The 113,520-nt window shown below is 66.5% G+C and carries 107 protein-coding genes, 2 tRNA genes and 1 pseudogene (1 of these 110 running past the window's edge); 58 read left to right on the forward strand and 52 right to left on the reverse strand.

The window, feature by feature from the left end; translation table 11 throughout:
- The 5 genes from VHP37_31295 to VHP37_31315 all read left to right on the forward strand — a co-directional run.
- Positions 1-882, forward strand: partial view of a LysR substrate-binding domain-containing protein gene (locus tag VHP37_31295; GenBank protein HEX2830863.1) — the 3' portion only. 90 nt of this gene lie to the left of the window's left edge; the window shows 882 of its 972 coding nt (coding positions 91-972); its start codon lies beyond the left edge, outside the window; it ends in the stop codon at positions 880-882.
- A gap of 112 nt (positions 883-994) precedes the next feature.
- Entirely contained in the window at positions 995-1,789 is a 795-nt protein-coding gene (locus VHP37_31300; GenBank protein HEX2830864.1) for an enoyl-CoA hydratase-related protein, read from the forward strand.
- A complete protein-coding gene (locus tag VHP37_31305) occupies positions 1,786-2,772 on the forward strand; it encodes a tripartite tricarboxylate transporter substrate binding protein (protein HEX2830865.1) in 987 nt (328 codons plus the stop codon). The genes VHP37_31300 and VHP37_31305 overlap by 4 nt, the downstream gene beginning before the upstream one ends.
- A gap of 2 nt (positions 2,773-2,774) precedes the next feature.
- Positions 2,775-3,908 carry an ATP-grasp domain-containing protein gene (locus tag VHP37_31310; protein HEX2830866.1) on the forward strand — a complete coding sequence of 378 codons (1,134 nt, stop codon included), beginning with the start codon at positions 2,775-2,777 and terminating at the stop codon, positions 3,906-3,908.
- Positions 3,909-3,939: 31 nt separating this feature from the next.
- Positions 3,940-4,827, forward strand: a complete 888-nt coding sequence (locus VHP37_31315; GenBank protein ID HEX2830867.1) for a succinate--CoA ligase subunit alpha — start codon at positions 3,940-3,942, stop codon at positions 4,825-4,827.
- Between the two features lie 29 nt (positions 4,828-4,856).
- On the opposite strand, the gene VHP37_31320 is transcribed toward VHP37_31315, so the two are convergent.
- Positions 4,857-5,828 (reverse strand): S1C family serine protease, encoded by a 972-nt coding sequence (locus VHP37_31320; protein ID HEX2830868.1) that lies wholly within the window; start codon positions 5,826-5,828, stop codon positions 4,857-4,859.
- A 266-nt stretch (positions 5,829-6,094) separates the two neighbouring features.
- Between VHP37_31320 and VHP37_31325 the strand changes: the two genes are divergently transcribed.
- From VHP37_31325 to VHP37_31335, 3 genes are read left to right on the forward strand one after another with little or no spacing between them, the layout of a single operon-like run.
- Positions 6,095-6,868 (forward strand): SDR family oxidoreductase, encoded by a 774-nt coding sequence (locus tag VHP37_31325; protein ID HEX2830869.1) that lies wholly within the window; start codon positions 6,095-6,097, stop codon positions 6,866-6,868.
- Positions 6,865-7,827 carry a tripartite tricarboxylate transporter substrate binding protein gene (locus tag VHP37_31330; GenBank protein HEX2830870.1) on the forward strand — a complete coding sequence of 321 codons (963 nt, stop codon included), beginning with the start codon at positions 6,865-6,867 and terminating at the stop codon, positions 7,825-7,827. Before VHP37_31325 ends, VHP37_31330 begins: the two co-directional genes overlap by 4 nt.
- Positions 7,828-7,836: 9 nt before the next feature.
- Complete coding sequence (locus VHP37_31335; protein ID HEX2830871.1) at positions 7,837-8,997, forward strand: aminotransferase class V-fold PLP-dependent enzyme; 1,161 nt, start codon at positions 7,837-7,839, stop codon at positions 8,995-8,997.
- Positions 8,998-9,109: 112 nt separating this feature from the next.
- On the opposite strand, the gene VHP37_31340 is transcribed toward VHP37_31335, so the two are convergent.
- Positions 9,110-9,182 (reverse strand) — tRNA-Thr (locus tag VHP37_31340).
- A 164-nt stretch (positions 9,183-9,346) separates the two neighbouring features.
- Between VHP37_31340 and VHP37_31345 the strand changes: the two genes are divergently transcribed.
- From VHP37_31345 to VHP37_31380, 8 genes are all read left to right on the forward strand, one after another.
- A complete protein-coding gene (locus tag VHP37_31345) occupies positions 9,347-9,604 on the forward strand; it encodes a hypothetical protein (protein HEX2830872.1) in 258 nt (85 codons plus the stop codon).
- 133 nt (positions 9,605-9,737) lie between these two features.
- Complete coding sequence (locus VHP37_31350; GenBank protein ID HEX2830873.1) at positions 9,738-10,295, forward strand: GspH/FimT family pseudopilin; 558 nt, start codon at positions 9,738-9,740, stop codon at positions 10,293-10,295.
- The gene (gene pilV / locus VHP37_31355; protein HEX2830874.1) at positions 10,292-10,843 is read left to right on the forward strand and encodes a type IV pilus modification protein PilV; all 552 of its coding nucleotides are present in this window, start codon (positions 10,292-10,294) and stop codon (positions 10,841-10,843) included. Before VHP37_31350 ends, pilV (VHP37_31355) begins: the two co-directional genes overlap by 4 nt.
- On the forward strand, positions 10,840-11,652 hold the full coding sequence (locus tag VHP37_31360; protein ID HEX2830875.1) for a PilW family protein: 813 nt from the start codon (positions 10,840-10,842) through the stop codon (positions 11,650-11,652). The genes pilV (VHP37_31355) and VHP37_31360 overlap by 4 nt, the downstream gene beginning before the upstream one ends.
- A 10-nt stretch (positions 11,653-11,662) precedes the next feature.
- A complete protein-coding gene (locus tag VHP37_31365) occupies positions 11,663-12,265 on the forward strand; it encodes a pilus assembly protein (GenBank protein HEX2830876.1) in 603 nt (200 codons plus the stop codon).
- Positions 12,266-12,295: 30 nt separating this feature from the next.
- Entirely contained in the window at positions 12,296-17,287 is a 4,992-nt protein-coding gene (locus VHP37_31370) for a PilC/PilY family type IV pilus protein (GenBank protein ID HEX2830877.1), read from the forward strand.
- A gap of 14 nt (positions 17,288-17,301) precedes the next feature.
- Positions 17,302-17,763, forward strand: a complete 462-nt coding sequence (locus VHP37_31375) for a type IV pilin protein (GenBank protein HEX2830878.1) — start codon at positions 17,302-17,304, stop codon at positions 17,761-17,763.
- A 21-nt stretch (positions 17,764-17,784) separates the two neighbouring features.
- A complete protein-coding gene (locus VHP37_31380; GenBank protein HEX2830879.1) occupies positions 17,785-18,357 on the forward strand; it encodes a TonB family protein in 573 nt (190 codons plus the stop codon).
- A 7-nt stretch (positions 18,358-18,364) separates the two neighbouring features.
- Here VHP37_31380 and ispH read toward each other — a convergent pair whose 3' ends face one another.
- From ispH to VHP37_31415, 7 genes are all read right to left on the reverse strand, one after another.
- Positions 18,365-19,294: a 4-hydroxy-3-methylbut-2-enyl diphosphate reductase gene (gene ispH / locus VHP37_31385; protein ID HEX2830880.1), complete on the reverse strand. Its 930-nt coding sequence runs from the start codon at positions 19,292-19,294 to the stop codon at positions 18,365-18,367.
- Between the two features lie 24 nt (positions 19,295-19,318).
- Positions 19,319-19,804: a signal peptidase II gene (gene lspA / locus VHP37_31390; protein HEX2830881.1), complete on the reverse strand. Its 486-nt coding sequence runs from the start codon at positions 19,802-19,804 to the stop codon at positions 19,319-19,321.
- On the reverse strand, positions 19,797-22,673 hold the full coding sequence (gene ileS / locus VHP37_31395; protein HEX2830882.1) for an isoleucine--tRNA ligase: 2,877 nt from the start codon (positions 22,671-22,673) through the stop codon (positions 19,797-19,799). The genes lspA and ileS overlap by 8 nt, the downstream gene beginning before the upstream one ends.
- Before the next feature lie 30 nt (positions 22,674-22,703).
- Positions 22,704-23,657 carry a bifunctional riboflavin kinase/FAD synthetase gene (locus VHP37_31400; GenBank protein ID HEX2830883.1) on the reverse strand — a complete coding sequence of 318 codons (954 nt, stop codon included), beginning with the start codon at positions 23,655-23,657 and terminating at the stop codon, positions 22,704-22,706.
- 68 nt (positions 23,658-23,725) lie between these two features.
- A complete protein-coding gene (gene cobA, locus VHP37_31405) occupies positions 23,726-24,475 on the reverse strand; it encodes a uroporphyrinogen-III C-methyltransferase (GenBank protein ID HEX2830884.1) in 750 nt (249 codons plus the stop codon).
- A 4-nt stretch (positions 24,476-24,479) separates the two neighbouring features.
- Positions 24,480-24,983 carry a DUF934 domain-containing protein gene (locus VHP37_31410; GenBank protein HEX2830885.1) on the reverse strand — a complete coding sequence of 168 codons (504 nt, stop codon included), beginning with the start codon at positions 24,981-24,983 and terminating at the stop codon, positions 24,480-24,482.
- Positions 24,931-26,631, reverse strand: coding sequence for a nitrite/sulfite reductase (locus tag VHP37_31415; GenBank protein HEX2830886.1), 1,701 nt, complete (start codon positions 26,629-26,631; stop codon positions 24,931-24,933). Before VHP37_31415 ends, VHP37_31410 begins: the two co-directional genes overlap by 53 nt.
- A 103-nt stretch (positions 26,632-26,734) precedes the next feature.
- Between VHP37_31415 and VHP37_31420 the strand changes: the two genes are divergently transcribed.
- The gene (locus tag VHP37_31420; GenBank protein ID HEX2830887.1) at positions 26,735-27,676 is read left to right on the forward strand and encodes a CysB family HTH-type transcriptional regulator; all 942 of its coding nucleotides are present in this window, start codon (positions 26,735-26,737) and stop codon (positions 27,674-27,676) included.
- 97 nt (positions 27,677-27,773) lie between these two features.
- Here VHP37_31420 and VHP37_31425 read toward each other — a convergent pair whose 3' ends face one another.
- Both VHP37_31425 and murJ read right to left on the reverse strand, forming a co-directional pair.
- Positions 27,774-28,295 carry a TlpA disulfide reductase family protein gene (locus VHP37_31425; protein ID HEX2830888.1) on the reverse strand — a complete coding sequence of 174 codons (522 nt, stop codon included), beginning with the start codon at positions 28,293-28,295 and terminating at the stop codon, positions 27,774-27,776.
- 10 nt (positions 28,296-28,305) lie between these two features.
- Positions 28,306-29,841, reverse strand: coding sequence for a murein biosynthesis integral membrane protein MurJ (gene murJ / locus VHP37_31430; protein ID HEX2830889.1), 1,536 nt, complete (start codon positions 29,839-29,841; stop codon positions 28,306-28,308).
- Between the two features lie 98 nt (positions 29,842-29,939).
- Between murJ and rpsT the strand changes: the two genes are divergently transcribed.
- The 6 genes from rpsT (at position 29,940) to VHP37_31460 (ending at position 35,118) form a co-directional block, all read left to right on the forward strand.
- A complete protein-coding gene (rpsT, locus tag VHP37_31435; protein ID HEX2830890.1) occupies positions 29,940-30,203 on the forward strand; it encodes a 30S ribosomal protein S20 in 264 nt (87 codons plus the stop codon).
- Between the two features lie 139 nt (positions 30,204-30,342).
- A complete protein-coding gene (locus tag VHP37_31440) occupies positions 30,343-31,557 on the forward strand; it encodes an aspartate aminotransferase family protein (protein ID HEX2830891.1) in 1,215 nt (404 codons plus the stop codon).
- A 16-nt stretch (positions 31,558-31,573) separates the two neighbouring features.
- The gene (argF, locus tag VHP37_31445; protein ID HEX2830892.1) at positions 31,574-32,494 is read left to right on the forward strand and encodes an ornithine carbamoyltransferase; all 921 of its coding nucleotides are present in this window, start codon (positions 31,574-31,576) and stop codon (positions 32,492-32,494) included.
- 117 nt (positions 32,495-32,611) lie between these two features.
- Positions 32,612-33,835: an argininosuccinate synthase gene (locus VHP37_31450; GenBank protein HEX2830893.1), complete on the forward strand. Its 1,224-nt coding sequence runs from the start codon at positions 32,612-32,614 to the stop codon at positions 33,833-33,835.
- A 160-nt stretch (positions 33,836-33,995) separates the two neighbouring features.
- A complete protein-coding gene (locus VHP37_31455) occupies positions 33,996-34,574 on the forward strand; it encodes an MFS transporter (protein HEX2830894.1) in 579 nt (192 codons plus the stop codon).
- Between the two features lie 52 nt (positions 34,575-34,626).
- Positions 34,627-35,118, forward strand: coding sequence for a YajQ family cyclic di-GMP-binding protein (locus tag VHP37_31460; protein ID HEX2830895.1), 492 nt, complete (start codon positions 34,627-34,629; stop codon positions 35,116-35,118).
- On the opposite strand, the gene VHP37_31465 is transcribed toward VHP37_31460, so the two are convergent.
- Complete coding sequence (locus VHP37_31465; protein ID HEX2830896.1) at positions 35,108-35,818, reverse strand: type 1 glutamine amidotransferase; 711 nt, start codon at positions 35,816-35,818, stop codon at positions 35,108-35,110. The two genes, VHP37_31460 and VHP37_31465, sit on opposite strands and share 11 nt — an antisense overlap.
- Here VHP37_31465 and VHP37_31470 point away from each other — a divergent pair.
- The gene (locus tag VHP37_31470) at positions 35,802-36,485 is read left to right on the forward strand and encodes a TIGR02281 family clan AA aspartic protease (protein ID HEX2830897.1); all 684 of its coding nucleotides are present in this window, start codon (positions 35,802-35,804) and stop codon (positions 36,483-36,485) included. The two genes, VHP37_31465 and VHP37_31470, sit on opposite strands and share 17 nt — an antisense overlap.
- Here VHP37_31470 and VHP37_31475 read toward each other — a convergent pair.
- Genes VHP37_31475 through VHP37_31500 form a run of 6 tightly spaced genes read right to left on the reverse strand, consistent with a single transcriptional unit; the run spans position 36,482 to position 41,757 of the window.
- On the reverse strand, positions 36,482-36,739 hold the full coding sequence (locus VHP37_31475) for a hypothetical protein (GenBank protein ID HEX2830898.1): 258 nt from the start codon (positions 36,737-36,739) through the stop codon (positions 36,482-36,484). The genes VHP37_31470 and VHP37_31475 overlap by 4 nt on opposite strands.
- 56 nt (positions 36,740-36,795) lie before the next feature.
- Entirely contained in the window at positions 36,796-38,052 is a 1,257-nt protein-coding gene (ribA, locus tag VHP37_31480) for a GTP cyclohydrolase II (protein HEX2830899.1), read from the reverse strand.
- A gap of 11 nt (positions 38,053-38,063) precedes the next feature.
- Positions 38,064-38,705, reverse strand: a complete 642-nt coding sequence (folE, locus tag VHP37_31485) for a GTP cyclohydrolase I FolE (GenBank protein HEX2830900.1) — start codon at positions 38,703-38,705, stop codon at positions 38,064-38,066.
- Positions 38,706-38,738: 33 nt separating this feature from the next.
- Positions 38,739-40,583 (reverse strand): 1-deoxy-D-xylulose-5-phosphate synthase, encoded by a 1,845-nt coding sequence (gene dxs / locus VHP37_31490; GenBank protein ID HEX2830901.1) that lies wholly within the window; start codon positions 40,581-40,583, stop codon positions 38,739-38,741.
- Positions 40,584-40,621: 38 nt separating this feature from the next.
- A complete protein-coding gene (locus tag VHP37_31495) occupies positions 40,622-41,518 on the reverse strand; it encodes a farnesyl diphosphate synthase (GenBank protein ID HEX2830902.1) in 897 nt (298 codons plus the stop codon).
- Entirely contained in the window at positions 41,518-41,757 is a 240-nt protein-coding gene (locus VHP37_31500; protein ID HEX2830903.1) for an exodeoxyribonuclease VII small subunit, read from the reverse strand. The genes VHP37_31495 and VHP37_31500 overlap by 1 nt, the downstream gene beginning before the upstream one ends.
- A gap of 353 nt (positions 41,758-42,110) precedes the next feature.
- On the opposite strand from VHP37_31500, the gene VHP37_31505 reads away from it, so the two are divergent.
- Together VHP37_31505 and VHP37_31510 are read left to right on the forward strand one after the other, a co-directional pair.
- Positions 42,111-43,214: an aromatic ring-hydroxylating dioxygenase subunit alpha gene (locus VHP37_31505; GenBank protein ID HEX2830904.1), complete on the forward strand. Its 1,104-nt coding sequence runs from the start codon at positions 42,111-42,113 to the stop codon at positions 43,212-43,214.
- Positions 43,215-43,264: 50 nt separating this feature from the next.
- The gene (locus VHP37_31510; protein ID HEX2830905.1) at positions 43,265-44,104 is read left to right on the forward strand and encodes a sulfurtransferase; all 840 of its coding nucleotides are present in this window, start codon (positions 43,265-43,267) and stop codon (positions 44,102-44,104) included.
- Here the strand turns inward: VHP37_31510 and VHP37_31515 are convergent.
- Both VHP37_31515 and VHP37_31520 read right to left on the reverse strand, forming a co-directional pair.
- A complete protein-coding gene (locus VHP37_31515) occupies positions 44,073-44,267 on the reverse strand; it encodes a hypothetical protein (GenBank protein HEX2830906.1) in 195 nt (64 codons plus the stop codon). The genes VHP37_31510 and VHP37_31515 overlap by 32 nt on opposite strands.
- Positions 44,268-44,285: 18 nt before the next feature.
- Complete coding sequence (locus VHP37_31520; protein ID HEX2830907.1) at positions 44,286-44,555, reverse strand: hypothetical protein; 270 nt, start codon at positions 44,553-44,555, stop codon at positions 44,286-44,288.
- Between the two features lie 212 nt (positions 44,556-44,767).
- On the opposite strand from VHP37_31520, the gene VHP37_31525 reads away from it, so the two are divergent.
- Positions 44,768-45,163 (forward strand): DUF2784 domain-containing protein, encoded by a 396-nt coding sequence (locus VHP37_31525; protein HEX2830908.1) that lies wholly within the window; start codon positions 44,768-44,770, stop codon positions 45,161-45,163.
- A 28-nt stretch (positions 45,164-45,191) separates the two neighbouring features.
- On the opposite strand, the gene VHP37_31530 is transcribed toward VHP37_31525, so the two are convergent.
- The 4 genes from VHP37_31530 to clpS all read right to left on the reverse strand — a co-directional run bounded on the left by VHP37_31530 (position 45,192) and on the right by clpS (position 49,523).
- Complete coding sequence (locus VHP37_31530) at positions 45,192-46,484, reverse strand: NAD(P)/FAD-dependent oxidoreductase (GenBank protein HEX2830909.1); 1,293 nt, start codon at positions 46,482-46,484, stop codon at positions 45,192-45,194.
- Between the two features lie 9 nt (positions 46,485-46,493).
- Entirely contained in the window at positions 46,494-46,832 is a 339-nt protein-coding gene (locus VHP37_31535; GenBank protein HEX2830910.1) for a cytochrome c, read from the reverse strand.
- 104 nt (positions 46,833-46,936) lie between these two features.
- Positions 46,937-49,198, reverse strand: a complete 2,262-nt coding sequence (gene clpA / locus VHP37_31540) for an ATP-dependent Clp protease ATP-binding subunit ClpA (GenBank protein HEX2830911.1) — start codon at positions 49,196-49,198, stop codon at positions 46,937-46,939.
- Positions 49,199-49,214: 16 nt separating this feature from the next.
- A complete protein-coding gene (gene clpS, locus VHP37_31545; GenBank protein HEX2830912.1) occupies positions 49,215-49,523 on the reverse strand; it encodes an ATP-dependent Clp protease adapter ClpS in 309 nt (102 codons plus the stop codon).
- Between the two features lie 239 nt (positions 49,524-49,762).
- Here clpS and VHP37_31550 point away from each other — a divergent pair, with 239 nt between their 5' ends.
- Positions 49,763-49,966: a cold-shock protein gene (locus tag VHP37_31550; protein HEX2830913.1), complete on the forward strand. Its 204-nt coding sequence runs from the start codon at positions 49,763-49,765 to the stop codon at positions 49,964-49,966.
- Between the two features lie 182 nt (positions 49,967-50,148).
- Here VHP37_31550 and VHP37_31555 read toward each other — a convergent pair whose 3' ends face one another.
- On the reverse strand, positions 50,149-52,380 hold the full coding sequence (locus VHP37_31555) for an NADP-dependent isocitrate dehydrogenase (protein ID HEX2830914.1): 2,232 nt from the start codon (positions 52,378-52,380) through the stop codon (positions 50,149-50,151).
- A 363-nt stretch (positions 52,381-52,743) separates the two neighbouring features.
- On the opposite strand from VHP37_31555, the gene aceB reads away from it, so the two are divergent.
- From aceB to mnmA, 4 genes are all read left to right on the forward strand, one after another.
- Positions 52,744-54,378 (forward strand): malate synthase A, encoded by a 1,635-nt coding sequence (gene aceB, locus VHP37_31560; GenBank protein HEX2830915.1) that lies wholly within the window; start codon positions 52,744-52,746, stop codon positions 54,376-54,378.
- A 52-nt stretch (positions 54,379-54,430) separates the two neighbouring features.
- Positions 54,431-55,051, forward strand: a complete 621-nt coding sequence (locus tag VHP37_31565) for a pseudouridine synthase (GenBank protein HEX2830916.1) — start codon at positions 54,431-54,433, stop codon at positions 55,049-55,051.
- A complete protein-coding gene (locus VHP37_31570; GenBank protein ID HEX2830917.1) occupies positions 55,048-55,248 on the forward strand; it encodes a hypothetical protein in 201 nt (66 codons plus the stop codon). The genes VHP37_31565 and VHP37_31570 overlap by 4 nt, the downstream gene beginning before the upstream one ends.
- Before the next feature lie 115 nt (positions 55,249-55,363).
- Positions 55,364-56,515: a tRNA 2-thiouridine(34) synthase MnmA gene (gene mnmA, locus VHP37_31575; GenBank protein ID HEX2830918.1), complete on the forward strand. Its 1,152-nt coding sequence runs from the start codon at positions 55,364-55,366 to the stop codon at positions 56,513-56,515.
- Positions 56,516-56,518: 3 nt separating this feature from the next.
- On the opposite strand, the gene VHP37_31580 is transcribed toward mnmA, so the two are convergent.
- On the reverse strand, positions 56,519-57,130 hold the full coding sequence (locus VHP37_31580; protein HEX2830919.1) for a glutathione S-transferase: 612 nt from the start codon (positions 57,128-57,130) through the stop codon (positions 56,519-56,521).
- 183 nt (positions 57,131-57,313) lie between these two features.
- Here VHP37_31580 and VHP37_31585 point away from each other — a divergent pair.
- The 15 genes and pseudogenes from VHP37_31585 (at position 57,314) to VHP37_31655 (ending at position 72,393) form a co-directional block, all read left to right on the forward strand.
- Positions 57,314-57,430 (forward strand): annotated as a pseudogene (locus VHP37_31585) (glutaredoxin domain-containing protein).
- Positions 57,431-57,544: 114 nt separating this feature from the next.
- A complete protein-coding gene (locus tag VHP37_31590) occupies positions 57,545-58,021 on the forward strand; it encodes a DinB family protein (protein ID HEX2830920.1) in 477 nt (158 codons plus the stop codon).
- A gap of 173 nt (positions 58,022-58,194) precedes the next feature.
- Positions 58,195-59,607 (forward strand): L-seryl-tRNA(Sec) selenium transferase, encoded by a 1,413-nt coding sequence (gene selA / locus VHP37_31595; protein HEX2830921.1) that lies wholly within the window; start codon positions 58,195-58,197, stop codon positions 59,605-59,607.
- Between the two features lie 13 nt (positions 59,608-59,620).
- Entirely contained in the window at positions 59,621-61,639 is a 2,019-nt protein-coding gene (gene selB, locus VHP37_31600) for a selenocysteine-specific translation elongation factor (GenBank protein ID HEX2830922.1), read from the forward strand.
- A gap of 10 nt (positions 61,640-61,649) precedes the next feature.
- A complete protein-coding gene (locus VHP37_31605; GenBank protein HEX2830923.1) occupies positions 61,650-62,561 on the forward strand; it encodes an FAD-dependent oxidoreductase in 912 nt (303 codons plus the stop codon).
- 84 nt (positions 62,562-62,645) lie between these two features.
- Positions 62,646-62,837, forward strand: a complete 192-nt coding sequence (locus VHP37_31610; protein HEX2830924.1) for a hypothetical protein — start codon at positions 62,646-62,648, stop codon at positions 62,835-62,837.
- A gap of 60 nt (positions 62,838-62,897) precedes the next feature.
- Positions 62,898-62,992: transfer RNA gene (locus tag VHP37_31615), tRNA-Sec, on the forward strand.
- 24 nt (positions 62,993-63,016) lie between these two features.
- Entirely contained in the window at positions 63,017-64,420 is a 1,404-nt protein-coding gene (locus VHP37_31620) for an acyclic terpene utilization AtuA family protein (protein ID HEX2830925.1), read from the forward strand.
- A complete protein-coding gene (locus VHP37_31625) occupies positions 64,417-64,725 on the forward strand; it encodes a DUF4387 domain-containing protein (protein HEX2830926.1) in 309 nt (102 codons plus the stop codon). Before VHP37_31620 ends, VHP37_31625 begins: the two co-directional genes overlap by 4 nt.
- A gap of 22 nt (positions 64,726-64,747) precedes the next feature.
- Positions 64,748-65,725, forward strand: a complete 978-nt coding sequence (locus VHP37_31630) for a tripartite tricarboxylate transporter substrate binding protein (protein ID HEX2830927.1) — start codon at positions 64,748-64,750, stop codon at positions 65,723-65,725.
- Positions 65,726-65,736: 11 nt separating this feature from the next.
- Positions 65,737-67,140 (forward strand): MmgE/PrpD family protein, encoded by a 1,404-nt coding sequence (locus VHP37_31635; GenBank protein HEX2830928.1) that lies wholly within the window; start codon positions 65,737-65,739, stop codon positions 67,138-67,140.
- 143 nt (positions 67,141-67,283) lie between these two features.
- Positions 67,284-68,768, forward strand: coding sequence for an FAD-dependent tricarballylate dehydrogenase TcuA (gene tcuA, locus VHP37_31640; GenBank protein HEX2830929.1), 1,485 nt, complete (start codon positions 67,284-67,286; stop codon positions 68,766-68,768).
- Positions 68,769-68,989: 221 nt separating this feature from the next.
- On the forward strand, positions 68,990-70,390 hold the full coding sequence (locus tag VHP37_31645) for an MmgE/PrpD family protein (protein ID HEX2830930.1): 1,401 nt from the start codon (positions 68,990-68,992) through the stop codon (positions 70,388-70,390).
- A gap of 10 nt (positions 70,391-70,400) precedes the next feature.
- A complete protein-coding gene (locus VHP37_31650) occupies positions 70,401-71,369 on the forward strand; it encodes a tripartite tricarboxylate transporter substrate binding protein (GenBank protein HEX2830931.1) in 969 nt (322 codons plus the stop codon).
- A gap of 58 nt (positions 71,370-71,427) precedes the next feature.
- Entirely contained in the window at positions 71,428-72,393 is a 966-nt protein-coding gene (locus tag VHP37_31655) for a tripartite tricarboxylate transporter substrate binding protein (GenBank protein ID HEX2830932.1), read from the forward strand.
- Positions 72,394-72,399: 6 nt separating this feature from the next.
- On the opposite strand, the gene VHP37_31660 is transcribed toward VHP37_31655, so the two are convergent.
- The 3 genes from VHP37_31660 to VHP37_31670 all read right to left on the reverse strand — a co-directional run bounded on the left by VHP37_31660 (position 72,400) and on the right by VHP37_31670 (position 76,502).
- Positions 72,400-73,404, reverse strand: coding sequence for a tripartite tricarboxylate transporter substrate-binding protein (locus VHP37_31660; GenBank protein ID HEX2830933.1), 1,005 nt, complete (start codon positions 73,402-73,404; stop codon positions 72,400-72,402).
- A 37-nt stretch (positions 73,405-73,441) separates the two neighbouring features.
- On the reverse strand, positions 73,442-74,680 hold the full coding sequence (locus VHP37_31665; protein HEX2830934.1) for an amidohydrolase family protein: 1,239 nt from the start codon (positions 74,678-74,680) through the stop codon (positions 73,442-73,444).
- A 118-nt stretch (positions 74,681-74,798) separates the two neighbouring features.
- The gene (locus tag VHP37_31670) at positions 74,799-76,502 is read right to left on the reverse strand and encodes an amidohydrolase family protein (GenBank protein HEX2830935.1); all 1,704 of its coding nucleotides are present in this window, start codon (positions 76,500-76,502) and stop codon (positions 74,799-74,801) included.
- 151 nt (positions 76,503-76,653) lie between these two features.
- Here VHP37_31670 and VHP37_31675 point away from each other — a divergent pair, with 151 nt between their 5' ends.
- From VHP37_31675 to VHP37_31695, 5 genes are all read left to right on the forward strand, one after another.
- Positions 76,654-77,907, forward strand: a complete 1,254-nt coding sequence (locus tag VHP37_31675; protein HEX2830936.1) for a M20 family metallo-hydrolase — start codon at positions 76,654-76,656, stop codon at positions 77,905-77,907.
- A 56-nt stretch (positions 77,908-77,963) separates the two neighbouring features.
- On the forward strand, positions 77,964-79,979 hold the full coding sequence (locus tag VHP37_31680) for a fused MFS/spermidine synthase (GenBank protein ID HEX2830937.1): 2,016 nt from the start codon (positions 77,964-77,966) through the stop codon (positions 79,977-79,979).
- A complete protein-coding gene (locus tag VHP37_31685; GenBank protein ID HEX2830938.1) occupies positions 79,976-81,337 on the forward strand; it encodes a Do family serine endopeptidase in 1,362 nt (453 codons plus the stop codon). Before VHP37_31680 ends, VHP37_31685 begins: the two co-directional genes overlap by 4 nt.
- A 29-nt stretch (positions 81,338-81,366) precedes the next feature.
- Positions 81,367-81,909: a hypothetical protein gene (locus VHP37_31690; GenBank protein HEX2830939.1), complete on the forward strand. Its 543-nt coding sequence runs from the start codon at positions 81,367-81,369 to the stop codon at positions 81,907-81,909.
- A gap of 130 nt (positions 81,910-82,039) precedes the next feature.
- Positions 82,040-82,261 carry a glycine zipper 2TM domain-containing protein gene (locus tag VHP37_31695; GenBank protein HEX2830940.1) on the forward strand — a complete coding sequence of 74 codons (222 nt, stop codon included), beginning with the start codon at positions 82,040-82,042 and terminating at the stop codon, positions 82,259-82,261.
- Positions 82,262-82,319: 58 nt separating this feature from the next.
- On the opposite strand, the gene VHP37_31700 is transcribed toward VHP37_31695, so the two are convergent.
- From VHP37_31700 to pbpG, 3 genes are all read right to left on the reverse strand, one after another.
- The gene (locus tag VHP37_31700; GenBank protein HEX2830941.1) at positions 82,320-83,483 is read right to left on the reverse strand and encodes an MFS transporter; all 1,164 of its coding nucleotides are present in this window, start codon (positions 83,481-83,483) and stop codon (positions 82,320-82,322) included.
- Between the two features lie 4 nt (positions 83,484-83,487).
- On the reverse strand, positions 83,488-84,459 hold the full coding sequence (egtD, locus tag VHP37_31705) for an L-histidine N(alpha)-methyltransferase (GenBank protein HEX2830942.1): 972 nt from the start codon (positions 84,457-84,459) through the stop codon (positions 83,488-83,490).
- Between the two features lie 80 nt (positions 84,460-84,539).
- The gene (gene pbpG, locus VHP37_31710) at positions 84,540-85,550 is read right to left on the reverse strand and encodes a D-alanyl-D-alanine endopeptidase (protein ID HEX2830943.1); all 1,011 of its coding nucleotides are present in this window, start codon (positions 85,548-85,550) and stop codon (positions 84,540-84,542) included.
- Between the two features lie 448 nt (positions 85,551-85,998).
- On the opposite strand from pbpG, the gene VHP37_31715 reads away from it, so the two are divergent.
- Together VHP37_31715 and VHP37_31720 are read left to right on the forward strand one after the other, a co-directional pair.
- The gene (locus tag VHP37_31715; protein HEX2830944.1) at positions 85,999-86,673 is read left to right on the forward strand and encodes a response regulator; all 675 of its coding nucleotides are present in this window, start codon (positions 85,999-86,001) and stop codon (positions 86,671-86,673) included.
- Complete coding sequence (locus tag VHP37_31720) at positions 86,666-88,114, forward strand: sensor histidine kinase N-terminal domain-containing protein (GenBank protein HEX2830945.1); 1,449 nt, start codon at positions 86,666-86,668, stop codon at positions 88,112-88,114. Before VHP37_31715 ends, VHP37_31720 begins: the two co-directional genes overlap by 8 nt.
- Before the next feature lie 7 nt (positions 88,115-88,121).
- Here VHP37_31720 and VHP37_31725 read toward each other — a convergent pair whose 3' ends face one another.
- The 16 genes from VHP37_31725 to VHP37_31800 all read right to left on the reverse strand — a co-directional run bounded on the left by VHP37_31725 (position 88,122) and on the right by VHP37_31800 (position 103,800).
- A complete protein-coding gene (locus tag VHP37_31725) occupies positions 88,122-89,954 on the reverse strand; it encodes an ABC transporter ATP-binding protein/permease (GenBank protein HEX2830946.1) in 1,833 nt (610 codons plus the stop codon).
- Positions 89,955-90,153: 199 nt separating this feature from the next.
- Complete coding sequence (clsB, locus tag VHP37_31730) at positions 90,154-91,323, reverse strand: cardiolipin synthase ClsB (GenBank protein ID HEX2830947.1); 1,170 nt, start codon at positions 91,321-91,323, stop codon at positions 90,154-90,156.
- A complete protein-coding gene (locus VHP37_31735) occupies positions 91,320-92,075 on the reverse strand; it encodes an endonuclease/exonuclease/phosphatase family protein (protein HEX2830948.1) in 756 nt (251 codons plus the stop codon). The genes clsB and VHP37_31735 overlap by 4 nt, the downstream gene beginning before the upstream one ends.
- A gap of 87 nt (positions 92,076-92,162) precedes the next feature.
- Positions 92,163-92,621, reverse strand: coding sequence for a type IV pilin protein (locus VHP37_31740; protein ID HEX2830949.1), 459 nt, complete (start codon positions 92,619-92,621; stop codon positions 92,163-92,165).
- A 2-nt stretch (positions 92,622-92,623) separates the two neighbouring features.
- A complete protein-coding gene (locus tag VHP37_31745; protein ID HEX2830950.1) occupies positions 92,624-95,677 on the reverse strand; it encodes a PilC/PilY family type IV pilus protein in 3,054 nt (1,017 codons plus the stop codon).
- Positions 95,674-96,210, reverse strand: a complete 537-nt coding sequence (locus tag VHP37_31750; protein ID HEX2830951.1) for a hypothetical protein — start codon at positions 96,208-96,210, stop codon at positions 95,674-95,676. The genes VHP37_31745 and VHP37_31750 overlap by 4 nt, the downstream gene beginning before the upstream one ends.
- A 2-nt stretch (positions 96,211-96,212) precedes the next feature.
- Complete coding sequence (locus VHP37_31755; protein HEX2830952.1) at positions 96,213-97,124, reverse strand: PilW family protein; 912 nt, start codon at positions 97,122-97,124, stop codon at positions 96,213-96,215.
- Between the two features lie 5 nt (positions 97,125-97,129).
- Entirely contained in the window at positions 97,130-97,651 is a 522-nt protein-coding gene (pilV, locus tag VHP37_31760) for a type IV pilus modification protein PilV (protein ID HEX2830953.1), read from the reverse strand.
- Complete coding sequence (locus VHP37_31765) at positions 97,648-98,148, reverse strand: GspH/FimT family pseudopilin (GenBank protein ID HEX2830954.1); 501 nt, start codon at positions 98,146-98,148, stop codon at positions 97,648-97,650. The genes pilV (VHP37_31760) and VHP37_31765 overlap by 4 nt, the downstream gene beginning before the upstream one ends.
- Positions 98,149-98,350: 202 nt before the next feature.
- Positions 98,351-99,448, reverse strand: coding sequence for a quinolinate synthase NadA (gene nadA, locus VHP37_31770; GenBank protein ID HEX2830955.1), 1,098 nt, complete (start codon positions 99,446-99,448; stop codon positions 98,351-98,353).
- 128 nt (positions 99,449-99,576) lie between these two features.
- On the reverse strand, positions 99,577-100,047 hold the full coding sequence (gene nudB, locus VHP37_31775) for a dihydroneopterin triphosphate diphosphatase (GenBank protein HEX2830956.1): 471 nt from the start codon (positions 100,045-100,047) through the stop codon (positions 99,577-99,579).
- Positions 100,044-100,457: a barstar family protein gene (locus VHP37_31780; protein HEX2830957.1), complete on the reverse strand. Its 414-nt coding sequence runs from the start codon at positions 100,455-100,457 to the stop codon at positions 100,044-100,046. Before VHP37_31780 ends, nudB begins: the two co-directional genes overlap by 4 nt.
- Complete coding sequence (locus VHP37_31785; GenBank protein ID HEX2830958.1) at positions 100,454-100,846, reverse strand: ribonuclease domain-containing protein; 393 nt, start codon at positions 100,844-100,846, stop codon at positions 100,454-100,456. The genes VHP37_31780 and VHP37_31785 overlap by 4 nt, the downstream gene beginning before the upstream one ends.
- Positions 100,847-100,863: 17 nt before the next feature.
- On the reverse strand, positions 100,864-102,642 hold the full coding sequence (aspS, locus tag VHP37_31790) for an aspartate--tRNA ligase (protein ID HEX2830959.1): 1,779 nt from the start codon (positions 102,640-102,642) through the stop codon (positions 100,864-100,866).
- Between the two features lie 9 nt (positions 102,643-102,651).
- The gene (locus tag VHP37_31795) at positions 102,652-103,359 is read right to left on the reverse strand and encodes a DUF502 domain-containing protein (GenBank protein HEX2830960.1); all 708 of its coding nucleotides are present in this window, start codon (positions 103,357-103,359) and stop codon (positions 102,652-102,654) included.
- 144 nt (positions 103,360-103,503) lie between these two features.
- On the reverse strand, positions 103,504-103,800 hold the full coding sequence (locus VHP37_31800) for an FmdB family zinc ribbon protein (GenBank protein ID HEX2830961.1): 297 nt from the start codon (positions 103,798-103,800) through the stop codon (positions 103,504-103,506).
- A gap of 183 nt (positions 103,801-103,983) precedes the next feature.
- On the opposite strand from VHP37_31800, the gene VHP37_31805 reads away from it, so the two are divergent.
- Both VHP37_31805 and VHP37_31810 read left to right on the forward strand, forming a co-directional pair.
- Complete coding sequence (locus VHP37_31805; GenBank protein HEX2830962.1) at positions 103,984-105,102, forward strand: hypothetical protein; 1,119 nt, start codon at positions 103,984-103,986, stop codon at positions 105,100-105,102.
- Positions 105,087-106,028 (forward strand): bifunctional enoyl-CoA hydratase/phosphate acetyltransferase, encoded by a 942-nt coding sequence (locus VHP37_31810; GenBank protein ID HEX2830963.1) that lies wholly within the window; start codon positions 105,087-105,089, stop codon positions 106,026-106,028. The genes VHP37_31805 and VHP37_31810 overlap by 16 nt, the downstream gene beginning before the upstream one ends.
- Before the next feature lie 93 nt (positions 106,029-106,121).
- On the opposite strand, the gene ssb is transcribed toward VHP37_31810, so the two are convergent.
- Both ssb and VHP37_31820 read right to left on the reverse strand, forming a co-directional pair.
- Complete coding sequence (ssb, locus tag VHP37_31815) at positions 106,122-106,613, reverse strand: single-stranded DNA-binding protein (protein HEX2830964.1); 492 nt, start codon at positions 106,611-106,613, stop codon at positions 106,122-106,124.
- 1 nt (position 106,614) lies between these two features.
- The gene (locus VHP37_31820; GenBank protein ID HEX2830965.1) at positions 106,615-107,967 is read right to left on the reverse strand and encodes an MFS transporter; all 1,353 of its coding nucleotides are present in this window, start codon (positions 107,965-107,967) and stop codon (positions 106,615-106,617) included.
- A gap of 129 nt (positions 107,968-108,096) precedes the next feature.
- Between VHP37_31820 and uvrA the strand changes: the two genes are divergently transcribed.
- The gene (gene uvrA, locus VHP37_31825; protein ID HEX2830966.1) at positions 108,097-110,991 is read left to right on the forward strand and encodes an excinuclease ABC subunit UvrA; all 2,895 of its coding nucleotides are present in this window, start codon (positions 108,097-108,099) and stop codon (positions 110,989-110,991) included.
- Complete coding sequence (locus VHP37_31830) at positions 110,988-112,265, forward strand: glycerate kinase (GenBank protein HEX2830967.1); 1,278 nt, start codon at positions 110,988-110,990, stop codon at positions 112,263-112,265. The genes uvrA and VHP37_31830 overlap by 4 nt, the downstream gene beginning before the upstream one ends.
- A 7-nt stretch (positions 112,266-112,272) precedes the next feature.
- Here the strand turns inward: VHP37_31830 and VHP37_31835 are convergent, their stop codons facing one another.
- Together VHP37_31835 and VHP37_31840 are read right to left on the reverse strand one after the other, a co-directional pair.
- A complete protein-coding gene (locus VHP37_31835; protein ID HEX2830968.1) occupies positions 112,273-112,827 on the reverse strand; it encodes a DUF488 domain-containing protein in 555 nt (184 codons plus the stop codon).
- Positions 112,824-113,519, reverse strand: coding sequence for a M15 family metallopeptidase (locus tag VHP37_31840; protein HEX2830969.1), 696 nt, complete (start codon positions 113,517-113,519; stop codon positions 112,824-112,826). The genes VHP37_31835 and VHP37_31840 overlap by 4 nt, the downstream gene beginning before the upstream one ends.
- Position 113,520: the final 1 nt, after the last annotated feature.

Below are 113,520 nucleotides of genomic sequence, written 5' to 3' on the forward strand. Positions count from 1 at the left end.
TCCGGCGTCAGCAAGCAGATCCTCGAGCTCGAGCACGAGCTCGGCGTGACGATCTTTGCGCGCAAGCGCAACCGTATCGTCGGCATCACCGAGCCCGGACGAGCGTTGGTCACCCTCGCCCAGCGCATCGTGCGCGATGCCGACACGATGCGCGAGGTCGCTGCCGATTACGGCAGCAAGGAGACCGGGCGTCTCGTTCTCGCGACCACCCAGACCCACGCGCGCTACACGCTCCCGCGCTCGGTCAAGGCGTTCACCGAGCGCTATCCGCGCGTCGAGTTCAGCCTGCGGGCGGAGACCCCCGACGAATGCTGCAGGCTCGTCGCGGATTCGCACGCCGATCTCGCGATCACCACGCACCCGTCCGGGACGTTCCACCGCCTCGTCGCGCTGCCCGCGTACAAGCTCGCGCGGTGTCTGGTCATGCCCGCCGGCAACGCGCTCGCCGACACGCCGCGGCTCACGCTCCAGAAGATCGCGCGCTATCCGCTCATCACGTACGACTCGATGTTCAGCAGCCGGCGGGTCGTCAACAAGGCTTTCGCCGACCACGGTCTTGCGCCGCACGTCTCGTTGAGCGCGGTCGATCCCGACATCTGCAAGAAGTATGTCGCGCTCGGCATGGGCGTCGCCATCCTGCCGAAGATCGCTTTCGAGTCCGACGTGGACAAGACGCTGCGCACCCGCGACGTGAGCCACCTGTTCGATCACGGCACCGTGAACATCTACCTGCGCAGGGACGGTTATCTGCGCCGCTTCGTCTACGACTTCGTCGCGCTGTTCGCGCCGCACGTCGAGCGATCGACGATCGAGCGCGCGTTGCAGGACGGCACCTTGCAGACCGGGGCCGACGGCGATCTGCCTTTCGCGGAAAACGCGTGATGGGGTTTCAGTATCGCCTTTGCTCATGCTGGGATGACGAAATATCGTTTGAAAGCGCCTCCCCGGCTGATTAGTCTCGCCCATCCCCCTTTACCACGTCGGAGCACCCCCTATGCATGCCCCAGCACCCGCGGACCTCATTCAGTGTCGCGTCGAAGACCGCGGCGACGCCGGCCGGGTGGCGTACATCACGGTCAACAATCCCGAGAAGCGCAACACGCTCGGCATGCCGGGCAAACGCGCGATCGCCGATACCTTCGGCGCGCTGGCGAAGGACGACCGGCTGCGCGTCGCGGTCATCACGGGCGCGGGCGACAAGTCGTTCATCGCGGGCGCCGACATCGCCGAGATGAAAGACCTCGACGCGAAGCAGGCCGAGGTCGAGCACACGCTCACGCACGTCGCCAACGCATCGATCCAGATGCTGCCGGTGCCGGTGATCGCGCGGATCAACGGCTGGTGCCTCGGCTTCGGCATGGAGCTCGCAGCGGCGTGCGACATGCGCATCGGCGTCGACACCGCGAAGTTCGGCATGCCCGAAGTTCGGGTCGGCATCCCGTCGGGCATGGAAGCGGTGCTGCTCCCGGCCCTCGTCGGCTGGGGCAAGGCCGCCGAGCTCATCTACACCGGCGACATCATCGACGCGCAGGAAGCCCACCGCTGCGGTTTCCTGCAGAAGGTGGTCACGGCGGCGGAGCTCGACGCCGCCGTCGAGAAGATGGTGTCCTCGGTGCTGCTGGGCGGACCGCGCGCGATCCGCCTGCAGAAGGCGCTGATCCGCGACTGGCAGCGCATGTCGCAGACCGACGCGGTGTGGCAGGGCATACGGGCGTGCGTCGCCGCGCGCGACACCGACGAGCCGAAGCGCATGATGCAAGCGTTCATCGAGCGCAAGCGCAAGAAATGAAGAAGCTCTCGCGAATCCCGCGCCGGGCGGCCGCAGGCGCGCTGGCGGCGCTGCTCGCCGCACCGTGGGCGCCTTCCAGCGCCCAGCAGTACCCGAGCAAGACGGTGCGCCTCATCATCGCTTATGCGGCGGGCGGCGGCACGGACACGGTCGGGCGCGTGATCGCGCAGAAGCTCGCCGAAGGCCTCGGCAAACCGGTCATCGTCGACAATCGCCCCGGGGCGGGCGGCAATATCGCGACCGAGCTCGCGGTGCGCTCTCCGGCGGACGGCTACACGCTGCTGATGGGGAACATCGGGCCGATCGCGGTGAATCCGCATCTCTACAAGCTCGCCTTCGATCCGCTGCGCGATCTCGCCCCGGTCTCTCTGATCGCCCTGGCGCCCCTGCTGGTCGTCGTGCACCCGTCGCTGCCGGTGAGCTCGCTGAAGGACCTCGTCGCCCTCGCGCGGCGCGAGCCCGGGAAACTGACCTATTCTTCGGCCGGAGTGGGCTCGTCGAACCATCTCGCGGGGGCGCTCTTCAACATCGCCGCCGGCACGGACGTCGTGCACGTGCCTTATAAAGGCGCCGCGCCCGCAGTGACCGACCTGCTGGCGGGCAACGTCCAGCTTTCGTTCCAGACCCTGCCCTCGGTCGGCGGCAACGTGCGGGCGAAGCGCCTGAAGGCGCTGGCGGTCAGCAGCGCGCGGCGATCCGCCGCATATCCCGAAGTCCCGACCGCCGCGGAAGCGGGACTGAAGGGATTCGAAGTGAGCGCCTGGTACAGTCTCGTCGCCCCCGCCGGCACGCCGCGACCGATCGTCGATCGCCTCCGCGAAGAGCTCGTGAAAGCGCTGGGCCAGAAGGACGTCCTCGATCGCCTCACCGCCGACGGCGCGGAGCCGGTCGGCAACACCCCCGAAGCGTTCGGCGAGTTCATGCGGTCCGAAAGCGCCAAGTGGGCAAGAGTGGTCAAACTCTCCGGTATGAAAGCCGACTGAACATGTATCTGCTCGAACACGACGCGAAAGAGCTTCTCGCCGCGCACGGCATCGACGTTCCGGCCGGCGTGCTGCTCGACGCCTCGAACGATGCCGCCGAGCTGCCGCGCGGACCGTGGGTGGTGAAAGGCCAGATCGCCGCGGGCGGCCGCGGCAAGGCGGGCATCATCCGCAAGGCCGCGACGCGCGACGAAGTCGCGGCGCTGCGGCGCGACATGATCGGCCGCACGGTGAAAGCGAAGCGAGTCGACAGCGTGCGCGTCGAGCAGCAGGTCGCGAAGTCCGAAGAGGCTTACATCGGTTTCCTCGTCGATCCCGCGGCAGCAGGCGTGCGCGTCATCGTCGCCGAAAACGGCGGCATGGACATCGAAGCGATGCCGCACGACGCGATCCGCACCGAGACCGTTCCCGCCGAAGCCGCCGCGATGATCGCCGCGGTCGAGCGTGCGACCGCGGGCATGGCGGACCACAAGGCGCGCGCCCTTCGAGACGCCGGCGCGAAGCTCGCGAAGTTCTTCGTCGAGCGCGAAGCGGTGCTCGTCGAGATCAATCCGCTGTTCGTCAAACGCGACGGCACGTGGGTCGCCGGCGACGCCAAGATCGTCACCGACGACAACGCGCTCGAGCGCCAGCCGGCCTTGCGCACAGTGGTCGAGCAGCGCTCGGACGCGTATACCGAGGTCGCGCTCAAGCTCGACCACGGCTTCGACTACGTCGTCGTCGATCCGCAGGGCGAGATCGGCCTGCTCACCACCGGCGCCGGGCTGTCGATGATGCTGATCGACGAGCTGCGCGCGGCCGGGCTGAAGCCTTACAACTTCCTCGACATCCGCACCGGGGGCTTGCGCGGCGAGACCAAGCGCATCGTGCAGGTGCTGCAATGGCTGGGCGAAGCGCCACGCGTCAAGGTGGTGCTCATCAACGTCTTCGCGGGCATCACCGACCTCGGCGAGTTCGCCAGGCTCCTCGTCGCGGCGATCGGCGAAGCGCCCGCGCTCAAGGTGCCGGTGGTCGCACGCCTCGTCGGCAACCGCCTGCCCGCCGCGCGCGAAGTGCTCACCGCGGCCGGAATCGCCCTGTACACCGACCTCGACGAAGCGCTCGCCGACGTGCGCAAGCATTTGCACGCGCGATAGCGCCACCCTTCACCCTTCACCCGTTCACCGAATGCTCAACCCTCGCATCGACCGCCAAACCCCCGTCATCATCCAGGGCATCACCGGCCGCGCCGGGCGCCTGCACAGCCGGCTCATGCGCGAGTACGGCACGAACGTCGTCGCCGGCGTCTCCCCCAAGAGCGACAAGCGCGACGTCGACGGCGTGCCGGTCTACCCCGATTGCAGGAGCGCGGTCGAGGCGACCGGCGCGACGACCTGCGTCGCTTTCGTCGGCGCGTACGACCTGCTGGCCGCGATGCGCGATGCGCTCGAAGCCGGCGTGCGCTACATCGTCACGCCGACCGAAGGCATGCCGGTGCACGACGCGCTGCAGGCGAAGCGCCTCGTGAACGAGCATCGCGCGATCTGGGTGGGCCCGTCGACGCCGGGCATGGCGATCGCGGGCGAAGCGAAGCTCGGTTTCCTGCCGAGCGATGCGCTGGTGCCGGGACCGGTCGGCCTCATGTCGAAGTCCGGGACGCTCTCGTACGAATCGGGCTACCGCCTCGCTCAGCGCGGCGTCGGCACATCGGCGTGGATCGGCGTCGGCGGCGATTCGGTTAAAGGCCTGCGCTACGCCGACCTCGTGCCGTTCTTCGCGCAGGACGAGCGCACGCGGGCGGTGCTGCTCATCGGCGAGATCGGCGGACACGAAGAGGAAGATTTCGCCGCGGCGCTCACCGCGCAGCGCTTCGCGAAGCCGGTGTTCGCGCTGATCGCCGGCAGGACCGCGCCGTCGGGCGTTTCGATGGGCCACGCGGGCGCGCTCGTGCACGGCAGCTTCGGGACGTTCGAGGCGAAGAAAGCCGCGCTCGAAAGCGCGGGCGCGAGCGTGTTCGATACGCTCGATGCGATGGTGGAAGGGGTGTACCAGCGCCTGAAGCAAACCAGGGTCTGACCCCGGAAAAACCGGGGTCAGACCCTGTCTCAGTAGACCGGTTTCGGGCGGAAGTACCGGTCCCGGTCGATCGACCTGATCGTGACCTTCTGCACCTGGTTGCCTTTGAGCACTTCCACGGCCACGTCCACGCCCGCGTTACCGCTCGCCCAGAGCTTGGTATAGAAGTCCTTCTGACCGTGGATCGCCTGGCCGGCGACCCCGACGATCACGTCGCCTTTCTGCAGCCCCGCGTCTTCCGCCGGACCCTCGGGCGACACGCGCGTGACGATCAGATTGCCCTGCACTTCCTGGGTGTTCACGCCGATCCACGGGCGCGCTTTGGCGGTCGACTTGCCGTTGGCGACCATGTCGCCGAGCACGGGCTTCACGATGTCGATGGGAACGAACATGTTGCCGGGGATCTGGGCCTGGGCGCTCCCTATCGCGTCCCCGACCGCGAGCGAGCCGATGCCGAGCAGCTTGCCTTCGCGCGAGAGCAGCGCGGCGCCCTGCCAGTTCACCGTCGCCGGCGCGGTGTAGATCGCTTCGTCGAGGAGGTATTCCCAGTAGCCGACGAAAGGCCGCTTCGAGACCACGTACGCGGGCGCGACGCCGTCGAAGCCGACGATGAGCACGAGCTCGCGCTCCTTGACGGCCGCGGAGTCGCCCATGTCCACCGCTTTGACCGGCAGCGGCGTCAACGCTTTCAAAAGGCCCATGCCGGTCGCGTTGTCGTAACCGACCACCGTCGCGGGAAACGCTTTGCCGTCCGCGGTCAGCAGGTCGACTTTCTCGGCCTCCGTGATGAGATAGCCGATCGTCAGCACCAGACCGTTGCTGTCGATGACCACGCCGGTGCCCTCGCGCTCCGCTCCGAGCGTGCGCGAGCTGCGCGCGTCGCGCACCGCCTGCGCCTTGACCTTGACCACCGAGAGCGCGTCGACGGTGAGCTGCGCTTCCCCTTGCCGCGGCGCCTGCGCGGCGAAGGCGGAGCCGCAGACGAAAACCCCGAGCACCATGCACAGCGCGCACAGTCGGCGCGACAGAGAGGATGGAGCCGTTACGCGGGAAATCATTATCACTCTCCAGAGAGAGATATAGATGCACTGCAGCAAACAAGATCCATGCTACGCCTATTCCGGCGCGCATGGCGAGGGCGAAATGACCGGAACCGCCGCGCTACAATTGCGGCGCACGCCCATCCACTCACCTCGAACGGCGTCGCGCCGCGCGGCCGTCACAACATGCCGCGACTCTCGAGGTCATCATTCACCAGGAGACCCACGTGGAACTCGGACTCAAAGGAAAAGTGGCCATCGTCACCGGCGGCACGCAGGGCATCGGCAAGGCGACCGCGCTCAAGCTCGCGCAGGAAGGCGCGAGCGTCGCGATCTGCGCGCGCGATCAGGCGCGGCTCGACAGCGTGAAAGCCGAGCTCGAAAAGACCGGCGCGCAGGTGCTCGCGATGTCCGCCGACATGAGCAAGGCCGGCGACATCGAGCGCTTCGTCAAGGCGGTCGCCGACAAGTTCGGGCGCATCGACATCCTGGTGAACAACGCCGGGACTTCCAAGCGCGGCGCTTTCCTCGAGCTCACCGACCAGGAATGGGCCGACGACATCGAGCTGAAAGTGTTCGGCGCGATCCGCTGCTCGCGGCTTGCCGTGCCCTACATGAAGAAGCAGGGCGGCGGGCGCATCGTCAACATCACGATCTCGTCCGCGAAACAGCCGGGCGCGCAGTCGTATCCGACGAGCGTGTCGCGCGCTGCGGGCCTCGCGATCACCAAGGCGATGTCGAAAGAGTTCGCCGCCGACAATATCCTCGTGAACACGGTGTGCATCGGCAAGATCAAGTCGGGCCAGCACGAGCGGCGCTATACCAAGGCCGGGCAGAGCGCCGAGCAGTACTACGGCGACGCCGCGAAGGACATCCCGATGCGGCGCGTCGGTGAAGCGGAAGAAGTGGCGAACGTCATCACCTTCCTCGTATCGAGTGCCGCGAGCTACGTGACCGGCACGAGTGTCAATCTCGATGGTGGAATTTCAGGAACATTATGAGAAAGCTGCTGTACGCCGCGCTCTGCGCGGCGGTTTTACCTGTCGCTGCACACGCTCAGAACTATCCGACCAAACCGGTGCGCTTCATCGTGCCGTTTCCGCCCGGCGGCGGGAACGACACGATCGCGCGCCTCGTCGGCCAGAAGCTCTCGGTCGCTCTCGGTCAGCAGGTCATCGTCGACAACCGCCCCGGCGCGGGCGGCACCATCGGAGCGGAAGCCGCGGCGCGCTCGCCCGGTGACGGCTACACGATGTTTCTTGCCGGGGTCGCGACGCACGGCATCAATCCCAACATGCGCAAGAAGCTGCCGTACGACGCGCTCAAGGATTTCGAGGCGGTGAGCCTCATCGCGTCCGCGCCGCTGCTCGTCGTCGTGCATCCCTCGCTGCCGGTGAAGAGCGTGAAGGACCTCATCACCACGGCGAAGACGAAGCCGGGACAGATCAACTACGCGTCGAACGGGCCAGGGAGCTCGTCGCACCTCGCCGGCGAGCTCTTCGACATGATGGCCGGCGTGAAGATGACGCACGTGCCGTACAAAGGTCTCGCGCCCGCGCTCACCGACCTCTTGTCCGGAGAAGTGTCGGTGATGTTCTCGAGCGCGGTCGCGGCGCTGCCGCAGGTGAAGGCGGGACGGCTGCGCGCGATCGCGATGACCGGCGCCAAGCGTTCCCCGGCGATCCCGAACGTCCCGACCGTCGCGGAAGCCGGCCTGCCCGGTTACGAGACCGGCTCGTGGTACGGCGTGGTCGTTCCCGCGGGCACGCCGCGCGCCGCGATCGACCGCCTGTCGCGCGAGATCCAGACCATCGTGAAGTCGCCCGAGCTCACCGCCAAGCTCAACGAGGAGGCGGTGATCCCGGTCGGCAGTACGCCCGAAGCGTTCAACAAGCACATCCGCAACGAGCTCGCGCGCTGGGCCAAGGTGGTCAAGGCGGCGAAGCTCGAGCAGCAATAAGGAGAGGACATGGCCGATTGGGAAGCGCTGCGGCGCGAGTTTCCGACGCTCGAACGCTGGACCTATCTCGACGTCGCACGCAAGACCGTGCCGCCCCGGGCGCAACAGCGCGCCCTCGAGGAGTACACGCGCGACGTGTACGAGAACGCCGGCGCGGACGCCTGGTCGGCCGAGAACACCGGCCGCGCCCGCGCGGCGCTCGCCTCGCTCCTCGGCGCGAAGCCGTCCGAGATCGCGTTCACCAAGAACACGACCGACGGTCTCAACATCGCCGCGCACGGCTTCGACCTCGCGGCCGGAGACAACATCGTGCTCACCGACATGGAGCACCTCGCCAACGTCTGGGTGTGGAAGCACTGGGAAGCGAAAGGCGTCACGCTGCGGTTCGCGAAGAACCGCGACGGACGGCTGCCGCTCGAAGCGTTCCTCGAGCAGATGGACGCGAGGACCCGGGTCGTGTCGACCGCGTACGTCACCTACGGCAACGGCTGCCGGGTCGACCTGCCGAAGTTGGGAGCCATATGCCGCGAGCGCGGCATACGGCTGGTCGTCGACGGCGTGCAGGCCGCGGGTTTACTCGCGGCGCCGCTCTCCTCGCTCAATGCCGACGTCGTCGCCATCGGCGGCCACAAGGGATTGTTCGGCCTCACCGGCAGCGGCATCGTGTATTGCCGCGAAGAGCTCGTGAACGAGCTCGCGACGCCTTTCGTCAAGGCGCCGCAGCGTGCCGACGCGCCGCGGACCAGCGCCTACGCGAACCCGCAGTTCGATTACACCAGCGTCGCGCACCGCTTCGAAGGCGGGAACCCGAATTTTCTCGGGGTGAAAGTGCTGCACGCGGGCGCGGAATTCCTCCAATCGGTGGGGCTCGAAAAGATCGAGGCGCGGGTACGCGACCTGACGACGACTTTCATGGCCATGCTCGATCGCGCCGGTCTCGGGACCCAGACGCCGCCCGCCTGGGAAGAGCGCGCGCAGATCGTGAACGTGGTCGTGCCCGACGCCGCGGGTCTGATGGATCGCCTGCGCGAGAAGCACCGCGTCGTCACCAACGTGAAAGACGGCGCGCTGCGCGTCTCGATGTCGTTCTTCAACAACGAGGCCGACCTCGAGAAAGCGGTGTGGGCGATCTCGAAGGAGGTAGGTACCCGCAGCCCGGCCGTTGCCTGACGCGTGTAACCGAAGTGTTCGCGCGATGAGGGAGGGAGGTCCAAGGAGGGAACCGTAGGTTCCCTCTTTGGCGTTTACTATCGCACCGCGCCCCCGCGAAGCGGGGGACCGGTGCCGCTGGTCTGACTCGAACAGACGACCTGACGCTTACGAAGCGCCTGCTCTACCAACTGAGCTACAGCGGCGGGGAGGCGCGATTCTAGCACCAGACCGGGCGGCGGCGAAAGCCGCCGCCCGCCCATCGGTCGACGCCCACCGCTCATCCGCGCGACCCCGAATTCATGACGCAGTTCACGCCGCGTTCGGCGCGCCGGTCGTATCGTCTCGTCCATCGTGAACGGAGGAAACCATGTTTCCCGATCGATCCACGAACGACGAATTCTGGTGTCCGGCGAACGAGAGCTCGAGCAGCGTCGCGCAGAAGCGCGTCACCGCTGCGATGACGCCGACCGAGTGGGCCGCGCTGTCCCGGCTGGCGCTCGGGGAGTGGCTGCCCGATCAGCAGATCGCGAAGCTCGCCGAGCTCGGCCTCGCCGAGATCGTGTTCGGACAGGCACTGCTCACGCGGCTGGGACGCACGACGCTCGGCGCGGGCGAGGGGACGTAGCGTGATTTTTGTCGCATTCGAAACGCCGCTTCCGGCATCGCGCGCCCGCCGCTGCGCCACTGGTTCCGCACGCCGTGCCGCCCGTCGGGACGTGGTGGCAGGTACGCCGGGTGCCCTGCAAAATCCGACGCCTATGTCCCCCCTTCCTCTGCGCACGGCCCGGGCCGGCTTTACGGCGATCGAGCTGATGGTATCGATCGCCATCCTGGCGATCCTCATCGGCGTGACCGCACCGCTGCTGCGCGATTTCATCCTGAATTCGAGGCTCACGGGGCAGGCGAACGACCTGATGACCGGGCTCATGATGGCGCGCAGCGAAGCGGTCAAGCGCGGTGTGTCCGTCATGTTGTGCGGCAAGCAGAACAAGGGCGACACCGAGTGCGGGAAGGACCCGAAATGGACCGGCGGCTGGTTCGTCGCGATCGACGCGGATCGCGACGGCAAGATCGACGCCGGCACCGTGCCCCTTACGACGGGCGAGATCACCGGCTCCAACGAGCTGGAGAACGTGCCGGGCGTGAGCAGCGGACCGAAAGGCGCGATCACGTACGCACCGACCGGCATCGCCACCAGCGGCGCCTCGACGATGAGGATCTGCGATTCCCGTGACGTCGGGCGGCTCGTCACGGTGAGCACCACGGGACGCGCGTCGGTCACCAAGGTCGATAAAGACTGCTCCAAGGCGAAATGAAAACCCACTCGATACGCGTGCCGCAACGCGGCTTCACCATGCTCGAAGTGCTGATCTCGATCGTCGTGATCGCTTTCGGCATGCTCGGCATCGCGGGCCTGCAGGCCTACGCGCTCAAGAACAGCCAGGGCGCGAGCCTGCGCTCGGTCGCGACGGTGCTCGCCTCCGACATGATCGACCGCATGAAGGGCAATCCGAGCGGCGCCTCCTTCGACATGTACGTCGACTCGAGCGGCAAGGAAGTGACCGAAGCCGCGAACAGCTCGTGCACGAGCAGCGCCGGCTGCCCCGATCCGGCCATACTCGCGAAGAACGATCTCTTCGAATGGCACGCGCTCGTCGCCTCTTCGCTGCCGAAAGGCATCGGCATGGTCTGCCGCGACAGCACGCCCACCGACACGCCGCGCGCCACGCCCTCGGATCCCAAGTGCGACAACACCGGGTCCTTCGTCATCAAGATCTGGTGGCTGGACGATCGTTCGCGGGCCAACGCCCCCAACAAGGGCGAGAGCGCGCTCAACCTCTTCACGACGCAGTTCAACATATGACCGCGCACGCGTTTCCGCGGCGCACGGCCGCGGCCGGCTTCACCCTCGTCGAGCTGCTCATCGCGATGACGATCGGCCTGCTGCTGACCGCGGTGATCGCACAGGTCTTCCTCGGCAGCCGCAAGACCTACGCGACGACCGACGACGTCGCGCGCATGCAGGAGAACATGCGCTACGTGCACGACGCACTTTCGAGGAACCTGCGGATGGCGGGCTACATGAGCACGCCGGCGACCTTTCCGATCAGCACGCCGCCCTATCAGGGGGTCTTCAGCGCACCCAATCCCCTCGCGCTGACGGGCGCGGAGGGCGGCACCGCCACGGCGTCCGATTCGATCACGGTCAGTTTCCAGGGCGACATCGACAGCACCACCGCGGACTGTCTGGGCAGGCGGGTTCTGCCGGGCGTCATGGCGACGAGCACGTTCAGCATCGGGGCCGATCCCGACCGGCCCGGCAACATCCCGTCGCTGCTCTGTGCCAGCTCGCTCGGCGGCGCGGCCGCGGAGACACGCGCGCTCGTCAACGACGTCGAGAACATGCAGATCCTCTACGGCGAAGACACCAACGGCGATCTCGTGAACGCCGACCGCTATGTCTCCGCGAGCGAGGTGACGAACATGGACGCCGTCGTGAGCGTGCGCATCGCGCTTCTCTTCAGGACCGCGAACATCGCGGTCCGCTCGTCGGCGGACCCGACCCAATATCAACTGCATGCGGTGAAGCTGCCCGCGTTCAGCGGCACCGATGCAACGCGCATACGCCGCACGATGAGCTTCACCGTGGCGCTGCGCAATCGTGAACCGTGAGATCGAAGCCATGACACCACATCCGAGCCCGTCCCGCGAGCGCGGCGCCGTGCTGGTCGTAGCGCTGCTGTTCCTCGTCGTGCTGACCATGCTGGGCGTGACTGCGATGACCGGGACCACCTTCGAAGAGCGCATGGCCGGCAACGCGCGCGATCTCGCGCTCGCCAACCAGGCCGCGGAAGCCGCGCTGCGCGAAGCGCGCGACGAGATTCTCGGCATCGCCAAGGTCGCGCGCGACGTTCACATGTCGGTGTTCGGCATAGCTGCGGACCCCGCCGACAAGGGCTCGTGCAACAACAGCGGGCTGTGCCGCGCCGCGTTCCACACGCGGGATCCCGCCACCATACCGCCCTCGCTGCCGCCCGACGTGAACTGGGCGAGCGATGCGACGACGACCGAGTTCGGCAAATTCTCGAACGCCCCGAAGCTCGCGGGCCTTTCGAGGCAGCCGCGTTACACGATCGAGCTGCTCTGCATCAACCTGACGGGCGGCAAGAACGACGGGACGCTGGCGGAGACGTGCCGCCTCTATCGCTTCACCGCGCTGGGCTGGGGCCGGAACCCCAACACGCAGGCGATGATTCAGGAAGTCTTCATCAAGGCCGCCGAGTAACAGCGCCTCAGAGGAATATCGGGAGCTCTCATGAGAAGCGACGTGAAACACAAGCTCAACCGCGCGGTCGCCGCCGTCGCGCTCTTCTGCACGGCTGTGCAGCCGACTTACGCGATCACTTTCGCGCAGGAGCCGCTGTTCCTCCAGAACCGCGTTCCGCCCAAAGTGATGCTCACGCTTTCGAAGGACCAGCAGCTCTACAAGAAGGCGTACAACGACTACGGCGATCTGGACAACGACGGCGTCATCGAGTCGACGTACAAGCACTCGATCAAGTATTACGGCTATTTCGACCCGACCAAGTGCTACAACTACTCGACCGCGAACAACCGTTTCGAGCCCGTTTCGATCACGACGGTGACCGAAACGGTAAGCGGGGTGACCCGGCCGGGATCCGCCTACTGCGACGACAGCACGGGCCGGTGGAGCGGCAACTTCCTGAATTGGGCGTCCATGTCGCGTATGGACGCCGTGCGCAAGATTCTGTTCGGCGGCATGCGCTCGAGCGACACTGCGAGCCTTACGGTTCTCGAACGCTCGTTCCTGCCGACCGACGCGCACTCGTTCGCCAAGTACTACGACGGGGCGGACATCGCGCGGCTCACGCCTTTCTCGCCGCCGGCGACCCATGCGGTCCAGAACGCGACGAACAACTTTTCGTTTACGCTGCCGAGCGCCAACGGCGACTACCTCTACCGTTTCCTGAAACCGCTCGTCGGCGTTGCGGTGGGCGACCAGCTCAAGCTGCAGATCCAGAGCCAGCCCAATAACTACATGATCGCGACGGTCTTTGCGATCAATCCGCAGGCCAATGGCAACTCGATCGTCGGCGTGCGCGTCAATACCGCGGGCGTTTTCGGCGCCGGCGCGTCGGGCACGCAGTGGACGGTCACCAACCTTTCGAGCACCGGCATCTCGATGTGCAACCTGACGCTCGGCACGAGCACATCACAGGCGACGACCTCGCCGCCGCTCCTGCGCGTGGCGCAGGGCAACTTCGCGCTCTGGAACGCGAACGAGGCGCGGCAATGCCTGTGGTCCGAGGAGCGCAGCGGCAACGCGGCGGGTTTCGGCGGCGTCGGCAGCAACGGCAACCTGGCAGTGCTCTCCGAGATGAACTCGAGCGCCGAGAATCCGTCGCAGAACGCAGCCGGCCTCGGAACGGGATCCGCCAAGGGCGAATATTACGTGCGCATCCGCGCGTGCGTCAGCGACGCTCTCGTGGGCACGGAGAAGTGCAAGAAATACGGCGAGAACCTCAAGCCGGTGGGGCTGATGCAGACGTATGCCGACACGATCGACTTCGGTCTGATGACGGGCAGCTACGCGAAGAACATCTCCGGCGGCGTGCTTCGCAAGGGGGTCGGCTCGTTCAACGACGAGGTCAATTCGGACGGGACGTTCAACGCGTCCACCAACGGCATCGTCAAGACGCTCAACTCGATGCGCATCTACGGCTACAACTACGCCGACGGCACTTACATCGGCTCCGCCGGGGACAACTGCACCTACCAGCTCACGAGCATCACTGAAAATCAGTGCACGAGCTGGGGCAATCCGATGTCGGAGATCTACTACGAGGCGATCCGGTACTTCGCGGCGAAGACCGACAACGCGGCGAACCCCGCCTACACGTACACGGTCAGCGGAGCGAAAGACACGACGCTCGGCCTTCCGCTCCAGACGTGGAAAGCGCCCATGAACGCCGCCAACGCGTGCTCCAAGCTCAACGTGCTCGTCTTCAACGCCAGCGTGTCGACGAACGACGACGACCTTCGGAACACCGTGGCCACCGACATCAACTCGAGCAGCACGATCGCCCAGCTCACGAACGCCGTCGGCGACCTGGAGAACATCACCAACGGCAGCTTCTTCGTCGGCAAGCGCGTCGGCGACACTTCGGCGACGGCCGGCTTCGAGCTGTGCACCCAGAAAACGATCGCCGCGCTCGGCGACGTGTCCGGCATCTGCCCCGAAGGTCCGACGCTCGCGGGATCGTACCTGATCGCCGGCCTCGCGCGGCACGCGCGCACGACGCCCGTCCGCGCCGATCTCGTCGGCAACGGGAGCGATCCGGATGCGATGAAGGTCACGTCCTACGGCATCCAGCTTGCGACGAACACGCCGCAGCTCGAGATTCCGGTGCCGACGAAAGCCGGTCAGAAAATCGTGATCCAGCCGATCTACCGACTCGTGCTGCCGAACGGCACCTTCGGCGGCGGCGCGCTCGTCGACATGAAGTTCGTGCGCACGTCGGTCGTCGACTCGCGCTCGACGGGCAAGGTGTACATCAACTGGGAAGATTCCGAGCAGGGCGGCGACTACGACCAGGACATGTGGGGCACGCTGGAGTGGGATATCGACGCGGCGGCGAACACCGTCAAGATCACGACCAACGCGATCTCGGCATCCACTTCGAACCCGCAGGGTTTCGGCTACACCATCGCCGGCACCACGCAGGACGGTCCGCATTTCCATTCCGGCATTCTCGGATTCAACTTCACCGACACCGTGACGGCCCAGCCGGCGAACTTCGCGGGCTGCCGCAATTGCCAGGTCGCGAGCGCCTCCAGCGGCCAGCGCGGTGCGCAGAGCGTCACCTATACGCTCGACGCCTCGAAGACCGCGAGCGTCGGCAGCCTCAAGGACCCGCTGTGGTACCTGGCCAAGTACGGCGGTTTCGACGACCGTAACAAGAACGGTCAGCTCGACGGAAACGAGTGGGACGTGCAGAACAACCTGACGGGGGAGGGCAAGCCCGACGGCATTCCGGACACGTACTTCCTCGTCACCAACCCCCTCGGTCTCGAGCAGGCGCTCGAGCGCGCATTCCGCATCATCTCGCAAACCGCGACGGGCACCTCGCTCGCCGCGAACTCGACTTCGGTGCGGACCGACGCCGCGGTGTTCGGCGCGCAGTTCCGATCCGGAGAGTGGTCCGGCACGTTCTCTGCGTTCGGCGTCAACGAGGACGGCTCGCTCACCTCGTCGGTATGGGAAGCGGCCGCGAAGCTGCCGGCGCCGGACACGCGCGTGATCCTCACCTACGCCGACAATGGCAGCGGCAACCGTCAGGGCGTGGCGTTCCGCTGGCCCGGCGCGACGCCGAACCCCGCGACCGACATCAGCAAGACTCTGGTCGACTCGCTGAATACGCGTCCGGACGTCGGCGGGACGCAGGACAACCGCGGCGCGGAGCGCCTGCAGTACCTGCGCGGCGACTCGTCCAAGGAAGGCAACGCGCTCGATTCCTTCCGCCCGCGCACGACCAAGCTGGGCGACATCATCAACTCCAACCCGGTGTACGTGCCGTCGCTCCCGAACGACCCGAACGTGGACGCGTCGTACCGCGATTTCCGCGACCGCATCCGCAAGGCCAACCGGACGCCGATGGTGTACGTGGCGGCGAACGACGGCATGCTGCACGGGTTCGACGCGACGGCGCTCTCGGACGGCAAGCCTTCCCCGACCGGCGGTGTCGAGCGCTTCGCCTACATCCCGTCCAAGACCCACACGGCGCTGAACCAGCTCACGAACCCGACCTATACCCACCGGTATTACGTCGACGGTTCGCCCACCGTGTCGGACGCCTTCGTCGGCAAGGACTGGAAAACGGTGCTCGTGGGCACTCTGGGGAGGGGCGACCGCGGCATCTACGCCCTCGACGTGACGCTTCCGCCGGAAGTTCCGAGCGGCACGGACTCCACGGCAGTGGAGCAGAAGAGCGCCACGACGACGGTCATGTGGGAGTTCAACGTCGAGGACGACATTCCCTCGACGGTTGAAGCGAATCGGGGCGCGAAGCCCTACGGCCTCGGCTACTCGATCGGCAAGCCGATCATCCGCAAGATGCAGAACGGCAAGTGGGCCGCGATCGTCTCCGGCGGATACAACAACACCGAGACCATTCGCGGCGTGACGGGCACCGGTGACGGCAAAGGCTACATCTACGTCATCTTCCTGGACGGCCCGACGGGCACGAACCGCACCTGGCAATCGGGCGTCGACTACGTGAGGCTCGATACCGGGCTCGCCGGCGACACGACGAAGCCGAACGGCCTCGCGCCGCCCAACGTGATCGACGCGAACGGCGACGGCATGGTGGATTTCATCTACGCGGGCGACCTCCTCGGCAACTTCTGGAAGTTCGACGTTTCGGACAAGGTGCCGGGCAACTGGAACGGCACGAACAACCGCCTCGCCCTGTATTCGCCGGGACCGTCGGGTGAAAAGCAGCCGATCACGACCACGGCGCAGGCGACGGTGCATCCGTCGAACAAGGGTTACGTCCTCAACTTCGGCACCGGCAAGTACTTCGAGTCGAACGATCCGCTGACGACCGAAGTGCAGAGCTTTTTCGGCATCTGGGACGAGAACGAGAAGAAACCCATCTCGGGGCAGAAGAACGTGACCGATCGCGCCGGGCAGCTCTTCGAGCAGAAGATTTCTACGCAGACGACCGCGAACGGCGAATTCCGCGCGAACACCACCATTGGCGCCCTGAAGGGGCCGGACTACGCGACGCAGCGCGGCTGGTTCATGGACCTGCCCGGCAAGGGCGAGCGCATCGCGTTCGACCCGATCGTGCTGTCGCGGCGGCTCGTGTTCACGACGCTCGTTCCTTCCGGCGGCGCGTGCGACTTCGGCGGCACGAGCTTCCTCATGGTCGTCAATCCCGCGACCGGCGGCCCGTTCGACGCGCCGGTCATCGATGTAAACGGCGACGGCAAGATCACGAGCGCCGATATGCTCTCGGGCGGCGTGTTCGCGGTCGGCGTGAGCTCGTCGGTCGGCATCACCAACACGCCGCGCGTGATGACGGGCGGACTGGCGAAGGGTGAGACGGCGGGCAAGGACGGGACGCTCTTCGACAGCAGCACGCAGGCTCGCCTCGCGGGCGGCGGCGGCAACCGTCGAGGGACATTGATGTTCTGCGGCGCGGGCAGCGCCTGCACCATGCTGCCGATCGGCCTCGGCCGGGACCAGGGCCGCACGACGTGGCGCGAAGTGGTGCGGCCATGATGGGCGTGCCGGGTATGCCGCGCAAGCGCACGGTCGCGGGGTTCACGCTGATCGAGCTGCTGGTGGTCGTGGCGATCGTCGCGATACTCGTCGCGGTCGCCTTGCCGTCCTATCTGGAGCACGTGCGCAAGGCCAAGCGCGCCGAAGGCAAGACCGCCCTGCTCAAGGCGCTGCAGCTCGAAGAGCGCGAATACACCAGCGCCGGCACTTACACGACCGACCTCGGTCGGCTCTTCGGCATCGGCAACGGCAATCCGGTGAGATCGGGCGAGGACCCGACTACGGGCAACTACGATCTCGTGGCGGCCGTCGATCCCACCAACGGCAACGATCTCGCGCAGGGCGTGATGATCACCGCCACACCGCGCAGCGCTGTGTTCACCGATCCGGACTGCGGAAACCTCGTACTGCGCAGCACCGGCAAGCGCGAGTTCACCGGCACCAGCCCGAAAGCCACGATGGACTACTGCTGGTAATCAGTACGGCGCGCCGAGCGCATGGTCCTGTCCGTTCCCCTCCCGCCACGCCTGCGCAGGCTGGCGGCGTTCGTCGCCGCGTCGCTCGCCCTGCACGCGGCGACGCTCGTGACCGTGTCGCCCTCGGGTGGGGCTCGCGCGCCTTTCCGCGGCGCCGTTCCTTCGGAGCCGCTGCACGCGACCATCGAGCCGCGCCCGGCGTCCGGCTACGACGCGCAAAGCCCGGCGGCCGCTCGCGAGCTGGAAACCCGGACCGACTCGCGGCAAGGCGTGCGCGGCGGCGCCGACATGCCTTTCCCCGAGAAGTGGTACACCGCAAGCGAGCTCGACGTGCGCGCGGCGCCGCTCGGCGAGGTTTTCCTCGACTACCCCGAAGAGCTCGAAGGCACCGGGATACCGGGCCGCGTGCACCTGCTGCTGTTCATCGACGAGCGCGGCGTCGTGCGCAGGATGCACATCGTGGACGCGGAGCCGGCGAAGCTTTTCGACAAAGCGGCGACCCGCGCGTGGCAGGATGTCCGGTTCTCGCCCGCGCTCAAGGGCGGCGTGGCGGTGAAAAGCCAGAAGCTGCTGGAGCTCGACTTCCGGCCCTGAAGCGGCATCAGGCTTTGGCGAGCGCCTTGGGCAGCGGGAAGGTCACTTTCTCTAGCGCGCCCTCGAGCTCGCGCACCTCGGCCGCGCCGAGCGTTTGCAGCTTCTCGATCACCTCTCTGACCAGTACTTCGGGCGCCGAGGCGCCGGCGGTGATGCCGACGACGTTCTTGCCGGCGACCCACGCAGGATCGAGCTCGCCGGCATTGTCGACCATGTAAGCCGGGATGCCGGCATGCTGCGTCGCGACCTCGCGCAGCCGGTTGGAGTTCGAGCTGTTGGGCGAGCCCACGACCAGCACCACCTCGCACACTTCGGCGAGCGCCTTGACCGCGTCCTGCCGATTCTGGGTGGCGTAACAGATGTCGTCGCGGCGCGGCCCTACGATCGTCGGAAAGCGCTCGCGCAGCGCGTCGATCGTACGGCGCGCATCGTCCATCGAAAGCGTGGTCTGCGTCACGAAGGCGAGGTTGTCGGGGTCGGCGACCTGCAGCGACGCGACGTCGTCGGGGCTTTCGACGAGGTACATGCCGCCCTGAGACTGGCCCATCGTGCCTTCGACTTCCGGGTGGCCGGCGTGGCCGATCATCACGATCTCGCGGCCCTGCGAGCGCTTCTTCGTGACCTCGACGTGGACCTTGGTCACGAGCGGACAGGTCGCGTCGAAGACGCGAAAGCCTCGCGCCTCGGCCTCGCGCCGCACCGCCTGCGATACGCCGTGCGCGCTGAAGACGACGGTGCTGCCTGCGGGCACCTCGTCGAGGTCCTCGACGAAAATGGCGCCCTTGCTGCGCAGATCGTCGACCACGAACTTGTTGTGGACGACTTCGTGGCGCACGTAGATAGGCGCGCCGAACTGCTCCAGCGCGCGCTCGACGATCTCGATCGCACGGTCGACGCCGGCGCAGAATCCGCGGGGTTTTGCGAGCACGACTTGCATGACGTTGCCTTCCGGTTGAGCCGATTATGCGCGTTTCGCGTTCGACGGCGTGTCGCGCGGTTTGGTTCGCAGCGCGTCGAACACGAGCAGCACCGCGCCGCAGCTGATCGCGATGTCGGCGACGTTGAAGGCGGGCCAGTGCCAGCCCGCCGCGTGGAAATCGAGGAAGTCGACCACGGCGCCGATCGTGATGCGGTCGATGACGTTGCCGAGCGCTCCGCCCAGGATCAGCGCGAGCGCGAGACAGAACACGACGTCGTGCGCGTGGCGGCGCAGCAGCCAGCCGATCCACACCGACGCGACGATCGCGATCCCGGTGAAAAGCGCGCGCTGCCAGCCGCCGGCATCGGCGAGCAGGCTGAACGCCGCGCCTTTGTTGAAGACGAGCAGCATGTTGAAAAAGGACGTGATCTCCTTCACCTCGTGCACCGCGAACGCCTGCATCACCCAGTGCTTGGTGAGCTGGTCCAGCACGATGATCAGGGCGGAGAGCCCGAACCACTTAAGCATGGATGCGGACCTCGCCGGCGCCGAAGAGGTTGGAAGCGCAGCGCCCGCAGATCTCCGGGTGCGCGGCGTCGGCGCCGACGTCGGCGCGGTAATGCCAGCAGCGCTCGCATTTCGCATGAGCGGTCGCGGCGACCGAGAGCTTCACGCCCGGCAGCGCGGTTTCGGAAGCGCCTTCGGCGACGCCGTCCGTCACCTCCGCCTGCGAGGTGATGAAGACGAAGCGCAGGTCGTCGTCGAACGAGCGCAGGAACTCGGCGGCTTCGCCTTCGGCGTGCAGCGTGACCTCGCCGGCGAGCGACGAGCCGATCTTCCCCGCGACGCGCAGCGCTTCGAGCTGCTTCAACACGTCCGAGCGCAGCGTGCGCAGCCGCTGCCAGCGCTCGCGCAAGAGCTCGGCATCGGCCGGCAGCGCATGCTCGTACCACGTCTGCTCGAACACGCTCTCCTGCGCGTCCCTATTCAGCACCTCCCACACCTCCTGCGCGGTGAACGAGAGGATGGGCGCCATCAGGCGCGTGAGGCTTTGAGTGATGTGATAGAGCGCGTTCTGCGCCGAGCGGCGCGCATGCGAGGCCGCGGGGGCGGTGTAGAGCCGGTCCTTCAGGATGTCGAGGTAGAACCCGCCGAGGTCCTCCGAGCAGAACGTCTGCAGCCGCTGGGCGACGAGGTGGAACTCGTAATCGCCGTAGTGTCCGCGCGATTGCGGATCCTTGTCGCCGAGCGCCGAAGGCGTGAGCGCCGACTGGAGGTCGCGCGTCATCACCCACGCGTAGCGATCGATCTCGAGCCAGTCGGCGATCGGGAGCCGATCGCGCGCGTGATCGTAGTCCGCGAGGTTGGCGAGCAGGAAGCGCAGCGTGTTGCGGATGCGGCGATACGACTCGACCACACGCTTCAGGATCTCCTTTGAGATCGACAGCTCGCCCGAGTAGTCGGTGGCGGCGACCCACAGGCGCAGGATGTCCGCGCCGAGCTCGTCCATCACCTGCTGCGGCGCCACCACGTTGCCCTTGGACTTGCTCATCTTCAGGCCTTTGCCGTCGACGACGAAGCCGTGGGTGAGCAGCGCCTTGTACGGCGCGATGCCGTCGGTCATGCACGAGACCAGCAGCGACGAGTGGAACCAGCCGCGATGCTGGTCCGAGCCTTCGAGATAGAGGTCCGCGGGGTACGCGCTCTGCTCCTCGTGCGAGCCGCGCAGCACGGTGTAGTGCGTCGCGCCCGAGTCGAACCACACGTCGAGCGTGTCCTTGATCTTCTCGTAATACGGCGCGTCGTCGCCGAGCAGCTCCTCGGCGGTGATCTTCTGCCACGCTTCGATGCCCTGCTCTTCCACCTTCTTCGCGACGACTTCGAGGAGCTCGAGGGCCTTGGGATGCAGCTCGCCCGTCTCCTTGCGCACGAAGAACGGCATCGGCACGCCCCACTGCCGCTGGCGCGACAGCGTCCAGTCGGGACGGTTGGCGATCATGCCGTGCAGGCGCGCCTTGCCCCACGCAGGATAGAACTGGGTCGCTTCGACGCCGCGCAGCGCGGTCTCGCGCAGCGGCTCCCCGGGCGTCGTACCCTTGTAGCCGGGCACCTCGTCCATGCCCGCGAACCACTGCGTGGTCGCGCGCAGGATGATCGGCGTCTTGTGGCGCCAGCAGTGCATGTAGCTGTGGACGTAGTCGCTCTTGGCCATCAGCACGCCGCGCTCGGCCATGAGCTCGACGATCTTCGGGTTGGCTTTCCAGATGTGCAGGCCGCCAAAGAACGGCAGCGAGTCGACGTAGCGGCCGTCGCCCATCACCGGCGTGAGGATGTCGTCGTCCTTCATGCCGTAGGCGCGGCACGAGTTGAAGTCTTCCACGCCGTACGCCGGCGCGCTGTGCACGATGCCGGTGCCGGTGTCGAGCGTGACGTACTCGCCCAGATAAACCGGCGAACGGCGGTCGTAGAACGGGTGCTTGAACTCGATCAGCTCGAGCGCGCGCCCCTTGGCGGTAGCCAGGATGCGCGGCTCTTCCAGCCCATAGCGCTGCGCGATCTCGCCGCGCTCGAAGATATCTTTCGCGACGATGAGCAGCTTGTCCCTGGTCTCGACCAGCGCGTAGTCGATGTCCGGGTGCATGTTGAGCGCCTGGTTCGCGGGGATGGTCCAGGGCGTCGTGGTCCAGATCACCGCGTAGCCGGGCTTGTCAGGCAAAGACGTCAATCCGAATGCAGCCGCGATTTTTTCAGGCTGTGCGAACGGGAACGCGACGTCGATCGCCGGATCCTTGCGGTCTTCGTACTCGACTTCGGCTTCGGCGAGCGCCGAGCGGCAGTCGAAACACCAGTTGACCGGCTTGAGACCGCGATAGACGTAACCGCGCTCGACGATCTTGCCGAGCGCGCGGATCTCGTCGGCTTCGTTGCGGAACGCCATCGTGAGATACGGGTTGTCCCATTCGCCGAGGACGCCGAGGCGCTGGAAATCCTTCTTCTGCCTCTCGACCTGCTCGGCCGCATAAGCGCGGGCGAGACGCTGCGTCTCCTCGGCGGGCAGGTTCTTGCCGTGCAGCTTCTCGATCTGCACCTCGATCGGCATGCCGTGGCAGTCCCATCCCGGCACGTACGGCGCGTCGAAGCCCGAGAGCGATTTGCTCTTTACGATGATGTCCTTGAGGATCTTGTTGACCGCGTGGCCGATGTGGATGTCGCCGTTGGCGTACGGGGGACCGTCGTGCAGCACGAAGCGCGGACGCCCCGCGCTCGCCTTGCGGATGCGCTCGTAGAGCTTGCGCTCCTGCCACTGCTTCAACATGAGCGGCTCGCGCCTGGCGAGATCGCCGCGCATGGGAAAAGGCGTATCGGGAAGATTCAGCGTGTTCTTGTAATCGGCCATTCGTCGTTCGATGGTGAGAGCGCGGCGGCGTCAGCCGAGCCGCGCGCGGGGCGCGGCGTCGAGCCGCGCGAAATAGGCGCGTGTTTCCGCGACGTCGGCGGTGATCTGCGCCTTGAGCGCGGTGAGATCGGCGAACTTCTGCTCGTCGCGAAACTTGTGCAGGAAATCGACGCGCACGCGCGCGCCGTAGAGGTCGCCCTCGAATTCGAGGAGGAACACCTCGAGCACCGGCTCGCCGTGCTGCTTGACGGTCGGCCTGACGCCGAGGCTCGCGACACCGCGCGCCGGCGCGGCATTCGCGCGCTGCACTTCGACTGCGAAGATGCCCATGAGCGGCGGACGGTTGTGCGCGATGCGCACGTTGGCGGTGGGGTAACCGAGCTCGCGGCCGAGCGCGTCGCCGTGAACGACCGTCCCGCTGATGCTGTACGGTCTGCCGAGCAGTTGCGCGGCACGCGTGATCTCCCCCTGCTCCAGCGCCTTGCGGACCGCCGTGCTGGATGCGCGCTCGTCGCCGACGATGACGCTGGTCATCGCGTCGACTTCGTAGCCAAGCTCGGCCGCACGGCTCTTCAGGAGCGTGAAATCGCCGGAGCGGCGCGCGCCGAAGCGGAAATCGTCACCGACGAGGAGGTAGCGAACGCCCAGGCCCCGCACGAGCACGCGCTCGACGAATTCGTCCGCGGGCACCTGTGCAAGCCTGTAATCGAAGCGCAGCACGTACGCGCGCTCCAGACCCTGCTCGGCCAGGAGCTCGAGCTTCTCGCGCAGGCTCGTCAGGCGGGCCGGCGCCTGGTCGGGTGCGAAGAACTCGCGTGGATGCGGCTCGAACGTCATTGCGCACGGCGGGAGGCCGCGCTCGCGCGCGGCATCGCGCAACCGCGACAGCATGGCCTGGTGGCCGAGATGCACGCCGTCGAAGTTGCCGATCGTCAATGCGATGGGGGAGGAGGCAGCGCGCGGAACGCTGCGCAGGACACGCATGGTGCGCGCTACGGTAAAAGCTTGAATTGTAGCGGCTTTTGCGTGCTCCGGTCCAGACCGAGCGCGCTTTACGCGCAGCGAACGTCGGGTTGCGCGAGCGCTTCGGCTTCGAGCGCTGCGTAGACCTCGCCGAGGAGGATCAGCGCCGGCCCGGTGAGGGCGGCGTCCGCGATCCCGGGAAGATTCTGGAGCGTGAAGGTGAAGCGCCGGCGCGAGTCGAGGCTCGCGTTCTCGACCACCACGACCGGCATCGTCGGCGCGACGCCCGCTGCAATGAGCGCTTCGGCGATCGCCTGCGCTTCGCCCGCGCCCATATAGATCACCGCGGTGTCCGCCGCGGCGGCGGCGCGCGCCCAGTCGTTCGGCTTTTCGCCGACGCCGACGCGCGGCGTGAGGAACACCACGCTGCGAGCGAGACCCCGCTGGGTGAGCGACACACCGATCTCGGCGCTCGCGGCGAGCGCCGCAGTAACGCCTGGTACGACCTCGTGATCGATGCCCGCTTCGCGCAGCGCGGTGAGCTCCTCGTGCGCGCGGCCGAAGAGCATCGGGTCGCCGCCTTTGAGGCGCACGACCATCCGATGCTTGCGCGCGGCGTCGACGAGGCGCTTGTTGATGAAACGCTGCGCGGCCGAATGCCTCCCGCTGCGTTTACCCACGGCGACCCGCTCGGCGCGCTCGGCGAGCGCGATGGTACCGGGATGCACGAGCGCGTCGTGAAAGACGATGTCGGCGCGGCGCAGGACTTCGGCCGCGCGGATCGTGAGGAGATCGGGCGCGCCGGGACCGGCGCCGACGAGATAGACCTTGCCGTTCATGTCCTCACGCCGCCTCGCGGCGGCGGAACAGCGGATAGGGCTGATCGACCGAAGTCTGATAGCGCTCGCTGAAATCATCGAACGCGGCGAGCGCGGTGTCGACGTCCTCGCCTTCGCGCAATGCGAGCGCGTCAAAGCCGCAGCGCGTGAGGTAGAAGACCTGGTCGCGCTGGATGTCGCCGACCGCGCGAAGCTCGCCGCGCCAGCCGTAACGCTCGCGCAGGATGCGCGCGATGCTGTAGCCACGGCCGTCGGTGAAGCTCGGGAAGCGAACGGCAATCAGCGAAACGTGCGCGAGGTGCTCCGCGATGTCGGCGGGCTCGTCGTTACCCGCGAGCCATACGCCGACGCGGCCGCGCGCGATCAACGCCTCGCGCGAAGCTTTCCAGACGGCAAGCGGGACGATGACGTCGCCGCTCGCGGGAACCTCGGGAACCGCGCCGTCGGCGCCTTTATCAAGCAGCAGCCAGCTGTCGGCCGCGAGCTTTCGATCCTTGATGAGCGCCATACACGTTTTCCTTGAAAGGCTCCAATCCGATGCGGCGCGCGACGTCGATGAAGCGCTCGGCTTCGCTGTCGCGGTTCGCGAGATAGACCTCGATCAGCTTCTCGACGACGTCGGGCACGTCCTCCTGGGACACCGAAGGCCCGAGCACCTTGCCGAGCGCAGCGTCGTTACCCTGGTTGCCGCCGATCGAGATCTGATAGAACTCCGCGCCCTGCTTGTCGACGCCGAGGATGCCGATGTGGCCGATGTGATGATGGCCGCACGAATTCATGCAGCCCGAGATATTGAGGTCGAGCTCGCCGATGTCGTAGACGAAATCGAGATCGTCGAAGCGACGCTGGATCGCTTCCGCCACCGGGATCGACTTCGCGTTCGCGAGCGAGCAGAAATCGCCGCCGGGGCACGAGATGATGTTGGTGATCAGCCCCAAGTTCGGCGTGGCGAGACCGAGCGCGACCGCTTCCTGCCAGATCGCATGGAGATCGGACTGTTTGACGTCGGAGAGGAGCAGGTTCTGCTCGTGCGTCACGCGCAGCTCGCCGAAGCTGTACTTGTCGGCCATGTCGGCCACGGCGTCCATCTGCTCGGACGTGCAGTCGCCCGGCGGCACGCCGGTCTTCTTGAGCGACAGCGTCACCGCGGCGTAGCCCGGCATCTTGTGCGGATGCACGTTGCGGCGCGCCCACGCGGCGAAGCGCTTGTCGCGGCCGAGCGCGAGCACGTACGCGCTCGACAGCGCTTCGAGCTTCTCGTACGAAGGACGCGTGAAGCGCGCGGTCACGCGGTCGACCTCGCGCTGCGTGAGGGTGCCGGGGCCGTCCTTGGCGTAGGCCGTCCAGTCGGCTTCCACTTCGGCGCCGAAAGCCTCGGGCGTGCGGTCCTTCACGAGGATCTTGATGCGCGCCTTCCACTTGTTGTCGCGGCGGCCGTAGCGGTTGTAGACGCGCAGAATGGATTCGCAATAGGTGAGCACGTGCTGCCACGGCAGGAACTCGCGGATCACCGCGCCGAGGATCGGCGTGCGGCCCAGGCCGCCGCCGACGAGCACCCTGAAGCCGATCTCGCCCGCGTCGTTGCGCACCGCCTGCAGGCCGATGTCGTGCACCTGCAGCGCGACACGGTCCTCGGTCGCGCCGGAGATGCCGATCTTGAACTTGCGCGGGAGGTACGCGAACTCGGGATGGAAGCACGCCCACTGGCGCACGATCTCGCACCACACCAGCGGATCGACGATCTCGTCCGGGGCGATCCCCGCGAAGTGATCGCTGGTGATGTTGCGGATGCAGTTGCCGCTGGTCTGGATCGCGTGCATCTGCACCTTGGCGAGCTCGCCGAGGATTTCCGGCACGTCCTTCAATTCCGGCCAGTTGAGCTGGCAGTTCTGACGGGTGCTGAAATGGCCGTAGCCGCGGTCGTACTTGCGGGTGATGTGAGCGAGCGCTCGCAACTGTCGCGACGCCAGGATGCCGTAGGGGACGGAGATCCGGAACATCGGCGCATGTCGCTGAATGTAGAGACCGTTTTGCAGCCTCAGGGGCCTGAACTCGTCTTCCGAGAGACGGCCGGCGAGGAAGCGGCGGGTCTGATCGGCGAACTGCCGGACCCGCTCGTCCACCATGCGTTGATCGATTTCGTCGTAGATATACACGCTGCTCTCCCTCCAGAGCCGCCGATCATACGCCGCCCCATATAGCTCTAAAGAATATTGTGTTAGAGTTACATAACCACACGGTCTTAGCAGGATGGGTCCGATGAAATTGCAGCAGCTGCGCTATCTACGCGAGGTCGTGAGGCGCGGTCTGAACGTGTCCGAAGCGGCCGAGGCGCTGTACACGTCGCAGCCCGGCATCAGCAAACAGATCCGCATGCTCGAGGACGAGCTCGGAGTGCAGATCCTGGTGCGGCACGGCAAGCGGGTTGTGGATTTGACCGAGCCCGGCCGGATCATCGTGGAGATCGCCGACCGCATGCTCAAGGACGCGGACAGCCTGCGCGCGGTCGGGCAGGAGTTCGGCACCGAGGACACCGGCGCCCTGACGCTCGCCACGACGCCGACCCAGGCCCGTTACGCGCTGCCGCCGGTGGTCCAGCAGTTCATCAAGCGCCACCCGCGCGTGCGGCTCTCGCTGCGCGAAGGCAGTCCCGAGCAGATCATCGAGCTCGTCACCGGAGGCGTCGTCGACATCGGCATCGTCACCGAGTCGTATCCCGAGCAGCCCACGCTCGTGCTGCTGCCGTGCTACCAGTGGAACCGCGCGCTGATAGTGCCGATGGACCACCCGCTGCTCAAGGAAAAGCCGCTCACGCTCGAAGCGATCGCGCGCTACCCCATCGTCACCTACGACTTCGCGTTCAACGACGACTCGCCGATCCGCAAGGCTTTCGACGGCCGCAATCTCAAGCCGAACGTCGCGCTGACGGCGGTCGACGCCGACGTGATCAAGTCGTACGTGGAGCTCGGCGTGGGCGTGGGGATATTGGCGAAGATGGCGTACGACGAGGCGCGCGACACGAAGCTGCGCCTGCTCGACGCAGCGCAGCTCTTCGAGCCGAGCACCACGCGCATCGCCATACGCAAGAATGCTTACTTACGGCGCTACGTCTACGACTTCATCGAGCTCTTCGCGCCGCATCTGTCGCGCTCGGTGGTGGAGAAGACGATGCGGGGTCCCGCCGAATCCTACGAATTGTAGGATTCGATTTTGCGTAGCGGCGATAGCCGCTTGAGCGCGCCTTTGCGCCCGTAGCCGCGGCCGCGCCGGCCCGCGCGGCGAAGAGAGGCCTCGCCTTTTATCCCCCGGCGATGAGCTGGGAAATCGTGCCGATCACCGCGTCGCTGTCCCAGTCGAGATCGCCCACGATGCGATAGCGCACGCGGCCGTCGGGACCGATGATGAAAGACACCGGCAGGTAGCGCACGCCCCAGTTGCGCGAGACCGTTTTGTTGGGATCCATGGCGATCGGCAGATCAAGCCCCGTCTCCTTGACGAACCTGCGCACGCGCGCGTCCGGCTCGTCGAGGTTCACCGCGAGCACGGCGAAGCCCTTTGCGCCGAGCTTGTCGCGCAGGCGCTGGATCGACGGCATCTCGAGTCGGCACGGCTCGCACCACGTCGCCCAGAAGTTGATCAGCACGACCTTGCCGCGGTAGGCGGCGAGATTGTGGGAGCCTCCGTCCAGCCCTTTGAGCGACAGCGCGGGCGCCGGTCCGCCGCCCCACGGCGCGAGCGCCGGCGCAGCGTGAACCGCGGCTGCGAACAGCCACGCACACAGCGTCGTCAGACAGCACAGCAGGCCGTGCCGATTGCGCATCCACATCCTCCTATTCGGCCGCGCGATGGTGAAAGTCGCGCAACCGGAAACCGATGAGCCACAGCGTCGCGAAATAAGCGCCGGCCCCCGCCGCCACGACCACGCACAGCCGCAGCACACGTTGCTCCGCGCTCGCACCGACCCAATCGCTCGCCGCGCCTGTAGTGAACCACAGCGCCGCCCCCATGACGAACAGCGCCAGCGCGAGCTTCCATCCGAAAGCGAGCCATCCCGGCGACGGCGCGTAGATGCCTCTTCGCACGAGCAGCGTCAGCAGCGCGCCCGCGTTGAGGCACGCCCCGAGGCTGGTCGCGAGCGCAAGCCCCGCGTGGCGCAGCGGCAGTATCAGCGCGGCGTTCATCAGTTGCGTCGCGATCAGCGTGACGACGACGATGCGCACCGGCGTGCGTATGTCCTGCCTCGCATAGAACGCCGGCGCGAGCACCTTGACCAGGATCAGCGCGACGAGGCCGACGCTGTAGGCGATGACCGCGTCGCGCGTGGCAAAGGTGTCCGCGGGGGAGAACGCGCCGTACTGGAAGAGTGTCGTTATCAGCGGCACGGCCAGCAGCGCGAGCGCCACCGCCGCCGGCGCAGCGAGCAGCAGGGTGATCCTCAAGCCCCAGTCGAGCAGCTTCGAATAGTCTTCGGGCGAGCTCGTCGCGTAATGCTTCGAGAGGCTCGGCAGGAGAATCGTTCCGAGCGCGACGCCGAGCATGCCCGTGGGGAATTCCATCAGGCGGTCCGCGTAGTAGAGCCACGAGACGCTGCCCGTCACCAGGAAAGACGCAAAGATCGTGTTGATGACGAGGCTGACCTGCCCGAGCGAGACGCCGAACACCGCGGGCGCCATCTGCCGCAGCACCCGTCGAACCCCGTCGTCGAGCCTGGGGCGGAAGCGCGGCAGCATGCGGATCTTCATCAGGAACGGCAACTGGAAACCGAGCTGCAGCACCCCGCCCGCGAATACCGCCCACGCCAGGGCGAGCACCGGCGGATCGAAATAGGGAGCGGCCCAGAGCGCGAACGCGATGAACGAAAGGTTGAGCAGCACCGGCGTGAAAGCCGGCACCGAGAAGCGGCTGTAGGTATTGAGGATGCTGCCCGCGAAAGCGGTCAACGAGATGAAGAGGATGTACGGGAACGTGATGCGCAGCATCTCGACCGCGACGGCGTACTTCGCCGGATCGCCCAGGAAACCGGGTGCGGTGACGTAGATGATCACCGGCGCCGCCACGATGCCGATCGCGCTCACCACGAACAGCGTGACTGCGAGCACGCCGGAGACGTGATCGACCAGGAGCCGTGTATCCGCCTCACCGCGCTTGTTCTTGTATTCGGCGAGAATCGGGACGAAAGCCTGCGAGAACGCGCCTTCGGCGAACAGTCTGCGCAGCAGGTTGGGCAGGCGGAAAGCGACGAAAAAAGCGTCGGTGGCGATCCCGGCGCCGAAAATCCGGGCGATGACCGCGTCGCGCACGAAGCCCAGCACCCGCGACACGAACGTCATCCCGCTGACGGTCGCCAGAACCTTGAGTAAATTCATCTTCTTATGGGGGTCCTGCGGCGGGGTCAGACAGCTTGCCAAATGCGGTGTACGCCCGTATGATACCGCCCTTTTTCCAAGCAGAATCCGGAGTTTACATGGCCAACACCGCATCAGCCAGAAAGCGCGCCCGGCAGAGCGAAACCCAGCGTCAGCACAATGCCAGCCTGCGCTCCGAGTTCCGCACGGCCGTGAAGAGGGTCAACCAGGCGATCGAAGCCGGCGATAAAACCGCCGCGCGGGACGTATACCAGCGTGCGGTCAGCACGATCGATTCGATCGCGGACAAGAACATCATTCACAAGAACAAAGCCGCGCGACACAAGAGCCGACTCTCCGCCGCCATCAAGGCGATGGCCTGACGCCGCCAGGTTGCGCCCGACTCGAACGTAAGCAAGAATAGACGGACTGACGGCGGCTTTGAGCCGCCGTCGCCGTTTTCAGGGCCCGGAAATCACGCTCGGGCCCGGTCCGCTCAAGCCGCCAACTAGAGGTCGCCTTATGTCTCACCTGATGAACACCTACGCGAGGCTCCCGGTCGCTTTCGAGCGGGGCGAGGGATCGTGGCTGTGGGATCTGCAAGGCAGACGTTACCTCGACGCGCTCGCCGGCGTCGCCGTCTGCGGCCTGGGACACGCCCACCCGCGCCTCACGCGCGCGCTGCAAAAACAGGTCGCGACGCTCATCCACACCTCCAACATCTACGAGATCGATCTCCAGTCGAAGCTCGCCGACCGCCTCGCCGCCATCTCCGGCATGGAGACGGTGTTCTTCTGCAACTCGGGGTGTGAAGCGAACGAAGCGGCGATCAAGCTCGCGCGGCTGTACGGCCACAAGAAAGGTATCGAAGCCCCCGCGATCGTCGTGATGGAGCAGTCCTTCCACGGCCGTACCATGGCGACGCTCACCGCGACCGGCAGCCGCAAGGTGCAGGCGGGGTTCGAGCCGCTGCTGTCCGGTTTCGTGCGGGCGCCGTTCGACGATCTCGAAGCGGTGCGCCGCGTCGCTGCCGGCAACCGCAGCGTCGTCGCGGTGCTCGTCGAGCTCGTCCAGGGCGAAGGCGGCGTCAACGTGTGCAGCCCCGAGTACCTGAACGGCCTGCGTGAGATCTGCGATCAGAACGAGTGGCTGCTCATGCTCGACGAAGTGCAGACCGGCACGGGTCGCACCGGGAAGTGGTTCGCGTACCAGCATTCCGGCGTGCAACCCGACGTCGTCACCCTCGCCAAAGGCCTCGGCAACGGAGTGCCCATCGGCACCTGCATGGCCGCCGGCGTGGCGGCGACGCTTTTTACGGCGGGCAAGCACGGCTCGACCTTCGGCGGCAATCCGCTCGCGTGCGCGGCCGGCCTGGAGACGCTCGCCATCATCGAGGAAGACGGTCTCATGCAGAACGCCGTCGAGATCGGCGATTACATCCGCGGCGAGCTGCGCGCCCACCTCTCCGGCATCCCCGGCGTGAAGGACGTGCGCGGCGTCGGCATGATGGTCGGCGTCGAGCTCGCATTCCCCTGCGGCGAGCTCGTCACCCGCGCGCTTGCTGCAGGGCTCTTGATCAACGTCACGAACGATACCGTCGTGCGCCTGCTGCCGCCGCTCATCTACACGCGCGAGGAAGCGCGCATGCTGCTCGACATGCTCGTTCCGCTCATCCAGGAATACGTGGCCGAGCAGACCGCGGCAGGCACGCCTCAGGCGGCTTCGCACGCGGCCTGATCGCCATCGACGCACCATGGCAGTCAGGCACTTTCTACAGCTCAAGGATTTCAGCCGCGAGGAGTTCCACCACCTCTTCGCGCGCACGCGCTCGATCAAGGAGCGCTTCAAGCGCTACGAGCCCTACCGTCCGCTGCACGACCGGACGCTGGCGATGGTGTTCGAAAAGCATTCGACCCGCACCCGCGTCTCGTTCGAAGCGGGCATGCACCAGCTCGGCGGCTCGGTGATCACGCTGATGACGCGCGACACCCAGCTCGGCCGCGGCGAGCCGATCGAAGACGTGGCGCGAGTCATCACGCGCATGGTCGACATCGTGATGATCCGCACCTTCGAGCAGGCGATCATCGAGCAGTTCGCGAAGCATTCGCGCGTGCCGGTGATCAACGGGCTCACGAACGAATATCACCCGTGCCAGATCATGGGCGACATCTACACGTTCATCGAGCACCGCGGCGACATCCGCGGCAAGACGGTGGCGTGGATCGGCGACTCCAACAACGTCTGCAACACCTGGCTGCAGGCCGCCGAGCTCTTCGATTTCAACGTGCACGTGTCCACCCCGCCGGGCTACGAAGTCGAGCCCGAGCGCGCGGGACTCTACGGCACCGACCACTACGAAGAATTCGCCGATCCTATGGAGGCGGTGAAGGGCGTCGACCTCATCACCACCGACGTCTGGACGAGCATGGGTTTCGAAGCCGAGAACGCGCAGAGAAAGCGCGCCTTCGAAGACTGGCAGGTCGACGGCGACATGATGCGCGCGGCGAAGAAGGACGCGCTCTTCATGCACTGCCTTCCCGCGCACCGCGGCGAGGAAGTCGCTGCCGACGTCATCGACGGTCCCAACAGCGTGGTCTGGGACGAGGCGGAGAACCGGCTGCACACGCAGAAAGCGCTGATGGAGTTCCTGCTCCTCGGCAAGGTCGACTCATGAGGCTCCTCACGCAGCGACGACGACGTCGCATCTGACGCCCCTTCGTATTCCGCGGCCGGGCGGGCGCGGCAGCGCCGCGCGTCCGATGCATACCTCATTCACATCAAGAGAAGCGCCATGAGCGAAATCAAGAAAGTCGTGCTCGCCTATTCGGGCGGGCTGGATACCTCGGTCATCCTGAAATGGCTGCAGGACGTCTACGAGTGCGAGGTCGTCACTTTCACCGCCGATATCGGCCAGGGCGAGGAAGTCGAGCCCGCGCGCGCCAAGGCGCAGGCCGCGGGCGTGAAGCAGATCTTCATCGACGACCTGCGCGAAGAGTTCGTGCGCGATTTCGTGTTCCCGATGTTCCGTGCGAACACCCTCTACGAAGGCGAGTACCTGCTCGGCACCTCGATCGCGCGCCCGCTCATCGCCAAGCGCCTCATCGACATCGCGCGCGAGACCGGCGCCGACGCCATCTCGCACGGCGCGACCGGCAAGGGCAACGATCAGGTCCGCTTCGAGCTCGGTGCGTACGCGCTCATGCCGAACGTCAAGATCATCGCGCCGTGGCGCGAATGGGACCTGCTCTCGCGCGAGAAGCTCCTCGACTACGCCGAGAAGCACGGCATCCCGGTCGACTACAAGAAAAAGGCCGGACAGGCGCCGTATTCCATGGACGCCAACCTGCTGCACATCTCGTACGAAGGCGGCATCCTCGAGGACCCGAACTTCGAGCCCGAGGACTCGATGTGGCGCATCACGGTCTCGCCCGAGAAAGCGCCGGACAAGCCCGAGCACGTCGAGCTCCAGTACCAGCGCGGCGACATCGTCGCGGTGAACGGCAAGCCGATGAGTCCGGCCGAAGTGCTGACCGAGCTCAACCGCCTCGGCGGCGCGCACGGTATCGGCCGTCTCGACCTCGTCGAGAACCGCTACGTCGGCATGAAGTCGCGCGGCTGCTACGAAACACCCGGCGGGACGATCATGCTGAAGGCGCATCGCGCCATGGAGTCGATCACGGTCGACCGCGAAGTGCTAGCGCTCAAGGACGATCTCATGCCGCGCTACGCGCGCATGATCTACAACGGCTACTGGTTCAGCCCGGAGCGTCAGCTTCTCCAGAAGCTGATCGACGAATCGCAGAACACCGTCAACGGCGTCGTGCGCCTCAAGCTCTACAAGGGCACCGTGATGACGGTCGGGCGTTCGTCGGAGACCGATTCGCTGTTCGACCCCGCGATCTCGACGTTCGAGGACGATAAAGGCGCTTACGACCAGGCCGACGCCGCGGGCTTCATCCGCCTGAACGCACTGCGGATGCGGATCGCCGCGAACCAGAAAAACCGCCGCGCGTAAAGCACGATTCGCGAAGGGCGCGCGCCGGGGCAAGCAAATTGCTGCGGTCGGCGCGAGCCTTTTTTTCGTGCCGGAGCGGCGGAATTCTTGCGGTTTGCTCCCGCGGCGGATACCTTCGATTATGTCGCCGTCCTCGGGGCGATTCGGCGTCAGGTGAGAGATGACTACCATAGCGGTCGTAAGAAAAAACGGCTACGCCGCGATCGCCGCGGATACGATGACCAAGTGGGGCTCGGGTAAGGAAACCGCGAGCTACATCGTCAATCACGGCAAGATTTTCCGCGTCGGCAACACTTACCTCGGCGTCACCGGCAACGCCACTTTCCAGACCATCCTGCGGGACTACTTCGCGCGGCCTCGCGTCTACGCGCGCTTCGACAGCCCGCTGGAGATCTTCAAGACGTGGCAGAAGCTGCACACGGTGCTCAAGCAGGACTACTTCCTCGTTCCCGGGCACGGCGAAGACGACGCGATCGAATCGTCGCGTATGGACGTGCTCATCATGAATGCGTCCGGCATATTCGGTATCGCCGCCCACCGCACCGTGCAGGAGTTCGCGAAGTTCTACGCGTTCGGGAGCGGCGGCGATATCGCGCTCGGCGTGATGTACGCGACCTACGACGATTCCAAGCGCTCGGCCGAACAGATCGCGCGGCATGCGATCGAAGGCGCCGCCGAGTTCGACGACAGCACCGGCGCGCCCGTCACGTGCTATGCGCTAAAATTGCGCAAGAGCTGATCATCACCGCGTCGCGCGAGCGGCGCTCCACGAAATACAGGGGAGACACGCGATGCCTTCGTTCGACATCGTCTCCGAAGTGAATCAGGTCGAGGTGCACAATGCGCTCGACCAGACAAACAAGGAAATCACCAACCGCTTCGACTTCAAGGGCTCGGACGCGCGCGTCGAGCTCAGCGAGAAGGAGAAGGTCCTCACCGTCTACGCCGACGACGACTTCAAGCTCGGCCAGGTGCTGGACGTGCTGACGGGCAAGCTCGCCAAGCGCGGCGTCGACGTGCGCTGCCTGAAGACCGGCGAGATCGACAAGGTCAGCGGCAACAAGGTCAAGCAGACCGTCGCCGTGCGCGAGGGTGTCGAACAGGACCTCGCGAAGAAGATCGTCAAGCTCATCAAGGACAGCAAGCTCAAGGTCCAGGCGAGCATCCAGGGCGACGCGGTGCGGGTGTCGGGCGCGAAGAAGGACCTGCTGCAGGAAGCGATCGCGCTCGTGAGGAAGTCGATCACCGACTTCCCGCTGCAGTTCAAGAACTTCAGGGATTGACCTCGAGACCGCTGACCCAGCGGTCGTAAACCTTGTGCGCTGCTCGATGCAAAGCGTCGACGCGCGCGGCGATGTCGACGCGCATCTGTTCCGGCGTCTGCACCGCCGGGCTGAGCGGCAGCGCCTCCTCGATCTCGCGCGCGCCGGTCTCGCACCACGTCTCGATGAGATCTTCGGTCATCTCGACGTGGCATTGCATGCCGATCGAGTTGCCGACCACGAACCCCTGGTTCGCGCAGTGCGCGCTTCCCCAGATGCGCTCGGCCGCAGGGGGGATCGAGAACGTCTCCCCGTGCCAGTGATACGACAGGAACGGCTTCGCGGGCCCCCACTCGCGCGCCTCGGCCGTGGCCGCGACCTGCACTTCGCCCCAGCCGATCTCTTTCACCGCATTGCGCGTAACGCGGCCGCCGAGCGCTTTCGACAGCAGCTGCCCGCCGAGGCAATGACCGATCACCGGCACGTCGTTCGCCACGCTCGCGCGCGCGAGCTCGAGCACCGGCGGAATCCAAGGCAGGTCGTCGTTGACGCTCATCGGTCCGCCCATCATCGCCAGCCCTGAGAACCCACCGAAAGCGGGCAGGACTTCACCTTCATCGAGCTTCACGAGCCGCCAGGACAGGCCGCGCCCGTCGAGGTACGTGGCAAAATAGCCCGGACCTTCGGTGCGGGCGAAGCGCAGGATGACGATCGGTTTCATGGCGACGGGTAAACCGGCAAGGCTTTCGAGTTTAGCCGCACTGCTGCTGCTCTTTCAGCTTGCCGCGGACGCCGCCGACATCGCCGTCACCGCGCTCTTCAACGGCAAGGCCGTGATCGTCGTCGACAACGGCAAACCGCGCACGCTCTCGGTCGGCGACACGACGCCCGACGGCGTGAAGCTCGTGAGCGCGAGCAGCGAATCCGCGGTCGTCGAATATGCCGGCAAGCGGCAGACGCTGCGCCTCGGCGAGGGCACGCGCCTGGGCGCCGGGGCGAGCGCTTCGGCGGGCGGTTCCGGCCAGGTGACGCTGACCGTCGGCGCCGGCGGACACTTCTGGGCGAACGGCGCGATCAACGGTGTCGCGATCCGCTTCCTCGTCGACACCGGCGCGACTTCGGTCGCGCTCTCCAGCGAGGCCGCAAAACGCATGGGCTTGAATTACACCGCGGGTACACGCGTGGGCGTGCGCACCGCGAACGCCGTGACCAGCGGCCATCGTATCGCGCTCGACAGCGTCCGGGTCGGCGACATCACGCTCACCAATGTCGAGGCGCTGGTCCTCGAAGGCCGCTACCCAGAAGAGGCGCTGCTCGGCATGAGCTTTCTGGGCCGCACGCAGATGAAGCGCGAGGGCGACACCCTTACCTTGGTCCGTCGATACTAGGACGCCACGCTCTTCGTGACCTCGAGCTCCGGGTCGTTCTTGAAGACGCCGCGGATGTTCGTGACGGCGAGGAAGATCTGCAGCACGATCAGCGCGTAGGCATCCTGGCTCCAGCCCCACACGCTCCACAGGACGTTCGACAGCAGGAACACCCAGAAGCCGAACGTGCGCTTGCGCCGCGAGCGCGCGCCGACGAGCCACGCCGCGGCGATGGTCACCACCATCGCCGGCCACTGCAGGAGATCGATATCCATTCGGATTGAGCGTTCGGGACCCGGGATTGAGCCCGGGGCAAGACCCGTGCCGCCGCCTAGGACTCGGGTTTGTCCGAATCCGGCGCGTCGCCGACCATCGACAGCAGATGGCCGAACTTCCTGCGCTTGGTCTGGAGGTAAGCCCTGTTGGCGCTGCGCGGCGGCGCTTCGACCGGCACGCGCTCGACGACCGACAGGCCGTAGTTCTCCAGCGCCTGTACCTTGTCCGGGTTGTTGGTCATGAGCCGGACCTGCCTCACGCCAAGATCGAAAAGGATGTGCGCGCCGGCGCTGTAGTCGCGCATGTCGGCGGCGAAACCGAGCGCGTGATTGGCTTCGACGGTGTCGTGCCCTTCGTCCTGCAGCGCGTAAGCCCGGATCTTGTTGAGTAAACCGATGCCCCGGCCCTCGTCGAACATGTAGACGAGGACACCCGTCCCGACCTGCTCGATCATCGTCATCGCCGCGTCGAGCTGCTCGCCGCAGTCGCAGCGCTCGGAGCCGAATACGTCGCCGGTAAGACACTGCGAGTGCAGCCGCACCAACGTCGGCTCCCCCGAGCGGATCTCGCCCTTGACCAGCGCGACGTACAGCGTGCGCTCGAAGCTGTCGGCATACACGATGAGCTTGAACGGGCCTGCCTTGCTCGTCGGCAGCGTGGTCTCGGCGCGACGGCGGATCGCCCGCTCGTTCTGCCGGTACGCGACGAGATCGCCGATCCTGAGGATCCTGATGCCGTGCCGCTCGGCGAAGCGCTCGAGCTCGGGCATGCGCGCCATCGTGCCGTCGTCGTTCATGATTTCGCAGATCACGCCGGCAGGCTTGAGGCCGGCCAAGCGCGCGAGATCGACCGCGGCCTCGGTGTGCCCGGGCCGCGTGAGCACGCCGCCGTCGAGGGCGCGCAGCGTCTGCAGCCTTCCGGGCCGTATCAGATCCGCCGGGCGTGCGTTGTCGGCGATCGCCACCTGTATCGTACGGGCGCGGTCCTGCGCCGACATGCCCGACGCCACGCCTTCGCGCGCGTCGATCGGCGTCGCGAACGCGGTCTGGAACTTGGTCGTGTTGACCCGATCGTCGGTGATCAGCGAGAGGTCGAGCTGGCGCATGCGCTCTTCGGTGAGCGCGAGTGAGACCAGCCCCCGGCCGTGCGTGGCCATGAAGCTGATCGCCTCGGGCGTCGCCTTGTCCGCGGCGACGAAGAGATCGCCCTCGTTCTCGCGGTCGGCGCTGTCGACCAGGATCACCATGCGCCCGCGGCGCACGTCGGGCAGCACCTGCTCGACCACGTATTCGCTCGTCCTGGGCGTGCTCATAGGCGGTGCGGTCAAGCCTGCGGCGAGTTTCGCGAGATGAGGCGCATGAACTCGGCGCGCGTCTTCTCGGTGTTGAACTCGCCGGTGAACGCCGACGTGGTCGCGATCGAATGCTGCTTCTGGATGCCGCGCATGATCATGCACATGTGCTGCGCCTCGATGACGACCGCCACGCCCAGCGGCTTCAGCGTCTCCTCGATGCAGTTGCGCACGTCGACCGTGAGACGCTCCTGCACCTGCAGGCGCCGCGCGAAAGCGTCCACCACGCGCGGGATCTTGGACAATCCGACGATGTAGCCGTTGGGGATGTACGCGACGTGGGCCTTGCCGAAGAAAGGCAGCATGTGGTGCTCGCACAGCGAGTACACCTCGATGTCGCGAACGATCACCATCTGCTGGTATTCCTCGCGGAACATCGCGGAGCGCAGGATCTGCGTCGGATCGAGGCCGTAGCCGTGCGTGAGGTACTGCAGCGCCTTGGCGACGCGCTCGGGCGTTTTCGCGAGGCCTTCGCGCTGCGGATCCTCCCCGAGCTCTTCGAGCAGGCCGCGCACGCGTTCCGACATGCGCTCCACCTTCGGCGCGTCGTAGCGGTCGATCTTTTCGTAGCCGTTCGTCTGGTTGTCCTGCGCCATACCGCCTGGCCGATTCATGCGCGTACCGTCTTGTGAGAGTGGATGGGCATTCTAGTCCGCGAGCCGCTCGCGGATCGCGTTCAGTATGCCTTCGGCGTTGAGGCCGCACGACGCGAGCTGGATCGAAGGGTCGCCCTGGTCGATGAAGCGGTCCGGCAATCCGAGTTGCAATACCGGGACCGTGACGCGGTGGCGCTCGAGCGCCTCGATCACCGCGCTCCCGGCCCCGCCCGCAACGACGTTCTCCTCGATGGTTACGAGCAGCTCGTGGCGCCCGGCAAGGTCGAGGACCAGCGACTCGTCGAGCGGTTTGACGTAGCGCATGTTGGCGACGGTCGCCTGAAGCTCCTCGGCCGCGGTGAGGCCGGGGTGGAGCATCGAGCCGAACGCGAGGATCGCCACCTTGCGCGCGGCATCGGGCGCCGCTTCGCGCCGGATCTCGCCCTTGCCGACGGGCACGATCTGCATCGCTTTCTGCGTCGCCACGCCGGGCCCGGTGCCGCGCGGGTAGCGCACCGCAGTCGGCGTATTCATCGTGAATGCCGTGTACAGCATCTGCCGGCATTCGTTCTCGTCAGCCGGCGTCATCACCGTCATATTGGGAAGACACCGCAGATAGGAGAGATCGAAGCTGCCGTTGTGCGTCGCGCCATCCGCGCCGACCAGCCCCGCGCGGTCGATCGCCAGCACGATGGGCAGGTTCTGGATCTGCACGTCGTGGATGAGCTGGTCGTAGGCGCGCTGAAGGAAGGTCGAGTAGATCGCGACCACCGGCTTCATGCCTTCGCACGCGAGGCCTGCCGCGAAGGTGAGCGCGTGCTGCTCGGCGATGCCGACGTCGAAATAGCGGTCGGGGAAGCGCGCGGCGAACTGCACGAGGCCCGAGCCTTCGCGCATCGCGGGCGTGATGCCGACGAGGCGCGAGTCGGCTTCCGCCATGTCGCACAGCCAGTCCCCGAAGATCTGGGTGTACGACTGCTTGCCGCCCGACTTGCCGCCGACGATGCCGTTGGTGTGATCGAACTTCGAGACGCCGTGATACAGGACCGGATCGTTTTCCGCGAGCTTGTAGCCCTGTCCCTTGCGCGTGACGACGTGCAGGAACTGCGGCCCGCGCAGGTTCCTGATGTTGTGCAGCGTCGGGATGAGCGCGTCGAGGTCGTGGCCGTCGATCGGGCCGATGTAGTTGAAGCCGAACTCCTCGAACATCGTGCCGGGGCTCATCATGCCTTTCACGTGCTCTTCGGCGCGGCGCGCGAGCTCGCCCAGCACGCGCTCGCCCAAACCCCGGGCGGTGTTGTAGACGCGGCCCGACATGAGCCGCGCCAGGTACTTGTTGAGCGCGCCCACCGGCGGCGAGATCGACATCTCGTTGTCGTTCAGGATGACGAGCAGGTCGACGTCCATGTCGCCCGCGTTGTTCAGCGCCTCGAACGCCATGCCGGCGGTCATCGCGCCGTCTCCGATCACCGCGATCGCGCGGCGGCGCTCGCCTTTGAGCTTCGAGGCGACGGCCATGCCCAGGGCGGCGCTGATCGACGTGCTGGAATGCGCCGTGCCGAAAGTGTCGTATTCGCTTTCGTCGCGCCGCGGAAATCCCGAGATGCCTTCCCACATGCGCAGCCGCTTCATCCCGGCACGCCGCCCGGTGAGCACCTTGTGCCCGTAGGTCTGGTGGCCGACGTCCCACACGATGCGGTCGTTGGGCGTGTCGAACACGTAGTGCAGGGCTATGGTGAGCTCGACGGTGCCGAGGTTCGAAGAGAGATGGCCTCCCGTCTGGCTCACCGATTCGAGCAGGAACTGGCGCAGCTCGTCGGCAAGGCGCCGCAGCTGGCTTCGTTCCAGCTGGCGCAAGTCATGGGGATAGGAAATTCCGTCCAGTAGCTCGTACATCGGCGGTAGTTTGTGCGCAGCGGCGGTCAGCCGCGTGCTTAGAATTTTCGAAGGACGATGAAGTCCGCGAGTTGTCGCAATCTCACCGCGCGCTCGCCGAAGCCTTCGAGCGCGGAAAGAGCATCGTGACGCAGCGCTTCGGCGAACTTCTTCGATTCGGTGACGCCCAGCGCGCTCACGTAAGTCGGTTTGTTGCGCTCCGCATCCTTGCCCGCGGTCTTGCCGAGGGTCGCGGTAGGCGCTTCGGCGTCGAGCACGTCGTCGACGACCTGGAACGCGAGCCCGATCAGCTTGGCGAAGCGATCGAGCTCGGCGAGCTCGCTCTCACCGAGGCCGTGGCCGCAGTGCGCGCCGAGCAGCACCGACGCGCGGATCAGCGCACCCGTCTTGTGGATGTGCATGAGCTCGAGCTCCGGCACGGACAGCTTCTTGCCCACCGAATCGAGATCGATCGCCTGGCCGCCCGCCATGCCGCGCGACCCCGCGGCGGTCGCGAGCAGCTTCACCATGTGCAGCTGGTCGACGCTGTGCTCGGCGAGGCGGTATTCGCCGAGGAGCTGCAAAGCGAGGCTTTGCAGCGCATCGCCCACCAGGAGCGCGGTCGCCTCGTCGTACTCGACGTGGACGGTGGGCTTGCCGCGGCGGAGCACGTCGTCGTCCATGCACGGCAGATCGTCGTGCACGAGCGAATACGCGTGGATCAGCTCGACCGCGGCGCCGGCGAGCGCGACGCGCTCGATGTCGGCTTCGGAGAGCTCGCCGCCGGCGAACGCGAGCAGCGGCCGCACGCGCTTACCCGAGCCGAGCACCGCATATCGCATCGCAGCGTGGAGGCGCTCCGGGACGATCTTGGCCGACGGCAGGACGGTCTCCAGCAACGTCTCGATACGAGCCTGGCGGGCAGCCGCCCAGCTCTGGAAGTCGGGCGCGTCCATTACTGTTCCGCCGCGCCGAACGTGCGCAGAACGTCGTCCTCGAGGATCCTGACCTGCTGTTGAGCGTCCTGCAGCGCGGCCTGGCAGAACTTCAGGAGCTCGGCGCCGCGCTTGTACGCCGCGAGAGACTGTTCGAGCGGCATCTGCCCGGCCTCCATACTGGCGACGATTTTCTCGAGCTCGGTGAGGGCCGATTCGAAAGTGGCCTCCTGCTCGGGGGGCTTGCCGGGGGTGGGCATTCGGGGTACCTGACGAAACCGTAAAGATTAGCGCAATCAGTGATTTGCGGTCAATCTAAAGGAGGGGCCGCGAGTGCTCTGCGACGACGCGAGCTTCGTTCGCGTGCATCGGCGCACGTAATCCGCGCGGCCTTCTCACGCGTTGTGCAATTGAACCCGGCGCGGCTGGAAAAACCGGTTGCCCGGCCCGATATGTGCCGCTTGCCCACGTGCGCTAGTCGGGCAAAATCGGTTGCCTTTTCAAGACCTTTGGGAAAAAATAGCGCCTCTTTCGCGGGGGCGCCCAGTCGTCACGCCGAGGCTGGCCACATCGGCGACGATCGCCTTCACTCCTTCACGAACGACCACTCTGCATGTCAGACCTTTCCAGCGTCGCTGCACTGGGCAGTGACTCCTCGCAATTGCCGATCGGCTGGTACTTCGATCCCGCGCTCTACGAGATCGAGAAACGCATCTTCTTCGAGCGCGGCCCGGGCTATGTCGGTCACGAGCTCATGGTGCCGAACGCGGGCGATTACCACGCGCTGGCGTGGATGGGCGATGCCAAGGCGCTGGTGCGCAACGATCATGGCGTCGAGCTCCTGTCGAACATCTGCCGCCATCGCCAGGCGGTGATGCTGCGCGGCCGGGGCGCGGTCCGCAACATCGTCTGCCCGCTGCACCGCTGGACCTACGGCCTGGACGGGCGCCTCATCGGCGCCCCGCAGTTCGAGGAGAATCCCTGCCTCGACCTCGCGAAGTCCAAGCTCACGGACTGGAACGGACTGCTGTTCGCGGGCCAGCGCCGGGTGGCGGACGATCTCGCCGCGCTGGGCGTGGCGAAAGATCTCGATTTCTCGGGCTTCGTATACGACCGCACCGAGATCGACGAATACGCGTGCAACTGGAAGACCTTCATCGAGGTTTACCTCGAGGATTATCACGTCGAGCCGTTCCACCCCGGGCTCGGCAATTTCGTCGATGTCCGCGATCTGTCCTGGGAGTTCGGCGACTGGTACAGCGTCCAGACGTGCGGGGTGAAGCGCGGACTCGGGCGTCCCGGCAGCAAGGTCTACCAGCGCTGGCACGATGAAGTCCTGCGTTACGCCGCAGGCCGCCAGCCGGCTCACGGCGCGATCTGGCTCACCTACTTTCCCAACATCATGGTCGAGTGGTATCCGCATTCCCTGGTGATCAGCACGCTGGTGCCGCGCGGTCCCGAGGCGTGCACGAACGTGGTGGAGTTCTACTATCCCGAGGACATCGCGCTCTTCGAGCGCGAGTTCGTCGAGGCGGAGCAGGCGGCCTACCGCGAGACCGCGGTGGAAGACGCGGAGATCATTGAGCGCATGACCGCGGGCCGGCGCGCATTGCTGCAACAGGGCATCGACGAGAGCGGCCCCTATCAGTCACCGCTGGAAGACGGCATGCGGCATTTCCACCAGTTCATCCGGCGCGAGCTGCAGCCTCACCTGTGAATCCGGGCGCCGCGGGCCGAACGTTTCGAAACGCGGACTGACTGGCCGATATGTTCACGACCCTCATCAGCGCCGAAGAGCTCGCGGCGAATCTCCGTAAACCCGATTGGGCGATCTTCGATTGCCGGCACGATCTGGCCGATTACGAGCATGGCCGCCGGGCCTATCGCGAGTCGCACATACCCGGCGCGGCCTTCGTGCACCTCGACGAGGATCTCTCGGGCCCCAAGACGGGCGGCAACGGGCGGCACCCGCTGCCCCACTCGCGGACGTTCGCGCTGAGGCTCGGCGCCCTCGGCGTCGGCAATACGACGCAAGTGGTCGCCTACGACGCCAGCGGCGGCTATTACGGCGCACGGCTGTGGTGGATGCTGCGCTGGCTCGGCCACACCCGCGTCGCGGTGCTGGACGGCGGCTGGCAGCGGTGGACGCAGCGCGGCTTCGAAGTCTCGACCGAGGTTCCTGTCCCCCAGCCGACCACGTTCGCGATACTGGCGCGCCCGCGCGCGGCCGTGGACGCGGCCTTCGTCGCGTCGCACCTCGATGACGCAAAGACCCTCGTCGTGGATGCTCGGAGCCCCGACCGCTTCAGGGGCGAGAACGAGACGCTCGATCCCGTCGCCGGTCACATTCCCGGCGCCGCGAACCGCTTCTTCCGGCTGAACCTGGCCGAGGATGGCTCGTTCAAGCCGCCCGAGCGTCTGCGGGGTGAGTTCGAAGCGTTACTGGGGGGACGAGAGGCTGCTGCGGTGGTGCATCAATGCGGGTCCGGTGTGACCGCCTGCCATAACCTGCTCGCGATGGAGCACGCAGGCCTGGCAGGCTCCCGGCTTTACCCCGGATCGTGGAGCGAGTGGGTCAGCGATCGCTCCCGGCCTGTGACGCGCTGACGCGCGCCAGCAGGCCGTCTTCGCCGCCGGTGACGATCGCGGCGAGGATCGCGAGCGCAAGAATCGTCAGCAGGCCCGCCGCGCAGCGGCGCAACACCGCTCGCGCGTCGACCGGATCGGGATACGCCTCTTCGAGGCGGCGTCGTTCTACGGAGCTGATCATGGCGTCGCTCTCCGGTTCTCAGAAAGTCGGGGCGTCGATCGACTGGGCGTTCGCGCTGATCGGGTAACGCTCGTGGAACGGGCGCTCGGAAGACTGCTCGACGATCTGGGTCGGCGCGGCGTTGGCGACCGACTCGAGCGCGTTGGGGGTGGTCAACAGAAGCGCCGCCGCGCCGCACGCGACGAAGACCATGGCGGTCAGCACCGCGACGAGCTCGACGGTTCCGCCGCCTGCGATCGCTACGTTCATCGTTTCGGTGGCGGCTTGCGACGTGAGTTTCGCTTTCATGATGACGTCTCCTGTGATCGAAGCGTGGTGGTTTACGGATACGACGGACGAAATCCAGGAGCGAATTGTTCACGTGCGAGCGCAGCGACGAAATACGTCGCTGCGGCTAGTTCCATGCATATAGTCCCCGGATGGCACGCTCGTTGCGGAGAGCGCGGCACTGCTCTTCACGGAGCGTGGAACCGCTCGCAGATCACGAGCGCTCGAGCACGATGTTGAAGAGCTACGCCGCCGACGCGGTGCTGTTCGTGCACTTCGCGTTCGTGCTGTTCGTCACGGGCGGCCTTGCGGCGATCTGGCTCGGCGCGATCTTTCGCTGGCAGTGGGTGCGAAAACGCACATTCCGCTGGCTGCATCTCGCGGCAATCTGCTTCGTTGCGGCGGAGGCATTGGCAGGTGTGGCGTGCCCGCTGACGTTGTGGGAGGACGCCCTTCGGGGGCGCGGCAGCGATGTCGGGTTCATCGCGCGGTGGGTACGCAGCGTGATGTTTTACGAGCTGCCGGAATGGGTATTCACGATGGCTTACGTCGGTTTTGCCGCGCTCGTCGTCGTGACTTTTTTGTTGGTCCCGATCGAGCGCCGATCACCAAAGAAAACGGGCGCCTGAGCGCCCGTGCGTCTTCGTCCGGCGCCCGTTACGCGAGACTGTCGGTCCAGATGTTCCTGGCCCAGCCCCACGCATACTGAGCTTCGAGCTCGCTCGCCTTGCCGGAGACGCCGCCGCCTTTCTGCGGCACGAGCGTCTTGTCCTTGGCATCGTAGGCGTGCACCGACGCGACGTGCATCGCGCTGTTGCCGCTCACGAAGCTGTAGCACGTGTTCATGATCACCGGGTGCGGGTCGACCGGCTGGCCTTTCAGCAGCGCGATCACCGCGGCCGCGCACAGCTTGCCGTGCTGGTTGGCCATGCTCGCGGACTTGGGCATCGCGGACGCCGAGAGCGTTGCATCGCCCAGCACGTGTATGCCTTTGACCGCGAGCGACTCGGCGGTGAGCCAGTCGACGCCGCACCAGCGCTGGTTCGCGGTGATGAGGCCGGTCTTCTGCGCGATGTCGGCCGCCCGCTGCGGCGGAACGACGTTGATGACGTCGCCTTTGACGTCGTCGAACTGCAGCTTGACCGTCATACCCTTGATGTCGACGTCGGCGATCTCGCTGTTCGGGCGGTAATCGATCATGCCTTTGTACAGCCCGTCCCACGCGGCGACGAAGAGGCCTTTCTTCGACACGATGTCCGGATTGGCGTCGAGCACGATGATCTTCGAGCGCGGCTTGGCGCGCTTGAAGTAGTCGGCGACCTGGCAGACGCGCTCGTACGGTCCGGGCGGGCAGCGATAGGGCTGAGTCGGGATCTGCAGCACGTACACCCCGCCGTCGCGCATCGCTTCGAGCTGCTTTCGGAGCAGCACCGTCTGCTCGCCGGCTTTCCACGCATGCGGGATGCGCTGTTGCGCTTCGGCGGTTCGCAACGACGGAATGCCGTCGTACATGAGCTCGACCCCGGGGGAGAGAATCAGGCGCTCGTACGAGATCGCCGCGCCGCGCGCGAGGCGCACCTGGCGCTTGCCAGGATCGATCCCGACGACTTCGTCCTGGACCACGCGCACGCCGCGCGAGCGCAGGCCGTCGTAGCCGAACGTGATCTCCTGCATCGTCGTGTTCCCGGCGAGCACGAGGTTGCTGATCGGGCACGAGATGAAGGTCGGGTTGCGCTCGACGAGCACGACGTCGATATCCGGCGCCCACATCCGGATGTACTTGGCCGCGGCTCCGCCGCCGAAGCCGCCGCCAATGACGACGACACGGGCGCCGGCGGGAACCGCGTCCGAAGCGCCGGACGACGCCCCCATCGATTCACAACCCGCCAGCGCGGCGGCGCCGGCGCCGGCGGACATCCACGAGAGAAATTCGCGTCGGGAGACTGACATCGCTCGCTCCTAATTGGCCTTGGGCGGGGTGCGCGCCGCGGCGGGCTTCAACGTCGCGATGTAGGCCGCGATGAGCTTGAGCTGCTCGTCGGTATAGCCCCTCGCCTGCTGGTGCATGATGGTGGCGGGACGCTTGCCGCTCTGGAAATCCTTCATCGTCTGAAAGAGCTCCGCCGAATCGCGCCCGGCAAGACCCGGCGGTACGCCGCCGACGCTGTTGCCGCCCGTTCCATGGCAGGTGAAGCACGCGGCGGAGAGATTGCGGCCCGCATTCGGATCCTGCGCCGCGGCAGGCGTGAAGTGCACGGCACCCGCAATCGCGAGCGCGCACGTCATGAAGGGTTTCATTGTTCTCGTCCCCGGCAAAAGTGCCGGGCCATTATAAACAAAAGCCCCGGTGGCCTTTCAGACCAACCGGGGCTTTGCTTATGCCGTTGTCTTGACCGAAAGCGTCAGGCGACGCCCGCAGGCTCCTCCGAGTCCGAGAACACGAGGTGCACCTTGTCTTCGTTGTCCACGTCGACCGTGACCTTGCCGCCGTTCGCCAGGCGCCCGAAGAGGAGCTCGTCGGCGAGAGCGCGGCGGATCGTGTCCTGGATGAGGCGAGCCATCGGACGCGCGCCCATCAGCGGATCGAAGCCGGTCTTCGCGAGATGCTCCTTGAGCGCCTGCGTGAAGGTGATCTCCACTTTCTTCTCGTGCAGCTGGTCTTCGAGCTGCATGAGGAATTTGTCGACCACGCGCAGGATGATCTCGCTGTTGAGCGCCGCGAACGAGATGATCGCGTCGAGACGGTTGCGAAACTCGGGCGTGAACATGCGCTTGATCTCGCCCATCTCGTCGCCCGACTGCTTGGTCATCGTGAAGCCCATCGACGTCTTCGAGAGCTCCGCCGCGCCCGCATTGGTCGTCATGATGATGACGACGTTGCGGAAATCGGCCTTGCGGCCGTTGTTGTCGGTGAGCGTGCCGTGGTCCATCACCTGCAGCAGGATGTTGAAGATGTCCGGGTGCGCTTTCTCGATCTCGTCGAGCAGCAGCACCGAGTACGGATGCTTGGTGATCGCCTCGGTGAGCAGACCGCCCTGGTCGAAGCCGACGTATCCCGGGGGCGCGCCGATGAGGCGGGACACCGCGTGGCGCTCCATGTACTCCGACATGTCGAAGCGGATGAGCTCGACGCCCATCGTGTAGGCCAGCTGCCGCGCGACTTCGGTCTTGCCGACGCCGGTGGGGCCGCTGAACAGGAAGGAGCCGATCGGCTTGAGGGGATTGCCGAGGCCGCTGCGCGCCATCTTGATCGACGCCGACAGCGCATCGATCGCCTTGTCCTGGCCGAACACCACGGCCTTCAGGTCGCGGTCGAGGCTCTTCAGCGCGTTGCGGTCGTCGGTCGACACGGTCTGCGCCGGGATGCGCGTGATCTTGGCGATGATCTCTTCGATCTCGTGCTTGCTGATGACGCGCTTCTGCTTGGACTTGGGCAGGATCTTCTGCGCAGCGCCCGCCTCGTCGATGACGTCGATCGCCTTGTCGGGCAGATGGCGGTCGTTGATGAAGCGCGCCGAAAGCTCGGCCGCGGCAGTCAGCGCCGACGGCTGGTACTTCACGCCGTGGTGCGACTCGAAGCGCGACTTGAGGCCTTTGAGTATCAGCACGGTCTCGGCGATCGTCGGCTCGACCACATCGACTTTCTGGAAGCGTCGCGACAGCGCGTGGTCTTTTTCGAAGACGCCGCGGTATTCCTGGTACGTCGTCGCGCCGATGCACTTCAACTGGCCGGTCGACAGTGCGGGCTTGAGCAGGTTGGACGCATCGAGCGTGCCGCCCGAAGCGGCGCCCGCCCCGATCAGGGTGTGGATCTCGTCGATGAAGAGGATCGCGTGCGGGTTGTCGACGAGCTGCTTGAGCACCGCCTTCAGGCGCTGCTCGAAATCGCCGCGGTATTTGGTGCCGGCGAGCAGCGCGCCCATGTCGAGCGAATAGACGTTGCTCTTCTTCAGGATGTCGGGCACCTCGCCTTCGACGATCCGGCGCGCCAGCCCTTCGGCGATCGCGGTCTTGCCCACGCCGGCCTCGCCGACCAGGAGCGGGTTGTTCTTGCGGCGGCGGCAGAGCGTCTGCACCACGCGCTCGAGCTCCTTGTCACGGCCGATCAGCGGATCGATCTTGCCCGACAGCGCCAGCGCGTTGAGGTTGAGCGTGTAGTTCTCGAGCGCGCCGCCGGGCTGGGCTTCGTGCTCGCTCTCGGCTTCGTTCTCGGTCTTCGCCTGCTGCGCCTGCGGCACCTTGCTGATGCCGTGAGAGATGAAGTTCACCACGTCGAGGCGGGTGACGCCTTTTTGATGCAGGAAGTAGACGGCGTGGGAGTCCTTTTCGCCGAAGATCGCGACTAGGACATTCGCTCCGGTCACTTCCTTTTTTCCCGACGACTGGACGTGCAGGATCGCCCGCTGGATCACCCGCTGGAAACCGAGCGTGGGCTGGGTGTCGACGTCGTCGCCAGCGAGGATCGGCGTGTGCTCGGTGACGAAATCGGACAGCAGCTTGCGCAGGTCGTCGATGTCCGCGGCGCACGCCCGGAGCACTTCCGAGGCGGAGGGATTGTCGAGCAACGCCAGCAGCAGATGCTCCACGGTGATGAATTCGTGGCGCTTCTGGCGTGCTTCCATGAAGGCCATGTGCAGGCTGACTTCGAGTTCCTGGGCAATCATCTGAGTCGCTTCACCTTCAATTTTCTTCCATCACACACTGTAACGGATGCTGATGCTGTTTGGCGTACGACCGCACCTGTTCGACCTTGGTTGCGGCGACGTCCTTGGGATAGATGCCGCAGACCCCCATTCCCTCCCGGTGCACCTTGAGCATGACCTGCGTGGCCCGTTCGCGGGAAAGCAGGAAGAATTTCTGCAGCACCAGAACGACGAAATCCATGGGCGTGTAGTCGTCGTTCAGCAGCATCACCTTGAACATCGAAGGTGGCTTGGTCCGGCTCTTCTTGGCCTCCAGGACCGTGTCTTCGCTGCGCCTCGTTGCCATGCTGAATCAAACGTAAAACCCAATGCTTCACGGGCTATTTTGGACGGAATCCCGGAAAGATCAAGTACATTCCCGGATACTTCCGGTGAGTATACTTGACTTCCCGTTTTAGATAGCCTAGAAAGCAATCGGGTGTTTGGCTTCAAGTTTCCGCAGGACCGGCAGGCCTTTAGCGACAGCTTGAAAATCCAGACAGGTGCGGGCGTGGGGCCCGTTTTTTTGCAGCTGAGGGAATGTGTATGGCAACTGGTACGGTGAAATGGTTCAATGACGCGAAGGGTTATGGCTTCATTACCCCGGACGACGGCAGCGAAGATCTCTTCGCGCACTTCTCCGCCATCCAGATGGGAGGCTTCAAAACCCTGAAGGAAGGCCAGAAAGTATCGTTCGAAGTCACACAAGGTCCCAAAGGTAAGCAAGCGTCGAATATCCAAGCCCTCTAAACGGTTTGGTCCGGAGCCCCACCGGCCTGCAGAAATAAAACAAGCCCACTGACCTCGCGGTCGAGTGGGCTTTACTTTGGGGGAGGAGGTGCAGGAGCCCGCCGTGGCGGGTTCCTGCTTTCGTACGGCAGCCCGGGTTCAGCTGCCAGCGTCGTCGTACGTCATTCGTCGACGACGTGCGTTCACGCCTTGACCAAAGATGCCAACGCCTGATTGAGCGTCGCGCTCGGGCGCATGGCCTTCGATGCTTTCTCCGGGTCGGGACGATAGTAGCCGCCCGCATCCGCCGGCTTGCCCTGCGCGGCGATCAGCTCCGCATTGATCTTCGCTTCGTTCTCGGTCAGCGTCTTGGCGAGCGGAGCGAATTTCGCCTGCAGCTCCTTGTCCTTGGTCTGCGCGGCCAGCGCCTGCGCCCAGTAGAGCGCAAGATAGAAGTGGCTGCCGCGATTGTCGAGCTCGCCGATCTTGCGCGCAGGCGACTTGTTGTTGTTGAGGATCTGGCCGTTCGCCTGATCGAGCGTCTCCGCGAGGACCTGCGCTTTCTGATTCTTGAACACGCGCGCGAGGTGCTCGAGCGATGCGGCGATCGCGAGGAATTCGCCGAGAGAATCCCAGCGCAGATAACCTTCCTGCTGGAACTGCTGGACGTGCTTGGGCGCGGTGCCGCCGGCGCCTGTTTCGAACATACCCCCGCCGGCCATGAGCGGAACGACCGACAGCATCTTGGCGCTCGTACCGAGCTCCATGATGGGGAAGAGGTCGGTCAGGTAATCCCGCAGTACGTTTCCGGTCACCGAGATCGTGTCCTTGCCCGCGCGGATACGCTCGAGCGAGAACAGCATCGCTTCCTGCGGCGCCAGGATGCGGATATCCAGGCCGCTGGTGTCGTGATCCTTCAGGTAGCGCTCGACCTTGGCGATGAGCTCTGCGTCGTGCGCCCGCGCCTTGTCCAGCCAGAACACCGCAGGGACGCCGGTGATGCGCGCGCGGCTCACCGCGAGCTTCACCCAGTCCTGAATGGGCGCGTCCTTGGTCTGGCAGGCGCGGAAGATATCGCCCTCTTCCACGGGCTGTTCGATCAGAACCTTCCCGGACGCGTCGACGATGCGGATCGCGCCGTTGCCCGGCGCCTCGAAGGTCTTGTCGTGGGAGCCGTATTCCTCCGCCGCCTGCGCCATGAGGCCAACGTTCGGCACGCTGCCCATGGTCTTGGGATCGAAGGCGCCGTTCTTCCTGCAGTCGTCGATGACCGCCTGATAGATACGGGCGTAGGAACGATCGGGGATGGCGGCCTTGGTATCGTTGAGCTTGCCGTCCGGGCCCCACATCTTGCCCGACTCGCGGATCATCGCCGGCATGGAGGCATCGATGATCACGTCGCTCGGGACGTGGAAGTTGGTGATTCCCTTGTCGGAGTTCACCATCGCGAGCTTGGGTCCGGCCTGGTAGGCCGCTTCCAGATCTTTTTCGATCGCAGCTTTGGTATCGGCCGGCAGCGAGGCGAGCTTCCCGTACAGGTCGCCGATGCCGTTGCGAGGATTGAAACCGATCTGCTTGAGCGTGGCGGCGTGCTTCTCCAGAACGTCTTTGTAGTAGATCGACACCGCGTGGCCGAAGATGATCGGATCGGAGATCTTCATCATCGTGGTCTTCACGTGGAGCGAGAAGAGCAGCCCCTGCTTCTTGGCGTCCTCGATCTGCTGCTCGAAGAATGCGCGTAGCTTGTTACGGCTCATGGCCGCTGCGTCGATCACTTCTCCGGCCTTCAGCGCGATCTTGTCCTTGAGCACCGTGGTCTTTCCATCGGCACCCTGGAACTCGATCCGGACGCTGCACGCGTCGCCGACCGTCACCGCTTTCTCGCTGCCGTAGAAATCGCCGCTGGAGAGGTGGGCGACGTGCGTCCTGGAATCCTTGCTGAACGCACCCATGCGATGCGGGTGGTTCCTCGCATAGTTCTTGACCGAAGCGGGTGCGCGGCGATCGGAGTTGCCTTCGCGCAACACCGGGTTGACGGCGCTGCCCAGCACCTTGCCGTAACGCGCCTTGATCTGCTTCTCGACGTCGTTCTTCGGCTCGTCCGGGTAGTCGGGCACTTTGTAGCCCTTGGACTGGAGCTCCTTGATCGCGCCTTTGAGCTGAGGCACCGAGGCGCTGATGTTGGGAAGCTTGATGATGTTCGCTTCGGGGCTTTCGGTCAGCTTGCCGAGCGCGGTCAGCTCGTCGGGGATGCGTTGGCCCGGCTCGAGGTTCTCCGGGAAATTCGCGATGATCCGGCCGGTGAGCGAAATGTCGCGCAGCTCCACCTCGATCCCCGCGGTCGCCGTGAACGCCTGGACGATGGGGAGAAGGGAGTACGTTGCCAGCGCCGGCGCTTCGTCTACCTCGGTGAAAATGATCTTCGGGCTCGTCATGTCTTGCCTCTTCTCCTTCGATATGCCGAAATTGGGCTAAAGTGCGGCGGCGCGACCCTGGATACTCCGCAAGCTCCTGCCGCGCCCAGTCCCTGATCCGTTCGAAAGGGCGAGCCGGGTGGGGGCTTCAAGGAAGTTGCGGCGCTCGCGGAAAGCGCCGGACCAGTGGCTCGCGGTCGGCTCCGTTCAGTAACGGGCAGCCCGCGAAAAACGAAAATTATAGCGCGTGACGCCGTCCCGATCATCCGCGCCGGCGGGCGCGTCTGCTCGCCCCGGAATGACGCTTGCTGCACTGCAGTGCCCGCTGCGATAATGCACTGCAGCATCTCACTGGCCGCTCAGCCGCACTCCCGGAGGCTCCGCATGAACCCCGTCGAACGCATCCCCGCGTCGGTCCGCATCCTGGGCGACGTCCCCGCGCCGTTTGCCGAAATCCTGACCGCTCCCGCGCTCGAGCTCGTGGCTAAGCTCGCCCGCGAGTTCGAGCCGCGCCGGCGCGAGCTGATGGCCGCGCGCGGGGAGCGCCAGAGGCAATTCGACGCGGGCAAGGTGCCCGATTTCCTGACGGAGACGAAGCCGGTGCGCGACGGCGGCTGGACAGTCGCCGAGGTGCCCGCGGATCTCCAGGACCGACGCGTCGAGATCACTGGCCCGACCGACCGCAAGATGGTCATCAACGCGCTCAACTCGGGCGCGAACGTGTTCATGGCGGACTTCGAGGATTCGAACACACCGACGTGGCGCAACATGATCGACGGCCAGATCAACCTGCGCGACGCCGCCGCGGGGACTATCGATTACACGAGCCCCGACGGCAAGCGCTACCGGCTCGCCGACAAGACCGCGACTCTGCTCGTCCGGCCCCGCGGCTGGCACCTGCTCGAGCGCCACGTGCTCGTCGACGGGGCACCGGTCGCCGGCGCGATCTTCGATTTCGCGCTCTACGTCTTCCACAACGCCAAGGCCTTGGTCGCCAAGGGCAGCGGCCCGTATTTCTACCTGCCGAAGATGGAAAGCCACCTCGAGGCGCGGCTGTGGAACGACATCTTCGTCGTCGCGCAGCGCGAGCTCGGCCTGGCCGTAGGGACGATCAAGGCGACGGCGCTGATCGAGACCGTCGTCGCCGCTTTCGAGATGGACGAGATCCTGTACGAGCTGCGCGAGCACTCCGCGGGGCTCAACATCGGGCGCTGGGACTACATCTTCAGCTGCATCAAGAAATTCCGTTCCAACAAGAACTTCTGTCTCGCCGACCGCGCGCAGGTCACGATGACCGCGCCGTTCATGCGCGCGTACGCCCTGCTCCTGGTAAAGACCTGCCACAAGCGCGGCGCCCACGCGATGGGCGGCATGGCCGCGCAGATCCCGATCAAGGGCGATGAAGCGGCGAACGCGGCGGCCATCGAAAAAGTGCGCGCCGACAAGCTGCGCGAGGCCACCGACGGGTGCGACGGCACCTGGGTGGCGCACCCCGGCCTCGTCGAAATCGCCAGGGCGATCTTCGACGAGCACATGCCCGGGCCGAACCAGCTCGCCAAACAGCGCGACGACGTCAGTGTCACCGCCGACGACCTCCTCGACTTCCGGCCCACCAAGCCGATCACCGAAGCGGGACTGCGCAACAGCATCAGCGTCGGCATCCAGTACATCGGCGCGTGGCTCGCCGGCAATGGCTGCGTGCCGGTCTATCACCTGATGGAAGACGCCGCGACCGCGGAGATCTCGCGCTCCCAGCTCTGGCAGTGGATCCGCAGCCCGAAAGGGGTGCTCGAGGACGGCCGCAAGGTCACCAAGGCGCTCGTGCGCCGGCTCCTGCCGGAGGAGCTCGCGAGGGTGCGCGCGGAGATCGGTGAGGTGGCGTGGACCGCCGGAGAGTACGAGGAAGCCGCACGCCTGTTCGAGCAGATCACCACCGACGACGAATACGTCGAATTCCTGACGCTACCCGGGTACGATTGGCTGACGAGGGATTTGCGGCGCACGCCGCAGGCCGCCTGACGCACGTCGCGCGCCGGCCCGAAGCCCTCGCCCAGCGAGGGCTGTTTCTTTCGTGAGCACCGTCATCCTGTTGAACAAGCCGTACGGCGTGCTGTGCCAGTTCACCGCCGACGGCGAGCGGCCGACGCTCGCAAAGTTCGTGTCCACGCCCGACGTCTACCCCGCCGGACGCCTCGACGCCGACAGCGAGGGTCTGGTCGTCCTGACCGACGACGGCGCGCTACAGCACCGCCTCGCCGATCCGCGCCACAAGCAGCCCAAGACCTATTTCGTTCAGGTCGAAGGCGAGCCGACGGCAGATGCGCTCGAGCGCCTGCGCGGCGGCGTGCCCCTGGACGGCAAGCTCACGCGTCCGTCGGACGCCGTGCTCGTCGGCGAGCCGCCGTGGCTCTGGGCGCGCACGCCGCCGGTGCGCTTCCGGCGATTGATCCCCACGTCGTGGCTGCGGCTCGTCCTGTCCGAAGGGCGCAACCGCCAGGTGCGGCGCATGACGGCGGCGGTCGGCTTCCCGACCCTCCGCCTCATCCGCTACAGCGTCGGCGACTGGAGCATCGACGGGCTCGCGCCGGGACAATCGCGGGAAATCGAAGTTCCCGGGACACGTCAACCGTTTCGCGGCCGCCGCGTTAGACAGCACGCAATCCCGCACCCGTCAAAAAGGAAGATAACGTGAAGAAACTGCTCCCGCTCCTGATCGCTGCCATGTTCGCCGCCGTCTCGTTCAGCGCCGCTGCGCAAGCGCCCGCGCCGTCGAGCGACACCCCGGCCGCCACCGAGAAGAAGCCGAAGAAAGCCAAGAAAGCGAAGAAGGCCAAGAAGTCGAAGAAGACCGACGACGCCGCGGCCCCCGCTGCTGCGCCGGCGAAGTAATCCGGTCTCACGCCGAACCATTGAAGCGGGCCGCGAGGCCCGCTTTTCATTTGCAGCGTCTAAAATAACGCGTAGCCGCGGCCCCGCGGCGCAATCCCGCCTCGCGCGGCGCCACATGACCTCCAGCAAAAGAATCGTCGTCGGCATGTCCGGCGGCGTCGATTCATCGGTCGCGGCCCTGCTCCTCAAACAGCAGGGCTTTGATGTCGTCGGCCTCTTCATGAAGAACTGGGAAGACGACGATGACGACGAATACTGCAGCTCCCGCCAGGACCTGATCGATGCGGTCGCGGTCGCCGACCGCATCGGCATCGACATCGAAGCGGTCAACTTCTCGGCCGAGTACAAGGAGCGCGTGTTCAGCGAGTTCCTCACCGAATACTCGGCCGGCCGCACGCCGAATCCCGACGTGCTGTGCAACGCCGAGATCAAGTTCCGCGCGTTCCTCGACCATGCGATGTCGCTCGGCGCGGATTACATCGCGACCGGTCACTACGCGCAGACGCGCGAAGTCGACGGCCTGCACCAGCTTCTCAAGGCCGAGGACGGCTCCAAGGACCAGAGCTACTTCCTCTATCGGCTGAACCAGGCGCAGCTCGCGAAGACGATCTTCCCGCTCGGCGGTCTCTACAAGCGCGAGGTGCGCGAGATCGCCCGGCGCGAGGGCCTGGCCAACCACGACAAGAAGGACTCGACCGGGATCTGCTTCGTCGGCGAACGTCCGTTCCGCGAGTTCCTCAACCGCTACCTGCCGTCCAATCCCGGCGAGATCTGGACGCTCGACGGCAAGCTCGTCGGCCAGCACATGGGACTCATGTTCTACACGCTCGGACAGCGTCAGGGCCTGGGCATCGGCGGCCAGGCGCACGGCGACGGCGACGCCTGGTACGTCGTCGACAAGGACATGAAGAAGAACCGGCTCATCGTCGTACAGGGGCGCGACAGCCGCGCGCTGTACTCGCACCGGCTGACCGCGGTCCAGCTCTCGTGGATCAGCGGCAGCCCGGCACCGTGCAACTGGGTCTACGGCGGCAAGACGCGCTACCGGCAGAAGGACGCGCCGTGCGCCGTCGCCGAGTGCGGTCCCGAGCGCTGCACGATCGATTTCGCCGAAGCGCAATGGGCCGTGACGCCCGGTCAGTCGGTGGTGTTGTACGAGAGCCGGGTCTGCCTCGGCGGAGGCATCATCGAAGCGGCGGTGAAAGGGGATGCCGCATCGGCGTCGCCCGGCTGTCCGAGCGGCACCGTCGTCCCGCCGGCAGCGTGACGCTTACGCGCTCGGCGGCACGCTGTCCCTGAAGGACGGCCGCTGCGCGAGCTTGTCGGCAAGCCGCGCCAGGTTGGGATAGGCGTCGCGCCACTGGACTTCCGGCAGGCGCAGGTCGATGAAGCCGAGACAACAGCCGACCGCGATGTCCGACAGGTTGAAGAACCCGCCGCAGCACCACGCGCGCTGCGCGAGGTCCTTCGACATGGCGTGCAGGCTGCGATCGATCTTCGCCTGCTGGCGTGCGATCCACGCGTCATACTGGAACTGCTCGGGCCTGCGCTTCTCCATCACCAGCGCGACCACCGCGTCGGTGCAGCCGTCGGCGAGCGCTTCCCAGCGACGCACCTGAATGCGCTGGCGCGTGTCTTCGGGAAACAACTTGGTGACGGGGCTCGCGTTGTCGAGGTATTCGGCGATGACGCGCGAATCGAAGATCGTGGTGTCGTCGTCGAGCACGAGCACCGGGACCTTGCCGAGCGGATTGTAGGCGGAGACCTGCGTCGCGTCGTCGTAGGGAGGATCGACGATGAAGTCGTAATCGATGCGCTTCTCCGCCAGCACGACCCGGGCTTTGCGCGTATACGGGCTGGTCGGAGTACCTATGAGCTTCATCGAGTTCGATACGCGCGAAAGGGCCATCATTATAGCATCGCGTCGCCGCAAGCTTGCGCGCAGCGCCGCGTCCGGAGTAGCCTTCCCCCTCCCTCCTCTTTCCGAATGGAATCCCGCATGAATACCGTGGCAGAGAAGTTCACCCTCTTCACCCAGCCTGGTTGAAGCAGCTGTCTCAGGGCGAAAGAGTTTCTTTCGCGTAAAGGCATCGATTTCGAAGCGGTCGACGTGCTGAACGACGCCGGCGGCCGCGAGCGTCTGCTCAAGTTCGGCGTGCGCAACGTCCCCATCGTCGCCAAGGGCGAGAGCTTCGTCTTCGGGGCGAACCTCGAGGACGTCGCCGAGTTCGTCGGCCTACAGGGCACCGGCCATACGCCGCTGCCCCCGGATGTGCTCGTCAACCGCTGGCTCGACGTGCTGCGCACCGCGCAGCGCCTCGTGCGGCAGCTTCCCGACAACGCCATGGCCGAGCGCGTGATTCCGAACCGCGACCGCTCGATCCGTCTCCTGGTGCATCACATCTTCCGCATCGGCGAAGCGTTCCTCGAGACCACGACGAACAACGTCGAGTACGCGATCCAGCATGCGAACGTGCCGCCGAAGGAAGGCACGTTCACCAAGGGCTCCGAGGTCGCGCAGTACGGCGATGAAGTCATCTCGAATCTCGACGCATGGTGGAAAGGCCTGTCGGACAAGTCCGGCCAGCAGAAGCTGCCGACCTTCTACGGGCCGCAGCCGCTGCATCAGTTGCTCGAGCGCTCGACGTGGCATTCGGCGCAGCACGCGCGGCAGCTCGCCGCGGTGCTCGAGCGCTACGGCGTCACGCCCGACAAGCCGCTCACGCCCGAACAGCTCCAGGGCCTGCCGCTGCCCGAGAGGCTCTGGGAATAACCGCTACTCGCCGCGCCGGAAAGCCGCGCCCCGCGCGGCTTTTTCGTTTCTGTCGCGGCCTCGCGCAGCGCGTTACACTACCCGGCTCCACCAGGCTTCACCCCCGTCATGCCATCACCGTGCAGCGAACGCCGCGGAACGCCGCGGCTCGCCGATCATCTTTGGAGCGTGCGATGTTGAACCCCGCCGCAGCCGCGCGTCGCGCGCTGCCCTCGGTGGATCGCCTGCTCAACGACGGCCGGCTCAAAGCGCTCATCGATCGCTACGGTCGGCCGCTCGTAGTCGAAACGGTCCGCAGCGGGCTCGACCGCGCCCGCGCTTCTCTCGCATCCGAAAGCACCGCAGCGTTCGACGACGCGGTATTCATCGAGTCGTGCGCGCAGGCGCTCGATCGCGCGACGCAGCGCTCGTTGAAGCGCGTCTTCAACGTGACCGGCACCGTGCTGCACACCAACCTCGGCCGCGCGGTGATGCCGAAGTGCGCGGCCGAAGCCGTGATGGAAGCGATGATGCAGCCCGCCAACCTCGAGTTCGATCTGGGCGGCGCCGCGCGCGGCGAGCGCGACAGCCACATCGAGCGCTGGCTGACGCGGCTCACCGGCGCCGAAGGCGCGATCGTCGTCAACAACAACGCCGCCGCGGTGTATCTCGTGCTGAATACGCTCGGCGCGAAGAAGGAAGTGATCGTCTCGCGCGGCGAGCTGATCGAGATCGGCGGCGCGTTCCGCATTCCCGACATCATGTCGCGCTCGGGCGCGAAGCTCACCGAGGTCGGCACGACGAACCGCACGCATCTCAAGGACTACGCCGAGGCGATCGGCCCGCGCACCGCCGCACTGATGAAGGTGCACACCAGCAACTACGTGATCCAGGGATTCACAGCGAGCGTGCCGGAGGCTGAGCTCGCGAAGCTCGCGCACGAGCACGACCTGCCGCTCATCGACGACCTCGGCAGCGGCATGCTCGTCGATCTCGAAGAATACGGGCTGCCGCACGAGCCCACACCGCGCGAAGCGCTCGCCGCCGGCGCGGACATCGTCACCTTCAGCGGGGACAAGCTGCTCGGCGGACCGCAGGCGGGGCTCATCGTCGGCCGCAAGGACCTCATCGCGCGCATCCGCAAGAATCCGATGAAGCGCGCGCTGCGCGTGGACAAGATGACGCTCGCCGCGCTCGAAGCGGTGCTGCAGCTCTATTCGAATCCCGAGCGCCTCAAGCAGGAGCTGCCGACGATCCGCCACCTCACGCGCACGCGGCTGGAGATCGAACAGCAGGCGCAGCGCCTCCTGCCCGCGGTGACGCGCGCACTGAACGGCAAAGCCGGCGCGCGCATCGTCGAATGCTCGAGCCAGATCGGCAGCGGCTCGCTGCCGGTCGACTCGCTGCCGAGCGCAGGCATCGCGGTCGAAGGCTTGGCTAAGAACAAGAGCTCCGCCGCGCAGCGCATCGCCGCCGCATTCAGAGCGCTGCCGGTGCCGGTGATCGGGCGCGTCAACGAAGGCGCTTTCCTCATCGACCTGCGCTGCCTCGACGACGAGGCGGAGTTCACGGCACAGCTCGGCAAGCTCGAGCTCGCCAAGATTTAGCGGAATCCCACCCATGATCGTCGCGACTGCGGGACACATCGACCACGGCAAGACGCTGCTCGTGCGCACGCTCACCGGCGTCGACACCGACCGGCTGCCCGAAGAGAAAGCGCGCGGCATCTCGATCGACCTGGGCTTCGCCTACCTGCCGCTCCCCGGCGGACAGGTCATCGGCTTCGTCGACGTTCCCGGGCACGAGCGCTTCATCCGCAACATGCTCGCCGGCGTGTGCGGCATCGATTTCGCGCTGCTCGTGGTGGCGGCGGACGACGGCGTGATGCCGCAGACCGTCGAGCACCTGCACATCCTCGACCTGCTGCACGTGAAGCGCGGCGCGGCGGTGATCACCAAGTCCGACCGCGTCGACGCCGGCCGCGTGCGCGAGGTCGAAGCGCAAGTTCAAGCGCTGCTGCAGCCGACCCAGCTCGCCGATGCGAAAGTGCTCGCGGTCTCGGCGGTGACCGGCGCGGGCATGGAAGCGCTCAAGGCGATGCTCGTCGCCGAAGCGACGCGCGCGGGCCGCAGCGCAGCCGCGGGCGAGCACTTCCGCTACGCGGTGGATCGCACGTTCACGGTCTCCGGCAGCGGCACCGTCGTCACCGGCACCGTTTTCAACGGAACCGTGAAGACCGGCGACAAGCTCGTCGTCTCGCCCGCCGGGCTCGAAGTGCGCGTGCGCGGCATCCAGATCCAGGGCAAGTCCGCGGAACGCGCGAGCGCCGGCGAGCGCTGCGCGCTCAACCTCACCGGCGCCGATCTCTCGTCGGTCCATCGCGGCGACTGGGTGCTCGCGCCGGCGATCCACAAGCCGACCCGACGCGTCGACGCGCGAGTGACCGTGCTGGCGAGCGAAGAGCACGCGCTCGAGCACTGGACACCGGTGCACCTGCATCTGGCGACGAGCGACGTGACCGCTCGCGTGGCGACGCGGCGCGGGACTTCGGTCGCGCCCGGCGCCAGCGCGGTGGTGCAGCTCGTCCTCGACCAGCCGATCGGCGCGCTGCGCGGTGACCGCTTCATCCTGCGCGACCAGTCGGCGACACGCACCGTCGGCGGCGGCTTCGTCCTCGATCCTTATGCGCCCGCCACTCGCCGCAGCAGCGCCCAGCGCGTCGCCGAGCTCGAAGCGCTGGAGCACGACACGCCCGAACAAGCGCTTGCAGCGCTGCTCGCGGCGACGGAGAAACCGATCGACCTGGCGCGGCTGGAGACGACCTACAACATGACGCCGGAGCGCGCGGCGGAGCTCTACCGCGCCACGGAGATCGTTCAGATCGGCAAGGATTCGCGCCTCGGCATGACCGCCTCGCGGGTGAAGGCGATCGGCGACGCCGTCGTGTCGAGCCTCACCGCTTTCCATCGCAGCAATCCCCAGGCGGCGGGACACGAAGTCGAGCCGCTGCGCGCGGCGACCGCCGCCGATCTCTCTGCCGACGCCTATGCGTCCATCCTGCGCAAGCTTGCCGACGAGCGAAAGATCGAGACCAGCGGCTCGATCGCACGTCTTCCCGGCCACAACGCCACCGCGAACGCCGCCGACGACCGCATGTGGCAGACCGTCAGGCCCGCGCTCGAGGCCGCCGCGTTCAACGCGCCGCCGATCAAGGACCTCGCGGCGCAGCTCAAGATCAAGGAGCCCCTGCTCAAGGACTTCCTGTATCGCAAGGCCAAGACCGGTGAGGTCATGCGCGTGACCACCGACCGCTTCTATACCAAGTCGACGCTCGCCACGCTCGCCGCAGTGGCGCAGGCGACGGCGCAAGCGCAGCCGGCGGGGCAGTTCACCGCCGCGCAGTACCGCGATTTCACCGGCGTCGGCCGCAGTCTCGCGATCGAGATCCTCGAGTTCCTCGACACGCTGGGCATCACCCAGCGCATCGGCGATGCGCGCAAGATGCGCAAGGACTTCGTACCGATCCTCGGCGCCGCGACCGCGCCGCCTCCGCCGCCCAAGGCCGCCGCGCCCGCCAAACCGCCGGCCGCCCGGCCCGCCCAGCCGCAGCGCCGGCCGTTCAACAACTATCGAAGATAAGGACATCCCCATGGCCCAGCCCCAGTACGACGTGATCGTCATCGGCGAAGGCGTGAGCGGTCTGACCGCCGCCGGCGCGCTCGCGAAGCAAGGACTCAAAGTCGCCTCGATCGAAGGCACGCTCTTCGGCGGGCTCGTCATCAACGTGAACGACCTCGAGCCCGCCCCCGAAGGGCGCCCTCACTCCGGCGCGGAGCTCGCGTCCGAGATCATGGGCGCGAACTCCGAAGCGGGCGTGAACAGCATCCAGGAGCCGGTCACCGCGATTCGCAGCACGGGCGACGTGCACGAGGTGGTCACCGAGTCCGGCACGCACACCGCGCGGCGTGTCGTCGTCGCTTCGGGCGCACGCCTCAAGCGCCTCGGCGTGCCCGGCGAGATGGAGTTCGAAGGCCGCGGCGTATCGCAGTGCGCCGACTGCGACGGCCCGATGTATCAGAACGAGGCGGTCGTGGTCGTCGGCGGCGGCGACTCGGCGCTGCAGGAAGCGCTGGTGCTCGCCAACTACGCGGACAAGGTGCACCTGGTCCACCGGCGCGATACCTTCCGCGGTGCAGCGCACTTCGCCGAGCAGGTGAAGGCGAACGACAAGATTTCCGTAGTGTGGAACGCGACGGTGGACGCGATCGCCGGCGGCCAGATGGTGGAAAAGGCGCGCATCAAGCACAGCGACGGGCGCAGCGAGGAGATCCCCTGCGCCGGCGTGTTCGCCTACATCGGCCTCGAGCCGAACGCCGACTTTCTCCCCGAGAACGTCAAGCGCGACGCCGGCGGCCAGGTCGCGACCGACGACGAGCTCCAGACCAGCGTTCCCGGCATTTATGCGATCGGCGCGGTGCGCAGCGGCTACGGCGGCGCGCTGACCGATGCGATCGGCGAGGCCGAGCGCGTTGCAGCAACGCTGCGCGGCCAGCTCGCGTAACAGGCCGCCGTACGAGGGTTGGAAAGCGGCGCGGAAGTTGTAGAATCGAAGGCTTTCCCGAACGATCTACCCGAGGATTCCATCGTGTCCGAAAAAGAATCCACCGCATCCCAGGCGGACGCGCGCCGTCAGTTCTGGCTACAGCAATACGCGACGGCTTTCACGGTCGGCGACAAGCGCGCCGCCGCCGTGGCGCTCCAGTTCGCGCAGCAATACAACAAGTCGGTCATCACCGCAAAACGCAAACTCGGCAAGAGCGAGCCGCAGCAGGCCTGACGCGGTCGATCTTCACTCCCGGTCGCGGCGTGCAGCGGCTGGTAAAATCCTGCACGCAACGGAAGGGAATCGCTCCCGGTGGGGCGGCCGGACTTCAAACCCGGTAGGGGCCGCAGGCGGTCCTGCGTGGGTTCGACTCCCACTCTCTTCCGCCATCATTGTTCCCTCTGATGCCCGCCATGGAAGAGCTCCGCATACTGTCGCCCACCGGCGTGTGCGGTTCCGGTTTTCTCGAAGCTTCCTTCGAGAAAGCCCTCGAGTGGGATCCTCATTTCATCGGCTGTGACGCCGGCTCGACCGATCCCGGCCCCAGCCATCTCGGCACCGGCGAAGCGGCATTCCCTCGCGCGGCGGTGAAGCGCGACCTGCGCCTGATGCTGATCGGCGCGCGCAGAAAACGCATACCGCTCCTCATCGGCTCCGCCGGCACCGCCGGCGGCAACGCGCACGTCGAATGGTTCTGCGAGATCGTCAAGGAGATCGCGCGCGAGGAGAACCTCGCGTTCAAGCTCGCGGTGGTCCACGCCGAGCAGGACAATGCGTATCTCAAAAAGCGCCTCGCCGAAGGGCGTGTGAAAGCGCTCGATGCCGCGCCGCCCTTCGACGCCGCGGTGGTCGACCGCAGCGCGTGCATCGTCGGCATGATGGGCGCCGAGCCTTTCCAGCGCGCGCTGGAGCTTGGTGCCGACGTAGTCGTCGCGGGCCGCGCAAGCGACACCGCGATCTTTGCGGCCATGCCCGTGATGCGCGGCTTTCCCGAAGGCATCGCGTGGCACGCGGCCAAGATCCTCGAGTGCGGCGCGGCCGCCGTCGTCAACCGCCGCACGCCGGACTGCATGTTCGCGTGGGTGCGTAAAGATCATTTCGTCGTGCAGGCACCCGACGACACGCTGCGCTGCACGCCGCAGAGCATTGCGTCGCACAGCCTTTACGAGAACGCCGATCCGTTCAAGCTCGTCGAGTGCTCCGGCACGCTCGATCTCACCGACAGCCGCTACGAGCAGGAGAGCGAGCGCGCGGTGAAAGTGAGCGGCAGCCGCTTCATCCCCGCCGAGCGCTATACCGTGAAGCTCGAAGGCGCGGAGCTCGCGGGTTACCAGAGCGTGGTGATCGGCTCGGTGCGCGACCCCTTCATCATCCGCCAGATCGACGACTGGACCGCGCGGCTCACCGAGCGCATCCATGCGCGCGTGGCCATGGTATACGGCGACAAGCTCGAGCGCGGCGATTACGTCGTCTTCATGCGCATCTACGGCAAGAACGGCACGATGGGCGAGCTCGAGCCGGTGAAGGAAATCCGCTCGCACGAGCTGTGCCTGCTGATCGAAGTGACCGCGCCCACGCAGGAGATCGCGAGCTCGATCGCGGGCATCGTCCGCCATCAGGGCTTGCACCTGCCGATCCCCGAATGGAGCGGCCTCATCACCGCGCTCGCGTGTCCGTACAACCCGGCGCACCTCGATCGCGGCCCCGTCTACCGCTTCAACGTGAACCACGTCGTCGAGCCCGACGATCCGCTCGAGATGTTCAGAACACGTTGGTACAGCGTCGAGGGTCCGATGATTGAAGAGTTACCCACGTGACGAAGCTTGCAGAACTGGCGCGGCTCATCCGCAGCAAGAACGCCGGGCCTTTCGAGCTCACGTTCGACATCATGTTCGAGGACGAACACCGCTACCGCCGCGTGCAGCGCTCGGGCGCGCTCACCCGCGAAGCGGTCGCGCAACGCTACGGCCTCGAGCCTTCGCAGGTGAAGTTCTTCTACGTCGACAACGCGCTCGCGGTGAAGGCGTCGATCCCCCGCCCGTCGATCCAGGGCGACCTTTACGACAGCGACGGACACGGCGGACAGCAGTACGCGCCGCTGATGGACATCGAGATTCCATAGACATTACGAGGAGAGAACCCGAATGCGGCGAGATTTCCGCACGCAACTGATCTACGCGGTAGTCGCCGCAGGCCTGACGGTCGCAGCACCCGCTTACGCACAGCAGTACCCGACGAAGCCCGTGAGGCTGCTGGTGCCGTTCGCCCCGGGCGGCGGCACCGACATCACCGCGCGGGCGATCGCCCAGGGCCTGTCCGAGCGGCTCGGCCAGCAGTTCGTCGCCGACAACCGCCCGGGCGCCAACGGCACGATCGCGGTCGACATCCTGACCAAGTCATTGCCCGATGGGTACACGCTTTCGATGATCTCTTCGAGCCACTCGGTGAACGCGTCGCTCATCAAAGGCATCGCTTACGACCTCACGAAGGACGTGCTGCCGATCACGCAGGCGACGACCCAGCCGTATGCGCTCGTCGTGCATCCTTCGGTGCAGGCGAAATCGGTGAAAGAGCTGATCGCGCTGGCCAAGGCGAAACCGGGGCAGCTCAACTACGGCTCGTCGGGCAACGGCGGCCTGTCGCATCTCTCGGGCGCGCTGTTCAGCTACCTCGCCCAGATCGACATCGTGCACGTGCCGTACAAAGGCGGTAACCCGGCGATGATCGATGTCATCGCGGGACAGATCCAGATGCTGTATTCGACGATCCTGCAGTCTCAGCCGCACATCAAGGCGGGCAAGCTGCGGCCGCTCGCGGTCACGACAGCGAAGCGCTCGCGCGCCGCGCCGGACCTGCCCACGATGCAGGAAGCGGGCGTCAAGGGGTACGAGGTCGCCGGGTGGTACGGCATGATCGCGCCGCTGAAGACGCCGCCCGCGATCATCGACCGCCTCAACAAGCAGGTCGTGCAGGTGCTGCACTCGCCGGAAGTCGCGCCGCGTCTCGCGGCGGACGGGTCGGAGCCGGTCGGCAGCACCCCGCAGCAGTTCGGCCAGCACATCAAGAGCGAAGTCGCGAAGTGGGCGAAGCTCACGAAGCAGATGAACATCCGGATGGATTAGGAGGACGCGTCATGGGTCTCGCACTCGAGCTTGCAAAGCGTATCAACGCGCTGACGTACGAAAGCCTGCCGCCGGAGGCGGTGCACTGGGCGAAGGTCGGCATCCTCGATACCGTCGGCGTGACGCTCGCCGGCGCGAGCGATCCCTCCGCGGCGCTCGTCGCGGACGTGCTCTCGTCCAACGGCCCGAGCCTGCTCCTCGGCGGCAACCGGCGAGTCGGGCCTCTCGACGCGGCGCTCGTCAACGGCACCGCGTCGCATGCCCACGATTTCGACGACTGCAACAACACCGTCGGCGGCCATCCGTCGGCGCCGATCCTGCCCGCCCTCTTCGCGCTCGCGGACGACATCGGCGCGAGCGGCCGCGATTTCATCGCGGCTTACGTCGCGGGCTTCGAGACCGAGTGCAAGATCTCGATGGGTGTGAATTTCTATCAGTACACCCACGGCTGGCACCCGACGGCGACCATCGGCGTGTTCGGTGCGGCCGCGGCGTGCGCGAAGCTCATGAAGCTCGACGACGAGAGGACCGCGATCGCGCTGGCCATCGCCGCTTCGCTCGCGTCGGGCATCAAGTCGAACTTCGGCACCTACGTGAAGCCGCTGCACGTCGGCCACTGCGGGCGGAACGGCCTCTTCGCCGCGCTGCTCGCGCGCAAGGGCTACACCGCGAGCCCTGTCGCTTTCGAGCACAAGGAAGGCTACTTCGAAGTCTTCAACGGCGCCGGCAACTACGACGCCGGGAAGATCCTGCCGGCGTGGGCGAATCCGCTGGACATCGTGAAGCCCGGCATCGCGATCAAGCAGTACCCGTGCTGCGGCTCGACGCACCCGGCGATCGACGCCATGCTCGAGATCGTGCGCAAACACGACGTGAAACCCGACGCGGTCGAGCGCATCCAGAGCTGGACCCACGAGCGCCGTCTCAAGCACACCAACCGTCCCGATCCGCAGAGCAGGACCGACGCGAAGTTCAGCGTGCAGTACTGCCTCTCGCGCGCGCTCGTCGACCGCAAGGTCACCCTCGAGCACTTCGAAGGCGACACCTATCTCGATCCGGGCGTCCGCGCCATCCTGCCCAAAGTCGAGGCCGCGGCGTATACGACCGAGCAGTTCCCCGCCGAGAACCACTTCGGCGCCGAGGTGAAGGTGACGCTGCACGGCGGCACGGTGCTCTCGCACAAGGTCGACCAGCCCGCCGGGCGCACGTCGGCCAACCCGCTGTCTCACGAGCGACTGAAGGAGAAGTTCGAAAGCTGCGCGCAGCGGGCGCTGTCGCCCGAGCGCGCCGCCGCGGTCTACGCCGCGATCATGGACGTCGAAAAGCTCGCCGACGTGCGCGCGGTCAACAACGCGATGGCAGGTGGCGCGAATGTAGCGCAGGCGCCCTCGCCTGCAGCGATTCGAACCGCGTGACGGCAGGCGAGGCGCCTGCGCTACTTCCACATCGTGCAGCGGGTTGACTGAAACAGCCCGCCGCAAGAAAATCCAGCGCTCCCCGCAGGGCCGCGTCACCTCGGCACGCCCCGACCCACCCAGCGTTTTCAAGGATGTCCAAATTGCAGACCTATGATGTCATCGTAGTCGGAAAAGGCAACGCCGCCCTGTGCGCGGCGCTCTCCGCGCGCGATCAGGGCGCGTCCGTCGCCATGCTCGAAGCCGCGAGCGAAGACGAACATGGCGGCAACAGCCGCTTCGCCGGCGGCGTGATGCGCTTCGCGTACTCCTCCATCGACGAGCTCAAGGAAGTCACCGAGATCACCGACGAGGAAATCGCGAACAGCGACTTCGGCACCAACACCACCGACGAGTTCTTCGACGATCTCTTCCGGCTTACCCAGTTCCGCTGCGATCCCGATCTCACCGAGATCCTCGTGACGCAAAGCCGTCAGACCATGGCATGGCTGCGCAGCAAAGGCGTGCGCTTCGTGCTGAACTACGGCCGCCAGTCCGGCCTCGTCGACGGCAAGCGCAAGTTCTTCGGCCGCATGCCGATCGAAGCTTCGGGCGGCGGCGCGGGGCTGGTGCAGGCCCTGGACGGCATCGTCAAGAAAGCCGGCATCGAAGTGTTCTACGACACGCGCGCCACCGAGCTCATCTACGACGGCGTGAGAGTCTCCGGCGTGCGCGCCCAGCAGAACGACAAGATCGTCGAGTTCCACGCGAAATCGGTGGTGCTCGCCTGCGGCGGCTTCGAGGCGAACCCCGAGATGCGCACGCGCTATCTCGGACCCGGCTGGGAGCTGTGCAAGGTGCGCGGCTCGCGCTTCAACCAGGGCGACGGCCTGAAGATGGCGCTGAACCTCGGCGCCGCGCCGTACGGCAACTGGTCGGGCTGCCACGCGACCGGCTGGGACCGTAACGCCCCGGAGTTCGGCGACGTCAACGTCGGCGACCAGTTCCAGAAGCACAGCTACATCTTCGGTCTGCTGATCAACGCCGACGGCAAGCGCTTCGTCGACGAAGGCTGGGACTTCCACTCGTTCACCTACGCCAAGTACGGCGGCGAGGTGCTCAAGCAGCCGGCGCAGTTCGCGTGGCAGGTGTTCGACTCCAAGGTCACCAAGCTGCTGCGCTCGGAATACCGCATCAAGTTCATGACCAAGGTCAGCGCGAACACGCTCGAAGAGCTGGCAACCAAGCTCGAAGGCGTGAACCCCGAGCAGTTCCTCAAGACCGTGCGCGAGTACAACGCAGCGGTGCGCGACGACGTGAAGTTCGACCACACGATCAAGGACGGCAAATCGACCGAAGGCATCGAGCCCAGGAAGTCCAACTGGGCGCAGAAGCTCGACGCCCCGCCCTACGACGCCTACATGACGACCTGCGGCATCACCTTCACGTTCGGCGGCCTGCGCATCGACAAGGAAACCGGACAGGTGATGAACGTCCACTTCCATCCGATCCCGGGCCTCTATTGCGCCGGCGAGATGGTCGGCGGTCTGTTCTACTTCAACTACCCGAGCGGCACGGGCCTGGTCTCGGGCGCGGTGTTCGGCAAGATCGCGGGCGCCGGCGCGGGCCAGGCCGCCAAGGCTGCTTAAAAAATCGTTTTAACCGCCAAGGACGCAAAGGACGCAAAGGAAAAGCGAACGAGCGTAGGGTGCGTTGGCCGTAAGGCGTAACGCACCGAAGGCACCGGTGTCCGGTCGGTGCGTTACGGCTTCGCCTAACGCACCCTACGTTTGAACAGCTTTGCCTTTGTTTTCCTTGGCGTCCTTTGCGTCCTTTGCGGTTCAATCCTTAAAAGTTCAGGAGTACAGCGATGGCGCACGACGCCCCCAGCGACAATCCCTACACCCGCGGCATCGCGGAGTTCGTTTCCAACCTCCAGTACGACGCGATCCCGGAGAACGTCCGCAGCCGCATCAAGCTGCTCATGCTCGACTCGCTCGGCTGCGCGCTCTACGGCGCCGATCTCGAGTGGACGCGCATCCTTCAGGACACGCTGGGCAAGGTCGACACGACGCGCAGCTGCAGCGTGTGGGGCACCAACAAGAAGCTCTCCGCGCCGCACACCGCGCTCGTCAACGGCACGCAGGTGCAGGGTTTCGAGCTCGACGACGTACACCGCGCGGGCGTGCTGCACGTCGGCGCCGTGGTCCTGCCGTCGCTCATCGCGATCACCGAATTGAAGCCCGGCATGAGCGGCAAGGAGTTCATCACTTCCGCGGTCGCCGGTTACGAGATCGGCCCTCGTGTCGGCCTTTGCATGGGCCCCGAGCACATCGCGCAGGGCTGGCACTCGGGTGCGACGCTCGGTGTGTTCTCCTCCGCGTCTGGCGCGGCGCGCGCGCTCAAGCTCGACGTCGACAAGACGGTGCACGCGCTCGGCATCGCCGGCACGCAGGCCGCCGGCCTGATGGCCGCGCAGTACGGCGCGATGGTGAAGCGCATGCACGCGGGGCGCGCGTCGCAGTCCGGTCTCTACGGCGCGCTGTTCGCCGAATCGGGCTTCACCGGCATCATCAACGTGCTCGAGAGCGAATACGGCGGTTACGCCACGACGTTCTCGCGCTCGACCGATCGCTTCAACCTCAAAGAGCTCACCGCCGGCTTCGGCGAGGTGTGGCAGACCATGGGCGTCGCGCTGAAGTTCTACGCGTGCGTCGGCTCCAACCACACCACGCTCGACGCGCTGCGGGAGATGAAGGCCGAGAAGGATTTCAAGGCCGACGACGTCAAGAAGATCGTGGTGCGCGGCTCGCAGGTCACCATGGATCACGTCGGCTGGAAGTACGTGCCGCAGGGCCTGACCTCCGCGCAGCTCAACCTGCCCTACTGCGTCGGCACGTGGCTCATCGAAGGCGACGTCTCGGCCGAGCACTTCACCGAGGCGCTGGTCGCCGATCCCGACCGCATGCGCTACGGCGAGCTGGTCGAAGTGCACCACGACGACGAGATCACCAGGAAAGGCGCGAAGTATCGCCACATGGTCAAAGTCGAGCTGCACCTGAAGGACGGCACGCGCATGGACCGCACGATCGAGTCCGCGCGCGGCAGCGAATACAAGTTCGCTTCCGAATCGGACATCGTGGAGAAGTTCGAGAAGCTCGCGTCGAAGGCGCTGCCGAAGAAGCAGATCGAACAGCTGCGCGACGCGATGCTCGGGCTGGAGAAGCTCGACGACGCGACCCGGATCGCCAAACTCCTCGCCGTCGCGTAAGGCCGTTACCATGCATCTCGCAACACGCGCGCTCGTCGCGCTCGCGCTCGGCTGCGCGTCGGCCGGCGCCGTCGCTCAAGCCAACTATCCCCAGCGCCCCGTACGCGTCATCGTTCCGCTCGCCGCCGGCGGCGGCATGGATACCGTCACGCGCGCGCTGGCGCAGAAGCTCACCGAGTCCATGGGCCAGAGCTTCGTCGTCGACAACCGCGGCGGCGGAGGCGGCGCGGTCGGCGCCGAGCTCGCCGCGGCCGCGCCTGCCGACGGCTACACGCTGCTCATGATGAGCGCGAGCGCGGTCATCCGCCCGCTCATGTACCAGGGCTCGCGCTACGACATGGTGCGCGACTTCGCCGCGATCTCGCAGGTCACGTCGCAGCCTTATGTGCTGACGGTGAATCCCGCGGTGCCGGCGAAATCGGCGCAGGAATTGGTCGCGTACGCGAAGGCCAACCCCAACAAGATCAACTACGCCTCCTCGGGCCAGGGCAGCATCATCCATCTGACGACCGAGCTCTTCAACCGCGCGGTGCAGATCAAGACGGTGCACGTGCCCTACAAGGGCATCGGCGCCGCGTATCCGGACCTTCTCGCCAACAACGTGCAGATGGTGTTCGCGAGCATCGTCTCGGTCCTGCCGCACATCAAGGCGCAGCGGCTGCGTGCGCTGGCAAGCAGCGGTGCCGCGCGTGCGAAGACGCTCCCGGACGTGCCGACCGTCGGCGAGACCGTCGCGAAAGGCTTCGCGGTCACCAACTGGTACGGCCTTGTCGCGCCGGCGAAGACGTCGCCCGCGATCGTCGAGCGCCTCAATCGCGACGTCGTGAAAGTCGTGCACCATCCCGACCTCGCCCAGCGCTATGCCGCCGACGGCGCCGAAGGCGTCGGCAGCACCTCCCGGCAGTTCGCCGCCCATATCAAGGCGGAGAACGACAAGTGGGGCAGGCTCATCCGCGAGACCGGCATCAAGGGAGACTGAGCCCGCCGGCGACGGCGGCGGTATGTTGTAATCCTCCAAACGCCACGGAGGAGCTCACATGCATCGCCGTCGCCCGTCGTGCCTCGCGCTCGTCCTCGCCTTCGCTGCGGCGTGGGCTCACGCCCAGCAATATCCGACGCGGCCGCTGCGGATCATCGTGCCTTTCCCGCCGGTCGGCGCGGCCGACCTCCTCTCGCGCACCATGGGACAGAAGCTGGGTGAAGCCTGGGGACACCAGGTCGTCGTCGAGAATCGTCCCGGCGCGGGCGGCAACCTCGGCGTCGAGATCGCCGCGAAGTCGGCGCCCGACGGTTACACCGCGGTGATGGCGGCGGTCACGACCAACGCGATCGGCATGAGCACCTACTCGAAGCTCGGCTACAGCCTCGAAAAGGACCTCGCGCCGGTCTCGCTCGTCGGCAATGTGCCGCACGTGCTGGTCTCGCATCCGTCGCTGCCCGCGCACAACGTGAGGGAGCTGATCGCGCTCGGCAAGAGCCATCCCGGCGCGCTCAATTTCGCGTCGCAGGGTGCGGGAACCCTTTCCCACCTCGAGCAGGAGATGCTCAAGCAGATGGGCGGCTTCACCGCCCTGCACGTGCCTTACAAGGGCAGCGCGCCCGGCCTCGCCGACCTCGTCGCGGGCCAGGTCGTGCTCTTCTTCGACAGCGTGCCGTCGGCGCTCCCGCAGGTGAAAGCGGGCAAGGTCCGCGCGCTCGGCGTCGCCTCGTCGACGCGATCGCCGGCGATGCCGGAGGTGCCGGCGATCGGTGAATCGCTCAAGGGCTTCGCGGCCGATTCGTGGTTCGGGCTCCTGGTCCCGGCGGGCGTGCCGCGCGAGATCATCGTCAAGCTCAACGCCGACGTTCAGAAAGCGCTCGCGCTGCAGGAGACGAAAGAGCGCGTGCTCTCGGTCGGCGGCTTCGTCGTGCCGGGAGGACCGGATCAGCTCAGGGAGCGCATCCGCACCGACGTGGAGAAGTGGGGCAAGGTCGCACGGACCGCCGGCATCCGCATCGACTGACGAAGCCTATTGCAGGTTGCGCGGCATGCCGGCTTCGATCGCGACCTTCGTCCACTTGGCGATCTCCTGCGGGATGATCCTGCGCATCTCCTCGGTGGTCTTGATCTCGAGCACGATGCCCATGCCGGCGAGGAGCTTCGCGGTCTCGGGCGACGTGAAGTAGCGCACGAGCTCTTGGTGAAGCTGGGTGACGATCGGCCGCGGCGTGTGCGCCGCCGTCGCGATCGCGTACCAGTTCGCGCACTCGTAGCCTTTGAAGCCCGATTCGTCCAGCGTCGGCAGCTCGGGCAGCATCTCGGAGCGCGCGAGGCTGCCGACCGCGATGCCCCTCAGCTTTCCCGATTTCATGTGCGGCAGCGCCGCAGGGCTCGCCTGGAAGCCGGCATGCGTCTGCCCGGCCATGATGTCCATCAACGCAGGATAGCCGCCCTTGTAGAGGACGAGGTTGAACTGCTCCTTCGACTGGCTCATGAAGAGCGCGGTCGCGAAGTGCAGGAAGCCGCCCGAGCTCGACAGCACGACCTGCCCGGGCTTGGCTTTCGCCGCGGCCAGCAGGTCCTTGACCGAATTGACCTGCGGCATGGAAGGTCCCACGACGAGGATCAGGAAGCTCTTGCCGATCTTCAGCACGAAGTCGAGCGCCTTCGGCGGATCGTACGGCAGCTTCATCACCGCCGGATTCATCGTGAACGCCGACGAGATGATGACCAGCGTGTAACCGTCGGGCCGTGCTTTCACGGCGGTATCGGTGCCGATGATGCCCTCCGCACCGGCGCGGTTGTCGACGACGACCGGCTGTCCCCACGTCTGCTGAAGATGCTGCGCCCCCATGCGCGCGAGGATGTCGTTGCTCGCGCCCGGCGCGAACGGAACGATCATGCGGATGGGCCGACTCGGATAGTCGCCGCCGGACGCTCCGGCACGGCGGGTTGGCACCGGCGCCTGCGCGGCCTCCGCGGCAATCGACGACAGCGCGATGCATGCTGCGACCACTCGGATCACTCTGCGCATCAGCCCTCTCCTCGCGAAGTCGGTTATGGCTCGCTTCTCATGCGGCTTGCACGGCTGCCGCCTTCGCCTCCCCGGTCACTCCGAGGCCCGCCGCCTTGTCGGCTTTTTCGAAGTCCGCTGCGGTGAAGCCGTAAATGCCGGCGCCGCCCATGAAGATCTTGGCGGCGGTATCGCGCGAGCAGCTCTTGAGGATGTTGTCGGCGACGTTGGGGAAATTCGAATCGAAGTGCGGGTAATCGGTGGACACGCACATGCGATCCGCGCCCATCAGCGCCGCCGTCGATTCGATCTCAGGCTCGCTGCCTTCCACCGCCGCCCAGCAGTTGCGCTGGAAGTATTCTTTCGGCGTCAGCGTGAGATACGGCGCGTGCGAATCGCGGAACTGCGGATAGTCCCATTCGATGCGCGTGAGCAGCCCCGGCGCCCATGAATTCTGGCATTCGAGGAACGCGACCCGCAGCTTCGGATGGAATTCGAAGACGCCGCCGATCATCATCGCGATCAGCGCCTGCTGCATCTCGATCCAGTGCGCGGCGACGTGACGGTAGAAGCGGTTCTCGCCGTAGAGCTCGAGCATGTGCGAGTAGTGCGCGCTCACGCCCTCGTGAAACCCCCACGCCACGCCCAGCTCCTCGTGCACGCTGTACAGCGGGTCCCAGTAGTTCGAATGCCAGAATCGACCGTTGATCATGTTCGGCCGTATGAACGAGCCGACCGCGCCGAGCTCGCGCACGCAGCGCACGAGCTCGCGGCAGGCGAGATGCACGTCGTGCAGGGGGAGCATCGCGGCGAACTTCAGCCGCTCCGGGCTGAACTGGCAGAACTCGTGGATCCAGTTGTTGTAGGCCTGGCACACCGCGAGCGAGAGCCTCGGGTCGATGCCGTTGCGGCTGAGGAAGGACAGCCCCGCCGTCGGATAGAGCACGGCGATGTCGACGCCTTCCATCGCCATGCCCATCACCTGCGCCTGCGCGTCGTAGTCGCGTTCGATCGCGAAGTCGAGCCGGTTCGTTTCGTGAAGACGCGAGCCGGACATCGGCGCCAGCACGGTGCCCTTCCCCGAGCTGCGCGGTTTGCGGTACTGCTGCAGGTCGGCGTCGGAGACGGGCTCGCCGTCGATCAGGATAGATCCCACGTGGCCACGCTTCGGCTTGCCGTCCGCGCCGACGACCACGCTTACGCGGTCCTTGAATCTCGGATCCAGATAGCGATCGAAGAGATCCGGCGGCTCCATCACGTGCATGTCCGAATCCACGAACCGCAAACCATCTTTCATTGCAATCCCCTGAGGTCAGCTCTAGCAGCTAAAGGAAAGGGAGGTTCAAGGAGGGAAACCTTGGTTTCCCTCCTTGTCGTTTACCGGCGTCTTTGCGGGCCCCGAAGGGGACCGCAAATCAGGCGTTAGCCAGGTAGTAGGTGTTCCGCGCGACCTTGCCCGGCAACGCCCCGGTGTGCTCGCCGTTCTCCAGCAGCACTTCGCCGTTCACGATGGTCGCCACAACCCCTTCGGCGGGCTCTTTGACGCGCCAGCCGTTCGCCGGGAAGTCGTGGACGATGCTCTCGTCGCCGGGCTTCACCGTATCCGGGTCGAAGATGACGACATCCGCATTGAGGCCCGGCCGCAGCAGGCCGCGGTCGTACAGACCGAGCGCCGAAGCCGAATCGAACGTCAGGCGCCGCACCGCGAGCTCGAGCGACATGATCTGCTTCTCGCGCACCCACTCGGCCAGGAGCCGCGTGCAGTAGCCGTAGCCGCCGTGGAACTGCACGTGCGCACCGCCGTCGGACAGACCCACGATCGCGTTCGGATGCGTGAGGATCTCTTTCATCGCATCCTTGTCGACGTTGATCTCGGACTGCATGAACTCGGTCTCGAGCTTCTCCTCGACGACGAGATCGAGGAAGGCGTCGATGTAGCCCTTGCCCTGTTCCTTCGCGAGCTGCTCGATCGTCTTGTCGGTCAGGCCCTTGTTCTTCTCCAGCGCCGGCTTGTACACCCACAGGTACTTCCACCACTCCTGCGAATACCCGGGCGCGGGGAGCTTCGTGCCTTTGTGCTCGACGACTTCCTCGTGCAGCTTGCGGCGGATGGCCGGATCGGCGTACGCGCGCAGCTTCTCCCCGTCGGATGCGAGCAGGATCGGATGCCACGTCGGCGTGCCGCGGAACACCTGGCAGTTCTTCATGGTGAAGTGCTGGGTGGTGCGGTTCGGGCTGCACAGCGGGAACGCACGGATGCCGGCCTTCGCGGTCTCCTCGAGCCGCGCCATGTGTTTCTTCCACGCGTCCGGATCGCGGTAGGTCTGGCCGAGGTTGTTGTAGATGACCGTGCGGCCGGTCGCTTCGGAGAGGCGCGCCATCAGGCCGTCCCTGAGCTCCGGCGCGCGGCCGCCGCCGCACTGGATGATGCCGGTGCCCAGCTCGCGCAGCACGTCGGCGATCGCGAAGATCTCTTTCTCGTCGGCGAGCAAAGCGGGGATATGTTTGCCCTGCGGATCGTAGTGCCCGCGGTTGCGCGAGACCGAGAAGCCGAGCGCGCCGGCCTTGAGCCCGTCGCGCACGATGTCCTGCATCTGCCTGATCTCGTCGTCGGTCGCGGTGCGCTCCTGGCTCTCGTCGCCCATGACGTAGTAGCGCACCGGCGTGTGGCCGATGAAGTTGCCGACGTTCACGCCGAGCCGCCCTTCGAGGCGGTTCATGTATTGCGCGATCGATTCCCACTCGACGTCGACCGTGTCGAGCACGTCCATCGGGATCGCTTCGACGTAGGAGAGGAACTCGGCGACGCGCTTCGCCGTTCCCGGACGTATCGGGGCGAGCGCGAGCGAGCAGTTGCCGAACACGACGGTGGTCGCGCCGTGTTGCGGCGAGAACGAGCACAGCGGATCCCACGTCACCTGCGCGTCGAAGTGACAGTGGTTGTCGACGAACCCCGGGGAGACGACGCGCTCTTCGGCATCGATCGTGCGCTTCGCCGGTCCGGAGAGCTTGCCGAGCTCGGCGATCCTGCCGTTGCGTATGCCGACATCGCCTTTGAACGCGGGCATGCCGGATCCGTCGATGACGCGGCCGTTTTTGATCAGCAGATCGAATGCCATCGAACCCCTCCTTGAGGTGGTGCCGGAACGCGGCGCATAGGATCGCGGTTCGGCGCGCAGCAGTTGTTCGGGTGTGTTCTCCTTGGTGAGCGCTATGGGTCGGGCATCGGACATACTACGCTTCTCCAATCAGCGTGTGATCGAGCCTCTTATGCGCGAAGACGTCCACGATGCGGTCACCCGGATCGACCCGGATCGTTTGTGGCAGCGGCACTTGCAGATGGCGCAGATCGGCGCGATCCCCGGCAACGGCGTGAATCGCGCGGCGTTCTCGCCCGAAGACATCCGCGCGCGCCGGCTCCTGCTGTCGTGGGCGCAGGCGCGCAACTTCGCGGTGACCATGGACGCCATCGGCAATATCTTCGTGCGTCGCCCCGGGCTCGACGCGTCCGCCGCGCCGGTGCTGTCGGGCAGCCACATGGACAGCCAGCCGCGAGGCGGGCGCTTCGACGGCATCTACGGCGTGCTCGCGGCGCTCGAAGCGCTGGAGGCGATCGACGACGCCGGCGTAAAGACGCGGCGCCCGATCGAGCTCGTCGCGTGGAGCAACGAGGAAGGCGGCCGCTTCGGTCCGTGCACCATGGGCTCCGCGGTGCACACGCGCGCACGCGCGCTCGAGGATTTCCTCGCCACGCGCGACAACGAGGGCGTCGCGCTCGGCGACGCGCTGAAAGAAACGCTTGCGGCATTGCCCGAAGCGGGCGAGCGCGAGCTCGACACGCCGGCGGCGGCCTACATCGAGGCGCACATCGAGCAGGGACCGCGGCTCGAAGGCGCGAACAAGACGATCGGTGTCGTGACCGGTATCCAGGGGCTGCTCTGGTTCAACGTCGAGGTCTTCGGCGAGACCGCGCATGCCGGCACGACACCGGTGTCGGTTCGGCGCGATGCGGTGCGCTCCGCGGTCGCGATCATCAACGCGCTGACCGAGCTCACGCGAGACCCGACCGATGTCGTGCGCTTCACCGTCGGCCGCATGCTCGTCACGCCGAACTCGAGCAACTCGGTCGCGAGCCATGTGCTGTTCTCGGTCGACATCCGCCATCCGGACCTTGCGACGGTGCAACGCCTCGCCGATGCGGTCGAGCCGCTCGCGCGCAAAGCCGCCGCGCCGTGCAGCGTGAAAGTGACGCCTACGCTCGCCGACGATCCGTGCGTGTTCCACCCGGACGTCGTCGATGCGATCGAGCGCGCAGCCGGCGATCTCGACCTTGCGCGGATGCGGCTGCCGTCGGGGGCCAGCCACGACGCGATGTACATGGCGCGCGTGTGCCCGACCGGGATGATCTTCGTGCCGTGCGAAAAAGGCATCAGCCACAACGAGGCGGAGAATGCGACGCCGGCGGATCTCGCGGCCGGGGCGCGGGTTTTAACGGCGGCGCTGCTCGACCTCGCGAACCGTTAGGGGCGGCGACCGGCAGTGTGGATATAATCCCCCGACTCAAAAGGGGGTTTGGCAACATGGCGATATACGCGCTGACCATCTTCGCGAGCGCGTTCCTGCTCTTCCTCGTCCAACCGATCATGGCCAAGCAGATCCTGCCCTGGTTCGGCGGCTCGGCGGCGGTATGGACCACGTGCCTGGTGTTCTTCCAGTTCCTGCTGCTCTTCGGTTACGCGTACGCCGATTTCACGACGCGGCACCTGAAGCCCAAGCGGCAGGCGATGCTCCATGCGGCGCTGCTGCTGGTGAGTCTCGTATCGCTGCCCATCCTCGCCGATCCTTCGTGGAAGCCGGTGGGCTTTGAGGAGCCGGGCTCGCGCATCCTCGGACTGCTGGGCGCCACGATCGGTTTGCCGTACTTCCTGCTGTCCACCACCGGGCCGCTCGTCCAGGCGTGGTTCGCGCGCACGTCGTACGACTCGCACACCGTCTATCGCCTGTTCGCGCTGTCGAACTTCGCTTCGCTGCTCGCGCTGCTCGCCTACCCGTTCGTGCTCGAGCCGTGGGTGAGCACGGTCGCGCAGGCGAAAGGCTGGAGCGTCGGCTACGCGGTGTTCGCCGCGTTGTGCGCGGCGGCTGCGTTCTACAGCACCCGCAACGCGCCCGACGTGGCCGCGGCGCCCGCAGCGACCGAAGCCGAGACGAACGCGCCCAAACCGACGGCGGGCGACTTCGCGCTGTGGCTGATCTTCTCCGCGATGGGCTCCTTCCTGCTGCTCACGGTCACGAACCACATCACGCACGACGTCGCGTCGGTGCCCTTCCTCTGGATACTGCCGCTCACGATCTATCTCGTCACCTTCATCCTGTGCTTCGAAGGCCGCAGCTGGTATCGCAGGTATCTGTTCCTCGGTCCGCTGCTCGTCGCCGTCGCCGCCATGGCGTGGGCGCTGCACGGCGACATCAGCATCAACAACATCAAGCACGCGATCGCGCTGTTCTGCGCCGGGCTCTTCGTCGCGTGCATGTTCTTCCACGGCGAGCTCGCGAACATGAAGCCCGCGCCGCGGTATCTCACGAGCTTTTACCTCATGGTCTCGCTCGGCGGCGCGCTCGGCGGCTTCTTCGTCGGCTTCGTGGCGCCGCGGCTGTTTCCGACCTATTACGAGTTCGGCCTGGGACTCGTCGTCACGCTGGTCCTCGCGCTCTACGTGGTGCGGCGCATGCCGTTTTTCGTGCCGCTGCTCGTCGTGTGCGCAGGAGGCTTCACCGTCTATCACGTGTATCACTACATGGAGTCGCTGTCGAAGAACGCGCTCGTGATGAAGCGCAACTTCTACGGCACCCTGCGCGTGCGCGATACCGGCTCGGGTGAAGACCGCGTGCGCCGTCTGATGCACGGCGTGATCATGCACGGCGAGCAATATCTCTCGGGCCGGCGCAGGACCGAGCCCACGACCTACTACGGCCCGGGCTCCGGCGTCGGCCGCGCGATCAAGGCGCTGCAAGGCCGTCCGCTGCGCGTGGCGGTGATCGGCCTCGGGACGGGCACGCTGGCGACGTACGGGCGCGCCGGGGACGTCTACCGCTTCTACGAGATCAATCCCGCGGTCATCGAGGTCGCGCAGAAGGATTTCAGCTATCTGTCCGACAGCAAGGCGAAGGTGGAGACGGTGCTCGGCGACGCGCGGCTCGCGATGGAGCGCGAAGCGCCGCAGGGTTACGACGTCATCGCGATCGACGCGTTCTCCAGCGATTCGATCCCCGTGCACCTCATGACGCGCGAAGCGATCGCGGTGTATCTGAAGCATCTCAAACCCGACGGCGTCATCGCTTTCCACGTGACGAACCGCTTCCTGCAGCTCGCACCGGTCGTGCAGGAGCTCGCCGACGAGCGCAAGCTCGCCACCGCACTGGTGATCGACGACGCCGAGGAGAGCGACTTCTCGCGCACCGACTGGGTGCTCGTCACGCGCAGCCCCGCGCTGCTCGAGAGCACGGCGATCGCGAAAGTCGCCGCGCGGATCCCGACTATCCCCGGCCTCGCCGTGTGGACCGACGACTACAACAACCTCTTCCGTATTCTCAAGTGAACAACGCCGTCCTCGCCCTCGCGCGAGCGCTGCTCGCGCTGGTCGTGATGCACGCGGCCGCGCATGCCGCCGCCCCCGGCGGCCTGCCGACGCTCGCGCCGCTGGTCAACCAGGTGACGCCCGCGGTCGTGAACATCTCGGTGGTCACGCGCGCGCCGATGGAGGACAACCCGCTCTTTCGCGACCCGTTCTTCAGGCGCTTCTTCAACCTGCCCGAGCGGCCGCAGCGCAGGGAGCAGGCCGCGGGCTCCGGCGTCATCGTCGACGCCGCCAACGGTTACGTGCTCACCAACAACCACGTCGTCAAGGACGCCGAGCAGGTCACGGTGACGCTGAAGGACCGCAGGCAGTTCCAGGCGAGGCTCGTCGGCACCGATCCCGGCACCGACGTCGCGGTGCTGCAGATCGAAGCGCGCGAGCTCACCGCGCTCAGGTTCGGCGATTCCGACCAGCTCCAGGTCGGCGACTACGTGATCGCGATCGGCAACCCGTTCGGCATCGGGCAGACGGTGACCTCGGGCATCGTGAGCGCGCTCGGCCGCAGCGGGCTGTCGCCGGAAGGGTTCGAGGACTTCATCCAGACCGACGCCTCGATCAATCCGGGCAACTCGGGGGGCGCGCTGGTGAACCTGCGCGGCGAGCTCATCGGCATCAACACCGCGATCCTCGGCCCGAGCGGCGGCAACGTCGGTATCGGCTTCGCGGTGCCGTCGAACATGGCGCGCGCGGTGCTCACGCAGATCGTGAAGTTCGGCGAGGTGCGGCGCGGCCGGCTCGGCGTCGACATGATCGACCTCAACCCGGAGATCGCCAAGCGCCTCGGCGTCTCCACGCTCGAAGGCGTAGGCGTCGCGGCGGTGCAGCCGGGATCGCCCGCCGAGAAGGCCGGGCTGCGCGAGCGCGACGTCATCGTCGCGATGAACGGCCGCGCGCTGCACGGCGCGGCGGAGCTCCGCGCCAGGCTCGCGCTGACGCCGATCGGCGAAGAAATCGACCTGCGCGTGCTGCGGGGCGGGCAGACGCTGAACGTGCGCGTCCGCATCGCGGCGGTCCAGCAGGTGAGCGGCGGCGAAGGCCAGACCATCGCGGCGCCGCAGCTCGCCGGCATGCGGGTGGTCGAGATCGAGCGCGGCAGCCCGCTGTACCAGCGCATCCCGGGCGCCCTGGTCGTCGCGTCGGTCGCGGAAGGCAGCGCGGCGTGGCAGGCGGGGCTGCGCGCCGGCGACATCATCTACGCCGTCAACCGAAGGCGCATCCGCACCGTTGCGGAATTTGTGGCCGCGCTGCGTACGGTCGAACGAGGCTACGTGCTTGCGCTCGTTCGCGGCGATTTCAATCTTTCCATCGTCATACGCTAGCCGCGGGCACGGGCGTTGCTGTAAGGCGTGTGGAGCATCCGGCGAAAAAGCCGGATCCCCGTTTATTTGTAACCGGTTGTAACGTTGTGCGGCGGCGGCGCTACGGGCGCTGTCATACCAATAACAGATGCAGGATCAAGGAGAAGATCATGTCGTACGGAAAGCTGAATCTGGTTGCCGCGGCGCTGGCGCTGGCATTTGCGGGTCCGGTTCTTGCCGCAGATTCCATGTCGAAAGACCAGGTGAAGGCTGAAAAGGAGCGGATCGCGTCCGAAGCCAAGGCGAACAAGGAAAAGTGCAAGGACCTGAAGGCCAACGCGAAGGACATCTGCATGGCGGAAGCCAAGGGCGCGGAGAAAGTCGCCAAGGCCGAGCTCGAAGCCAAGCAGAAGGACACGCCGAAGAATCAGCAGAAAGTCGCTGAGGCGAAAGCGGATGCGGATTACGGCGTCGCGAAGGAAAAGTGCGACGACATGAAAGGCAAGGAAAAGGACCAGTGCCAGAAGGACGCTAAAGCGGCACGCGACGCGGCGAAGAAAGCCGCGAAAGGCGAAGCGCCCAAGAAAGGCTAGCAGGACAGACAGGGGTTGATCAGACGGCTGCCGCCCGTGACCGCGGGCGGGAGCGGTTTGGACGACGCTGGAAACGGCGTGAGGATCGGAGAGGCTCGCTTCCCCTTTTTAGCGAAACGAGGAGTACACCATGAAACGGTTCTTGGCAGTGGCAGTGGCAGCGGGTGCGCTCGCGACGCTCACGGCGTGCGATAGCGTTCCCCTTTCGAAGCAGACGCAGGGTGCGGCGATCGGCGCGGTCGGCGGTGCAGTGGCCGGCAGCGCGATCAGCGGCGGCAGCGCGCTCGGCACGGTGGGCGGTGCGGTCGCCGGCGGCGTGGTCGGTTCGGAAGTCGGGAAGCGCCAGCGCTGACCTGCGGGACGTTGCAGCAACGTGAAGGGCGCTCTTCGGAGCGCCCTTTTCTTTTGCGTTACGCCGCAGGCACCGCGATGCGCGCCCGCCGCATCATCGCGCCGCCGGCGACCAGCATCGCCGAGTTGGTGATGAACACGGGGTAATAGCCGAAGGCGGTTCCGAGGCTGCCGAAGAGCACCGGGATGATGAGGTGCGTCACGTTGTTCGCGGTGACGCGCAGGCCCGCGGCTTCGGCCTGACGGCCCGGTGGCGACAGCGCGTAGATGAGCGACATCGACATCGGCTGGCCGCAGCCGACGCCGAGCCCCAGCAGGAACGCGACACTCCCCAGTACGTAAGGGTTCTCGAAGAACGGAAACAGCACGAACGCGACCGCGGCGATGAAGATACCCCCGGTGAGCACCTGAGCTTCACTGTAGCGCTTCGCCAACCCCGGCAGCAGGAAGCGGATGGTGAACGTCGCGATGGCGAAGACGCCGAGCACGACGCCGATCGCCGAGGCCGACAGCCCGATCGAGTGGCCGTAGACCGGGAAATAGAACTGAAAAAGATCCCACGCCGAGGAGATGATGCCGCTCGCGATGAAGGTGTTGCGCAGCGGCCGGATGCGCCACAGCTCGAACGCGCTGCGCGTGCCCTCGATCCTGCCGCGATTGCGGGGCTTCGGCAGGAACGTGGGTTTGAGCCACAGCAGGAGCACCGGGATCACCGGGAACGCCGACAGGCACCAGAACGCCGCTTTGTACCCCAGATGGTCGATCGCGAGGCCCGCGACGAACGGTCCGGTGAAGCTCGCGGCGGAGAACCCCATGCCGACCAGCGCGAAGTTGCTCGAGCGATTCTTGCCGCCGCCGATGCCGCCGGCGATGCCCTGCACGGTGATGAAGAAGAAGTGAAACGTCGAGCCGAGCACCAGCGCCGAGGCGTACAGCGTGACGAGCGAGGGAAAGAGTGGCGGCAGCACGAGGCCGACGATCACGCCCAAGGTGCCGATCAGCATCGGCAGGCGCGGGCCGACGCGATCGGCGAGGCGTCCCACGTAGACCGCGAGCATCAACGGGAAGACGGCGTACAGCGCCATCAGTACGCCGATCGTGATCTGGCTCGCGCCGAGCTCCAGCGCGAACAGCGAGAGACCGACGCGGCTGCCGCCGAAGCCGGAGTGGCTGAGCCAGCACAGCAGGACGATGACGTAGATGCGCTTGTCGGCCCGGGTCACCGCATCACGCCGGCACGGTCAGGTAGTGGATGGAGAACAGGCGCTGCGGGTCGACCCAGCAGTGCACGGCCTCGAACCCTGCGCGAGCGGCGAGCGTCTGGAAATCCTCCACCGAGTACTTGTACGAGTTTTCGGTGTGTATCGTCTCGCCGTCGCGAAAGTCGAAAGCGCGTCCGTCGACGTGCACCCGCTGCGCCCCGCGGCTGACCAGGTGCATCTCGATGCGGCCCTCGCGCTCGTCGTAGTGCGCGCGGTGCTCGAAGCGGTCGAGATCGAAATCGGCATGCAGCTCGCGGTTGATGCGCGCCAGCACGTTGAGATCGAAAGCCGCAGTCACCCCCTGCGCATCGTTGTACGCCGCGTGCAGGCGCGCGGGATCCTTCTTCAGGTCGACGCCGACGAGCATCGCGCCGCCGCGCCCGGCGACCTGCCGCGCGTTGCGCAGGAACGCGAGCGCGTCGGCCGGATCGAAGTTGCCGATCGTCGAGCCCGGGAAGAACACCACGCGGCGGCTCACGTCGTCCATCGCGATCTCGTCCAGCGGCAGCTCACGCGTGTAGTCCGCGCACAGGGCGATCACTCTCACGCTCGGAAACTCGCGCGCCAGCGCGGTCCCGGCTTCGCGCAACTGCTCGCCCGAGATGTCGACCGCGACGTACACGTGCGGCTGGAGCGCGCGCACCACGAGCCGCGTCTTGCGGCCCGAGCCGCTGCCGTATTCGACGATGGCGCTTCCGGCGCCTATGCGCTGCGCGATGTCGGGGGCGGAGCGTTCGAGCATGGCGAGCTCGGTGCGCGTCGGGTAGTACTCAGGGAGCTCGCAGATCGCGTCGAAGAGCTGTGCCCCGCGCTCGTCGTAGAAGTACTTCGGCGGCAGCGTCTTCTGCGCCGCGGAGAGTCCTTTGACGACGTCGTCGAGAAAGGAGCCCGTGCCGGGCTTGAGGTCACGAAATTCGAACTGCGCGCTCGACGGCATCGGGTCGGCCCGGAAAGGTTTGCTCAGGACGCACAAGAGCGCGCGACGCAGTCAGCGCTCGAGGCTCGACGTTCGGCGGTTCAGCCGGGAGAGGGACGAGCGAGCTGCACCTCGACCCACTTCTTGATGCGGTTTGCGTCGGCGATCCGGGTGTACTTGCCCCAGGAATCGAGCAGCACGATGATGATCGGCGTCGCCGCGATGCGCGCCTGCATCACCAGGCAGCGGCCCGCTTCCTGGATGTAGCCGGTCTTGGAGACGTCGATCTGCCAGTCGTCGCTGCGCACCAGCCCGTTCGAGTTGCGGAACTGCAGGGTTCGGCCGCTGTTCGACTGCACCGCGTGCTCGGTGTCGGTGGTGTAGCGCTGGATCAGGGGATAGCGGTATGCCGCGGTGACCATCTTCGCCAGGTCCTCGGCGTTCGACACGTTCCCCTGATTGAGGCCCGTGCTGTCGAGAAAGTGGGTGCTGTTCATGCCGAGCTCGACCGCCTTGCGGTTCATCGCCTCGATGAAAGCCGGTTGTCCGCCCGGATACGCGCGCGAAAGCGCGGATGCCGCGCGGTTTTCGGAGGCCATCAGCGCGAGATGCAGCAGGTCGTCGCGCGACAGCATGGTCCCGACTCTGAGGCGCGAGCTCGTGTGCTTGAGCGCGTCGACGTCGTCGTCGGTGATGGCGATCAGCTCGTTGAGCTCGAGCTTGGCATCGAGCACGACCATCGCGGTCATGAGCTTGGTGATCGATGCGATCGGCTGGACGCTGCTGATGTTCTTCGCATACAGCGTGCGCCCTGCCGTGGCGTCGATCACGTAGGCCGCCGCCGACCGCAGCTCGGGCTCGGCGCCGTTGTCGTGGACTGCGGGCAGCAGATGGACGGGGTGGGGGCGCGGTTTGGGTGCGGGTGCCGCGGCTTTGACCCGCGGCTTGGCGGCGCGCGCCTGGGAGCGCGCGGCGGCCGCCTTGGCCTGGGACTTGGACTGGGGCTTGGCCTGGTGGGCCTTCTTGCTCGATTTCTGGGACGTCTGGGGGGCCGCCCACGCCGCGCCGTGCAACGCAAACACCGCGACGAGCGCCATGACGAAGCCCTTCACCGAACTCTCCTCTCCCGTGCTGCGCCCAGGTGCGCGTCGAAGCAATAATCTTCGCGAAAATACAGGCTTAACCAACACATTTCAAGAGCTTTTTCAGCATCACCAGCAACGCGTTCCGCCGGCGCTGCGCCGACGAGAAAAGTCACGGGGGCTAAAAAAAACCCCGCTCGGGACAGTGTGGGATGCCCCGGCGGGATTGAAAGAGGCCATGCAACTACCCGCTCAGCACAGGTCGTTGCAACTGCCAGGCCTCCGAGGAGGAAAGACTGACGAGGTCAGAATTCGGTAAAGCGCTCACGTCCGAGGACGTCAGCCGATGGTTCGACGTTAACAATGGAGACTTACGTGAAGCTTACATACGGGGATTACTGCCTGTATGTAGGGGCGGCGCTGACACGGGCCGCCGTGATTTACACTGCATCGACAGACGCCGCCCCGCGAAACATCCATGAGAATCCTCATCGTCGAAGACGATCCCGTGCTCGCAGACGGACTGACGCGCTCGCTGCGTCATTCGGAGTACGCGGTCGATTGCCTGAGCGACGGCGCCGAAGCCGACCACGTGCTGAGCGCGCAGGCGTACGATCTCGTCATACTCGACCTCGGCCTGCCGGGCCTCGACGGCTTCGAAGTGCTGCGTCGGTTGCGCCGGCGCGGCGCGCACGCACCGGTGCTTGTGCTGACGGCGCGCGACGCGCTGTCCGACCGTGTGAAAGGCCTCGATCTGGGCGCCGACGATTACCTCACCAAGCCGTTCGATCTGCCGGAGCTCGAAGCGCGCGTGCGCGCGCTCATCCGGCGCGGGCAGTCCGGCGGCGCATCGGTGCTCACGCACGGCGCGCTCGTGCTCGATACCGCCGGGCGCCGCGCGACGCTCTCGGGCGAGCCGCTCGATCTGTCGGCGCGAGAGCTCGGCGTGCTCGAAGTGCTGATGATGAGAAGCGGCCGCGTGGTCAACAAGGAGCAGCTCGCGGAGCAGCTCTACGGCTGGGACGAGGAAGTCGGGCCGAACGCGATCGAGGTCTACGTGCACCGCTTGCGCCGCAAGCTCGAATCGGCGGGCGTGTCGATCCGCACCATCCGCGGGCTCGGCTATCTGCTGGAGAAGGTCCCGAGTGCCTGAGGCCGCTCTACCCGCGCCCACCGGGCGCAAGCAGACGACGCTGCGCAGGCAGGTTCTGGTGTGGCTCGGCTGGCCGCTGCTCATCCTGTGGTCGGTGAGCAGCGTCGTCGACTACGACATCGCGAATCGCTTCGTCAACCTCGCCTACGACCGCGCCCTGCTCGAATCCGCGCTCGACATCGGCCGGCAGGTGAAGGTGCTGAACGAGCGCATCTACGTCGATCTGCCGGAGATTGCGCTGCAGATGCTGCAATCGCGCGAGTCCGGCAGGCTGTACTACCGCGTCACCGGACCGCACAACGAGTACATCACCGGCGAGCCCGACCTGCCCCCGCCGCCCGATCCTTTCTCCGGCCGCGTCAACTACTACGACGACGAATATCGCGGGCGCAACGTGCGCATCGTCACCCTGCAGCTTCCGCTCGAGCCCGGGAAGAGCGAAGGCATGGTGATGGTGCAGGTCGCGGAGAATCGCTCGGCGCGCAACGAGTTCGCCCGGCAGATCCTGCTGCGCATGGTCCTGCCGCAGGCGCTGCTCATCGTGACCGCGGGCGTGATGATCTGGTACGCGGTCGGCCGCGGCCTCGCGCCGCTCGTGACCCTGCGCCGCGAGATCGAGAACCGCTCGCATCGCGATCTGTCCGCCTTGCCTGAAGAGCACGCGCCGCAGGAAGTGCGGCCGCTGATCCTCGCGATGAACGCCCTGCTCGAGCGCCTGAGCCTCGCGCTCGCCGCGCAGCAGCGCTTCATCGCCGACGCAGCGCATCAGTTGCGAACACCGATCGCGGGACTGAAGACCCAGACCGAGCTCGCGCTGCGGCAGGCGCCGCAAGGCGAAGCACAGACCACGTTGCGCCAGTTGCGCAGCGCGACCGAGCGCACCACGCACCTGGTGAATCAACTGTTGTCGCTCGCGCGCGCCGAGCCGATGGCCGGACGCATGGAGCCGGGCCACATCATCGACCTGCGCCAGCTCGCGCGCGAAGCGACCACCGACTGGGTGCCGCGCGCACTGGAGCGCAACATCGACCTCGGCTTCGACGCGGCATCGGCGGGCGCCTACGTCGAGGGCGACCCCTTTCTCCTGCGCGAGATGCTCAACAACGTGCTCGACAACGCGATCCGCTACACGCAGGGCGGGGGACAGGTGACGGTGCACGTCGCGAACGACGCGTCGGGTCCGACGCTGCAGGTCGAGGACAACGGGCCGGGCATTCCGGACGTCGAGCGCGCGCGCGTCTTCGAGCGCTTCTACCGCGTGCTCGGCACCGGCACCGAAGGCTGCGGACTGGGGCTGGCCATCGTGAGCGAGATCGCGCAAAGCCATGGCGCGCAGGTGAGCCTCGACCCGGGACCCAACGGCCGCGGCACGGTGGTGACGATCGTGTTCCCGCTGCCGAGCGACCTGCGGCCCGAGCCGCGCCTTAAAAGCGCCGCGTAAGGCGCGCTCACCCGGCGGCGGCGACGGCTTCGTCGCGCTCGCGCGCGAGATCCTCCTGCTGCTGAAGCGCCCACATCTGGGCGTACGCACCCCGGCGCGCGAGAAGATCGCGATGGGTGCCGCGCTCGATGATGCTCCCCGCGTCCATCACCAGGATCTCGTCCGCATCCATGATGGTGGACAGGCGGTGCGCGATGACCAGCGTGGTGTGGCCGCGGGCGATGCGGTCGAGCTCGGCCTGTATCGCCTTCTCCGACTTCGAATCGAGCGCGGAGGTCGCCTCGTCGAAGATGAGGATGCACGGCCCCTTGAGGATCGCGCGAGCGATCGCGACGCGCTGCTTCTCCCCGCCCGAGAGCTTGAGCCCGCGCTCGCCGACCCGCGCGTCGTAACCGTCCGGCAGCGAGCTGATGAAGTCGTGGATGTGTGCGGCGCGCGCGGCTTCGATCACCTCTTCACTCGTGGCTTCGGGACGTCCGTACCGGATGTTGTAGTAGATCGTGTCGTTGAAGAGCACCGTGTCCTGCGGGACGATGCCGATCGACCCGCGCAGCGACGACTGCCTGACGTCGCGGATGTCGACGTCGTTCACGCGCACGCTGCCCGCGCCCACGTCGTAGAAACGATAGAGCAGCCGCGCGAGCGTCGACTTGCCCGAGCCGCTCGCGCCGACGACCGCGACCTTGCTTCCCGCCGGTACGTCGAACGAGACGTCGTGCAGGATCTGCCGCTTCACGTCGTAGCCGAAATCGACGTGGTCGAAGCGCACCGACAGCGGGCCCGCGGGCACGTCGACGGAGTCCGGACGGTCCTGGATCTCGCGGTTCTGTTCCAGCAGCGTGAACATGCGGTCCATGTCGACCAGCGCCTGCTTGATCTCGCGGTACACCATGCCCATGAAGTTGAGCGGGATGTACAGCTGGATCAGCAGCCCGTTGATGAGCACGAGGTCGCCCAGTGTCAGCGTGCCGGCGACCACGCCCTGCGCCGCGAGGATCATCAGGAGCGTGATCGCGATCGCGATGATGAAGCTCTGTCCGATGTTGAGGATGCCGAGCGACGCCTCGGTCTTCACCGCGGCCGATTCGTACTGCTTCAGGTTCTCGTCGTAGCGGCGCGCCTCGTATTCCTCGTTGTTGAAGTACTTGACCGTCTCGTAATTGAGCAGGCTGTCGATCGCGCGCGTGTTCGCCTTGGAATCGAGCTCGTTCGCGCGGCGCCGGATGTCGATGCGCCACTCGGTGACCGCGAACGTGAAGGCGAGATAGACGGCCACCGCGCCGAACGTGACCGCGACGAACCGCCAGTCGAACTTCGCGAAGAGCACCGCGGCGACGAGCGTGAACTCGAGCACGACGGGCACGATCGAGAACAGGAGATAGGAGAGCAGCGTCGAGATGCCGCGCGAGCCGCGCTCGATGTCGCGCGACACGCCGCCGGTCTGACGCTCGAGGTGGAAACGCAGCGACAGCGCGTGCAGGTGCCGGAACACGCCGAGCGCGATGCGGCGGATCGCGCGCTGGGTCACGCGCACGAACACGAGGTCGCGAAGCTCGGCGAAGAGCGTGGTCGAGAGCCGCAGCGCGCCGTACGCCACGAGCAGCGCAAGCGGCATGGCGAGCGCCGCCTGCGTCGGCGTCAGGCCGTCGACGATCTCCTTCAGCACGAGCGGCACCGCCACGTTGGCGAGCTTGGCGGTGACGAGGAAGATCATCGCGACGACGACGCGCCACTTGTATTCCCAGACGTACGGCAGGACCAGCGGCACGACGCGCCATTCGCGGCCGCGGCGGGAGGGATCGGGACGGGGGGGCGGCTCGACGCCGCGATGAGATCTCATGAGGGGGTGGATTCTAGCGGCGAATCAACGCCCGTCCGCCGCGCCTCCCTGCGCCGGACGGCAGAAAAAAAACGGGCGCGGAGTCCGCGCCCGAAGACGTACCAAAGGAGGAGGATGAAAACCGGGAGCATGGCCCCCAGCTTTCACCTGATGTGGATGCAAACACGGTACCCGGCCACCGAAAACTAGGCCGATCGGCCTAGCTGCTGAATTCCTGCCCCTGGCCGTAGGCGAACAGGCCGGTCAGCAGCCGCGCGAAGCCGTAGCAGCCCCAGTGCGCGAGCCGATGGAGCAGCGGCCGCCGGTGCCAGCGCTCCGGCTGGACCTGCTTGGCGCCCTCCTCGAGGGCGTTGCCGAGGCTTTCCCTGAGCTCGGTTGCGAAGCGCTCGTCCATGACGACGACGTTCGCCTCCCGGGCGAGGAGCAGGCTGAAAGGGTCGATGTTCGACGAGCCCACGGTCGCCCAGACGCGGTCGACCACCGCCACTTTCGCGTGCAGAAAGCTCTTGTGGTACTCGTGGATTTCCACGCCCGAGTCCAGCAGCGACCCGTACAGCGCGCGCGACGCATAGTGCAGGAGCCGGTATTCGACCCGTCCCTGGAGGAGCAGCAGGACCCGCACGCCTCGCGCCGCCGCTTCGGCCAGCGCGTGTCGAAACGAAAGCCCCGGGAAAAAATACGAGCTCGCGATCAGGATCTCGCTGCGCGCCCGGGCGATCGCCTCGAGATACGCTTCCTCGATGTCGTTGCGGTGCCAGAGGTTGTCGCGGACGAGAAAAGCCGCGGCCTGGGTGCCCTTGGGACGCACGTCCGCGTCGGGCCCCTCGTCGTCGGGCCAGCCGCCGCCGAGCTGGGTCAGGAGCACGATGGTCCACAGGCGCTTCGCCGCGGAGTGGATCTGCTCGACGAGCGGTCCCTCCACCTGAACGGCGTAGTCGAAGCGCGGCGGCGTGTGCCCCGGCGTGTGCATGTCGTCGATGATGTTGATGCCGCCGACGAAGCCCAGCCGCGCGTCGATCACCGCGAGCTTGCGGTGCAGGCGCCGCAGGCGCTGGCGCTGGAAGCGCAAGCTTGCGAGCTCCGGACGGTAGACGAGGAGCTTGACGCCCGCGTCCCCGAGCCGTCTTTGGAGCGCGTCCGACATGCGTTTGGAGCCGAAGCCGTCGACGAGGACGTGCGTTGCGACGCCTCGCCGGGCGGCGCGCTCGAGCGCGGCCGCTATGCGCTGCCCCGCGTCGTCCTCTTCGAAGATGTAGGTCTCGACGTGGATCTCGGTGAGCGCCGCGTCGCACGCGGCTTCGAGCGCGGGAAAGTAGGCACGCCCGCTCTCCAGCAAGGTGAGCCGGTTACCCTCCACGAACTCGGTCATACCGGTTCGAGCGTGGTCGTGAGTACCGCGTGATCCGAGATGCGGCCCCAGACCGGGCCGTGGTGTACGTGGGCGCGCCTCACGCGAAAGCCCCGCACGTAGATGCGGTCGAGGCGGAAGAGCGGCAGCATCGCGGGGAAGCTGCGCGCAGGAAGGCCTTTGATCAGCTCGAACACCTCGTGCATGTTGAGCGGGTGCGCGAGCTCGTGAGTCGCCTTGTGGCGCCAGTGCCAGTCGTTGAAGTCGCCGGCGATCACCAGCGGCGCGTCGGCGGGCACCAGGCGCTCGATGCGCTGGCGCAGGCGCTCGAGCTGGCGGCTGCGGCCGCGCGCGGTGAGCGCGAGGTGCACGCACAGGCAATGCAGGGGCTTGTGCCAGCCGGGAACGTTGATCTCGCAGTGCAGGAGCCCGCGCTGCTCGAAGCGATGCGCCGAGACGTCCTCGTTGTCCCAGCGCTCGATCGGATAGCGCGAGAGGATGGCGTTGCCGTGGTGGCCGTGGTCGTAGACCGCGTTGCGCCCGTACGCGAAATCGCCCCAGACCGAGTCCGCGAGAAACTCGTATTGAGGCTGCGACGGCCAGTCGCCGTGCCGCTGGGAATGGTGGTCGTGTATGCCCTGCACTTCCTGCAGGAACACGATGTCGGCCCCGAGGTCGCGCAGGCGGTCCCGCAGCTCGTGGATCACCAGCCGCCGGTTGAACAGCGACAGGCCCTTGTGGATGTTGTACGTGACGACGTGGAGCTCTTGCACCGAAGCATCATAGCAGGATGGGCACCTGCCTCTACCCCAAGCAGGATGCGCACCCGCCGTGGGCGGTGCGGAGCGGTCAGCCGCGCGCTACCAGATGCCGTTCTTGCACCAGGTTGGCGCAGGATCGGGGCAGGTGCGCGTGCCGGTCGAGGCGAGCTGAAACGCGCCGTCGCCGTCCTGCTGGGTGCCCGCGACCGGCGTCGCGCTGAGGGTGTAGCTCTGCGCGGTCGCGGTGAGCGCGAGCGTATAGCGGCCGTCGGTGCTCTTGCCCCCGGTCTTGCCGAGGCCGCCGCTCGTCGTGCCGTCGTAGGCGTTCGTGAGCTTGGACGTGAACGCGTTGGAGTTGAGGTAGATCTTCTCCTGCATCGCCGAAAGCTCAAGCAGCTCCTGCTGGGCTGCGACGCGGCTCGACTTGCGGATGTGGTCGCGATACGACGGATACGCGATCGTGGCCAGCAACGCGACGACCGCGACGACCACCAGCAGCTCGATCAGGGTGAAACCGGCCGGGCGCCGACGCGCCCGCTGTCGAATGATGTGTCTCATGTTCAATCCCGTATGACTTCGCGCCACGCCACGCGGCCCACCTTGCCGGCGCTGCGGGTCTCCATCCATCCCTTGATCGGCGTGGACGCCACCTGCGCCGGAGGCGCCGCGGACGGCGTCGTGCCCCCGCCCCCGCCGGTGACGGCGGGCGTGACGGTCTTGGTCGTCGAGCTGACGACCTTGCCCTTCTTGTCGAGCACCTGGGTCGTCGTAACGGTGGTGCCGTCGGCGTAGGTGATCACGTTGGTGATCGTGCCGCTCTTGTCGTTTTTCTTGGGGTTGTACGTCGCGCTCGGCACGAAGGTGCTGGTGCTCCCCGTCGCGACCAGCCGCGGCAGACCGCTCGGATCTTCCGACAGCGGATCGCGCGTGCGCGAGGTGGTGTGCAGGTCGGCTTCGGGGTCGGGAGCGGGGTTCATGACCCAGCCCGCCTGGCCGTAACACGGCGAGGTGCCGACGCCGAACTTCCCGTTGTGCCAGAACACCGTCCACTTCTTGAGCACGTACGAATCGCTCGTGACCTTGTAGCCTTTCTCGGGCTGCCCTTTCACGTTCTCCACGATGGCGCTCACGGGCGTGTTCTTCTTGACCACCCAGATCGTGAGCGCGCCGTTGTGGATCTCCTTGTCCGTGCCGAACAGGTTGGGATAATAGATCGCGCATTCGGGCGCGGTCGGATGCAGGCCTGCGCGAACGACTCCGGTACCCCAGTCTCTCGACTCGAGCGCGTTCGCGGACATCTCGAACTGGAACTTCTTGACCGTCGCGGGCGTGTAGATCGGCTGCGTTCCGTCGAACTTGTTCGGGAACTTGAAAGCCGGCCAGGTCTGGCCGCCGACCGTGATGTCCACGCCGGGGGACAGGTCGCCGTTGGAGACGAGCACGAAAAACTCGGTGGTCGCGGTGACCCTGCCGTCGCCGACCAGGTTGAAGGCCGGGTCGCTCGCGCTGGTGAAGCTCGCGCCGGTCGCATCGTACAGGTCGTCGTACATGTGCTCGTGCTTGTCGGTCGAGCCGTTCGCGCTGTTGTAGTAGTCGTAATCGAAGTGGCCGCCTTTGATGCCCGTCTCGGTCTGCGTCGTCGGCTCGCCCTGGTCGTCGCCGGGGCCGGCCAGCGTGTTCGTGTTGAAGAGCGTCGTGCTCGCCGAACCGACCAGCACCAGCACCGGCTGCGACCACAGACCCGAGCCGAGATACATCCCTACCGGCACGCGCTCGTTGCCCGTCTCCCCGGCCACCGCGTCGCTCTCGTCGATCTTGCCGTCGGTGCTCTCGTTCGCGTTGAAGACGATCTTGCCGTCGGTGGCGCCGTTGAGGTAATCGAGCTCCATCAGCCAGCTCTCGCCCGAGGCCGAAGTCTCGGTCTTGGCGATGACCGAAGTGAAGTGATACCGGCCGTCACGGACGAAGCCGGTACCGATGACGTGCTCTCCGGGCGGAAGCTCGGTACGCCAGCCCTTGTGCAGCGTCCAGTCGATGCTCTTGCCGGTGCTCGTGCGAACCCGCCTCGCGCCGGAACCGGAGGCCAAAGCCACCGTATTCTCTTCGAGCTTCTGCTCGAGCAGGTCCTTGTTCGCGGCCGGAGCGCCGTCCCAGATGCCGTACGCGTGGTTCTGCAGCGTCTCGTCGAGCGCCTGGGCGACCGTGAACATCGCGCCGGTCGCGAAGTACACCATGAAGCCGCCGAGCGGATGGTTCGCGACATCCGGCGCGCCGACGATCGGCCGCCCGGCCTGGTACAGCGCGCTCTTCGTCCACTGGGCCGGCGTCTTGTCGCGAAGGTCGAACTTCCACAGGTTGCCTTCGAGATCGCCCGCGTACACGTAGTCGACGTCGCCGTCGCCGTCGATATCGATCGCGCTCGGAGAAGAAAGCCCGTTGCGGTTGTTCGTGTCGCCGACGCCGGTATCCAGCGCCCTCACGAGCGCACCGGTCGCGAGATCGATCACGTACAGCACCGCCTTGCCCGAGCCGGTCTGCGCGGTGGCGTCGCTGTAGCCGTTGCCGACGATCGCCGCCCATTTGCCCGTGTTCAGCTTGACGATTATCGGCTCGGAGTACGTGAGCCCGAGATCGTCGAAGCCGCTCGTGGTATTGCTGATCTCCCACAGGATCTTCGCCTTCGCCGCGTTCTCGTCGGCCGCCGTGGCGTCGGTGACGTCGAGCGCGTACAGTCCCTTGCCGCCTGCGCCGAGGCCGCCGACGAGGACGGTCTTCCAGGCGCTGGACAGGTAGGCATCACCCACGGTGATCGCGCCGTCGACGAAATAAGTGTGCGTGTAGACCGGCTCGGCCAGCGCCTTCAGCTTGGGGATCAGCATCGAAGGGACGTAGGCGAACACCTCGTCGCCGGTCGCCGCGTCCCACGCGTGCAGCATGCCGTCGTTCGCCCCGGTATAGACGAGCGGCTTGCGCGCGCTGTTGGCGCTCTTGAACGTCGCGTAGTTGTCGGACGTGTAGTTCGCGGGCGGCGCGCCGACGTAGACCGGTTTGCCGTGGATGATGTCGCCGAGCACGCTGGCGCGGCCTCTGAAGATGCCCGCCGCGCTGCCCGAGATGACGCTGACGGTGCCGTCGGCGGCTTTCTGCTTGAATTCCTGCTCGTTGCTGCGGTCGCCGCGCACGAAATTCAGGATCTTCCCGCCCTTGGTCGCGTCGCCGGCCGCGAGCGCATCCTTCTGCGTCTGCGACAGATTGGCGAAGCGGAAAGGAATGTTCGTCCCCGCGGCATCGCGCGTGACGATGCGCCGGCCGGTATCCCAGTTCTGCGCCTTGATCCGCTCGCTCGCCAGCCACTTCGCGGGCGTCTGTGCGGCAGCGGTCGTTCCGAGCTTGTAAGCCGCGACGTCGCCGCGCCAGACGACCGGATCGAACCATGTCTGGAACTCGACCTCGTTGCCGCTCGCCACGTTGAAGCCGCTCACCGCCACCGCGGGCGCCATGCCGAACGGCTGTCCGCTGGGCGTCACCGAAAGAGCGCCGTATACGAGCGCGCCTGCCGTGGCGAGCGCCGCGAAGACCGCGGCCATGATGAAGTTGCGGGTCACGGTTTTCATTTGATCGCTATGGGCAGCGCGTACAGGGATTGGACGACCTTGGCGGCGCCGAGGCGGCTCGCACCGCGCGTGGTGATGCGATAGACGTTGACCGCCGGGCACGGCCCCGGCGCGCCGTAGGTGTTGTTGCACAGGCTCGCGATGCTGGCCGTCGGCAGCACGCGATTGTCGATGTAGAGCTCGATCATGTAGCGCTGGTTGCCGTCGGCATCGACTTTCACCGAGGTGGTGTCGTCCCACGTGGCCGTCAGCGGGTCCGCGGGCGCCGTGTTCTTGGGATAGATCCCCGGCGTGCCGCTCTTGGTGAACGCGTCGTCGTTCGCGTGCGTGTTGATCCACAGCTCCGCCTGCGACAGCGCGTTCTCGGCGTCGGTCAGGGCGAGCGTCTGGAACTGCACGTTGCCCGCGAGCTTGAACTGCGTCTTGGACAGCACGTACGCGGATACGCCCATCAGCATGAGCACGCCGAGCACGATCAGGCTGGTGACGAGCGCGGCGCCGCGGCTGCGCTGACGGAGTGGGAACGCGCGCATGGTCAGTTCCGCAGGTCCACGACCGTGCTGAAGACCACGCGGCGATAGCCGTCGCTCGCGGTGATGGTCCGGTCGCCGATCTTGTAGGTGGCGCTGGCCGTGTAGCCGGGTTCTTTCGCGCCCGCGCGGACGAGGAGCGAGATGTCGACCGCGGTCACGAGGTCCCAGCGCGCGCCGACGTTCTGGGCGTCGAGGTACTGATAATTGCCCGCGCTGTCGATGATCCCGTAGCGCACCTGGAGGTTCTCGACGCCGCTCGCGACGAGCTCGGGCTGCATCTTCGGGCCGTCGGCGAGCTTGAGCCGGTAGAGCGCGGGCACGCGCGGCGACTCGCCGGCGCTCGTGGTGTACGGACTGACGTAATACACCGTCTCTTCGAGGCGGTAGTCGAGCAGCGGCGGCTGGCGCAGCGCGGTCGGCAGGCTCGTCGAGGTGAAATAGTCGCCGCCCTCGTACGACGAGCGGTAGTACACGACGTTGTCGGCGATCTTGGCGGCGGGGCTCGTCGAGAGCCGCCGCACCACGAGCACGTCACCTTGCGAATAGTCGGTCGACTTCAGGCACGTGCCCGAATACGGATTGTTGTCGTTGTCGCCCCAGATGCGCTGCGAGATCTGTCCGATCTTCGCCGCGTCGCACACGTTCGCCACCGTGAACTTGGCATCGAGCGGCGCGTCGGGCGAAAACACGCTGGTGAGACCGAGATGGCCCGCGTGCTGCACGTCGCGCTTGACGATCGAGAGCGCGTAGTTGCCGTTGATGTTCACGTCGGACGCGCGCTCGTTGGTGCGGCCGAGCGCTGCGCTCGTCATGAGCGTGGTGAGCATCGCCCCGACGAGAAAGAGCCCGATGGTCAGCGCGATCATCAGCTCGACCAGGGTGAAGCCGCGGGCGCGGCCGGCGCGATTCGTCATGGCGGTCAGCTCACCGCCGACGGATCGTTGACCCGGCGGCTCACCGTATACGAGAACGATTCGGTCGGCCCGGCCAGCGAGGAATTCGAGTCCTTGCGCTTGAAGCTGCGCTCCTTCCACGTGATCTGTACGGTGTACAGCCACGGCCCCGTGCCGCTGCGCGAGATCGTCGCGGTCGCGTCGGGCAATGCGGCCTGCATGTGGTCCTGGAAGCGCGCGAGGTCGTACTGCGCCATCTGCTGCGGGCTGCACGCGCTCGCGCTGCAGTCGCTGACGGTGGAGCTCGAGGGCAGCGTCGCCACGTAGTTGCCGGCGGCGGCGGCGGCGGTATTGGCGGCGAGGCGCTCGACGAGATCGGTGGCGAGCATGACCGCCTGGGTGCGGAACTGTCCGCCCTGGCTGACCTTCAGCGAATAAGCCTGCAGCGCGGCGGTGCCGAGCAGCGCCATCGCGATCACGAACATCGTGATGAGCACTTCGATCATGCTGAAGCCGCGCTGCGCGGCCGACGGGATCGCGGTCTTCATTTCTTGAGCAGGCTGACGCTGCCGGTGCCGGCCGCGGTGATCGTGCGCTTGACCTTGCTCGTGCTGCCGGCCAGGTCCCACACCACCTGACCGGTCGTGGAGCCGGTCGCGGTATAACGCACGTCGGCCGCGCTGGCCTCGAGCGTCACGCCTGCGGGCATCGGGTTGACGCTGCGGATCGGGTTCGGGTCGCTGTCGGTGCCGGCGTCGCACTTGCCGTCCGCATCCGCGTCGTAGCAAACGATCCAGCCTTCATTCCACTTGACGTTGGCGTTCGACGCGCAGTTGGAATTGCCCACCTTGGGACAGACGAGCACGCGCGCGTTGCGCTTGATCGCTTCGGCGCGGGCCAGGTTGAGGTCCGACACGAGCTCGGTCGCGACCCCGCGCAGACGGTTGTCGTCGATGAACTCGGCAAACGACGGCAGCGCCAGCGCGGCCAGGACCGCGGCGACGGCCATCGAGACGATGAGCTCGAAAATAGTGAAGCCGGTCACGGTTTTTCTTGTTGTCGACATAGGAATATCCCTTCGTCACCGGTTACGGCTGCCGAAGGGCCGTTCTTTAACGTCGGCCGTTTGGTTTAGGGTGTTTGCGACGGCGACCGGGACAAATCTCACGGTCGACCGAAAAAAAACGGCCTGTCGTCGAGACAGGCCGTTTTCGGTCAAGCGCCCGGACAGGCGCTCCGTAGGGAGATCAGGACACCGCGAGCATGCGGTCGAGCGCCACGCGGGCGAGGTCGGCTTCGCGACTCGGGACCTTGATCTGATTCACCGCTTTGCCCTGAACCAGGTTCTCGAGGCTCCACGCGAGGTGCTGCGGGTCGATCCGCGCCATCGTCGAGCACATGCACACCGTGGGCGCCATGAACTGCACGGCCTTGCCCTGCGGCTTCATCTCCTCGGCCAGGCGGTTCACGAGGTTGAGCTCGGTCCCCACCAGCCAGCGTGTGCCGGGCGCGCTCTGCTGGATCGTCCTGATGATGAAGTCGGTCGAGCCGACGTAGTCCGAGAGCTTGCAGACCTCGAAGTTGCACTCGGGGTGGCTGATGACCATGCCGCTCGGGTTCTGCTGGCGCCAGCGCAGGATGTGCTGCGCCTGGAACATCTGGTGCACCGAGCAGTGGCCTTTCCACAGCAGGATCTTGGCCATCTTGAGCTGCTGCGCGGTGAGGCCGCCCATCGGCTCGTCGGGATCCCACACCAGCATCTCGGCGAGCGGGATGTCCATGAGGTAGCCGGTCCAGCGCCCGAGGTGCTGGTCGGGGAAGAACAGGACTTTCTCGCGCCGCTTGAGCGACCACTGCAGGATCTCGCGCGCGTTGGTCGAGGTGCAGACGATGCCGCCATGCTCGCCGCAGAACGCTTTGAGGTCGGCAGCCGAGTTGATGTAGGTGACCGGCGTGATCTTCTCGTCCGGGTCGAGCACTTCGGAGATCTCGCGCCACGCGCGCTCGACCTTCGCGAGGTTCGCCATGTCCGCCATGGAGCAGCCGGCGGAGAGGTCGGGCAGGATCGCCTTCTGGTGCGGCTTCGACAGGATGTCCGCGACTTCGGCCATGAAGTGCACGCCGCAGAACACGATGTATTCGGCGTCGGTCTGGGAGGCGAGCTTGGACAGGCGCAGCGAGTCGCCCGTGAGATCGGCGTGCTTGTAGACATCGGCGCGCTGGTAGTGGTGACCGAGGATCACCGCACGATCACCGAGCGCTTTCTTCGCCGCGACGATACGCGCCTCGCAGGCGTCGTCGGCGAGCGGCTTGAAACGATCAAAAGCGATGGTGCTGACTTCCATTCTCTTCATATCCTCCGGTAGGAGCAGCAAACGACGAACATACCATAAAGCCGCCGGTTAAGACTTTGAGCCTAATCGCCGCGATTAGTGCCCCTGCGCGAAATCGCGCGGTTCGGATCGGGCCGGCGCTAAACCCTTAAGTTCCCGCGGTTTTTTAACCTTTCGGGCAACATTTTTATCGCGTTCACGTTCGTCCACGAGAACGCGCGCTCGGCGGCCTCGCCCCAGGGGAGCCATGCGTAGGCGAGGTGCTCGCGCGGCGCGAGCGTCACCGGCACGCGATCCGGCACTTCGAGACCGAAAACGTGCTCGGTGTTGTGGGTGACGCCCGGGGCGTAGCGGTGGCGCCAGTGCGGATAGATCTCGTAGCGGTTCTGAGTGGCCCAGTCGACGAGTCCGTACCGCGACACGTCGATGCCGGTCTCCTCCGCGACCTCGCGCGCGGCAGTCTGTTCCAGCGTCTCGGACTCGTCCCGGCTGCCGGTGACCGACTGCCAGAACCCCGGCCGATCGGCGCGCTCGAGCATCAGCACCTCGAGCGCCGGGGTGTACACCACCACGAGCACCGAGATCGGCGTCTTGAACGGCCGCGCGCTCAAATCCACGGGGGGAGCTCGGCCCCGTCGTCCACGAAGACGACGAAGGGAGTTCCCTTGCCCTTCCAGTAGTCGGCGGCGTGGCGCAGCACCTCGATCAGCGTCGCCCAATCGGCGCCGAGCGCGCGGGCGGCGGATGCGGCGTTGCCGAGCCTCAGCACGTACGCGGGCGCAGCGTGCCGGCTCAGATCGGTGAGCACATCGGCGAGCGCGTCCCAGTTGCGGCCGAAGTGATCCGGCAGGCCCGCCGTGGCGAACGCGTCCATGAGGCCGGACTTGTTCCCGACGCGGGCGAGATCGAGGTCCAGCCACAGCGCGTCCTGGGCGAGCGAGTGGCGGACGGCGTCGACGTGCACCGGGGTGCGATACACGCCCGACTGCGGCGCGGTGAGGCGGTGAGGGGCAGCGTTCATTCGCGGATCCGCCTGAAGCTCTGGTAATGGTCGTCGCTGTAGTAGAGCTCTCTGCCGCGGCCGCTCACGATGCGCCGGGCGCCGCGATGCTTGAGCCCCGGCGTGGGCACGGTGTATTCGCGGTAGTAGCCGCGCTCGCGCGCCGGCAGGCGTTTTTCGAAATTGCCGAAGACGATGCCGTCGCGCTCATACGGAAAAGGCCCGCCGCGGCGGATCAGCACGACGGTCTGCCGCGCCTCCGGCGGCAGGTCGGCGAGCGCCACGACCGCGGCCGTGACACCGACGCGCGGCTGCGCCGACGAGGCCGGAACGAGACCCGCGAATACGACCGCCAGCGCCGCGGCGAACAGTCCGCAGCGAATGGCGATGCGCAGCGCGAGCTCGCTCATCTGCGATCGGCGGCCGCTTACGCCTTCTTCGGCTCGTTGCGCAGCCTGATATGGAGCTCGCGCAGCTGCTGCTCGTCGACTTCGTTCGGCGCATGGGTGAGCAGATCCTGCGCACGCTGGGTTTTCGGGAACGCGATCACGTCGCGGATCGATTCGGCGCCCGCCATCAGCGTGGTGATGCGGTCGAGGCCGAAAGCGATGCCGCCGTGGGGCGGCGCGCCGTACTGCAACGCCTGGAGCAGGAACCCGAATTTCGCCTCGGCTTCTTCCTTGCCGATGTTGAGGGCGCGGAACACCTTCGACTGTACGTCCTCGCGATGGATACGCACCGAGCCGCCGCCGATCTCCCAACCGTTGAGCACGATGTCGTGCGCCTTGGCGCGCGCGGCGCCGGGGTCGCTCTGCAGCAGGTCCTCGTGGCCGTCCATGGGCGACGTGAACGGGTGGTGCATCGCGTTCCAGCGCTTGCCTTCCTCGTCCCACTCGAACATCGGGAAGTCGACGACCCACAGCGGACGCCACCCGCTCGCCGCGAGGCCGCGCTCGTGGCCGATCTTCAGCCGCAGCGCGCCGAGCGCATCGTTGACGACTTTCGCCTTGTCCGCGCCGAAGAAGATGAGGTCGCCGTCCTTGGCGCCGGTGCGCTCGAGGATCTCCTTGGTCACCTCGGGCGAAAGGAACTTGAGGATGGGCGACTGGAGACCTTCGGCGCCGCGCTCGAGCGCATTCACCTTGATGTACGCGAGACCTTTCGCGCCGTAGACCTTCACGTAGTCGGTGTAGCCGTCGATCTCGCTGCGCGTGAGGCTGCCGCCGTTGGGCACGCGCAGCGCGGCGACGCGGCCGTCCTTCATCTGGGCCGCTTCGCGGAACACCTTGAAATCGGTGTTCTTCATGAGCCCGGTGAGCTCGGTGAGCTCGAGCGCAATACGCAGGTCCGGCTTGTCCGAGCCGTAGCGCGCCATCGCTTCGTCGAACTTCATGCGCGGGAACGGAATCGGGAGATCGACGTCCAGCGTGTCCTTGAACATGCGCCGCACGAGATCTTCCATCATCGTGATGATCTCTTCCTGCGTGAGGAAGGAGGTCTCGATATCGATCTGGGTGAACTCGGGCTGGCGGTCGGCGCGCAGGTCCTCGTCGCGGAAGCACTTGACGATCTGGTAGTAGCGATCGAAGCCCGAGATCATCAGCAGCTGCTTGAAGAGCTGCGGCGACTGGGGCAGCGCGAAGAAGTGGCCGGAGTGCACGCGCGACGGCACGAGGTAGTCGCGCGCGCCTTCGGGCGTGGAGCGCGTGAGCATCGGCGTCTCGATGTCGATGAAGCCGTTCTCGTCGAGGTAGCGGCGCACCGCCATCGCCGCTTTGTAGCGCAGGCGCAGGTTCTTCTGCATCTGCGGCCGGCGCAGGTCGAGGAAGCGGTATTCCAGGCGCACGGTCTCCGACAGGTGCTCGTCGTCCATCTGGAACGGCGGCGTGAGCGAGGGATTGAGGATCTCGATGTCCTTCGCCAGCACTTCGATCTCGCCCGAGACCAGATTCGGATTGATCGTGCCCTGCGGGCGCTCGCGGACGCGGCCGGTCACCTTGAGCACGAATTCGTTGCGCAGCTTGTCGGCCGTTGCGAACGTCTCGGGCGTGTCGGGGTCGCAGACGATCTGCACGAGGCCTTCGCGGTCGCGCATGTCGATGAAGATGACGCCGCCGTGGTCGCGGCGGCGATGCACCCAGCCCATGAGAGTGACGGTCTGGCCGAGGTAGGCGCGGCTCACGAGGCCGCAGTATTCGCTACGCATAATGGACGTTCAATGTGAGGTTGGTTGCCCGGTCGTGGGCTGCGGATCGGGTGCCGCGACCGGCTTGTCGAGCGCGCCATCGCGCCGGCCCGCAAGCGGCGGGCGCCTGCCGTAGCCGGGCGCGACCACGCCCATCGAGATGATGTACTTGAGCGCTTCGTCGACCGTCATGTCGAGCTCGATGACGGCGCTCCTGGGGACCATCACGAAATAGCCGCCCGTGGGATTCGGCGTCGTCGGCACGTAGATGCTGAGGTAGTCGCCCTGCAGGTGGTTGACCACGTCACCGCCCGGCGTGCCCGTCAGGAACGCGATCGTCCACATCCCCGGGCTCGGCCACTGCACCAGCAGCGCCTTGCGGAACGCCTGACCGCCCGGCGAGAACAGGGTATCGCTCACCTGCTTCACACCGTTGTAGATGCTGTTGACGACGGGAATGCGCGCGAGGACGCGCTCGCCCCAGCGCACCAGGCGCTGGCCGACGATGTTCGCGGTGAAGAGGCCGGTGAAGAAGACGACGAGCACCGTGAGCACCGCGCCCATGCCGGGGATGTAATAGCCGAGCCAGTGCTCGGGCCGCAGTTGCGGCGGCAGGAGCAGCAGCGTCTGGTCCATGGTGCTCACGAGGAGCGAGAGCACCCAGACCGTGATCACGAGCGGCACCCAAACCAAGAGGCCGGTGATGAAGTAACGCCGGATCGGATTCTTGGAAGGCATGGTTCGGGCGGGGAAGATCGCGGGCTTTGAGGTCCGCCGCCCGCGGAGGCGGCGTCGTTCGTGAATGCGTGAGCCGGGTGACGGATCCGGGGTCACGCGCAGCGGCCGCTGCTATGAAAACGGGGCGGCCGTCGATCGGTCAGGTCAGGCGGGACAGGTGCCGGCGCCGCAGGAGGCGGCCGGGTCGGACTTCTTGTCGTCCTTCTTGGTTTCGGTGCTGCTGTCCGCTTTTGCGGTGTCGGACTTGGGCTTGGAGCCTTTATCGCGGAAGTCGGTGACGTACCAGCCGTTGCCTTTGAGTTGGAAGCCCGCGGCCGAGAGCAGCTTGTCGAAGGTCGGTTTCCCGCATTCGGGACAGTGCGTGAGCCGGGGATCGCTCACCTTCTGTAAGTATTCCTTCTGAAAACCGCACGTCGAGCAGCGATATTCGTAAATCGGCATAATTGCTCCCGAACCCTAAAAAGTGATTATACCTGAATCGGTTAGAACCGAACGTGCGTGAGGTGGGGGCGAAGTCCGCGTTTGCAAGCACCGCCCGCGCTGTGGCACCGCAATAACAAATCGATGAGACGAGTGCACGTTCTACCCTCACTTTTCGCTCGCGCCGGCCGGCTGATCGGCGCCGTGCTGCGTATCCTGTCGGCGCTCGCGCTGGTCGCCGCGCCGGCCGGTGCCGCGATCGAAGACGACACCGCGCCGTCGAATGTCTACATGGCGGGCGCCGAGGTGCGCATCGATCGTCCGGTGCAGGGCGACGTCGTGGCGGCGGCCGGGCGCATCCACATCGATCAGCCGATCTCCGGCGACGCGGTGCTGGGCGCCGGCTCGATCGACGTCCAGTCGGCCGTGGGCGAAGACCTGAGAGGCGCCGGCGGCATCATCACCGTCTCCTCGCGAGTCGGGCACGAAGTGCTGCTCGCGGCAGCACGCATCATCCTCACCTCCACGGCCGAGATTCACGGCGAGACGTGGCTCGCGGCCGCCAACGTCGCCCTCGGCGGCCGCTACATCTCGGGCGTGCGTGTCTACGGCCGCGAGATCAGCGTGACCGGGGAGACCTTCGGCCCGGTCGAGCTCTCGGGCGAGCGCATCGAGATCGGCGAGCAGGCGCGCATACACGGCGACCTCGTCTACGCGAGCAGCGAGGCGATCAAGATCCATCCGCTCGCGGTCGTGGACGGCAAGGTCACGCGGCGGCCGAAACGGCTCGAGGCGGCCGACCCCGAAGCCACGCTGCCCGGCCTGAAGCCGCTGAGGCCGCTCGTGATCGCGGCGCTGCTCGCGTTCGCGATGCTCGCGCTCGCGGTCTTTCCGCGCCTCACCGCAAGCTCGACGCGCACGCTGGCGGCGGCGCCGGTCAGAAGCCTCGGTATGGGTATCGCGCTCTTCTTCAGCGTGCCGCCGGTCGCCGTGCTGCTGATCATCACGATCATCGGCATACCCATCGGCGTCGCGCTGATCGCGATGCAGGCGCTCGCGCTCGTCTTCGGCTACGTGGTCACGGCGCTGCTCGTCGCCCAGGGCATGGCGCGCACGGTCGGATGCCACACGCTCGCCGGCTGGCGGCAGTACGCATTCATGGCGGGTGCGATCGTCGTGCTCGCGCTCGTCACGAGCATTCCGTATCTCGGCGCGGTCGTGCTGCTGCTGGCTGCCTGCGGGGGATTGGGGGCGCTGGTACTGCAGCGCTTCAGCCGCCGCAGCGCGCGAAGCCCGGCCACGGACGAATGGCCGGCGGCGTGACCGTAAGCCCCGAGCATCACAAGGCTGCGGCGCTCGTCGAGCGTGCGCGCGCGCACGGCCGCGTGTCCGCCGCAGTGATCTACCCATGCAGCGCGGGCGCGCTCGAAGGCGCGCGCGAAGCGCGTGCCGCAGGTTTGATGGAGCCCGTGCTCGTCGGTCCGCGCACCGACATCGAGCGCCTCGTGCGCGAGCACGGCTACGATCGCGACGCGTTCGAGATCGTCGATGCCGCCGATCCGCTCGACGCCACGCACCGCGCTGCGACGCTCGTCCATGAAGGCCGCGCGCGGGCGCTGGTCAAAGGCAGCCTGCACAGCGACGAGCTCATGCGGGGGCTCGCGTCGCGCAAGGCGGGGCTGCTCACCTCGCGCCGGGTGAGCCACGTGTTCGTGATGGACGTCCCGCACCACGCGCGCCTGCTTTTCATCGCCGACGCGGCGGTGAACGTCGCGCCGAGGCTCAAGGTGAAGCGCGACATCACCCAGAGCGCGATCGACCTCGCGCGCGCAGCGGGCATCGAGACGCCCAAGGTCGCGGCGCTCTCGGCCAGCGAGACGGTGAGCGAGGGCGTGCCTTCGAGCGTCGACGCGGCGGCGCTGAAGGACATGGCGGCGCGCGGCGAGATCGCCGGGGGGATCGTGGACGGTCCGCTCGCTTTCGACCTCGCAGTCTCGGCGGAGGCGGCGCGCATCAAGGGCATCGAATCGCCGGTCGCGGGCGCCGTCGACATCGTGGTCGTGCCGACCATCGAAGCCGGCAACGTGCTCTACAAATCGCTCGTCTATCTGAGCGGCGCCATCGCCGGGGGCATCGTGATGGGACTGCGCGCGCCGGTGGTGCTCACCAGCCGCGCCGACAGCGCCGCGAGCCGCGTCTTCTCCGCCGCGCTCGCGTCGCTACTTGTGCACGACCAAGCTCGGGTCTAGCTCGATTCAAAGGAAGGGAGGTCTCGGAGGGAAACCATGGGTTTCCCTCCGAGCCGTTCACCGGCGCGGAAGCGCAGCGCCCGCCAGCGGGCGCTAGAACGGTATGTCGTCGTCCATCTCGTCGAAGGCGCCACCGCCTTTGCGCGCGGGGGCCTTCGAGCCGCCGCCACCGCCGCCGCCGGAGCTAGCGCCCGCTCCCATCGGCTCGCGCGCCATCGGCTCTCCACCGCCACCGCCGCCGCCACCACCGCCGCCGCGGCCGCCGAGGAGCTGCATGCGGTCGGCGACGATCTCGGTCGAGTAGCGGTCCTGCCCTTCCTTGTCCTGCCACTTGCGCGTGCGGATGCGCCCTTCGATGTACACCGGCGATCCCTTGCGCAGGTACTCGCCCGCGATCTCGGCGGTCTTGCCGAAGAACGCGACGCGGTGCCACTCGGTGTGCTCCTGGCGCTCACCGCTCTTGTCTTTCCACTGGTCGGTGGTCGCGACGCTGATGTTGGTGACGGCGTCGCCGCTCGGCAGGTAGCGGACTTCGGGGTCCTTGCCGAGGTTGCCGATGAGTATCACTTTGTTGACCGAGGCCATGTCAGCCCTCCGCTGTAATCAGTTGAAGTAGATTGTGTTCGTCGAAGCTCTCACTGTCCACTTCGACGGTGAGCGTGTTTCCTTCGGACACGACGCGGGCTTGACGCACGCCTTGCAGCGTGAGCACGCGCTCGGCCAGCGCCGCCGCCCGGTCGCCGTCCAGGTGCGGCAGCGTATAGCTGCGCGTGCTCGTGGCGGCGGGCGACTTCATGCCGAGCGCCGCGGCCAGCCACACGACGAGCAGCGCCGTGTTTACGATCACAACGCCCGTGCGGCCCCAGTGGCCGTAGGCGAAACCGCCTAGGACCGCGCCGACGAACGTCCCGAGGAACTGCACGCTGCTGTACACGCCGATCGCCACACCCCGCATGCCCGCGGGCGCGAGCTTCGATGTGAGCGTCGGCAGCAGCGCTTCGAGGATGTTGAAAGGCGCGAAGAAGAGCACGAGGAATACGGTCAGCAGCACGACGTTGCCCGCCAGCCACGGCAACGCCGCGTGCGCCACGATCAGCAGCGCGACCGATCCCACGAAGTACGTCCGCATGCGCGCGCGCCCGCCGCTCATCACCGCGGGCATCATCAGCACGAACGAGCCGAGCATCACCGGCAGATAGATCTTCCAGTGCTCGGCCACCGGCAGGCCGGCGTCGCGCAGCGAGAACGGGATCGCGATGAATATCGCCATCAGGACCGCGTGCAGCGCGAACACGCCGACGTTGAGCCGCCCGAGCTGCGGATCCGCGAGCACCCCGAGGAAGTCGCGCAGCGCGCCGGAGCGCTCGTTCGGCTTGCTCTCGGTCACGTCGGGAACCAGGCGCCAGACGACGACCATCGCGAGGAGCGCGAGCACCCCGGTCATCGCGAAGATGCCCGGTACGCCGATCGCTCGGTTGAGCCAGGGGCTCGCTACCAGCGACAGCGCGAAAGCGAGCCCGATGGTCGATCCGATCATCGCCATCGCCTTGGCGCGGTGCTCTTCGCGCGTGAGGTCCGCCGCCATGGCCATCACCGCCGCGGAGACCGCGCCCCCGCCCTGGAGAATGCGACCGAGGATCACCACGTAGATATTGGTCGCCGCCGCGGCGACGAAGCTGCCGGCCGCGAAGATCGCAAGCCCGGTGTAGATCACGGGCTTGCGCCCGTAGCGGTCGGACCACGCGCCGAAAGGAATCTGCAGGATCGCCTGGGTGAGCCCGTACGCGCCGATCGCGACGCCGACGAGGGTCAGGTTGTCGCCTCCGGGCAGGTGCTCCGCGTAGATGGCGAACACCGGCAGGATCACGAACATGCCGAGAAGCCGCAGGCCGAATATGCTCGCGAGCGACAGGCTCGCGCGCAATTCCAGAGGGGTCATGCGGTCGCGCTGGGACACTTTGGAGTGGACGGGCTGTGGGAGGCGTGCGGAAGCGGCCGGAACGATGAATGCCGCGAGTGGTCTATCGTGCCTTGGCGCGTCTCCTTCGGTATATTAACAGGTTTGCCCATGGCTTCAGTCACTCCCTTACACTCGCAACGACCCGAGCCGAAGGAACCGGCCGCGGGCGAGCGCGGCGGCACGGGTGGCGAGCTCATCCGTGTCCGGGGCGCTCGCACCCACAACCTCAAGAACGTCAACCTCGACCTTCCGCGCAACCGCCTGGTCGTGATCACCGGCCTGTCGGGCTCGGGCAAGTCGTCCCTCGCCTTCGACACGCTGTACGCCGAAGGCCAGCGGCGCTACGTCGAATCGCTCTCGGCGTATGCGCGCCAGTTCCTCCAGCTCATGGAGAAGCCCGACGTCGATCTCATCGAGGGCCTGTCCCCCGCGATCTCGATCGAGCAGAAAGCGACCAGCCACAATCCGCGATCGACCGTCGGCACGGTGACCGAGATCCACGATTACCTGCGCCTCCTCTATGCGCGCATCGGCGACCCCCATTGTCCCGAGCACGGCAACGAGCTGTCGGCGCAGAGCGTCTCGCAGATGGTCGACCACGTGCTGACGCTGCCCGAGGACACGCGGCTCATGGTCCTCGCGCCGCTGGTGGTGGGCCGCAAGGGCGAGCAGGCGGAGCTCTTCGACGAGCTGCGGGCGCAGGGCTTCGTGCGGATACGCGTCGACGGCGAAGTCTACGACCTCGACCAGATGCCGAAGCTCAGGAAGAACGTGAAGCACACCGTCGAGGTGGTGGTCGACCGGCTGAAAGTGCGCCAGGACGCGCGGCAGCGCCTCGCCGAATCGTTCGAGACCGCGCTGCGCCACGCCGACGGCCGCGCGCTCGCGGTCGAGATGGACGGCGGCGCCGAGCATCTCTTCTCCGCGCGCTTCGCGTGCCCGGTGTGCAGCTATTCGCTGCCCGAGCTCGAGCCGCGGCTCTTCTCGTTCAACAATCCGATGGGCGCGTGCTCGCGCTGCGACGGGCTGGGGAGCGTGAGCTTCTTCGATCCCAAGCGGGTGGTCGCCTTTCCCGACCTGTCGCTCGCGTCGGGTGCGATCAAGGGCTGGGACCGGCGCAACCAGTTCTATTTCCAGATGCTGCAGTCGCTCGCGCAGCACTACGGCTTCGATCTCGAAAAGCCCTTCAGCGATCTGCCCGAGGCCGTGCAGCACGCGATCCTCCACGGCTCCGGCCGCGAGAAGATCCGCTTCCTGTACATCGGCGAGAAGGGCAACAAGCACTTCCGCGAGCATCCTTTCGAGGGCGTGCTGCCCAACCTCGAGCGGCGTTATCGCGAGACCGACTCGCTGGTGGTGCGCGAGGAGCTGGCGAAATACCTCAACAACCAGCCGTGTCCCGAGTGCGGGGGCACGCGCCTGCGGCGCGAAGCGCGCTTCGTCACCGTCGCGCGCAAGGCGATCTACGAAGTGTCGGCCCTGCCGCTGAACGAGGCGATCGATTTCTTCTCGACGCTCACGCTCGCGCCGGTGAAGCAGGCGATCGCCGACAAGATCGTGCGCGAGATCGCCAACCGCCTGCAGTTCCTCGTCAACGTCGGCCTCGAATACCTGTCGCTCGACCGCTCGGCGGACACGCTCTCGGGCGGTGAAGCGCAGCGCATACGGCTCGCGAGCCAGATCGGCTCGGGCCTGACCGGCGTCATGTACGTGCTCGACGAGCCTTCGATCGGCCTGCACCAGCGCGACAACTCGCGGCTGCTGGAGACGCTGAAGCGCCTGCGCGACATCGGCAACTCGGTGATCGTCGTGGAGCACGACGAGGATGCGATCATGGCCGCCGACTACGTCGTCGACATGGGCCTGGGCGCGGGAGAGCACGGCGGCCACGTGGTCGCCGAAGGCTCGCCGCGGGACATCACCCAGCACGCCGAGTCGCTGACCGGCCAGTATCTCAGCCGCCGCCGCCGCATCGACATCCCGGCGCTGCGTCACCGTCCCAACAAGAAGCGCACGCTGACGATCAAGGGCGCGCGCGGCAACAACCTGCGCGACGTCACGGTCGACATCCCGGTCGGCCTGTTCGTATGCGTGACCGGCGTATCGGGCTCGGGCAAGTCGACTCTGGTCAACGACACGCTCTACAACACGGTCGCCCGCCAGCTCTACGGCAGCGCGCTCGAGCCCGCCCCGCACGACTCGATCGACGGCCTGGAGCTCTTCGACAAGATCGTCAACGTCGACCAGAGCCCGATCGGGCGCACGCCGCGCTCCAATCCCGCGACGTACACCGGTCTTTTCACGCCGATCCGCGAGCTCTTCGCCGGCGTCCCCGCGGCGCGCGAGCGCGGCTACGGCGCGGGACGCTTCTCGTTCAACGTGAAAGGCGGACGTTGCGAAGCGTGCCAGGGCGACGGCGTGCTCAAGGTCGAGATGCACTTCCTCCCGGACATCTACGTGCCGTGCGACGTCTGCCACGGCCGGCGCTACAACCGCGAGACGCTGGAGATCCACTACAAGGGCCGCAGCATCCACGAAGTGCTGCAGATGACGGTCGAGCAGGCGTGCGAATTCTTCAGCGCGGTGCCGGTGCTCGCGCGCAAGCTCCAGACCCTGTTGGACGTCGGCCTCGGCTACATCACGCTGGGGCAGAGCGCGACGACGCTCTCGGGGGGCGAAGCGCAGCGCGTGAAGCTCGCACAGGAGCTGTCCAAGCGGGACACCGGACGCACCCTGTACATCCTCGACGAGCCGACGACCGGCCTGCACTTCCACGACATCGATCTCCTGCTGCGCGTGCTGCACCGGCTGCGCGACCACGGCAACACCATCGTGGTGATCGAGCACAATCTGGACGTGATCAAGACCGCCGACTGGGTGATCGACCTCGGTCCCGAAGGCGGCGGCGGCGGCGGCACCATCGTCGCGGAAGGCACGCCGGAAGACATCGCCGCCCATCCCGCGAGCCACACCGGCCGCTATCTAGCGAGCGCGCTCTCGTGAAGCCGAACGTCGATGTCCTGCTGACCGAAAGCTTTGCAGCCGCCATCGCGGCGGCCGATCCGCTGCAGATCGTCGGCGAGCACCTGCCGGCCCCGCCGAAAGGGCGTACTCTGATCGTCGGCGCGGGCAAGGCCGCGGCTTCGATGGCGCTCGCGGTCGAGCAGCGCTGGCCGGCGAATGCGCCGCTCGACGGCCTGGTCGTGACGCGCTATCAGCACGGGCTGCTCACCAACCGCATCACGGTCATCGAAGCGGGCCATCCCGTTCCCGACGAAGCCGGCGAGCAGGCGGCGCAGGAGATCATGAAGCGCGTGAAGACGCTGACGCGCGACGATCTGCTGCTCGTGCTCGTCTCCGGCGGCGGATCGAGCCTGCTCTCGCTGCCGGCGGGCGACGTGACGATGGCCGAGCTCAAATCCACGACGCAGGCGCTGCTGCGCTCCGGCGCGCCCATCCAGGACATGAACACGGTGCGCAAGCACCTCTCGGCCATCCAGGGCGGACGGCTCGCCGCCGCCTGCCGCGCGCGCGTGCTCGCGCTGGTCGTCTCCGACGTCACCGGCGACGATCCCACGCATATCGCCTCCGGTCCGTGCGCGCCGGATCCGACGACGTATCGGGATGCGCTCGACATCCTCGAGCGTTCCGGCGTAAAGCCGCCGCCGGCGGTCAAACGCCACCTCGAGCGAGGCGCGGCGGGCGAGATCCCCGAGACGCCCAAACCCGGCGATGCGGTTTTCAAGCGCGTCGAGAATCGCGTCATCGCGACCGCGCATCGCTCGCTCGAAGCGGCGGCGGGCTACTTCTCGGAGCAAGGCATACAGCCCGTCGTGCTCGGTGACTCGGTCACGGGTGAAGCGCGCGAGGTGGCGAAGGTCTACGGCGCGCTCGTGCGCGAGATCAGGGCGCACGGCGGGCCATGGAAGCGGCCGGTCGCGCTGATCTCGGGCGGCGAATGTACAGTGACCGTCCGGGGCGAAGGCCGCGGCGGACGCTGCGCCGAGTTCCTGCTGTCGCTCGCGATCGACCTCGACGGCGCCGCCGACGTGCACGCGCTCGCGGCGGACACCGACGGCATCGACGGCAGCGAGGACAACGCGGGCGCCGTGCTTCACCCGGACTCGCTCGCCAAAGCGCGCGCGAAGAAGGTCGACGCTCCACGCCTGCTCGACACCAACGACGCCTATACGTTCTTTTCGGCGATCGGCGCGCTCGTCGTCACCGGTCCTACGCGCACGAACGTCAACGACTACCGGGTCATCCTGGTCCTGTAGGCGCCGCTCAGCCGATGTCGAGACCGGGCTGCGTGCCGACGTCGTAGATGAGGTCGTCCCCCTCGATACGCGCCTCCGTGCGCAGCGCGTGCGCCTTGGGCCCCGACGGGCCGATGACGTGCCGCACCTCGACGCCGTGCGCGACGAGGAAGTCCGAGATCATGTAGCGGTGGCACTGCCACGGCAGGCGCTCGGCGCACATGATCGCGGGGCGCTCGTCGCGCGCGATCTCGAGCAGCCTCGCGATGCCCTCGTGGAATTCGGCGCTCTGCATGTGATCCGCATACGCGCGGAAGCTCTCGTTGCGCATCGCCACGTGCGGCGTATCCTTGCGCGCCCGGCGACGGCCGCCGAGCGCCTGGCCTTCCCACACGTACTCGATGTGCCGCTTCGGCAGCGACTTCTCCAGCTCGCCGCGGCCGAAGTGCGGGTGCCGGCGTGAGCCGGGGAACATCCGGACGTCGACGAGGCAGCCGACCCCGTTCTGCTTCAGCAGCTCGACGAGCTCCTCCAGCGGCCGGTTGCCGTGGCCGATGGTATAGACGGTGGTCGCGTCGATCATGCGATCGCTGTCGATTCCGGCGGATCGACGTCGGCGACGTAGCGCGCGTGCAGCGCGTCGATGCGCCCGAGCACGATCTCCTTGCCGAGCATGTCGCTGCCGGCGACCGCGTCGCGCAGGAGCGCGGGCGTGAGCGCCGCGAGCGCAGGCTGCGCCACGGCCGCATAGCTCAGGTGCCAGGCCTCGGGGTGCACACCGCCGCGGAACGTGCGATACGGGCGGAAGAAGCCGTACCGCGCCATGTTCGCGTCGAGCCAGCGGTGGAGCCGGTGAAACACGCCGCCGGGCTCGCATTCGGAAGGCAGGAGCTGCACCGTGTAGCCTTCGGGCAGCGCGGCGCTGTCGACCACGTCGATCTCGGTGCCCCAGTGATGGCGGCTCCCGCCGGGCAGCGCGCTCCAGCAGAGGATCGCTTCCATGAGCTCTTCGGGCGCGAGCGCCGCGTGCTCGCGCGCATTGCCGGCGGCGTCGTACAGCGTGCGCTCGCCGCGCCACTTGAGGTTCCAGATGCGCTGCTGCGCCTCGAAATCGCGAAAGGCGCTGGTGATCGCCATGTCGATGCCGGCGCCCGCCGCGTCCTGCTTCATCGCGAGGAAGGCTTCCAGCGCTTCAGGGTGGACTGCCGCTTTCAGGTCGTCGCGCTGGACGACATGGCTGCGCGACCTGCCGGTCAGCTCGAGCTGGTTCAACATA

It is taken from the genome of Burkholderiales bacterium (assembly GCA_036262035.1).
Taxonomy (GTDB): Bacteria; Pseudomonadota; Gammaproteobacteria; order Burkholderiales; family SG8-41; genus JAQGMV01.

Bases quoted from the DNA above. Each gene is read 5' to 3' on its own strand.
- VHP37_31620 (HEX2830925.1), top strand. From the start codon at position 63,017: ATGGAAGAGCTCCGCATACTGTCGCCCACCGGCGTGTGCGGTTCCGGT.
- VHP37_31820 (HEX2830965.1), bottom strand. From the start codon at position 107,967: ATGACCCCTCTGGAATTGCGCGCGAGCCTGTCGCTCGCGAGCATATTC.
- VHP37_31360 (HEX2830875.1), top strand. From the start codon at position 10,840: ATGACCGCGCACGCGTTTCCGCGGCGCACGGCCGCGGCCGGCTTCACC.
- argF (HEX2830892.1), top strand. From the start codon at position 31,574: ATGGCAGTCAGGCACTTTCTACAGCTCAAGGATTTCAGCCGCGAGGAG.
- aspS (HEX2830959.1), bottom strand. From the start codon at position 102,642: ATGCGTAGCGAATACTGCGGCCTCGTGAGCCGCGCCTACCTCGGCCAG.
- VHP37_31330 (HEX2830870.1), top strand. From the start codon at position 6,865: ATGAGAAAGCTGCTGTACGCCGCGCTCTGCGCGGCGGTTTTACCTGTC.
- clpS (HEX2830912.1), bottom strand. From the start codon at position 49,523: ATGGCAACGAGGCGCAGCGAAGACACGGTCCTGGAGGCCAAGAAGAGC.
- VHP37_31750 (HEX2830951.1), bottom strand. From the start codon at position 96,210: ATGCGCGCGTTCCCACTCCGTCAGCGCAGCCGCGGCGCCGCGCTCGTC.
- VHP37_31550 (HEX2830913.1), top strand. From the start codon at position 49,763: ATGGCAACTGGTACGGTGAAATGGTTCAATGACGCGAAGGGTTATGGC.
- VHP37_31440 (HEX2830891.1), top strand. From the start codon at position 30,343: ATGTCTCACCTGATGAACACCTACGCGAGGCTCCCGGTCGCTTTCGAG.
- VHP37_31785 (HEX2830958.1), bottom strand. From the start codon at position 100,846: ATGAGCGAGCTCGCGCTGCGCATCGCCATTCGCTGCGGACTGTTCGCC.
- VHP37_31375 (HEX2830878.1), top strand. From the start codon at position 17,302: ATGCCGCGCAAGCGCACGGTCGCGGGGTTCACGCTGATCGAGCTGCTG.
- egtD (HEX2830942.1), bottom strand. From the start codon at position 84,459: ATGCCGTCGAGCGCGCAGTTCGAATTTCGTGACCTCAAGCCCGGCACG.
- VHP37_31460 (HEX2830895.1), top strand. From the start codon at position 34,627: ATGCCTTCGTTCGACATCGTCTCCGAAGTGAATCAGGTCGAGGTGCAC.
- VHP37_31675 (HEX2830936.1), top strand. From the start codon at position 76,654: ATGCGCGAAGACGTCCACGATGCGGTCACCCGGATCGACCCGGATCGT.
- VHP37_31455 (HEX2830894.1), top strand. From the start codon at position 33,996: ATGACTACCATAGCGGTCGTAAGAAAAAACGGCTACGCCGCGATCGCC.
- VHP37_31500 (HEX2830903.1), bottom strand. From the start codon at position 41,757: ATGCCCACCCCCGGCAAGCCCCCCGAGCAGGAGGCCACTTTCGAATCG.
- nadA (HEX2830955.1), bottom strand. From the start codon at position 99,448: ATGGAAGTCAGCACCATCGCTTTTGATCGTTTCAAGCCGCTCGCCGAC.
- VHP37_31315 (HEX2830867.1), top strand. From the start codon at position 3,940: ATGCTCAACCCTCGCATCGACCGCCAAACCCCCGTCATCATCCAGGGC.
- uvrA (HEX2830966.1), top strand. From the start codon at position 108,097: ATGGCTTCAGTCACTCCCTTACACTCGCAACGACCCGAGCCGAAGGAA.
- VHP37_31365 (HEX2830876.1), top strand. From the start codon at position 11,663: ATGACACCACATCCGAGCCCGTCCCGCGAGCGCGGCGCCGTGCTGGTC.
- VHP37_31725 (HEX2830946.1), bottom strand. From the start codon at position 89,954: ATGAGATCTCATCGCGGCGTCGAGCCGCCCCCCCGTCCCGATCCCTCC.
- VHP37_31410 (HEX2830885.1), bottom strand. From the start codon at position 24,983: ATGGCGCTCATCAAGGATCGAAAGCTCGCGGCCGACAGCTGGCTGCTG.
- selA (HEX2830921.1), top strand. From the start codon at position 58,195: ATGTTGAACCCCGCCGCAGCCGCGCGTCGCGCGCTGCCCTCGGTGGAT.
- VHP37_31495 (HEX2830902.1), bottom strand. From the start codon at position 41,518: ATGGACGCGCCCGACTTCCAGAGCTGGGCGGCTGCCCGCCAGGCTCGT.
- VHP37_31715 (HEX2830944.1), top strand. From the start codon at position 85,999: ATGAGAATCCTCATCGTCGAAGACGATCCCGTGCTCGCAGACGGACTG.
- pilV (HEX2830953.1), bottom strand. From the start codon at position 97,651: ATGAAGACCGCGATCCCGTCGGCCGCGCAGCGCGGCTTCAGCATGATC.
- pilV (HEX2830874.1), top strand. From the start codon at position 10,292: ATGAAAACCCACTCGATACGCGTGCCGCAACGCGGCTTCACCATGCTC.
- ribA (HEX2830899.1), bottom strand. From the start codon at position 38,052: ATGAGCACGCCCAGGACGAGCGAATACGTGGTCGAGCAGGTGCTGCCC.
- VHP37_31630 (HEX2830927.1), top strand. From the start codon at position 64,748: ATGCGGCGAGATTTCCGCACGCAACTGATCTACGCGGTAGTCGCCGCA.
- VHP37_31780 (HEX2830957.1), bottom strand. From the start codon at position 100,457: ATGAACGCTGCCCCTCACCGCCTCACCGCGCCGCAGTCGGGCGTGTAT.
- VHP37_31525 (HEX2830908.1), top strand. From the start codon at position 44,768: ATGTTGAAGAGCTACGCCGCCGACGCGGTGCTGTTCGTGCACTTCGCG.
- VHP37_31320 (HEX2830868.1), bottom strand. From the start codon at position 5,828: ATGGTGCTCGGGGTTTTCGTCTGCGGCTCCGCCTTCGCCGCGCAGGCG.
- VHP37_31655 (HEX2830932.1), top strand. From the start codon at position 71,428: ATGCATCGCCGTCGCCCGTCGTGCCTCGCGCTCGTCCTCGCCTTCGCT.
- ssb (HEX2830964.1), bottom strand. From the start codon at position 106,613: ATGGCCTCGGTCAACAAAGTGATACTCATCGGCAACCTCGGCAAGGAC.
- VHP37_31650 (HEX2830931.1), top strand. From the start codon at position 70,401: ATGCATCTCGCAACACGCGCGCTCGTCGCGCTCGCGCTCGGCTGCGCG.
- VHP37_31740 (HEX2830949.1), bottom strand. From the start codon at position 92,621: ATGAGACACATCATTCGACAGCGGGCGCGTCGGCGCCCGGCCGGTTTC.
- VHP37_31510 (HEX2830905.1), top strand. From the start codon at position 43,265: ATGTTCACGACCCTCATCAGCGCCGAAGAGCTCGCGGCGAATCTCCGT.
- VHP37_31505 (HEX2830904.1), top strand. From the start codon at position 42,111: ATGTCAGACCTTTCCAGCGTCGCTGCACTGGGCAGTGACTCCTCGCAA.
- rpsT (HEX2830890.1), top strand. From the start codon at position 29,940: ATGGCCAACACCGCATCAGCCAGAAAGCGCGCCCGGCAGAGCGAAACC.
- VHP37_31380 (HEX2830879.1), top strand. From the start codon at position 17,785: ATGGTCCTGTCCGTTCCCCTCCCGCCACGCCTGCGCAGGCTGGCGGCG.
- lspA (HEX2830881.1), bottom strand. From the start codon at position 19,804: ATGCTTAAGTGGTTCGGGCTCTCCGCCCTGATCATCGTGCTGGACCAG.
- VHP37_31310 (HEX2830866.1), top strand. From the start codon at position 2,775: ATGTATCTGCTCGAACACGACGCGAAAGAGCTTCTCGCCGCGCACGGC.
- VHP37_31605 (HEX2830923.1), top strand. From the start codon at position 61,650: ATGGCCCAGCCCCAGTACGACGTGATCGTCATCGGCGAAGGCGTGAGC.
- VHP37_31840 (HEX2830969.1), bottom strand. From the start codon at position 113,519: ATGTTGAACCAGCTCGAGCTGACCGGCAGGTCGCGCAGCCATGTCGTC.
- VHP37_31400 (HEX2830883.1), bottom strand. From the start codon at position 23,657: ATGCGTGTCCTGCGCAGCGTTCCGCGCGCTGCCTCCTCCCCCATCGCA.
- VHP37_31470 (HEX2830897.1), top strand. From the start codon at position 35,802: ATGACGATCGGTTTCATGGCGACGGGTAAACCGGCAAGGCTTTCGAGT.
- VHP37_31300 (HEX2830864.1), top strand. From the start codon at position 995: ATGCATGCCCCAGCACCCGCGGACCTCATTCAGTGTCGCGTCGAAGAC.
- VHP37_31450 (HEX2830893.1), top strand. From the start codon at position 32,612: ATGAGCGAAATCAAGAAAGTCGTGCTCGCCTATTCGGGCGGGCTGGAT.
- murJ (HEX2830889.1), bottom strand. From the start codon at position 29,841: ATGAATTTACTCAAGGTTCTGGCGACCGTCAGCGGGATGACGTTCGTG.
- VHP37_31335 (HEX2830871.1), top strand. From the start codon at position 7,837: ATGGCCGATTGGGAAGCGCTGCGGCGCGAGTTTCCGACGCTCGAACGC.
- VHP37_31800 (HEX2830961.1), bottom strand. From the start codon at position 103,800: ATGCCGATTTACGAATATCGCTGCTCGACGTGCGGTTTTCAGAAGGAA.
- aceB (HEX2830915.1), top strand. From the start codon at position 52,744: ATGAACCCCGTCGAACGCATCCCCGCGTCGGTCCGCATCCTGGGCGAC.
- VHP37_31670 (HEX2830935.1), bottom strand. From the start codon at position 76,502: ATGGCATTCGATCTGCTGATCAAAAACGGCCGCGTCATCGACGGATCC.
- VHP37_31425 (HEX2830888.1), bottom strand. From the start codon at position 28,295: ATGCGCAATCGGCACGGCCTGCTGTGCTGTCTGACGACGCTGTGTGCG.
- VHP37_31555 (HEX2830914.1), bottom strand. From the start codon at position 52,380: ATGACGAGCCCGAAGATCATTTTCACCGAGGTAGACGAAGCGCCGGCG.
- VHP37_31530 (HEX2830909.1), bottom strand. From the start codon at position 46,484: ATGTCAGTCTCCCGACGCGAATTTCTCTCGTGGATGTCCGCCGGCGCC.
- ileS (HEX2830882.1), bottom strand. From the start codon at position 22,673: ATGGCCGATTACAAGAACACGCTGAATCTTCCCGATACGCCTTTTCCC.
- dxs (HEX2830901.1), bottom strand. From the start codon at position 40,583: ATGTACGAGCTACTGGACGGAATTTCCTATCCCCATGACTTGCGCCAG.
- VHP37_31755 (HEX2830952.1), bottom strand. From the start codon at position 97,124: ATGACGAATCGCGCCGGCCGCGCCCGCGGCTTCACCCTGGTCGAGCTG.
- folE (HEX2830900.1), bottom strand. From the start codon at position 38,705: ATGAATCGGCCAGGCGGTATGGCGCAGGACAACCAGACGAACGGCTAC.
- VHP37_31795 (HEX2830960.1), bottom strand. From the start codon at position 103,359: ATGCCTTCCAAGAATCCGATCCGGCGTTACTTCATCACCGGCCTCTTG.
- VHP37_31695 (HEX2830940.1), top strand. From the start codon at position 82,040: ATGAAACGGTTCTTGGCAGTGGCAGTGGCAGCGGGTGCGCTCGCGACG.
- VHP37_31515 (HEX2830906.1), bottom strand. From the start codon at position 44,267: ATGATCAGCTCCGTAGAACGACGCCGCCTCGAAGAGGCGTATCCCGAT.
- VHP37_31345 (HEX2830872.1), top strand. From the start codon at position 9,347: ATGTTTCCCGATCGATCCACGAACGACGAATTCTGGTGTCCGGCGAAC.
- ispH (HEX2830880.1), bottom strand. From the start codon at position 19,294: ATGCAAGTCGTGCTCGCAAAACCCCGCGGATTCTGCGCCGGCGTCGAC.
- VHP37_31350 (HEX2830873.1), top strand. From the start codon at position 9,738: ATGTCCCCCCTTCCTCTGCGCACGGCCCGGGCCGGCTTTACGGCGATC.
- clpA (HEX2830911.1), bottom strand. From the start codon at position 49,198: ATGATTGCCCAGGAACTCGAAGTCAGCCTGCACATGGCCTTCATGGAA.
- VHP37_31680 (HEX2830937.1), top strand. From the start codon at position 77,964: ATGGCGATATACGCGCTGACCATCTTCGCGAGCGCGTTCCTGCTCTTC.
- clsB (HEX2830947.1), bottom strand. From the start codon at position 91,323: ATGACCGAGTTCGTGGAGGGTAACCGGCTCACCTTGCTGGAGAGCGGG.
- VHP37_31465 (HEX2830896.1), bottom strand. From the start codon at position 35,818: ATGAAACCGATCGTCATCCTGCGCTTCGCCCGCACCGAAGGTCCGGGC.
- VHP37_31475 (HEX2830898.1), bottom strand. From the start codon at position 36,739: ATGGATATCGATCTCCTGCAGTGGCCGGCGATGGTGGTGACCATCGCC.
- VHP37_31305 (HEX2830865.1), top strand. From the start codon at position 1,786: ATGAAGAAGCTCTCGCGAATCCCGCGCCGGGCGGCCGCAGGCGCGCTG.
- VHP37_31835 (HEX2830968.1), bottom strand. From the start codon at position 112,827: ATGATCGACGCGACCACCGTCTATACCATCGGCCACGGCAACCGGCCG.
- VHP37_31810 (HEX2830963.1), top strand. From the start codon at position 105,087: ATGGCCGGCGGCGTGACCGTAAGCCCCGAGCATCACAAGGCTGCGGCG.
- VHP37_31645 (HEX2830930.1), top strand. From the start codon at position 68,990: ATGGCGCACGACGCCCCCAGCGACAATCCCTACACCCGCGGCATCGCG.
- VHP37_31580 (HEX2830919.1), bottom strand. From the start codon at position 57,130: ATGAAGCTCATAGGTACTCCGACCAGCCCGTATACGCGCAAAGCCCGG.
- VHP37_31665 (HEX2830934.1), bottom strand. From the start codon at position 74,680: ATGAAAGATGGTTTGCGGTTCGTGGATTCGGACATGCACGTGATGGAG.
- VHP37_31635 (HEX2830928.1), top strand. From the start codon at position 65,737: ATGGGTCTCGCACTCGAGCTTGCAAAGCGTATCAACGCGCTGACGTAC.
- cobA (HEX2830884.1), bottom strand. From the start codon at position 24,475: ATGAACGGCAAGGTCTATCTCGTCGGCGCCGGTCCCGGCGCGCCCGAT.
- VHP37_31535 (HEX2830910.1), bottom strand. From the start codon at position 46,832: ATGAAACCCTTCATGACGTGCGCGCTCGCGATTGCGGGTGCCGTGCAC.
- VHP37_31420 (HEX2830887.1), top strand. From the start codon at position 26,735: ATGAAATTGCAGCAGCTGCGCTATCTACGCGAGGTCGTGAGGCGCGGT.
- VHP37_31370 (HEX2830877.1), top strand. From the start codon at position 12,296: ATGAGAAGCGACGTGAAACACAAGCTCAACCGCGCGGTCGCCGCCGTC.
- VHP37_31660 (HEX2830933.1), bottom strand. From the start codon at position 73,404: ATGCGCAGAGTGATCCGAGTGGTCGCAGCATGCATCGCGCTGTCGTCG.
- mnmA (HEX2830918.1), top strand. From the start codon at position 55,364: ATGACCTCCAGCAAAAGAATCGTCGTCGGCATGTCCGGCGGCGTCGAT.
- VHP37_31745 (HEX2830950.1), bottom strand. From the start codon at position 95,677: ATGAAAACCGTGACCCGCAACTTCATCATGGCCGCGGTCTTCGCGGCG.
- VHP37_31520 (HEX2830907.1), bottom strand. From the start codon at position 44,555: ATGAAAGCGAAACTCACGTCGCAAGCCGCCACCGAAACGATGAACGTA.
- selB (HEX2830922.1), top strand. From the start codon at position 59,621: ATGATCGTCGCGACTGCGGGACACATCGACCACGGCAAGACGCTGCTC.